Source organism: Streptomyces sp. NPDC086554, from assembly GCF_040686095.1.
GTDB lineage: Bacteria > Actinomycetota > Actinomycetes > Streptomycetales > Streptomycetaceae > Streptomyces.
In genome coordinates this window covers 1-104950 of record NZ_JBFBJK010000032.1, presented here as the reverse complement: position 1 = coordinate 104950, position 104950 = coordinate 1, and the positions used below count along the sequence as shown (strand labels likewise).

The 104950-nt window shown below is 70.5% G+C and carries 90 protein-coding genes and 8 pseudogenes; 49 read left to right on the top strand and 49 right to left on the bottom strand.

What is annotated here, in order from left to right:
• Nucleotides 1-183: 183 nt before the first annotated feature.
• Nucleotides 184-1101, top strand: a complete 918-nt coding sequence (locus tag AB0O76_RS37715) for an SDR family oxidoreductase (RefSeq protein WP_365501145.1) — start codon at nucleotides 184-186, stop codon at nucleotides 1099-1101.
• 19 nt (nucleotides 1102-1120) lie between these two features.
• On the opposite strand, the pseudogene AB0O76_RS37710 reads toward AB0O76_RS37715, so the two are convergent.
• The 9 genes and pseudogenes from AB0O76_RS37710 to AB0O76_RS37670 all read right to left on the bottom strand — a co-directional run bounded on the left by AB0O76_RS37710 (nucleotide 1121) and on the right by AB0O76_RS37670 (nucleotide 11787).
• Nucleotides 1121-2581: pseudogene (locus tag AB0O76_RS37710) on the bottom strand (protein kinase).
• A 20-nt stretch (nucleotides 2582-2601) separates the two neighbouring features.
• Nucleotides 2602-3474, bottom strand: coding sequence for an enoyl-CoA hydratase/isomerase family protein (locus tag AB0O76_RS37705; RefSeq protein WP_365501143.1), 873 nt, complete (start codon nucleotides 3472-3474; stop codon nucleotides 2602-2604).
• Nucleotides 3475-3505: 31 nt separating this feature from the next.
• Nucleotides 3506-4252 (bottom strand): PIG-L family deacetylase, encoded by a 747-nt coding sequence (locus AB0O76_RS37700; protein WP_365501141.1) that lies wholly within the window; start codon nucleotides 4250-4252, stop codon nucleotides 3506-3508.
• A 41-nt stretch (nucleotides 4253-4293) separates the two neighbouring features.
• Nucleotides 4294-5601, bottom strand: a complete 1308-nt coding sequence (locus AB0O76_RS37695; protein ID WP_365501139.1) for an alpha/beta fold hydrolase — start codon at nucleotides 5599-5601, stop codon at nucleotides 4294-4296.
• 395 nt (nucleotides 5602-5996) lie between these two features.
• Nucleotides 5997-7010 (bottom strand): LacI family DNA-binding transcriptional regulator, encoded by a 1014-nt coding sequence (locus AB0O76_RS37690; RefSeq protein ID WP_365501137.1) that lies wholly within the window; start codon nucleotides 7008-7010, stop codon nucleotides 5997-5999.
• Nucleotides 7011-7067: 57 nt separating this feature from the next.
• On the bottom strand, nucleotides 7068-8207 hold the full coding sequence (gene rhaS / locus AB0O76_RS37685) for a rhamnose ABC transporter substrate-binding protein (protein ID WP_365501135.1): 1140 nt from the start codon (nucleotides 8205-8207) through the stop codon (nucleotides 7068-7070).
• A 37-nt stretch (nucleotides 8208-8244) separates the two neighbouring features.
• On the bottom strand, nucleotides 8245-9243 hold the full coding sequence (locus tag AB0O76_RS37680; RefSeq protein WP_365501133.1) for an ABC transporter permease: 999 nt from the start codon (nucleotides 9241-9243) through the stop codon (nucleotides 8245-8247).
• On the bottom strand, nucleotides 9236-10294 hold the full coding sequence (locus AB0O76_RS37675; protein WP_365501131.1) for an ABC transporter permease: 1059 nt from the start codon (nucleotides 10292-10294) through the stop codon (nucleotides 9236-9238). The genes AB0O76_RS37680 and AB0O76_RS37675 overlap by 8 nt, the downstream gene beginning before the upstream one ends.
• On the bottom strand, nucleotides 10291-11787 hold the full coding sequence (locus AB0O76_RS37670; protein WP_365501129.1) for a sugar ABC transporter ATP-binding protein: 1497 nt from the start codon (nucleotides 11785-11787) through the stop codon (nucleotides 10291-10293). The genes AB0O76_RS37675 and AB0O76_RS37670 overlap by 4 nt, the downstream gene beginning before the upstream one ends.
• A gap of 292 nt (nucleotides 11788-12079) precedes the next feature.
• Here AB0O76_RS37670 and AB0O76_RS37665 point away from each other — a divergent pair, with 292 nt between their 5' ends.
• The 8 genes from AB0O76_RS37665 to AB0O76_RS37630 all read left to right on the top strand — a co-directional run bounded on the left by AB0O76_RS37665 (nucleotide 12080) and on the right by AB0O76_RS37630 (nucleotide 24444).
• Nucleotides 12080-15277 carry an alpha-L-rhamnosidase gene (locus tag AB0O76_RS37665; protein WP_365501127.1) on the top strand — a complete coding sequence of 1066 codons (3198 nt, stop codon included), beginning with the start codon at nucleotides 12080-12082 and terminating at the stop codon, nucleotides 15275-15277.
• 31 nt (nucleotides 15278-15308) lie between these two features.
• Complete coding sequence (gene rhaI / locus AB0O76_RS37660; protein ID WP_365501125.1) at nucleotides 15309-16478, top strand: L-rhamnose isomerase; 1170 nt, start codon at nucleotides 15309-15311, stop codon at nucleotides 16476-16478.
• A gap of 5 nt (nucleotides 16479-16483) precedes the next feature.
• A complete protein-coding gene (locus AB0O76_RS37655) occupies nucleotides 16484-18523 on the top strand; it encodes a bifunctional aldolase/short-chain dehydrogenase (RefSeq protein ID WP_365501159.1) in 2040 nt (679 codons plus the stop codon).
• Between the two features lie 277 nt (nucleotides 18524-18800).
• On the top strand, nucleotides 18801-20243 hold the full coding sequence (locus AB0O76_RS37650) for a rhamnulokinase family protein (protein WP_365501123.1): 1443 nt from the start codon (nucleotides 18801-18803) through the stop codon (nucleotides 20241-20243).
• A gap of 56 nt (nucleotides 20244-20299) precedes the next feature.
• Nucleotides 20300-21070, top strand: a complete 771-nt coding sequence (locus AB0O76_RS37645) for a (Fe-S)-binding protein (RefSeq protein ID WP_365501121.1) — start codon at nucleotides 20300-20302, stop codon at nucleotides 21068-21070.
• Complete coding sequence (locus AB0O76_RS37640) at nucleotides 21067-22560, top strand: LutB/LldF family L-lactate oxidation iron-sulfur protein (RefSeq protein ID WP_365501119.1); 1494 nt, start codon at nucleotides 21067-21069, stop codon at nucleotides 22558-22560. The genes AB0O76_RS37645 and AB0O76_RS37640 overlap by 4 nt, the downstream gene beginning before the upstream one ends.
• Nucleotides 22557-23258, top strand: coding sequence for an LUD domain-containing protein (locus AB0O76_RS37635; RefSeq protein ID WP_365501117.1), 702 nt, complete (start codon nucleotides 22557-22559; stop codon nucleotides 23256-23258). Before AB0O76_RS37640 ends, AB0O76_RS37635 begins: the two co-directional genes overlap by 4 nt.
• Nucleotides 23259-23280: 22 nt before the next feature.
• Nucleotides 23281-24444, top strand: a complete 1164-nt coding sequence (locus AB0O76_RS37630; protein ID WP_365501115.1) for a betaine/proline/choline family ABC transporter ATP-binding protein — start codon at nucleotides 23281-23283, stop codon at nucleotides 24442-24444.
• Between the two features lie 173 nt (nucleotides 24445-24617).
• Here AB0O76_RS37630 and AB0O76_RS37625 read toward each other — a convergent pair whose 3' ends face one another.
• From AB0O76_RS37625 to AB0O76_RS37610, 4 genes are all read right to left on the bottom strand, one after another.
• Nucleotides 24618-25565 (bottom strand): ABC transporter substrate-binding protein, encoded by a 948-nt coding sequence (locus AB0O76_RS37625; RefSeq protein WP_365501113.1) that lies wholly within the window; start codon nucleotides 25563-25565, stop codon nucleotides 24618-24620.
• The gene (locus AB0O76_RS37620) at nucleotides 25562-26248 is read right to left on the bottom strand and encodes an ABC transporter permease (RefSeq protein ID WP_365501111.1); all 687 of its coding nucleotides are present in this window, start codon (nucleotides 26246-26248) and stop codon (nucleotides 25562-25564) included. The genes AB0O76_RS37625 and AB0O76_RS37620 overlap by 4 nt, the downstream gene beginning before the upstream one ends.
• Entirely contained in the window at nucleotides 26245-26934 is a 690-nt protein-coding gene (locus AB0O76_RS37615; protein WP_365501109.1) for an ABC transporter permease, read from the bottom strand. Before AB0O76_RS37615 ends, AB0O76_RS37620 begins: the two co-directional genes overlap by 4 nt.
• A gap of 134 nt (nucleotides 26935-27068) precedes the next feature.
• Entirely contained in the window at nucleotides 27069-27971 is a 903-nt protein-coding gene (locus AB0O76_RS37610) for a lytic polysaccharide monooxygenase (RefSeq protein WP_365501107.1), read from the bottom strand.
• 343 nt (nucleotides 27972-28314) lie between these two features.
• Between AB0O76_RS37610 and AB0O76_RS37605 the strand changes: the two genes are divergently transcribed.
• The 3 genes from AB0O76_RS37605 to AB0O76_RS37595 all read left to right on the top strand — a co-directional run bounded on the left by AB0O76_RS37605 (nucleotide 28315) and on the right by AB0O76_RS37595 (nucleotide 31205).
• Nucleotides 28315-28761, top strand: a complete 447-nt coding sequence (locus AB0O76_RS37605) for an NUDIX domain-containing protein (protein ID WP_365501105.1) — start codon at nucleotides 28315-28317, stop codon at nucleotides 28759-28761.
• Nucleotides 28758-30650, top strand: a complete 1893-nt coding sequence (locus tag AB0O76_RS37600; RefSeq protein ID WP_365501103.1) for an ABC transporter ATP-binding protein — start codon at nucleotides 28758-28760, stop codon at nucleotides 30648-30650. Before AB0O76_RS37605 ends, AB0O76_RS37600 begins: the two co-directional genes overlap by 4 nt.
• A gap of 108 nt (nucleotides 30651-30758) precedes the next feature.
• Nucleotides 30759-31205: an SPW repeat protein gene (locus AB0O76_RS37595; RefSeq protein ID WP_266872860.1), complete on the top strand. Its 447-nt coding sequence runs from the start codon at nucleotides 30759-30761 to the stop codon at nucleotides 31203-31205.
• Nucleotides 31206-31274: 69 nt separating this feature from the next.
• Here the strand turns inward: AB0O76_RS37595 and AB0O76_RS37590 are convergent.
• Nucleotides 31275-31646 (bottom strand): annotated as a pseudogene (locus AB0O76_RS37590) (family 1 glycosylhydrolase); the annotation flags it as partial.
• Nucleotides 31647-31760: 114 nt separating this feature from the next.
• Between AB0O76_RS37590 and AB0O76_RS37585 the strand changes: the two are divergent.
• The 3 genes from AB0O76_RS37585 (at nucleotide 31761) to AB0O76_RS37575 (ending at nucleotide 33994) form a co-directional block, all read left to right on the top strand.
• A complete protein-coding gene (locus tag AB0O76_RS37585) occupies nucleotides 31761-33053 on the top strand; it encodes an ROK family transcriptional regulator (RefSeq protein ID WP_365501100.1) in 1293 nt (430 codons plus the stop codon).
• Between the two features lie 132 nt (nucleotides 33054-33185).
• Complete coding sequence (locus tag AB0O76_RS37580) at nucleotides 33186-33308, top strand: hypothetical protein (protein ID WP_365501098.1); 123 nt, start codon at nucleotides 33186-33188, stop codon at nucleotides 33306-33308.
• Nucleotides 33305-33994 (top strand): YoaK family protein, encoded by a 690-nt coding sequence (locus tag AB0O76_RS37575; RefSeq protein ID WP_365501096.1) that lies wholly within the window; start codon nucleotides 33305-33307, stop codon nucleotides 33992-33994. Before AB0O76_RS37580 ends, AB0O76_RS37575 begins: the two co-directional genes overlap by 4 nt.
• 10 nt (nucleotides 33995-34004) lie before the next feature.
• Here AB0O76_RS37575 and AB0O76_RS37570 read toward each other — a convergent pair whose 3' ends face one another.
• Nucleotides 34005-34478, bottom strand: a complete 474-nt coding sequence (locus AB0O76_RS37570) for an SRPBCC domain-containing protein (RefSeq protein WP_365501094.1) — start codon at nucleotides 34476-34478, stop codon at nucleotides 34005-34007.
• Between the two features lie 453 nt (nucleotides 34479-34931).
• On the opposite strand from AB0O76_RS37570, the gene AB0O76_RS37565 reads away from it, so the two are divergent.
• Together AB0O76_RS37565 and AB0O76_RS37560 are read left to right on the top strand one after the other, a co-directional pair.
• A complete protein-coding gene (locus AB0O76_RS37565; RefSeq protein WP_365501092.1) occupies nucleotides 34932-35864 on the top strand; it encodes an endopeptidase in 933 nt (310 codons plus the stop codon).
• 10 nt (nucleotides 35865-35874) lie between these two features.
• The gene (locus tag AB0O76_RS37560) at nucleotides 35875-36177 is read left to right on the top strand and encodes a carboxypeptidase-like regulatory domain-containing protein (protein WP_365501090.1); all 303 of its coding nucleotides are present in this window, start codon (nucleotides 35875-35877) and stop codon (nucleotides 36175-36177) included.
• A 30-nt stretch (nucleotides 36178-36207) separates the two neighbouring features.
• On the opposite strand, the gene pulA is transcribed toward AB0O76_RS37560, so the two are convergent.
• The 7 genes and pseudogenes from pulA to AB0O76_RS37525 form a co-directional block, all read right to left on the bottom strand.
• On the bottom strand, nucleotides 36208-38916 hold the full coding sequence (pulA, locus tag AB0O76_RS37555) for a pullulanase-type alpha-1,6-glucosidase (protein WP_365501088.1): 2709 nt from the start codon (nucleotides 38914-38916) through the stop codon (nucleotides 36208-36210).
• A gap of 98 nt (nucleotides 38917-39014) precedes the next feature.
• Nucleotides 39015-40412 (bottom strand): annotated as a pseudogene (locus AB0O76_RS37550) (alpha-amylase family protein); the annotation flags it as partial.
• A 330-nt stretch (nucleotides 40413-40742) separates the two neighbouring features.
• Nucleotides 40743-41804: a LacI family DNA-binding transcriptional regulator gene (locus AB0O76_RS37545; RefSeq protein ID WP_365501157.1), complete on the bottom strand. Its 1062-nt coding sequence runs from the start codon at nucleotides 41802-41804 to the stop codon at nucleotides 40743-40745.
• Nucleotides 41789-43447 carry a glycoside hydrolase family 13 protein gene (locus tag AB0O76_RS37540; RefSeq protein WP_365501085.1) on the bottom strand — a complete coding sequence of 553 codons (1659 nt, stop codon included), beginning with the start codon at nucleotides 43445-43447 and terminating at the stop codon, nucleotides 41789-41791. Before AB0O76_RS37540 ends, AB0O76_RS37545 begins: the two co-directional genes overlap by 16 nt.
• Before the next feature lie 76 nt (nucleotides 43448-43523).
• Nucleotides 43524-44420 (bottom strand): carbohydrate ABC transporter permease, encoded by an 897-nt coding sequence (locus AB0O76_RS37535; RefSeq protein WP_365501083.1) that lies wholly within the window; start codon nucleotides 44418-44420, stop codon nucleotides 43524-43526.
• A 5-nt stretch (nucleotides 44421-44425) separates the two neighbouring features.
• A complete protein-coding gene (locus AB0O76_RS37530; RefSeq protein WP_365501081.1) occupies nucleotides 44426-45436 on the bottom strand; it encodes a sugar ABC transporter permease in 1011 nt (336 codons plus the stop codon).
• Nucleotides 45437-46708 carry an extracellular solute-binding protein gene (locus tag AB0O76_RS37525; RefSeq protein WP_365501079.1) on the bottom strand — a complete coding sequence of 424 codons (1272 nt, stop codon included), beginning with the start codon at nucleotides 46706-46708 and terminating at the stop codon, nucleotides 45437-45439. It lies immediately after the preceding gene.
• A gap of 336 nt (nucleotides 46709-47044) precedes the next feature.
• Here AB0O76_RS37525 and AB0O76_RS37520 point away from each other — a divergent pair, with 336 nt between their 5' ends.
• From AB0O76_RS37520 to AB0O76_RS37505, 4 genes are all read left to right on the top strand, one after another.
• Nucleotides 47045-48079: a LacI family DNA-binding transcriptional regulator gene (locus tag AB0O76_RS37520; RefSeq protein WP_365501077.1), complete on the top strand. Its 1035-nt coding sequence runs from the start codon at nucleotides 47045-47047 to the stop codon at nucleotides 48077-48079.
• A gap of 190 nt (nucleotides 48080-48269) precedes the next feature.
• Nucleotides 48270-49649, top strand: a complete 1380-nt coding sequence (locus tag AB0O76_RS37515) for an alpha-amylase family protein (protein ID WP_365501075.1) — start codon at nucleotides 48270-48272, stop codon at nucleotides 49647-49649.
• A gap of 83 nt (nucleotides 49650-49732) precedes the next feature.
• Nucleotides 49733-50677, top strand: coding sequence for an aldo/keto reductase (locus AB0O76_RS37510; RefSeq protein WP_365501073.1), 945 nt, complete (start codon nucleotides 49733-49735; stop codon nucleotides 50675-50677).
• A gap of 124 nt (nucleotides 50678-50801) precedes the next feature.
• Nucleotides 50802-52193, top strand: a complete 1392-nt coding sequence (locus AB0O76_RS37505) for an NADP-dependent succinic semialdehyde dehydrogenase (protein WP_365501071.1) — start codon at nucleotides 50802-50804, stop codon at nucleotides 52191-52193.
• A 190-nt stretch (nucleotides 52194-52383) separates the two neighbouring features.
• Here AB0O76_RS37505 and AB0O76_RS37500 read toward each other — a convergent pair.
• The 7 genes and pseudogenes from AB0O76_RS37500 to AB0O76_RS37470 form a co-directional block, all read right to left on the bottom strand.
• A pseudogene (locus AB0O76_RS37500) lies at nucleotides 52384-52542 on the bottom strand (FAD-dependent monooxygenase); the annotation flags it as partial.
• Between the two features lie 130 nt (nucleotides 52543-52672).
• A complete protein-coding gene (locus AB0O76_RS37495) occupies nucleotides 52673-54211 on the bottom strand; it encodes an alpha/beta fold hydrolase (RefSeq protein ID WP_365501069.1) in 1539 nt (512 codons plus the stop codon).
• Between the two features lie 121 nt (nucleotides 54212-54332).
• A complete protein-coding gene (locus AB0O76_RS37490) occupies nucleotides 54333-56057 on the bottom strand; it encodes an acyl-CoA dehydrogenase family protein (RefSeq protein ID WP_365501067.1) in 1725 nt (574 codons plus the stop codon).
• Nucleotides 56054-56671 (bottom strand): PadR family transcriptional regulator, encoded by a 618-nt coding sequence (locus AB0O76_RS37485; protein ID WP_365501065.1) that lies wholly within the window; start codon nucleotides 56669-56671, stop codon nucleotides 56054-56056. The genes AB0O76_RS37490 and AB0O76_RS37485 overlap by 4 nt, the downstream gene beginning before the upstream one ends.
• Nucleotides 56672-56808: 137 nt before the next feature.
• A complete protein-coding gene (locus AB0O76_RS37480) occupies nucleotides 56809-58101 on the bottom strand; it encodes an MFS transporter (protein ID WP_365501063.1) in 1293 nt (430 codons plus the stop codon).
• On the bottom strand, nucleotides 58098-59231 hold the full coding sequence (locus AB0O76_RS37475) for a PLP-dependent cysteine synthase family protein (protein WP_365501061.1): 1134 nt from the start codon (nucleotides 59229-59231) through the stop codon (nucleotides 58098-58100). The genes AB0O76_RS37480 and AB0O76_RS37475 overlap by 4 nt, the downstream gene beginning before the upstream one ends.
• Before the next feature lie 111 nt (nucleotides 59232-59342).
• Complete coding sequence (locus AB0O76_RS37470; protein ID WP_365501059.1) at nucleotides 59343-59717, bottom strand: hypothetical protein; 375 nt, start codon at nucleotides 59715-59717, stop codon at nucleotides 59343-59345.
• Between the two features lie 142 nt (nucleotides 59718-59859).
• On the opposite strand from AB0O76_RS37470, the gene AB0O76_RS37465 reads away from it, so the two are divergent.
• Complete coding sequence (locus AB0O76_RS37465; RefSeq protein ID WP_365501057.1) at nucleotides 59860-60249, top strand: hypothetical protein; 390 nt, start codon at nucleotides 59860-59862, stop codon at nucleotides 60247-60249.
• Nucleotides 60250-60488: 239 nt separating this feature from the next.
• Nucleotides 60489-61739 carry a cytochrome P450 gene (locus AB0O76_RS37460; RefSeq protein ID WP_365501055.1) on the top strand — a complete coding sequence of 417 codons (1251 nt, stop codon included), beginning with the start codon at nucleotides 60489-60491 and terminating at the stop codon, nucleotides 61737-61739.
• A gap of 25 nt (nucleotides 61740-61764) precedes the next feature.
• Here AB0O76_RS37460 and AB0O76_RS37455 read toward each other — a convergent pair whose 3' ends face one another.
• Both AB0O76_RS37455 and AB0O76_RS37450 read right to left on the bottom strand, forming a co-directional pair.
• Nucleotides 61765-63081, bottom strand: coding sequence for a lipase family protein (locus AB0O76_RS37455; RefSeq protein ID WP_365501053.1), 1317 nt, complete (start codon nucleotides 63079-63081; stop codon nucleotides 61765-61767).
• Between the two features lie 118 nt (nucleotides 63082-63199).
• Nucleotides 63200-64189, bottom strand: a complete 990-nt coding sequence (locus tag AB0O76_RS37450; protein WP_365501155.1) for a LacI family DNA-binding transcriptional regulator — start codon at nucleotides 64187-64189, stop codon at nucleotides 63200-63202.
• A 238-nt stretch (nucleotides 64190-64427) separates the two neighbouring features.
• Between AB0O76_RS37450 and AB0O76_RS37445 the strand changes: the two genes are divergently transcribed.
• The 7 genes and pseudogenes from AB0O76_RS37445 (at nucleotide 64428) to AB0O76_RS37415 (ending at nucleotide 72545) form a co-directional block, all read left to right on the top strand.
• The gene (locus AB0O76_RS37445; RefSeq protein ID WP_365501052.1) at nucleotides 64428-65369 is read left to right on the top strand and encodes a sugar ABC transporter permease; all 942 of its coding nucleotides are present in this window, start codon (nucleotides 64428-64430) and stop codon (nucleotides 65367-65369) included.
• Nucleotides 65370-65374: 5 nt separating this feature from the next.
• On the top strand, nucleotides 65375-66313 hold the full coding sequence (locus AB0O76_RS37440) for a carbohydrate ABC transporter permease (RefSeq protein WP_365501050.1): 939 nt from the start codon (nucleotides 65375-65377) through the stop codon (nucleotides 66311-66313).
• A 90-nt stretch (nucleotides 66314-66403) separates the two neighbouring features.
• A complete protein-coding gene (locus tag AB0O76_RS37435) occupies nucleotides 66404-67741 on the top strand; it encodes an extracellular solute-binding protein (RefSeq protein ID WP_365501048.1) in 1338 nt (445 codons plus the stop codon).
• Between the two features lie 61 nt (nucleotides 67742-67802).
• Nucleotides 67803-69857, top strand: coding sequence for a beta-galactosidase (locus AB0O76_RS37430; RefSeq protein WP_365501046.1), 2055 nt, complete (start codon nucleotides 67803-67805; stop codon nucleotides 69855-69857).
• A 42-nt stretch (nucleotides 69858-69899) separates the two neighbouring features.
• Nucleotides 69900-71486 (top strand): annotated as a pseudogene (locus AB0O76_RS37425) (glycoside hydrolase); the annotation flags it as partial.
• Nucleotides 71487-71590: 104 nt separating this feature from the next.
• Nucleotides 71591-71752: pseudogene (locus AB0O76_RS37420) on the top strand (aldo/keto reductase); the annotation flags it as partial.
• Between the two features lie 52 nt (nucleotides 71753-71804).
• Nucleotides 71805-72545, top strand: coding sequence for a VOC family protein (locus AB0O76_RS37415; RefSeq protein WP_365501044.1), 741 nt, complete (start codon nucleotides 71805-71807; stop codon nucleotides 72543-72545).
• Nucleotides 72546-72614: 69 nt separating this feature from the next.
• Here AB0O76_RS37415 and AB0O76_RS37410 read toward each other — a convergent pair whose 3' ends face one another.
• The gene (locus tag AB0O76_RS37410; RefSeq protein ID WP_365501042.1) at nucleotides 72615-73772 is read right to left on the bottom strand and encodes a nuclear transport factor 2 family protein; all 1158 of its coding nucleotides are present in this window, start codon (nucleotides 73770-73772) and stop codon (nucleotides 72615-72617) included.
• 112 nt (nucleotides 73773-73884) lie between these two features.
• On the opposite strand from AB0O76_RS37410, the gene AB0O76_RS37405 reads away from it, so the two are divergent.
• From AB0O76_RS37405 to AB0O76_RS37395, 3 genes are all read left to right on the top strand, one after another.
• Nucleotides 73885-74766 carry a LysR family transcriptional regulator gene (locus AB0O76_RS37405; RefSeq protein WP_365501040.1) on the top strand — a complete coding sequence of 294 codons (882 nt, stop codon included), beginning with the start codon at nucleotides 73885-73887 and terminating at the stop codon, nucleotides 74764-74766.
• A 140-nt stretch (nucleotides 74767-74906) separates the two neighbouring features.
• Entirely contained in the window at nucleotides 74907-75089 is a 183-nt protein-coding gene (locus tag AB0O76_RS37400; protein WP_365501038.1) for a hypothetical protein, read from the top strand.
• Nucleotides 75090-75437: 348 nt separating this feature from the next.
• The gene (locus AB0O76_RS37395; RefSeq protein WP_365501036.1) at nucleotides 75438-75674 is read left to right on the top strand and encodes a hypothetical protein; all 237 of its coding nucleotides are present in this window, start codon (nucleotides 75438-75440) and stop codon (nucleotides 75672-75674) included.
• A gap of 242 nt (nucleotides 75675-75916) precedes the next feature.
• On the opposite strand, the gene AB0O76_RS37390 is transcribed toward AB0O76_RS37395, so the two are convergent.
• Nucleotides 75917-76087, bottom strand: a complete 171-nt coding sequence (locus tag AB0O76_RS37390; RefSeq protein ID WP_365501034.1) for a hypothetical protein — start codon at nucleotides 76085-76087, stop codon at nucleotides 75917-75919.
• 52 nt (nucleotides 76088-76139) lie between these two features.
• Here AB0O76_RS37390 and AB0O76_RS37385 point away from each other — a divergent pair, with 52 nt between their 5' ends.
• On the top strand, nucleotides 76140-76601 hold the full coding sequence (locus tag AB0O76_RS37385) for an Rrf2 family transcriptional regulator (protein WP_365501032.1): 462 nt from the start codon (nucleotides 76140-76142) through the stop codon (nucleotides 76599-76601).
• A gap of 227 nt (nucleotides 76602-76828) precedes the next feature.
• On the opposite strand, the gene AB0O76_RS37380 is transcribed toward AB0O76_RS37385, so the two are convergent.
• Together AB0O76_RS37380 and AB0O76_RS37375 are read right to left on the bottom strand one after the other, a co-directional pair.
• On the bottom strand, nucleotides 76829-78001 hold the full coding sequence (locus AB0O76_RS37380; protein WP_365501030.1) for a hypothetical protein: 1173 nt from the start codon (nucleotides 77999-78001) through the stop codon (nucleotides 76829-76831).
• Nucleotides 78002-78109: 108 nt separating this feature from the next.
• On the bottom strand, nucleotides 78110-79075 hold the full coding sequence (locus AB0O76_RS37375; protein ID WP_365501028.1) for a pirin family protein: 966 nt from the start codon (nucleotides 79073-79075) through the stop codon (nucleotides 78110-78112).
• Nucleotides 79076-79187: 112 nt separating this feature from the next.
• Between AB0O76_RS37375 and AB0O76_RS37370 the strand changes: the two genes are divergently transcribed.
• Both AB0O76_RS37370 and AB0O76_RS37365 read left to right on the top strand, forming a co-directional pair.
• Nucleotides 79188-79535, top strand: coding sequence for a tetratricopeptide repeat protein (locus AB0O76_RS37370; RefSeq protein WP_365501026.1), 348 nt, complete (start codon nucleotides 79188-79190; stop codon nucleotides 79533-79535).
• Nucleotides 79536-79553: 18 nt separating this feature from the next.
• Nucleotides 79554-79997 (top strand): hypothetical protein, encoded by a 444-nt coding sequence (locus tag AB0O76_RS37365; RefSeq protein ID WP_365501024.1) that lies wholly within the window; start codon nucleotides 79554-79556, stop codon nucleotides 79995-79997.
• Nucleotides 79998-80030: 33 nt separating this feature from the next.
• Here AB0O76_RS37365 and crcB (AB0O76_RS37360) read toward each other — a convergent pair whose 3' ends face one another.
• Genes crcB (AB0O76_RS37360) through AB0O76_RS37345 form a run of 4 tightly spaced genes read right to left on the bottom strand, consistent with a single transcriptional unit; the run spans nucleotide 80031 to nucleotide 81563 of the window.
• On the bottom strand, nucleotides 80031-80405 hold the full coding sequence (gene crcB, locus AB0O76_RS37360; protein ID WP_365501022.1) for a fluoride efflux transporter CrcB: 375 nt from the start codon (nucleotides 80403-80405) through the stop codon (nucleotides 80031-80033).
• A complete protein-coding gene (locus tag AB0O76_RS37355; RefSeq protein ID WP_365501020.1) occupies nucleotides 80402-80752 on the bottom strand; it encodes a DUF190 domain-containing protein in 351 nt (116 codons plus the stop codon). The genes crcB (AB0O76_RS37360) and AB0O76_RS37355 overlap by 4 nt, the downstream gene beginning before the upstream one ends.
• Nucleotides 80749-81171, bottom strand: a complete 423-nt coding sequence (crcB, locus tag AB0O76_RS37350; protein WP_365501153.1) for a fluoride efflux transporter CrcB — start codon at nucleotides 81169-81171, stop codon at nucleotides 80749-80751. The genes AB0O76_RS37355 and crcB (AB0O76_RS37350) overlap by 4 nt, the downstream gene beginning before the upstream one ends.
• 26 nt (nucleotides 81172-81197) lie before the next feature.
• Nucleotides 81198-81563, bottom strand: a complete 366-nt coding sequence (locus AB0O76_RS37345; RefSeq protein ID WP_365501018.1) for a metalloregulator ArsR/SmtB family transcription factor — start codon at nucleotides 81561-81563, stop codon at nucleotides 81198-81200.
• Between the two features lie 95 nt (nucleotides 81564-81658).
• Here AB0O76_RS37345 and AB0O76_RS37340 point away from each other — a divergent pair, with 95 nt between their 5' ends.
• Nucleotides 81659-83638, top strand: a complete 1980-nt coding sequence (locus AB0O76_RS37340) for a heavy metal translocating P-type ATPase (protein WP_365501016.1) — start codon at nucleotides 81659-81661, stop codon at nucleotides 83636-83638.
• A gap of 228 nt (nucleotides 83639-83866) precedes the next feature.
• Here the strand turns inward: AB0O76_RS37340 and AB0O76_RS37335 are convergent, their stop codons facing one another.
• The 3 genes from AB0O76_RS37335 to AB0O76_RS37325 all read right to left on the bottom strand — a co-directional run bounded on the left by AB0O76_RS37335 (nucleotide 83867) and on the right by AB0O76_RS37325 (nucleotide 85724).
• A complete protein-coding gene (locus AB0O76_RS37335) occupies nucleotides 83867-84352 on the bottom strand; it encodes a hypothetical protein (RefSeq protein ID WP_365501014.1) in 486 nt (161 codons plus the stop codon).
• 124 nt (nucleotides 84353-84476) lie between these two features.
• Nucleotides 84477-84860 (bottom strand): zinc ribbon domain-containing protein, encoded by a 384-nt coding sequence (locus tag AB0O76_RS37330; RefSeq protein ID WP_365501151.1) that lies wholly within the window; start codon nucleotides 84858-84860, stop codon nucleotides 84477-84479.
• A 132-nt stretch (nucleotides 84861-84992) separates the two neighbouring features.
• The gene (locus AB0O76_RS37325; protein WP_365501012.1) at nucleotides 84993-85724 is read right to left on the bottom strand and encodes a TetR family transcriptional regulator; all 732 of its coding nucleotides are present in this window, start codon (nucleotides 85722-85724) and stop codon (nucleotides 84993-84995) included.
• Between the two features lie 109 nt (nucleotides 85725-85833).
• Between AB0O76_RS37325 and AB0O76_RS37320 the strand changes: the two genes are divergently transcribed.
• Together AB0O76_RS37320 and AB0O76_RS37315 are read left to right on the top strand one after the other, a co-directional pair.
• The gene (locus AB0O76_RS37320; protein ID WP_365501010.1) at nucleotides 85834-86619 is read left to right on the top strand and encodes an electron transfer flavoprotein subunit beta/FixA family protein; all 786 of its coding nucleotides are present in this window, start codon (nucleotides 85834-85836) and stop codon (nucleotides 86617-86619) included.
• A 62-nt stretch (nucleotides 86620-86681) separates the two neighbouring features.
• Complete coding sequence (locus tag AB0O76_RS37315; RefSeq protein WP_365501008.1) at nucleotides 86682-87644, top strand: electron transfer flavoprotein subunit alpha/FixB family protein; 963 nt, start codon at nucleotides 86682-86684, stop codon at nucleotides 87642-87644.
• 117 nt (nucleotides 87645-87761) lie between these two features.
• On the opposite strand, the gene AB0O76_RS37310 is transcribed toward AB0O76_RS37315, so the two are convergent.
• Complete coding sequence (locus AB0O76_RS37310) at nucleotides 87762-89186, bottom strand: NAD(P)/FAD-dependent oxidoreductase (RefSeq protein WP_365501006.1); 1425 nt, start codon at nucleotides 89184-89186, stop codon at nucleotides 87762-87764.
• Nucleotides 89187-89328: 142 nt separating this feature from the next.
• Between AB0O76_RS37310 and trxA the strand changes: the two genes are divergently transcribed.
• Nucleotides 89329-89718, top strand: a complete 390-nt coding sequence (gene trxA, locus AB0O76_RS37305; RefSeq protein WP_135336227.1) for a thioredoxin — start codon at nucleotides 89329-89331, stop codon at nucleotides 89716-89718.
• Nucleotides 89719-89766: 48 nt separating this feature from the next.
• Here trxA and AB0O76_RS37300 read toward each other — a convergent pair whose 3' ends face one another.
• Complete coding sequence (locus AB0O76_RS37300; protein WP_365501004.1) at nucleotides 89767-90804, bottom strand: LacI family DNA-binding transcriptional regulator; 1038 nt, start codon at nucleotides 90802-90804, stop codon at nucleotides 89767-89769.
• 180 nt (nucleotides 90805-90984) lie between these two features.
• Here AB0O76_RS37300 and AB0O76_RS37295 point away from each other — a divergent pair, with 180 nt between their 5' ends.
• Complete coding sequence (locus tag AB0O76_RS37295; RefSeq protein ID WP_365501002.1) at nucleotides 90985-92391, top strand: amidase; 1407 nt, start codon at nucleotides 90985-90987, stop codon at nucleotides 92389-92391.
• Nucleotides 92392-92441: 50 nt separating this feature from the next.
• On the opposite strand, the pseudogene AB0O76_RS37290 reads toward AB0O76_RS37295, so the two are convergent.
• A pseudogene (locus AB0O76_RS37290) lies at nucleotides 92442-93455 on the bottom strand (glycosyl hydrolase family 18 protein); the annotation flags it as partial.
• 98 nt (nucleotides 93456-93553) lie between these two features.
• Between AB0O76_RS37290 and AB0O76_RS37285 the strand changes: the two are divergent.
• Nucleotides 93554-93985 (top strand): type II toxin-antitoxin system PemK/MazF family toxin, encoded by a 432-nt coding sequence (locus AB0O76_RS37285; RefSeq protein WP_365501149.1) that lies wholly within the window; start codon nucleotides 93554-93556, stop codon nucleotides 93983-93985.
• A gap of 25 nt (nucleotides 93986-94010) precedes the next feature.
• Here AB0O76_RS37285 and AB0O76_RS37280 read toward each other — a convergent pair whose 3' ends face one another.
• Nucleotides 94011-94901, bottom strand: a complete 891-nt coding sequence (locus AB0O76_RS37280; RefSeq protein ID WP_365501000.1) for a TIGR02452 family protein — start codon at nucleotides 94899-94901, stop codon at nucleotides 94011-94013.
• A 247-nt stretch (nucleotides 94902-95148) separates the two neighbouring features.
• On the opposite strand from AB0O76_RS37280, the gene egtA reads away from it, so the two are divergent.
• The 4 genes from egtA to egtD are packed head-to-tail and all read left to right on the top strand — an operon-like array spanning nucleotide 95149 to nucleotide 99561.
• Nucleotides 95149-96507 (top strand): ergothioneine biosynthesis glutamate--cysteine ligase EgtA, encoded by a 1359-nt coding sequence (gene egtA, locus AB0O76_RS37275; RefSeq protein WP_365500998.1) that lies wholly within the window; start codon nucleotides 95149-95151, stop codon nucleotides 96505-96507.
• Nucleotides 96504-97847: an ergothioneine biosynthesis protein EgtB gene (egtB, locus tag AB0O76_RS37270; RefSeq protein ID WP_365500996.1), complete on the top strand. Its 1344-nt coding sequence runs from the start codon at nucleotides 96504-96506 to the stop codon at nucleotides 97845-97847. Before egtA ends, egtB begins: the two co-directional genes overlap by 4 nt.
• Nucleotides 97847-98602 carry an ergothioneine biosynthesis protein EgtC gene (gene egtC / locus AB0O76_RS37265; protein WP_365500994.1) on the top strand — a complete coding sequence of 252 codons (756 nt, stop codon included), beginning with the start codon at nucleotides 97847-97849 and terminating at the stop codon, nucleotides 98600-98602. The genes egtB and egtC overlap by 1 nt, the downstream gene beginning before the upstream one ends.
• Nucleotides 98599-99561 (top strand): L-histidine N(alpha)-methyltransferase, encoded by a 963-nt coding sequence (gene egtD / locus AB0O76_RS37260; RefSeq protein WP_365500992.1) that lies wholly within the window; start codon nucleotides 98599-98601, stop codon nucleotides 99559-99561. Before egtC ends, egtD begins: the two co-directional genes overlap by 4 nt.
• Before the next feature lie 20 nt (nucleotides 99562-99581).
• Here the strand turns inward: egtD and AB0O76_RS37255 are convergent, their stop codons facing one another.
• Nucleotides 99582-100826: an extracellular solute-binding protein gene (locus AB0O76_RS37255; protein WP_365501147.1), complete on the bottom strand. Its 1245-nt coding sequence runs from the start codon at nucleotides 100824-100826 to the stop codon at nucleotides 99582-99584.
• Between the two features lie 146 nt (nucleotides 100827-100972).
• Nucleotides 100973-101776: pseudogene (locus AB0O76_RS37250) on the bottom strand (glycoside hydrolase family 16 protein); the annotation flags it as partial.
• 347 nt (nucleotides 101777-102123) lie between these two features.
• Here AB0O76_RS37250 and AB0O76_RS37245 point away from each other — a divergent pair.
• Nucleotides 102124-102909, top strand: a complete 786-nt coding sequence (locus tag AB0O76_RS37245; RefSeq protein WP_365500990.1) for a GntR family transcriptional regulator — start codon at nucleotides 102124-102126, stop codon at nucleotides 102907-102909.
• A 48-nt stretch (nucleotides 102910-102957) separates the two neighbouring features.
• The gene (locus AB0O76_RS37240) at nucleotides 102958-103179 is read left to right on the top strand and encodes a dodecin (RefSeq protein WP_360772966.1); all 222 of its coding nucleotides are present in this window, start codon (nucleotides 102958-102960) and stop codon (nucleotides 103177-103179) included.
• Nucleotides 103180-103278: 99 nt separating this feature from the next.
• Here the strand turns inward: AB0O76_RS37240 and AB0O76_RS37235 are convergent, their stop codons facing one another.
• A complete protein-coding gene (locus AB0O76_RS37235; RefSeq protein ID WP_365500988.1) occupies nucleotides 103279-103767 on the bottom strand; it encodes a hypothetical protein in 489 nt (162 codons plus the stop codon).
• Between the two features lie 78 nt (nucleotides 103768-103845).
• On the opposite strand from AB0O76_RS37235, the gene AB0O76_RS37230 reads away from it, so the two are divergent.
• Nucleotides 103846-104859, top strand: a complete 1014-nt coding sequence (locus tag AB0O76_RS37230; RefSeq protein WP_365500986.1) for an LLM class flavin-dependent oxidoreductase — start codon at nucleotides 103846-103848, stop codon at nucleotides 104857-104859.
• Nucleotides 104860-104950: the final 91 nt, after the last annotated feature.

Here is a 104950-nt window from a genome sequence, read left to right as displayed (position 1 = left end):
AGGGCGACAACGCGGAGCGTTGGCAACCGACGACAACGCCGCAGATGTGCGTGCCAGGGCCCGCGACCCCGGCAGGACCCATCGGACAGGCCCTAAGCACCGCCCCGATTCCCCTACGGGCATGGAGCTTTCACCCCGTACGCGGTATCGATGCGCGCACGACGGAACGGAAGGGACGCGCGCATGAACGACGACGAGGCCGTGGCACCCGACGGGCCGGGCAGGGCACTGCCCGGCCTGCCCCCACCTCCCCCGCCGGGCGCGAGCGCGCTGCCGCCCGGCACGTACGACGGAACGGTCGTCCTGGTCACCGGTGGCGGGACCGGGCTCGGCAAGGCGATCGCTGCGGAATTCGCGCGGCTGGGGGCGGATCTGGTCATCGCGAGCCGCAGGGAGGAACGGCTGAAGGCGGCACGGGACGAGCTCGCCGAGCTGGGCGGGCGGGTGACGGCCGTGCCGTGCGACATCCGCGATCCGGATCGCGTCGCCGAAGTCTTCGACGCGGCGCACGAGGCGTACGGACTGCCGGACGTCCTGGTCAACAACGCGGCCGCGAACTTCCCCGTGCCCGCCGAGGACATGTCCCCGAACGCGTGGCGATCGGTCGTGGACATCACGCTGACCGGGACGTTCTTGATGACGCGCGAGTTCGGCCGCCGCCATCTCGCGGCGGGCACCGCCGGCTCGGTCATCAGCATCGGGGCGTCGTACGCCTGGACGGGCGGCCCCGGTTTCGCGCACAGCGCGGCGGCGAAAGCGGGCGTGAAGAGCCTCGTCGAGACCCTGGCGGTGGAGTGGGGGCCGTACGGGATCCAGGTCAATGGCCTGGTGCCGGGCCTGATGCCGCACGACGACATGACCGCGGACATCCGCGGCAGCCTCGACCGGGCCCGGGACAAGGCCGCCCGGCAGCCCGCGCTCCGCGTGGGCGCGCCACGCGAACTGGGCTGGGCCGCGACCTTCCTCGCCTCGCCCTACGCCCGCTTCATCACCGGGCACACGCTGGTGGTCGACGGGGCGAACTGGCAGCGACGGGGCCTGGTGAGCCCGGAGGTGGCGACGGTGCGCGAGCAGCTGGGGCGGGGACCTTTCGAGGGGTGAGTCCGGCCGTCCAGGGGTATCAGGAGCCGACCGTGCTGAACCCGTCCCTGACCTTGTTGAAGACAGGGCGGTAGGCGTCCCACTTCGCCTCCGGTGCCGAGAGGTAGAGGTCGTACTCGCGGCCGCCTTCCTTGCCGAAGCCGAAATCAATGGCGCGCAGCCTGCGGTACGGGGAGTAGTTCTCCTTCGTGTTCGCCTCGATGTCCTTGAAGTGCGGCATGGGGTTCGGGCCCGCCGGGTCCACGATGCCGATGGTGATTTCGGCCAGCTGCGACGGGTCGGTGTAGGTGACCGTTTCAGCCGTCCGCTTGGCGGCCTTCCAGCCGTCCGGAACGGGGAAGGAGATGCCGAGCTTCTTCTCCCTGACCAGGTGAAAGCCCTGGGGCACGGGTGAGGGCGTGTAGGACGGCTCGGCAGAGCGGTGGCTCTTCTGGGCCTCGGGTGCGTCCGTGCCGCGGTGCGACGTCGCATAGAGCACGCCCGCGACGACGATGGCTGCCGCGGCCACGGCGACGGCCACCTATGCGAGGCCCAGGCGCTTGCGAGGCCGCCCCTGCCCTCGGCCGCCGGTGGCCCGGGAGGGCGCCTGCGGTGCCGGGCCCGCGCCATCCTGGCCGGCGGTTTCTTGGCCGCCGAGAGTCTGGCCGGCGGACGAGCCGACCGCCGGCGCCGTTGACAGCGCCACCGTCGGTCTCCCGGCCCGCGCCTCCCGCAGGGCCTGTTCCGTCCGCTCCGCCGACGGCCGCGCGTCGGGCTCCTTGGACAGGAGGGCCTCGATGAGCGGTTCCAGCGGCCCCGCCTGCTTCATGGGCGCCGGCGGGTCGGTGGCGATGGCGTACGCGGTCTCCATCGGGGTGTGACAGCGGAACGGCAGCCGCCCCTCCACCGCCTGGTACAGGGTCGCACCCAGGGCCCACAGGTCCGAAGCCGTCCCGGGCTTCAGCCCGCGTATCCGTTCCGGCGCCATGTAGTCGATGGAGCCGACCATCTCGCCGGTCTTGGTCCGCGTCGACGTCCCGGCCGTCATCGCGATGCCGAAGTCCGTGAGCACCACCCGGTCCCCCGGACCGAGCAGGACGTTGCCGGGCTTGACGTCGCGGTGCTGCACCTCGGCGGCGTGCGCGGCCCGCAGGGCGGCGACCACCCCCAGGCCGACGCGGGCCGCCTCTTCGGGCGGGACGGTACGACCGCCTTTGAGGAGCTCACCGAGCGCCGGCGCCGGGACGTACTCCATGACGATGCAGGGCCGCCCGTCGTCGTCCACGACGTCGTGGACGACGATCACGTTGGGATGCGTGATGCGGGCGGCGCTGCGCGCCTCACGGCGCGTGCGCTCGTAGAGCGTGGCGAGCCCGTCACCGAACAGGTGCGGCTGCGTGTGCAGTCGCTTCAGGGCGACCTGGCGGCCGAGCACCTCGTCCTCGGCACGCCAGACCGTGCCCATACCGCCACGGCCGATGTTCGATTCCCCCGCCACCATAGCCGCCGCCGGTTATGGTGCTACTTCCCATCGAACACCGCCGCCCGCCGCTCCCCCTTCGCCGCGTACCCCGCACGCGAGTCCTCCGACGTGAGGGTGATCGCCGCGTTCATCGCCACGCGGTCGAGCGCGGCCTCCATCCCCGCGTCGGCGTACGCGTCGATCCCCCGCTTGATGCCCTGCACAGCCAGCGGGGCGTTCGCCGCGATCTCCGCCGCCACCTCACGAGCTGCCTTGGTCAACTCATCGCCCGGCACGACGAGTTGGACGAGCCGGAGCCGCTCGGCCGTGGCCGCGTCGATACGGCGCCCGGTGAGCGAGAGCAGCTTGGCCCAGCCGGCGCCCGCGTCCCGGGCGATCCGCAGATCGCCGCCCGCGTCGACCGCGACACCGATCTGCGCCTCCGGCAGCGCGAACACCGCGTCGTCGGCGGCGACCCGGACGTCCGCCATCAGCGCGAGCTCGAAGCCGAAGCCCAGGCAGTAGCCCTGCACGGCGGCGACCACGGGCTGCGGCAGCCGGGCGAACGTACGGAAGCGCTCGTGGACCCAGCGCAGCCCCTCGTAGTAGTTGCGGGTGCGCTCGGACCCCGAGCGGCCGTCGATCGCACCGAACCCGTTGAGCGAGGTGACATCGATCCCCGCGCAGAACGCCCGCCCCTCCGCGCGCAGCAGCACCACCCTGATCGAGTCGTCGAAGCGGATCCGGTCGGCGAAGATGCCGAGCTGGCGGGTGGACTCCCAGCTCCACGCGTTCAGCTTGGCCGGATGGCAGAGGGTGAGGATGCCGAGCCCGTCCTCGACTTCCAGGCGCAGGCGTTCCTCGCCCTCCGGAATGTCCGTGCCGATGGTGTCGATCATCAGGATCAGCCTCCGCACCCACATTTCTGACATGCCGTCAGGAACGCAGCGTACCTGCGGGTGCTCAGCGGCTGAAGACCTCGAAGGGCACCGCGGGCTTCCCGCCGAAGCGCGCGGCCGTCCGCTCTGCGTTGCCGGTGAGGAATTCGCGGCAGTACTTCTCCGGGTCCTCCTGCGTCAACACCTCGATGTAGGTGCGGTGTTCGAGGAGAGACAGCACTGAGCGCTCGAGTCCCGCTGTCACGTCGGCCGCGTGCGTGGGTGACGAGGAACCGGCGACGGCGACCCAGCGCACGCCGTTCCAGGGTTCGAGGCCGTCCTCCTCTATCAGCTCGGGAAAGATCCAGCGGTTGCCGGCGTCCGACGCGGCGTCCAGGGTGGCGCGGCCGACGGCGACGTGGTCGGGGGTGTTCCAGGCGACGCCGCCCCAGGTGTCGCGGTGGTTGAGCGTGATGACCAGCTCGGGCCGGTGCCTGCGGATCGCGGCGGCGATGTCGCGGCGCAGCGCGGTCCCGTACTCGATCACTCCGTCCTTGTGGTCGAGGAACTCCACGGTCGACACGCCGACCACGGCGGCGCTGGCCCGCTGCTCCCGCTCCCGCAGCGGCCCACAGGTGGCGGGCTCGAGCGTGTCGATGCCGGCCTCTCCGCGGCTGGCGAGGAGGTAGGCGACCTCGCGCCCGCCGTCGGTCCATCCGGCGATCGCCGCCGAGCAGCCGTACTCCAGGTCGTCGGGGTGGGCGACGACGGCGAGTGCGCGCTGCCAGTCTTCGGGCATGGGGGTGAGCTGGTCGTTCAACGGCTCTGTCATGGCCGCAGCCTAGCTCTGCGTGGCGGCCTCGCAGGAGGGGCTCAGACCTCGCCGCGGGCCAGCGCGAGCAGCCGGTCGAGTACGCGCGGTGAGCCCACCCGCAGCCCGTCGTGCTCGTACTCGTCGGTGACCCAGGTGCGCAGGCCGCGGATGGCGCGGGCGGTGCGCAGGGAGTGCTCGGTGTCGACGTACATGTCGTCGTGGTAGATCGCGGCGGCCGCCGGAACCTCGTTGGCGGCGAGGCGTGAAGCGTCGTACAGAGGCGCCCAGTCGGTACGTGCGGCAAGGAGCTCCGCGGTTTCGCGCAGCGGCTTCAGGGCCGGGTCGCAGTCGAACTGCCAGCGCTGGATGGCCTCCCCGGTGAAGAGCAGCGGAGCGTCCCCGTTGACCGCCTTGGCCGGGTCGAACTGCGGGAACTCGCCGCGCACCCGCTGCGCGGACCAGTCGGTGGGCCGACCGCCCTGCCCGTAGATCGTCTCGTGCATGAGCGCGAAGAGCGGGTTGCTCCGGAGCGAGAGGGCGGCCTGCACGGATTCCTGGAACGCGTCGGAGAGCGCGAGCCCGGACGGCGTCCGTACGAAGGCGTCTTCCACCAGGTGGTGCAGACGGTGGCTGCCGTCGCCCGTGCCGAGCAGCATGCCGAGGGACTGGAATGCCTCGACGGTGAGGCGGTAGCCGCCGGGCAGCACCGGCTCGTGCTCCGCGACGTGGGCCGCGATGCGGCGGACGCGTTCGATGTCCTGGGGGTAGCGGGCGTAGTGGGCCGCGGTCTTGCGCTCCATGCGCGGATAGGCCGCGCGGTAGACGTCGTCGGCGTGCCCGTCGAGCGTCGGCAGGCCACCGGTGATGATCGCGGTGTCCAGGCCATCGGGGGCGGCCGAGAGGTAGTGGGTGGTGCAGAAGCCGCCGAAGCTCTGGCCTAGGACGGTCCAGGGGGCACCGCCGGTGAGCTCGCGCCGGATCAGTTCGCAGTCCCGGACGATGGAGTCGGCGCGGAAGTGGGCGAGGTAGTCCGCCTGCTCGCGGGGGCCGCCGCGCAGCGGGAGCGTCTGGCGGTTGGCCGGCGTGGAGCTACCCGTGCCGCGCTGGTCGAGGAGCAGCACCCGGTAGTCCCGCAGGGCCCGGCCGAGCCAGGCCTCCTTGCCCACGAAGCGGTTGGCGCCGCATCCGGGACCGCCCTGCAGATACACCAGCCACGGCAGTTTCCCGCCCGCGTGGGCGCTCGCCACAGCCTCCCGAGCGTAGACCTCGATGTGCTCGCCCGCCGGGTCGTCGTGGTCGAGCGGCAGGGAGAAGCGGTGGTCGGTGAGGACGACGCCGGGCTGACGGTAGGGGGCGCTGGCGGTCAAGAGGGGCTCCTGGGCGACGCGTGGAACGGGGTGCTTCGTGACACGGGGTGCTTCGTAACAGTTGAGCACACCCGCGTCGGGAGCGATCAGCGGGGCAACGGGCTGGCGCGATCACGCGATCAGCGGGGTGCCAGGCCGGATCGGTCAGCGGGGGCACCAGGTCAGAGCGGTCAGCAGGGCACCAGGCCGGAGCGGTGAGCGCGGCGCCAGGCCGAAGCGGCCAGCGCGGCGCCAGGCCTGAGCGGTGAGCGCGGCGCCAAGCCTGAGCGGTGAGCGCGGCGCCAAGCCACAGCAGTCAGCGCGGCGCCAAGCCTGAGCGGTGAGCGCGGCGCCAAGCCACAGCAGTCAGCGCGGCGCCAAGCCGAAGCAGTCAGCGCGGCGCCAAGCCAGAGCAGTCAGCGCGGCGCCAAGCTGGAGCGCCGCACCACGAGTTCGGGCTGGAGCACCACGCGCCGGTGCTCATGCCGCTGAGGGGCATCCGACTCGGTCTCCTCCAGGAGGAGTTCCGCGGCCATGGTGCCCATCGTGACGGCGGGCTGGCGCACCGAAGTGAGCGGGACGACCGCCGCGGCCGCGAACTCGATGTCGTCGTAGCCGACGATGGCGATGTCCTCGGGGACGCGCACCCCGGCGGCGTACATCGCCTGGAGCACTCCGAGGGCCAGCAGGTCGTTGGCGCAGAAGACGGCGGTCGGCCGCTCAGCGAGCCCGAGGAGCCGGGCGCCCGCGTCGCGTCCCGCCGCCACGTCGAGGCGCTCGGTGGGCAGTTCCCGCAGCGCCGACGCCGGCAGGCCCGCCTCGGCGAGCGCCTGCAGCGCCCCCTCCCGGCGGTCCTTGACCTGGTTGAGCCCCGCGGGACCGCTCACGTACGCGACGCTGCGGTGCCCGGTGTCGAGGAGATGGCGCACCGCTAGCGCCCCGCCCTGTACGTCGTCCACCGAGACGGAACACTCGGTGGCGCCATCGGCGACCCGGTCGACGAGGACGAAGGGGATGGCGTGCCGCCGAAACGCTTCGATGTTCCGTCCCGTGGCATCCGCCGGGGTCAGCAGGACGCCGCGCACCCGCTGCTCGGCGAAGAGCGCCAGATACTCGGCCTCTTCGGAGGGGCTCTGTCCGCTGTTGCACATCATCACGCGGAGCCCTGCGTCGCGCGCGGCCCGCTCGGCACCGCGCGCGACGTCCACGAAGAAGGGGTTTCCCATGTCGAGCACGAGCAGCGCCATGATGCGGCTCCGGCCCGCGCGCAGCTGCCGCGCGGACTCGCTGCGGACGTAGCCGAGCCGGTCGATGACGGACTGCACCCGGTGACGGGTCTCTTCGGAGACCATGTCCGGGCGGTTGATCACGTTCGACACGGTGCCCACCGACACCCCGGCATGCTTCGCCACGTCTTTGATGCCGACCATGCGTCCCCTTGTTCCCTTGCTCGTGCGGTGCCTTGTGCACCGCCTCGTGCGATCCCCTCAGAATTTGTACTGGTCGATGTTCTTCTTGTCGAAGACGGTCGGTTCGCCGAGATCGACCACTCCCTTGTCACCGATGGTGAAGCTGCCGAGGTCGCCCGCCTTGAACGACTCGCCCTGCTTGCCGGTGATCTGGCCGGACTTCAGGGCCACGGCGGTGTGCGCGGCGAGCGCGCCCAGTTTGGCGGGGTCCCACAGTTCGAAGCCTTCTACGGTGCCGTTCTTCACGTACTTGCGCATGTCATTGGGGGTGCCGAGGCCGGTGAGGAGCACCTTGCCCTTGTACTTCGACCCCGAGAGGTACTGGGCGGCGGCCTTGATGCCGACCGTCGTCGGGGAGATGATCCCCGCCAGCTTCGGGTGCTCCTGGAGCAGGCCCTGGGTCTGCTGGAAGGACTGCTGGGCGTCGTCGTTGCCGTAGGCCGTCTTGACCAGCTTCATGTTCTTGTACTTGGGCTTCTTCAGCTCGTCCTTCATGAAGCCGATCCAGGTGTTCTGGTTCGTCGCGGTCTGGGCGGCGGAGAGGATCGCGATGTCGCCCTTGTAGCCGAGCTGCTTGCCGAGCAGCTGCACCTGGCTGCGGCCGAGCGCCTCGGCACTGGCCTGCGAGACGAACACGTCACGGCAGCCGGCGTTGGTGTCCGAGTCGTAGGTCACAACCTTGATGCCGTTCTTCATGGCCTGCTTGAGGGCGGTGCACAGGGCGCCGGGGTCCTGCGCGGAGACGGCCATGGCGTCGACCTGCTGCTGGGTGAGCGTGTTGACGTAACTGACCTGCCCGCTCGTGTCGGTCGCGCTGTTGGGCCCCGTCTCCTTGTACGTCGATCCCAGTTCCTCGAGCGCCTTCTCGCCGCCCTTGTCGGCGACCGTGAAGTACGGGTTGTTGACCTGCTTGGGCAGGAACGCGACGGTGAGGCCCTTCTTGGTGGCCGCGTTCGGATCGGCTTTCGCGTCCGAGGCCTTGGCCGCGTCGTCGTTCTTCGACGACTCCTTGGTGGTGCCCCCGCAGGCGGTGGCGGTGAGGGCGAGCGAGGTGACCGCGGCGAGGGTCACGCACGCGCGGGTGAGGGCGGATCGGCGGGGAGAGCGGAGGGGAGTTGGGCGGGGATTTCGGCGGTGATTTCGGCGGGGAGAGAGCATCGTTGGTCCCTTTCGGACTGATCGACGGTACGAGGGGTCAGCGGGCGGGGGCGGTGGCGCGGCGGCCGGCCCTGGCGACGGCGATCTGCCGGGCCACGCGGGGCCCGAGCACCGAGACGACGAGCAGGACGCCGGTGACGACGATCTGCGACTGTGCGGAGACGTTGAGCAGGCTCATCGCGTTCTGCAGCGCGCCGAGCAGGAAGACTCCGGCGATCGCGCCGCCGAGGGTTCCCTTGCCGCCGTCGAAGTCGATGCCGCCGAGCAGCACGGCGGCGACGACGGACAGTTCGAGCCCGGTGGCGTTGTCGTAGCGGGCGCTCGCGTAGTGCAGCGCCCAGAAGACGCCGGTGAGGGCGGCCATGAAACCCGTGGCGACGAACAGCCACAGCTTGTGCCGTTTGACGCGCACCCCGGCGAAGCGCGCCGCCTCCTCATTGGCGCCGATCGCGAACAGGGAGCGTCCGAAGGGGGTGGCGTGCAGGACGACCACGGCGATCGCGAGGAGCGCGACGAAGGGCAGGAAGGCGTACGGCAGGAACGTCTCGCCGACGCGTCCGGCCGCGAAGTCCAGGTACTGCGCGGGGAAGTCGGTGACGGCGTCCGAGCCGAGCACGATCTGTGCGATGCCCCGGTAGGCGGCCATCGTGCCGATGGTGACGGCGAGCGAGGGCAGGCCGAGCCGGGTCACCAGGAGACCGTTGATCAGTCCGCAGACGACTCCGATGACGAGGACCAGCGGAATGATCGTCTCGATGGCCATGCCCGCGTTCCACAGGGCGCCCATCACCGCTCCGGAGAGCCCTGCCGTTGAGGCCACCGAAAGATCGATCTCTCCGGAGACCACGAGGAGCGTCATCGGGAGCGCTATCAGCGCGATGGGCAGCGTATTGCCGATGAGGAACGACAGGTTGAGGGCGTTGCCGAAACCGTCGACAAAGGAGAACGACATCAGGAGGAGTACGACAAGGAGAGCGCCGACCACGGTGTCCCAGCGGACGGCGCGCGTGAGCGTGAGCCGGTTGGAGTCAGCCATGGCGGCCCATCCTTCTGTTCGATGCAGCCCTCTTCTTCAGGGCCTTGTTGACACGCAGGGCGACGACCCGGTCGACGGCGATGGCGAGGACGAGCAGCACGCCGTTGATGGCGAGCACCCACACGGAGCTGACGCCGAGCGCCGGAAGCACGCTGTTGATGGAGGTCAGCAGCAGGGCGCCGAGCGCCGCGCCGTAGACACTCCCGGAGCCGCCGGTGAAGACGACACCGCCGACCACGACGGCGCTGACAACCGTGAGTTCATAGCCGTTGCCGGTGGCGGAGTCGACGTTGCCGAAGCGGGCCAGGTAGAGCGCGCCCGCGAGTCCGGCCAGCGCCCCGCAGGCCGTGTAGGCGGCGAGGATCCGCTTGCGCACCGGGATGCCGGCGAGGCGCGCGGCCTCGGGGTTGGAGCCCAGGGCGTACAGCTCGCGCCCGCCGCCGAAGTGCCGCAGGTAGTAGGCGACGCCGACCAGGACGACGAGCGCGATGAGCGCCAGGTACGGCACCGCCGAGATCCCGCCGGAGCCGAAGTCGATGTATCCGCCGGGCAGATCGGCGGCGGTGATCTGCCGGGAGCCGACCCAGATCGAGTCGATGCCCCGGATGACGTAGAGCGTGCCGAGGGTCACGACGAGCGCGGGCAGCTGGCCGAGGCTGACGAGCGCCCCGTTGAGCAGGCCGCAGCCGACACCGAGCGCGACGGCAACGAGGATCGCGACGGTCGGGTTGCCGCCGCCCTGGAGGTGGTTGCCGGCGGCGAAGGCGCTGATCCCGAGCGTCGAGCCGACCGACAGGTCGACGTTGCGGGTGATGACGACCAACGCCTGTCCCGTCGCGACGAGGACGAGGATGGTCGCGTTCAGGAGCAGGTCCTTGATGCCCTGTTCGGACAGGAACTCGCTGTTGCCCGCCTGGGTGATGCCGATCATCACCAGGAAGACGAGGAGGATGGCGAGTTCGCGCATCTTGAAGACGCGGTCCACGAGGCGGGTCCCGGCGGCGTTCTCCGGGTCAACCGCGGGTGCGGGGCTCTGTGTGGTCGCGCTCATGCCGCCCTCCCGGTGGCCGCAGCCATCACGGACTCCTCGGTCGCCTGCGCGCGCGGGATCTCCGCGGTGAGCCGCCCTTCGTGCATGACGAGGACCCGGTCGGCCATGCCGAGGATCTCCGGCAGGTCGGAGGAGATCATCAGGACCGCGACGCCGTCGGCAGCGAGTTCGGAAAGCAGACGGTGCACTTCGGCCTTGGTGCCGACGTCGATGCCGCGGGTCGGTTCGTCCACGATGAGCACCTGGGGCCGGGTGGCGAGCCACTTGGCGAGGACGACCTTCTGCTGGTTTCCGCCGGAGAGGGTGCCCACCGCGTCGGCGATCCGCGCGTACTTCACTTGAAGACGCACCGCCCAGTCCAGCGAACGGCTGCGCTCGGCACCGCGGTCCATGAGGCCCGCGCGCACCGTCGTACGCAGTCCGGTGAGCCCGATGTTGCGCTCGATCGACATGTCCATCACCAGGCCCTGGGCGCGCCGGTCCTCGGGGACGAGCGCGATCCCGGCCGCCATGGCGGTGCTGGGAGCGCCGTTCACCAGCGCCCGCCCCTGCACCTCGACGGTCCCTGCGTCCCACCGGTCGACGCCGAACACGGCCCGCGCGACCTCGCTGCGCCCGGCGCCGACGAGCCCGGCGAGGCCGACGATCTCGCCGCGCCGCACATCGAACGACACATCGGTGAAGACGCCCTCCCGGGTCAGCCGGCGGACGCTGAGGGCGACTTCACCCACCGCCGTGTCCTGCTTCGGGTAGAGCTCGTCGAGGTCGCGGCCCACCATGCGGCGTACGAGATCGTCCTCGGTCAGTCCGTCGAGCGGCTCACTGGCGATCAGGGCGCCGTCCCGCAACGTGGTGACGCGCCGGCACAGATCGAAGATCTCCTCGATGCGGTGCGAGATGAACAGGACCGCCGCGCCCTGTTCGCGCAGGGCGCGGACGACCCCGAAGAGACGGGCCACCTCGCTGCCGGTGAGCGCCGCGGTCGGCTCGTCCATGATCAGGACCCGGGCGTCGAAGGAGAGCGCCTTGGCGATCTCGACGATCTGCTGGTCGGCGATGGACAGGCCGCGCGCGGGCTGTTCGGGGTCGAGGTCCACGGCCAGGCGCTTGAAGAGCGCTTCGGCCGCGGCGTGCACGGCCTTGTGGTCCACGCGGCCGAGCGAACGGCGGGGCTGGCGCCCCATGAAGATGTTCTCCGCGACCGACAGGTCGGGGAAGAGCGTCGGCTCCTGGTAGATGACGGCGACGCCCGCGTCCCGGGCGTCGCCCGGACCGTGGAAGACGACCGGGGAGCCGTCGAGCGAAAGCCCTCCCGCGTCCGGCCGGTGGACCCCGGCGAGGGTCTTGATGAGGGTGGATTTCCCGGCGCCGTTCTCGCCCGCGAGGGCGTGCGCCTCTCCGGCGTGCAGCTCAAGGGAGACGTCGTGCAGGGCGCGCACGGCCCCGAAGGACTTGCTCAGGCCCTGCACGGCCAGGACGGGGGGCTCTCTCATAGGTAGCACCGATCGGTCACGAAGGGCATGTGGCTTCGGGAGGGGCGCCGGGCACGTCAAGCAGTCGACGCCGGGAGTCACACGCCGGACACCCGGCGTGAAAGGTTTCAATCAATTTCCAGGGAAGCTAAACCCGCACCAACTACGGCGTCAATGGGCGCGACTTGAAATTCCTTATGCCGCTCGACCTGGCGCGGGCAAACCCCTCAAGACCCCTTGACAGGGAACATCGCCCTCCCTAACTTCACCTTCCGTGAAACGATTCATCATCGAGTCGTTACGGAGTCGAGTTGTGATCAGCAGAAGACGACTGCTCAGCACCACCGCCACGGCCGCCCTGGGAACGGCGGTGACCGCCGGAGCCGTTCCGACGGCCCACGCCGCCCCCACCGCAGGGGGCCGGTCCCTACGCGTGACCCGACCGACCGTCGAGTACGTGAGACACCCGCTCGGCCTCGATGTGCCGCGCCCCAGGCTGAGTTGGCCGCTGGCGTCCGAGGAGGAGGGCCAGGCACAGAGCGCCTACCAGGTGCGGGTGGCCACCTCCCCCGGCCGCCTCGCCGACCCCGACGTCTGGGACAGCGGCAAGGTGGCATCGGGCGATTCGGTCCTGGTCCCCTACGCGGGCCCCGAGCTCAAGGCCCGTACGCGCTACCACTGGTCGGTGCGGGTCTGGGACACCGCGGGCAAGGCCTCCGACTGGAGCGAGCCCTCCTGGTGGGAGACCGGGCTCTCCGCGGCGTCGGACTGGTCGGCCCGGTGGATCGGGGCGCCCGCCTCGCTCATCGGGGCGCCCGCCCTGGACGGAGCGTCGTGGATCTGGTTCCCCGAGGGTGATCCCGCGAGCAGCGCGCCGGCGGCCACCCGTTGGTTCCGCGGCAAGGCCGACGTCCCCGAAGGGGTCACCCGCGCGCGGCTGGTCATGACTGCCGACGACGGCTGCACGGCGTACATCAACGGCACGCGCGTGGCGCACGCCGAGGCGGACAGTGCCGCCGACAACTGGCGCCGCCCCGCACTCGTCGACGTGACCGCCCACCTGAAGACCGGCGCCACGGCCATCGCCGTCTCCGCCACCAATGCCACGACCGGGCCCGCCGGTCTGCTCGGCGCGCTCGAGCTGACGGCCGCCGACGGCGTGCGCGTCCTGGCCACCGACGGCACCTGGAAGACCACCGACAAGGAGCCCGCTGGGGACTGGCAGTCCGCCGGATACGACGACGCCTCCTGGCCTGCGGCGAAGGTCCTCGCCGCGTGGGGCTCGGGCCCTTGGGGGAAGGTCGCCCCCAGCCACTCCCCCGCCGCCCAGCTGCGCCACGAGTTCCGTCTCCGCTCGGGCAGGACCGTCGCGCGGGCCCGGCTCTACTCCACGGCCCTCGGCCTCTACGACGCCTGGCTGAACGGCGAGCGCGTCGGCGACGACCGCCTGGCGCCCGGATGGACCGACTACAACACGCGGGTCCAGTACCAGACGCACGACGTGACCCAGCAGCTCAAGTCCGGTGCCAACGCGCTCGGCGTGGCGGTCGCCGCGGGCTGGTACGCGGGGAATGTCGGCATGTTCGGTCCGCATCAGTACGGCGAACGACCGGCATTTCTGGCCCAGTTGGAGGTCACGTACACCGACGGATCGACCGAACGCGTCGTGTCGGGGACCGACTGGCGCGCCGCGACGGGCCCGGTGACCGCCGCCGACCTTCTGTCGGGCGAGGACTACGACGCCCGCCTGGAGACAGCGGGCTGGACGCGTGCGGGCTTCGACGACTCGGACTGGGTCGCGACCGACGCCGTCGAGAAGGTCGACGCCGCTGTCGTGGCCCAGATCGACGGGCACACGCGCGTGGAGAGCGAAATCTCCGTACGGAAGGTGACCGAACCGAAGCCCGGTGTCTTCGTCTTCGACCTCGGCCAGAACATGGTCGGCGCGGTCCGCCTCAGCGTCTCCGGGAAAGCAGGTACGAAGGTCCAGCTGCGTCACGCGGAGGTCCTCAACCCCGACGGCACGATCTACACCACCAATCTGCGGAGCGCTCGCGCCACGGACACCTACACGCTCAAGGGCGGCGGCAAGGAGACCTACGAGCCGCGCTTCACCTTCCATGGCTTCCGCTACGTAGAAGTGACCGGCTTCCCGGGGACACCGCCGCGCGACGCGATCGTGGGCCGCGTGATCCACACGTCGGCGCCCTTCACGATGGACTTCAAGACGAACGTCCCCATGCTCAACCAGCTGCACAGCAACATCACATGGGGCCAGCGGGGCAACTTCCTCTCCATCCCCACCGACACGCCCGCGCGCGACGAGCGGCTCGGCTGGACCGGCGACATCAACGTCTTCGCGCCGACCGCCGCCTACACGATGGAGTCGGCGCGTTTCCTCACCAAGTGGCTCGACGACCTGCGCGACGGGCAGGCCGACGACGGAGCGTTCACCGACGTGGCGCCGAACATCGGCTCGCTCGGCAAGGGCGTGGCCGGCTGGGGCGACGCCGGAGTGACCGTCCCGTGGGCGCTGTACCAGGCCTACGGCGACAAGCGCGTCCTGGAGCAGTCCTGGTCCTCAATGCTGAAGTGGCTCGACTACCTGGAGAAGCACAGCACCGGCTGTCTGCGCCCCGCCGAGGGCTACGGCGACTGGCTCAACATCCAGGACGAGACTCCCAAGGACGTCATCGGCACGGCCTACTTCGCGCACAGCGCCGACCTGGTCGCGCGGGTGGCCGGGACCCTGGGCAAGGATCCCGCGCCGTACAAGAAGCTGTTCCGCAGCGTCCGGGACGCCTTCCGCGCGGCCTATGTGTCCGCAGGCGGCCGGGTGAAGGGCGACATGCAGACGGCGTACGTCCTGGCTCTCTCCATGGATCTGCTGCCCGAAGCCGACCGCGCACCGGCGGCCGCCCGCCTGGTGGAACTCATCAAGTCCAAGGAGTGGCACCTGTCGACGGGCTTCCTCGGCACTCCGCGCCTGCTGCCCGTGCTCACCGCGACGGGCCACACGGACGTCGCCTACCGGCTGCTTGTCCAGCGCTCCTTCCCGAGCTGGGGCTACCAGATCGACAAGGGCGCCACCACGATGTGGGAGCGCTGGGACTCCATCAAGCCGGACGACAGCTTCCAGGACGCGGGCATGAACTCCTTCAACCACTATGCCTACGGCTCGGTGGGCGAGTGGATGTACGCGAACATCGCGGGCATCGCACCGGCCGATCCGGGATTCCGCAAGGTCCTCGTCCGTCCGCGTCCGGGCGGCGGCGTGACCGAGGCCGAGGGCCGCTTCGACGCGCTCCACGGCCCGGTGACCACCCGCTGGAAGACGGACTCCGAGGGATTCCGGCTCACTCTCACCCTCCCCGCGAACACCACGGCGGAGGTGTGGGTGCCCGCCGACAAGGCGGCCCAAGTGACCCACGGCTCGGCGGAGTTCCTGCGGATGGAGGACGGCTGCGCCGTCTTCACCGTGGCCTCCGGCACACACCGATTCTCCAACTGACCCACCTCGACCGATTTCGGAAGGCTGCGCGATGACCGCCGGAACCAGCAAGGACGCCGTGAAAGCGGCACTCACCACCCAGTCCCTGGAGACCCCGTCCTGGGCGTACGGCAACTCCGGCACGCGCTTCAAGGTCTTCGCGCAGCCAGGGGTCCCCCGCACGACCCGGGAGAAGATCGACGACGCCGCCCGGGTTCACGCCCACACGGGCGTGGCCCCCAGGGTGGCCCTGCACATTCCCTGGGACCGGGTGGACGACTACACCGCCCTCGCGGCATACGCGGCCGAGCGGGGCCTGACCCTCGGCGCGATCAACTCCAACGTCTTCCAGGACGACGACTACCGCCTTGGTTCGGTCACCAATCCGGACCCGACGGTGCGTCGCAAGGCCGTCGGCCACCTCCTCGAGTGCGTGGACATCATGGACGCGACGGGTTCACGCGACCTGAAGCTGTGGTTCTCCGACGGCACCAACTACCCGGGCCAGGACGACATCCGCACCCGCCAGGACCGCCTGTCCGAGGCTCTGCACACCGTGTACGAAAGACTCGGCGACGACCAGCGCATGCTCGTCGAGTACAAGTTCTTCGAGCCGGCCTTCTACGCGACGGACATCCCCGACTGGGGCACGGCGTACGCCCACTGCCTCAAGCTCGGCCCGAAGGCTCAGGTCGTCGTCGACACCGGCCACCACGCCCCGGGCACCAACATCGAGTTCATCGTCGCGACGCTGCTGCGCGAGGGCCGCCTCGGCGGCTTCGACTTCAACTCGCGCTTCTACGCGGACGACGACCTGATGGCGGGCGCCGCGGACCCCTTCCAGCTCTTCCGGATCATGTACGAGGTGGCCCGCGGCGGAGGTCTCGCCGGGGACATCGCGTTCATGCTCGACCAGTGCCACAACATCGAGGCCAAGATCCCGGCGATCATCCGCTCCGTGATGAATGTGCAGGAGGCCACGGCCAAGGCCCTGCTCGTGGACGCCGACGCGCTGGCCGAGGCCCAGCTGACCGGCGACGTGCTCGCGGCCAACGCGGCGCTGATGGACGCGTACAACACCGACGTCCGACCCCTACTGGCAGAAGTCAGGGAGGACTCGGGGCTCGACCCGGATCCCATCGAGGCATATCACCGGTCAGGCTGGCAGGAGCAGATCGTCAAGGACCGGGTCGGCGGCGAGCAGGCCGGATGGGGGGCATGAGCGACATGACACAGCACGCACAGATCAAGGAACTCCTGGACCGCGCGCACCGCTTGGGCGCCGACCCGCGCAACACGAATTACGCGGGCGGCAACGCGTCGGCGAAGGGCACGGCCCTCGACCCGGTTTCGGGCTCGGAGACCGAACTGATGTGGGTCAAGGGCTCGGGCGGCGACCTCGGCACCCTCACCGAGGAGGGCCTCGCGGTCCTGCGCCTTGACCGGCTGCACGCGCTCAAGGATGGGTACGAGGGGGTGGACCGCGAGGACGAGATGGTCACGGCCTTCGACTACTGCCTGCACGGCAAGGGCGGCGCGGCACCGTCCATCGACACGGCGATGCACGCTCTGGTGGACGCGGCGCACGTGGACCACCTGCACCCCGATTCGGGCATCGCCCTGGCCTGCTCGGCGGACGGCGAGAAGCTGACCGCCGAATGCTTCGGCGACACGGTGGCCTGGGTCCCCTGGCGCCGCCCCGGCTTCCAACTGGGCTTGGACATCGCCAAGGTAAAGACCGCGAACCCCCATTCGATCGGCTGCATCCTGGGCGGCCACGGCATCACGGCCTGGGGCGACACGGCCGAGGAGTGCGAGCGCAATTCGCTGCGCATCATCCGCAGCGCCGAGGAGTTCCTCACCGAGCGCGGCAAGACCGACCCGTTCGGCCCCGCACGCGCCGAGTTCGCTCCGCTGCCCACCCCCGAGCGCCACCGCCGCGCGGCCGAACTGGCCCCGTACATCCGCGCACTGGCCTCCCGGGATCAGCCGCAGGTCGGCCACTTCACGGATGCGGACGTGGTCCTCGACTTCCTGTCGAGCGCCGAACACCCCCGCCTCGCGGCCCTCGGCACCTCCTGCCCCGACCACTTCCTGCGCACGAAGATCAGGCCCCTGCTGCTCGACGTCCCGCCGGCCACCCCACTGGACGAGACGATCACCCGTCTACAGGAGCTGCACGCCACCTACCGCGAGGAGTACGCGACCTATTACGCACAGCACGCCGCCCCGGACTCCCCCGCCATGCGCGGGGCGGACCCGGCGATCGTCCTCGTCCCCGGTGTCGGCATGTTCAGCTTCGGCAAGGACAGGCAGACGGCCCGCGTGGCGTCCGAGTTCTACATCAACGCGATCAACGTGATGCGGGGCGCCGAGGCGGTGTCGACGTACGCCCCCATCCCCGAGTCGGAGAAGTTCCGCATCGAGTACTGGCCCTTGGAGGAGGCCAAGCTCCAACGACTGCCGAAGCCCAAGCCGCTGGCCACCCGTGTGGCCCTGGTGACCGGCGCGGGCAGCGGCATCGGCAAGGCGATCGCGAACCGCCTCGTGGCGGAGGGTGCCTGCGTCGTGGTGGCCGACCTGGACGCGGCCAACGCGACGCGGGTGGCGGCCGAGTTGGGCGGCCCCGACAAGGCGGTCGCCGTCACGGCCGACGTGACATCCGAAGCGCAGATCGCGGCAGCGTTCCAGGCCGCTGTGCTCGCGTTCGGCGGCGTCGACCTGGTGGTCAACAACGCGGGCATCTCCATCTCCAAGCCACTCCTGGAGACCACCACCCACGACTGGGACCTGCAGCACGACATCATGGCCCGTGGTTCGTTCCTGGTCTCCCGCGAGGCGGCCCGCATCATGAGAAACCAGCAGTTGGGCGGCGACATCATCTACATCGCCTCCAAGAACGCGGTGTTCGCGGGCCCCAACAACATCGCGTACTCCGCGACAAAGGCGGACCAGGCCCACCAAGTACGCCTGCTGGCAGCCGAGTTGGGCCCCGACGGTATCCGGGTGAACGGCATCAACCCGGACGGTGTGGTCCGCGGCTCAGGAATCTTCGCGGGCGGCTGGGGCGCGAAGCGCGCAGCGGTCTACGGGGTGCCGGAGGAAAACCTGGGTGAGTTCTACGCCCAACGCACCCTCCTCAAGCGGGAGGTGCTCCCGGAGCACGTGGCCAACGCGGTCTACGCCCTCACGGCGGGCGATCTCTCCCACACAACGGGCCTCCACATACCCGTGGACGCGGGGATCCCGGCAGCGTTCCTCCGCTAACCCCGCAGCCCGGCCGCACCGAACAGACCTTTCCCACCCACCCGCCCGATTGCCCCGCAGCCCCACCTCCACGAGCAAGCCTCTCCCACCCGATTGCCCGGCAGCGGGGTGGGTGGAGGCGGGGTGGCCGCCGGCGTCGAGGCGGGAGGCACCCGAACTACAGCCCCTGCGAGCCCTCATGCCCAGCCTCAGCCTCAACCCCAGCTCCGGCCAGCGCCCACGCCCCCGCCCTCACCACTTCGCCGCTGTAGACCTCGGCGCCTCCACCGGCCGCGTCATGACAGCCCGGGTGACCCCGAACGAACTCACCCTCAAAGAAGCCCACCGCTTCCCCAACCGCCCCGTCCGCACAGCCGACACCCTCCACTGGGACATCCTCGCCCTCTACGCCGGCATCATCGACGGCCTCCGCACGGCAGGCCCCGTCACCTCCATCGGCATAGACGGCTGGGCGGTCGACTACGGACTTCTGGACGCGGACGGCGCGCTCCTGGGCAACCCGGTGCACTACCGGGACACCCGCACCGAGTCCGCCCCGGAAACGGTGTGGGCGACCGTGCCCGCCCCCGAGCTCTACGCGGCGACCGGCATCCAGCACGCCCCCTTCAACACCCTCTACCAACTGACCGCCGCCCGAGGCACCGCCCAACTCGCCGCCGCCGAACGCCTCCTCCTCATCCCGGACCTCCTCACGTACTGGCTGACCGGCGAACAAGGCACGGAGCTGACCAACGCGTCCACCACCCAACTCCTGGACCCGCACACCAAGACCTGGTCGTACGACGTCGCAACACGCCTCGACATCAACCTCGACCTGTTCGCGCCCCTGCGGCACCCCGGCCACCCGGCAGGCCACCTGCTGCCGCACGTTCTCGAAGAGACCGGCCTCCCCACCACCACGCCCACCCCGGTCACGACGGTCGCCTCGCACGACACCGCGTCGGCGGTGGCCGCGGTCCCCGCCACCACCACCGACAACTTCGCCTACATCTGCACGGGCACGTGGTCCCTGGCCGGCCTGGAACTGGACGCCCCCGTCCGGACGGAAGCCGGCCGCGCGGCCAACTTCACCAACGAGCTGGGCATAGACGGCACGGTCCGCTACCTCCGCAACATCATGGGCCTGTGGCTGCTCCAGGAGTGCCGGCGCGCCTGGAAGAGCGACCTCGAACCGCTGCTGCGCCAAGCCGCCGAAATCCCCGCCCTCCAGTACCTGGTGGACGCCTCCGACCCAGCTTTCCTGCCGCCGGGCAACATGCCGCACCGCATCGCACAGGCCTGCGCCGCCGCAGGCAGGCCCGCGCCCACCACACCCGCCGAGACAACCCGCTGCATACTCGACTCCCTGGCGCTGGCCCACCGCCAGGCCATCGACGACGCCCAGCGCCTCACGGGCAGATCCGTGGACGTCGTACACATAGTCGGCGGCGGCGCCCGCAACGCGCTGCTCTGCCAACTGACGGCGGACGCCTGCGGGCTGCCGGTGGTGGCGGGACCGGCGGAGGCCGCCGCGTTCGGCAACGTACTCGTGCAGGCGAGGGCGCACGGTCTGACGGCGGACCGGCACGAGATGCGGGCCCTGCTTGCCCGCACCCAGCCGCTGGCCCGCTATGAGCCGACGAGCGACCGCCGGACCCGGTCGGCCTGGGCCGAAGCATCTCGACGCATCACGTCTCAACGCATCACGTCTCAACGCATCGCCGCACACCGACTCCCGTAACGCCGACTCAGCGCATACCCTGCATCCATCCGATGATCGACGAGGAGGAACCCGCGATGCGTGTCGCTCTGTTCCTGACGTGTGTCAACGACACGCTGTATCCGGACACGGGCCGCGCGGTGGTGAAACTGCTGACCAGGCTCGGCGTCGAGGTCGATTTCCCGATGGCGCAGACCTGCTGCGGACAGGCGCACTACAACACCGGCTATCGGCACCAGGCGGAGCCACTCGCCCGTCATTTCTCCGATGTTTTCGGGGAGGGCGGGGAGGGCGGGTACGACGCGATCGTGACGCCGTCCGGTTCGTGCGGGGCGATGGTCCGCGAGTTGTACCCGCGTATGGGAGAGCGGGCCCGGGCCGAGGGCCGTGGGGAGAGCCTGGCGACGGCACTGGCGCCCGTGGTCCCCAAGACGTACGAGCTGACCGAGTTCCTGGTGGACGTGCTCGGCGTGACGGACGTCGGGGCGTACTACCCGCACACGGTGACGTACCACCCGACCTGTCACGGGCTGCGCTCCCTCGGCCTCGGGGAGCGGCCCGCCCGACTGCTCAGGTCGGTCAAGGGACTTGAGCTGCGCGAGCTGCCGGGCGCCGAGGAATGCTGTGGGTTCGGCGGCACGTTCGCGATGAAGAACTCCGATGTCTCGGCGGCCATGGGCACGGACAAGGTCCGCAACGCCGAGTCGACGGGTGCCGATGTGCTGTGCGCGGCCGACAACTCCTGTCTGATGCACATCGGCGGGACGATGACCCGCCTCAGGAGCGGCGTACGTCCGGTCCACATCGCGGAGATCCTGGCGAGCACGGAAGAGGAGCCTCTGGCATGAGCGGCACATTCGTAGGCATGCCCGCCTTCCCCGAGGCCGCCCGCGAGGCCGTCGGGAACAAAACCCTGCGCGCCAATCTGCGGCACGCCACGCACACCATCCGCGACAAGCGCGCCAAGGCCGTCGCGGAGCTCGACGACTGGGCACAGCTGCGCGAGGCCGGCAAGCGCATCAAGGACGAGACGCTCCGCCATCTCGACCGGTATCTCGTCCAGTTGGAGGAGTCGGTCACGGCCGCGGGCGGCACCGTGCACTGGGCGGCGGACGCGGACGAGGCCAACCGGATCGTCGCGGACCTCGTCAAGGCAACCGGTGAGACCGAGGTCGTGAAGGTCAAGTCGATGGCCACGCAGGAGATCGGCCTCAACGAAGCCCTGGAGGCCGAGGGGATCAGCGCCTACGAGACCGATCTCGCCGAGCTCATCGTGCAGCTCGGCAAGGACCGCCCCTCGCACATCCTCGTACCCGCCATCCATCGCAATCGCGGCGAGATCCGCGACATCTTCGTCCGCGAGATGAGCGAGTGGGGCCGCCCCGCGCCGGACGGTCTGACCGATACGCCCGCCGAGCTCGCCGAGGCGGCGCGGCTCCATCTGCGCGAGAAGTTCCTGCGGGCCAAGGTCGGCATCTCCGGGGCGAACTTCATGGTGGCCGAGACGGGCACGCTGGTCGTCGTCGAGTCGGAGGGCAACGGCCGGATGTGTCTCACCCTCCCCGAGACGCTGATCTCGGTCGTCGGCATCGAGAAGGTCGTGCCGACGTGGCGGGACCTGGAGGTCTTCCTCCAGACGCTGCCGCGCTCCTCCACGGCCGAGCGCATGAACCCGTACACCTCGATGTGGACCGGGCCGACGGATGCGGAGGCGGCCGACGGGCCGCGCGACTTCCATCTCGTGCTGCTCGACAACGGCCGCACCGACACCCTTGCCGACGAGGTGGGGCGGCAGGCGCTGCGCTGCATCCGCTGTTCGGCCTGCCTCAATGTCTGCCCCGTCTACGAACGGGCCGGTGGCCATGCGTACGGCTCGGTCTACCCGGGCCCCATCGGTGCGATCCTCAGCCCTCAACTCCGCGGCACCCAGAGCGAGATCGACGCCTCGCTCCCCTACGCGTCGTCGCTCTGCGGCGCCTGCTACGAGGTGTGTCCGGTCGCCATCGACATCCCCGAGGTCCTGGTCCATCTGCGGGAGCGGGTGGTCCAGGGCGGCGAAGTGACCAGGAACGGCACGAAGGTGACGCTGCGGCCGGCGCGGGGACATGCTGCGGAGCGGGCGGCGATGCGCGCGGCGGGTTGGGCGTTCGGCCGCCCGGGGGTGCTGCGCGCAGGCCAGCGGCTCGCCTCGCGCACCCGGCGTCTCCATCCGCGCACGCTCCCGGGCCCCGGCCGGGCGTGGAGTGCGACGCGGGACATGCCGAAGGTACCGGCGGAGCCGTTCCGCGACTGGTGGCAGCGGACGGACGGCGGCCGGTCGAAGAGGAGCGGCAAGTGAGCAGCAGGGACCTGATCCTGGGCCGGGTGCGACGAGCCCTGACCGACGTACGGGACGACGCACGGGGCGGCGTACGGGACGACGCACGGGGCGATGCGCTGGCCGACGGCGTGACGTACTCCCACGACAGTGCCATCGAGCGCGGCTATCTGCGGGAGCACGGTGATCGGACGACGGATCAGACCGTCGAGCTGCTCGCCGAGAACCTCGCGGACTACCGGGCGATCGTGCACCGCGCAGAGGCCGGGCGGCTGCCGGAACTGTTGAGGCGGCTGCTCGCCGAGCGGGGCTCGCGCAGCGTGCTCGTGCCGCCCGCGCTGCCGCCCGGCTGGCTGCCCGCGGAAGGACCGGACCGCGTCGAGGACCTGGCCACGCACACCGCCAGGGAGCTGGACGAGGTCGACAGTGTCGTCACCGGCTGCGCGGTCGCCGTGGCCGAGACCGGCACGATCGTCCTGGACGGCGGCCCGGACCAGGGCCGCCGTCGCATCACGCTCGTCCCCGATCACCACATCTGTGTCGTACGGGTCCCGGATCAGGTCGTCGCCTCCGTCCCCCTGGCACTCGAACGGCTCGACCCGGCCCGGCCGCTGACGTGGATCTCGGGACCGTCCGCGACCAGCGACATCGAACTGGACCGGGTGGAGGGCGTGCACGGCCCGCGCAGGCTTGAGGTGGTGCTGGTGAGCGGAGTGTGAGGGCCGCGGTTAGCGTGAGTGCATGATCCGGTTCGAGCAGGTGACCAAGCGCTACCCGGACGGCACGACGGCCGTGGACGACCTCTCCTTCGAGGTCGCCCAGGGTGAACTGGTCACGCTCGTCGGCCCGTCCGGGTGCGGCAAGACGACCACGATGATGATGGTGAACCGGCTCATCGAGCCGACAGCGGGCCGCATCTTCGTCAACGACGAGAACATCGCCGATGTCGACCCGGTCCGGCTTCGCCGCCGCATCGGATATGTCATCCAGCAGGTGGGGCTCTTCCCGCACCGGACCGTCCTCGACAACACGGCGACCGTGCCCGCGCTGGTCGGCTGGAAGAAGGGGAAGGCCCGGGCGCGTGCGGCGGAGCTGCTCGACCTGGTGGGGCTCGACCCGAAGACGTACGGCTCCCGCTATCCCGAGCAGTTGTCGGGCGGTCAGCGTCAGCGGGTGGGGGTGGCACGGGCGCTGGCGGCCGATCCGCCGGTCCTCCTGATGGACGAGCCGTTCGGGGCGGTCGACCCGGTGGTGCGGGAGCAGCTGCAGGACGAGTTCCTGCGGATGCAGGAGGCCGTCCGCAAGACGGTTCTGCTGGTCACGCACGACATCGAGGAAGCGGTCAGGCTCGGGGACCGGATCGCCGTCTACGGCCAGGGACGCATCGAGCAGTTCGATACGCCGGGAGCGGTGCTCGGCACTCCCGCCACGCCGTACGTCGCCGAGTTCGTGGGCGCCGACCGGGGCCTGAAGCGGCTGTCGGTCACCGAGATCCAGGCCGACGACCTGGAGCAACCGTCGGTGACCCGCCTCGACGAGCCCGCCGAGCAGGCCGCGGCCCGGCTCCGCGAGCAGGACGAGCGCTGGGCCGTCGTCCTCGACGCGGACGGCGATCTGCACGGCTGGGTCGGCGTCGACGAGGTGGCCCTGGCCGGGGAGGGCGGCAAGGTCGGCGATCTGGCCCACCGGATGAAGGCGTGGGTCCCCGTCGGCGCGCCGCTGAAGCAGGCCTTCGGCGTGATGCTGCAGCACGACGCGGGCTGGGTGGCGGTCCTCGACGGGGCCCGTTTCCTCGGCGTACTGACCCCGGCAAAGCTGCACGAGGCGCTGCGCCGCTCGGTGGACGCGGATGCGCAGGGCGTGCCGCGGGATCAGGTGGACTTCGACTCCGTAGCCGACGCGTAGGCCTCCCGGCCAGGGTAGCGGTGTCGTGGCGGGCCCGAGGCCTACGCGCCTGCGGCGAGCCGGGGCCTGTCAGCGCACAACCCCGCTCGGGCAAAGGCAGTTCGGCACCGCCGAATTCCGCCGTCCGGCTTGATCGCCGTTGCGACGGAGAGGGGGTGCCCGCCCCGGCGGCGTCACAGCAAGCCCTTCCCCTCCAAATAGGCCCGTGCCACGTCCTGCGGCAGTCTGCGCCAGCTGTCGACCTGTTCGTTCAGGGATGCCAGGTCCGCCGTCGTCAGGGCGGCGTTCAGGTGGCCGAGTGCGTTGGCGACGCCCTCGCTGCCCGCGCGGGAGCGGTTGACGACCGGGACGATGTAGTCGGCGTTCTGGAGTTTCTTGTCGTCCTTCAGCAGGACCAGGCCGAAGTCGTCGAGGGTGGCGTCCGTCGATGTCGTCAGGACCATCTGGTCCTGGCCGCTCTGCACGGCCTTCTTGGCCTGCGTCGTGCCCACTCCTTTGGGGTCGACGGCGGTGATGTCGATGCCGTAGACCTTCTTCAATCCCGGTTCGCAGTACGGGCGTTGCACGCATTCGTCGCCCGCGGCGAGGCGTACCGGCAGGCCGGAGCCGCCGAGGTCGCTGAGTGTCTTGAGCCGGTGCTGCCGGGCGTAGGACGCGGTGACCGCGAAGGCGTTCTGGTCGACCGCCTTGCCCGGGGCGAGAACGGTGAGGCCGCGCGGTGTGGCGAGGTCGCGCAGGGCCCGCATGGTGGTGTCGAGGTCGGGCGAGCCGACGGGCTTCGCGTCGGCGCCGTTCTTCTTGGCGTTCAGCCAGTCCGCGAACGTCGCCGCGTACTCGGGGACGACATCGATCTGCCCCGATTCCAGGGCCGGTTCATAGAGTTCGCGGTTGGCCACGGAGAGGATCTCCGCACCGTATCCGGCCTTGTTCAGGAGCAGCGAGTACATCTGGGCCAGCAGATCGCTCTCCGTGAATCCCGCGGAGCCGACGACCAGGTGGCGGCTGTCGCCGGGCGGCGCGGTGACCTCGCCCTGGGTCTCCAGGGACGGCCCGGACGCGCAGCCGGTCAGGATAACGAGCGCGACGGCGGCCGGCAAGGTCGGTCCGGTGCGCCGCCTCATCCGGCGCGCCCCTTCCCCCGCGCCCGCGCCCGCGCCGGTGCAAGACGCTCACCGGCCTCGAAGAGTGCCTCGACGAGCAGAGCGAACGCGGCGACCAGGACGGCACCCGCGACGACCTGGGGAGTGCTCGCGAGGTTGAAGCCCGCCGTGATGATGCGGCCGAGTCCCCCGCCGCCGGCGAGCGCCGCGATGGTCGCGGTGGCGACGAGCTGTACGGCGGCGATCCGCACCCCGCTGAGCACCAGCGGCATCGCGAGCGGCAGTTCGACGCGCCACAGCATCTGCCGCCCCGTCATCCCCATGCCGCGCGCGGCCTGCACGATGCTGCGGTCGACACCGCGCATGCCCACGTACGCGTTGGTGAGCAGCGGCGGCACGGCGAACAGTACGAGTGCGACGACGGTGGGGCCTTCGCCCCAGCGTCCGATGGGAGTCAGGAGCAGGAGGACGAGGACCGCGAAGGTAGGCACCGCTCGGCCTACGTTGGAGATGTTCACGGCGAGCGCCCCGCCCTTGCCGAGGTGGCCGAGGACGAGCGCGACGGGCAGCGCGATCAGACAGCTGATCAGCAGGCACACCACGGTGAGGACGAGGTGCTGGGTGAGGCGGTGCCAGATGCCGTCGTCGCCCGACCAGTGCGCCGCGTCGGTGAGCCACTGCCAGGCCTCGCCGATGGTGTTCATGAGCGGGCCGCCCTCGACGCCCTCGTCCAGGGGGTGAGGATCCGTTGCACGCCGAGCAGCAGCAGATCGGCGGCGACGGCGATGACGACGCACAGCACGGATGCGGTGAGCACCTGCGCCTTGAAGTACGTGTTCATGCCGGCGTAGATGAGGTTGCCGAGCCCCCCGAAGCCGACGATCGCGCCGACCGTGACGAGGGAGACGGCGGAGACGGTGGCGATCCGCAGGCCCGCCATCGCGGCGGGCAGCGCGAGCGGCAGTTCGACGGTGAGCAGCAGCCGGATCGGCCCGTAGCCCATGCCGCGGGCGGCCTGGCGGGTGTCCTCGGGGACGCCGCGAAGACCGGCGAGGATGTTGCGGACGAGCAGCGTCAGTGAGTACAGGACGAGCCCGGCGACGACCAGGGAAGCGGACAGGCCGTACATGGGGAGCAGCAGCGAGAACATCGCGAGCGAGGGGATCGTGTAGAGGATCGTGGTGAGCGCGAGCACCGGGCCCGCCACGAGCGCCCAGCGGCGGGCGATGACGGCGAGCGGCACGGCCACGACGAGCGCGATGAGGACGGAGAGTGCCGTCAGCTCCAGATGCTGGACGACCGCGTCGAGGATGATCTGGCGGCGGGTGCTCAGATACTCACCGCAGATCCACTCGTTGCGCGCGAGGCAGTCGTCCGGGGGCGCGGTCACCTGTCCATTTCAGCGGGCGGCGACGGGGGACGGCGCGTTCTGGTCACCCGTACGGGCGGCGGGGCGGTTCCCGCACGAGGGAAATCCTGGGGTCCGGTGCGATCGGGAGGCGGCGCCCCGGACCCCAGTGGCCGTCAGATCCTGCGGCGACGGAAGAAGACGAAGCAGGCGGCGGTGATGCCCACCGCGGTCAGGCCCGCGAGGGTCGGCGCGATGCCGCTGTCGCCGTCCGTTGCGGCGGCGGTGTTCTCGGCGTTCAGCGCGACGGCGTCGTCCTTGGCGGGGTTCTGCTCGCCCGGGGTGTCGCCGCCGTGGCCGTGGTGGCTCACCGTGGACTGGGACGCCCCCGCGTCGAGCTGCTTCTCGGTGGGCGACTTCGGGGTCCCCGCGGTCTGCGCGCCCTGGCCGAAGACCACGTCGGAGCAGCTGTAGAACGCCTCGGGGCTGTCGTTGCGCTGCCAGACCTTGTAGAGCAGGTGACGGCCCGACTTGTTCGGCAGGGTGCCGGAGAACTCGTAGTAGCCGGTCGTCGACGTCCTGGCCGTGGCGGTCGTCGCCACCGGGGCGGCTTCCAGGTCGGACCACTTCAGCGGTTTCGTCGGGTCATAGCTGTCTTTGGTGATGTACACGGTCATGGTGCCGGGATGGGCGGCGGTGACACGGAACTTGAAGTCGAAGGCGCCTGCGGACACCTGCGTGGCGGGCCAGTCGGTGCGGGGCCAGTCGAGCGCCTTGTACTTCTCGCGGTTCGCCGAGCACAGCTTGCCGTCCGGGATGAGCTGCTGGTGCTGGCCGTTGGCGTTGGCGATGTTCACCTCGTTCCAGTCGTAGAGCGGCTGGGTGCCGCTCGCCGCGATGAGGTCCTTGCACACCTGGGACTTGGGGGTCTCGGGGCCTTCGGCGTAGCAGGCCGCGACACGGCTGACCGGGTTGAACACCGCGCCGTGCGCACTGGCCTGGCCCGGCGTGACCGAGACGAGCAGCGCGGACGCCGCGCCGAGCGCGCCCAAGGAGGCGGCCTTGCGTCGAGCGGACATGGTGGGACTCCATTCTGCTGCGGGGTGCGCCGGGGGCCGAGGGGCGTGTGAGAGGAGGGTGGCATTGGCCTAGACCAAGCGGCAAGAGGTCTGCACCAATAATCTGCGCACCCCCCTGGCGACACCTCTACCGGCACCCGGCATCGGCAATCCCCGGATCGAGTGGTTCGATCCGCCAGAGTGAATCGAACGCAAGATCACGGCCCGATGGCCCGGCATCCCGGCCCTCTGCGCCCGGCTTCGAACTTCAGCCCGAGACATCGCTCCCACGTCACCGTTACGCACCACCGCTCGACCCCGTTTCCCGAGCGTCTGTCCGTACCGATGCCGCCAGGGAGCCCCATTGGAACTGCATGCCAACATCGTCGGTGTTCACCTTGTGTTCGAGCGGGCGGGCAGGGTCTTGCTCGGGCTGCGCTCCCCCGAATCCGCCTACGCCCCCGCCACCTGGCACCTTCCGGCCGGTCATCTCGAACGGGAATCGGCCACGGCGTGTGCCGTGCGTGAGGCGGGCGAGGAGCTCGGCGTCGCCATCCACGAGCAGGACCTCCGGCTCGTCCACATCGTCCACCACCGGGACGGCGGCGACGGCAGGGCCCGGATGCAGCTCCTCTTCCACGTCCTCGACTACTCCGGCACCCCGGCCATCCGCGAACCCGATCGCTGCACCGCCCTGGAGTGGTGGCCCTACGCGGCCCTCCCCTCCCCGCTCGTCGACTACACCGCCGTCGCGCTGACGGGCATCGCCGCGGGCCGTACGTACACGGAGATGGGGTGGGCGGCCGCATGACAAGCCAGAACACCGGCCCCGCTGCCACCACGTCCCCGCTGCCCCCTCCCCCACCCGCGGAGATCAGGTTCGAGGGAAACCCCGGCAAGAACCCCCTCGGCGAGGCCTCCTTCCGGGACATGTGCTCGCGCCTGCCATCCGTCCTCGCGCACACGACCCGCATGGCGTGGGATGCCGACCGCCGTGCCGTGCTGCTGCTCCTCGTCTGCCAGCTGCTCATCGGCGCCGGCGCGGCCGTGCAACTGGCCTTCACCGCCACGGCCATGCAGCCCCTCCTGGGCGGTGGCCCCGCCGCCGACCGGCTGCGCTCGGCGCTGCCCGCCCTGCTCGTCATCGCCCTCGCGGCCGCCGTCACGCGCGTCGCCACCGCGCTCTCCTCGTACGCGGACGGCCGGATCACCCCGCGGCTTACCACCGGCGCCGACAGCGCCCTCGTCGAGGCGGTGTGCCGCGCCGAGGCCGCCGCGTACGCGGAACCGGGGTTCGCCGACCGGCAGGAGGCTGCCGAGATGGGCGTGACCCGCAGCCAGATGATGGTGCGGGACGCGACGCGCTTCACGGCCGCCCTGGTCCGCATGGTCACCGCGAGCGGCGTGCTCTCCGTGCTGCATCCGCTGATGTTCCCGCTGCTCGTCCTCGCCGTCGTGCCCGCCGGGGCCGGGGCCGTCCTCTCGGCGCGCGTCACCTACGAGACGCACTACGCCAACGTCGGCGACCGCAACGTACGCCAGATGATGCGGTGGTGGTCGACCACCCCGAAGTTCAGCGACGAGGTGCGCGCCAACGGCATGACCGGGTTCCTGATCCACTGGTACCGCGCCCTGTCCGCCCGGATCGACCGGCGCACCCTGGCGGCCGCGCCCCGGATGCTGCGCATCGTGCTCGCCAGTTCCGCCCTGGGCGGGATCTTCCTCGTCGGCACCTGGGCGACGCTGGCCTGGCTCACCGTCACGGGACGTGTGGACCTCGCCGTCGCGGCGACGGCGGTCGTCGCCGTCCAGACGTCCCTCTCCGCGCTCTCCGAGCTGGTGATCCACGGCGCGGCGATGTTCCACACCGGTCTGTACCTCGCCGACATGCGCTCGTTCCTCGGCTTCGCCCATCAACTCGCCCCCGAGCGCGGCCGGTCGACGGCTCCGGAGCAGGTGGTGGAGATCCGTGTCGACGAGGCGGTCTACCACTACCCCGGCAAGGAGAACCCGGCCGTCGACCATGTCTCGCTCACCCTGCGCCGTGGCGAGATCGTGGCCGTCGTCGGGGAGAACGGCTCGGGCAAATCCACCCTCACGCGCCTGATCACCGGCATCTTCCTCGCCGACAAGGGCCGGGTGACCTGGGACGGAGTCGATCTCGCGACGGCGGACCCGGACACCGTGTGGTCCCGCACCGGTCTGGTCGCGCAGAACTTTGCCCAATGGCCGCTGCGCGCCCGGGAGAACGTGACGCTCGGCCAGCCCCGCACCCTCGACGACGGTCCTGTCTGGGACGCCGTCGACACCGTCGGCATGCGCGCCGCGATCGAGCAACTGCCGCACGGCCTCGACACCCTGCTGGCCCGTGAGCTCTGGGGCGGCTGCGAGCTCTCCGGGGGACAGTGGCAGCGGCTTGCCTGCTCACGCGCCCTCTACCGGCGGCCGCCCGTGCTGATCCTGGACGAGCCGACGTCCCAGATGGACGTCCGCGGCGAGCGGGCCGTGCTCGACGCGCTCAGGGCGACCGCCCCGGACCAGATCACCATCGTCGTCACCCACCAGCTGGAGAACACCAGGGTGGCGGACCGGATCGTGGTGATGCGGCACGGCCGGATCACGGAGCAGGGCCACTACGACGACCTGGCCCACGGAGGGGGCCTCTTCGCGGAGCTGCTCGCCCTTTCGAAGGACCGCTGAGGGCCAGCACTACACATAAAGAAAAAATAAGCGCAGAATGGATATGCGCGACGACTATGCCGCGATAGCTGTTCAGGCCTGCTCGAATCATCAGAGGAGACGAGTCTCATGGCCGACGTCTCACACAGGGGCGACATCACCCATCACCCCGATGTATCCGAGATGCGGGATCGGTACGCCCGCGTGCTCGGCGGTCACGATGTGGCACTCGTGGACGGGCCTGTGTTCCTCACGGGCCTCTTCTGTGCCATATCCCCGTGGACGATCCACTTCGCCGCCAACCAGCCCACACTCGCGACGCACAACCTGATCATGGGCATCGCGATAGCCGTGCTGGCGGTCGGGTTCACCGTCACCCCGGCCAGGATGTACAGCCTGAGCTGGGCCATGTGCGCCATGGGCGTATGGATGATCGTCTCTCCGTGGGTGGTGGGCGACAGCCCTGACACGGGCGTCATCCTCACCAACGTCATCATCGGCGGTCTCACCTTCGTCCTTGGCCTCGCCTGCACCGGCGCGGCGGCGAAGGAGGGCCGGCAGCCAAGCACACCTTGACGGAGGTCGAGGACTGAACGAAGGCGGTGGCTCCCGGTCGATCACGGCCGGGAGCCGCCGCTCGCCGTCTCAGGCCGCGCGGTGCGCGCGCCCCTGATGGTCGCGGACGATGGCCGCGTAGCGGTGGCCGCCGCCCTTGCGGGCAGCACTCGCGCACGCGGCGAGGTGCCGGACCGGATAGTCGGCGCGCTCCGGGTCGTCGACCGTGCCGTCGGGCCGTACGACGTCGGGGTACGCCGAGCCGTTCTCGGTGACGTACAGCTTGCGCGCCCCGTACGCGTGGGGCGCGGGTCCGGTGGGATCGTCGACCACGGCGGCCGGGAAGTAGTAGTTCAGGCCCAGCCAGTCGAGCGGCCCCGCCATGGTCGCCAAGTCCCCTGCCTTCTCCGGGAGTTCGACCCCGTACACCTCGCGCATGTCGGCGGGAAAGCCGAGGCCGTGCCGACGGCGGTCTCGAACTGTGACTCGTCGGCCACCTGGGGCAGCGGCGCGGTGCTCTTGGCCAAGGTGTCGCGCAGGACCAAGTGCGAGGCGGAGCAGGCCGGAAGGAACCACATGGCAGGGCAGCACAACGGGCGTACCGTGCACGACCTGCGGCGGGAGAACCGCGCCGCCGTGCTGCGGCGGCTGTACTTCGACGGGCCGATGAGCCGCTTCACGCTCGGGCCCGCCACCGGGCTAAGTTCAGGTTCCATCAGCAATGTGGTGGCCGAGCTGGTGGCGGAGGGCCTCGTGGAGGGGGCGGGCAGCGTGGAGTCCGACGGCGGCCGGCCCCGCACCCTGCTGCGCGTGGCACCGGACCGCGGCCGACTGATCGGCGTGGACGTCGGCGAGACCCGGGTCCGCGTCGAGCTCTTCGACCTGTCACTGTCCGAACTCGCCTGCGCCGAGCGCCCGTTGACCCTCAAGGGCCACGACGTGGAAGGCATCGCGGGACACATCAGGGACGGGATCACCGAGGTCCTCGGCGCGGCGGGCGGCGCGCACGACGCCCTCATCGGCGTCGGGATCGGCGTACCGGGAATCGTCGCCCGCGACCCCGAACTCGGCGCGGTGGTGCACGGCCAGACCATCGGCTGGGACGCGGTGCCGCTGGAGTCGCTGCTCCGCGAGACGGGCCAACTCCCCGACTCCGTCCCGTATTTCATCGACAAAGGCGCCAAGACGCTCGGCCAGGCGGAGATGTGGTTCGGCGCCGGGCGCGGCACCCGCAACGCGGTGGTGGTCCTCTTCGGCTCCGGTGTGGGCGCATGCGTGGTGACCGAGGACGCGAAGCAGGGCCGCGCCGTCGAGTGGGGACACCTCACGGTGCGCGTCCGCGGCAGACGGTGCCGGTGCGGGGCGCTGGGCTGCCTCGAGGCGTACGCGGGGGCGGAGGCGCTGCTCGAACGGTGGCAGGAGGCGGGCGGACGGCTGCCCCGGGGCTCCGACGAGGAGGGCGCGCTCACCGCCATGCTCGGCGCCGCCTACCCGGACGGCGACCGCGCGGCCGACCCGACGGCCCTGGCGGTCCTGGAGGAAACCGCCGAGTACTTGGGAGCGGGTCTCTCCGACCTCATCAACCTCTTCCAGCCCGAGCGCATCCTGGTCGGCGGCTGGGCCGGACTCCAGCTCGGCCAGCGCTTCCTCACGGCGGTCGAGCGCCACATCCCCACCTACGCCCTCGCCTACCCCGCGGACCGGGTCACCATCGGCCTCGGCCGCCTCGGCCCCGACGCGGTGACCATCGGGGCGGCGACGCTCCCGCTCGCCGATTTCTTCGCCCGGGGCGGCCGCCGCGCGGCGTCGGCGCCCGAGTCCGCGGCACCGGCATGGCAGACGGCGCTGGAGGGGCGAACGCCCAAGTGACAGGTCTTGCACCGCCCTTGGGACCGGCCCATTCGGGTCGTTCTCGGCGTGACCAGGCGCGCGGACGCCACCGCCGTCCGGCGTTTCGGGTAACGGTGGCCTGGCCCCGATCACTTCGACAGGAGAACCGCAGTGCGACCTCACGGTGCCCCGGACGACACGAGCTACACCGCCGAGTCGAGCGGCTGCCTCGTCAAGGGAACAGCCGACAGCGACACCCTGAACGCGACGTACACCGTGTCCGTCGACGCATGACCTCGTTGCTCGATCGCGCCGCCGCCCGGCTCTTCCCCGAGGACAGCGAGCATCACGGGGTGCTGCCCCCGCTGCTCGTCGTGCTGACCTTCGTCACCGGTCTGGTGGACGCCGTCAGTTATCTGGGTCTCGACCATGTCTTCGTCGCCAACATGACGGGGAACGTGGTCTTCCTGGGGTTCGCGCTGGCGGGCTACGCCCAGTTGTCCGCCGGCGCGTCGCTCCTCGCTGGTGGCGCGTTCATGGCGGGCGCGTGGGCGGGAGGACGGCTCGCGCCGCGAGTCGCGGACCGGGGGCGGTTGTTCGCGGTGCTCGTCGCGGCGCACGCCGTGCTGGTGGCCGCGGCCCTCGTGGTCGGCCTCGCCGTCGATGTCGATCACGTACTGATCGCGCTCCTGGCCCTCGGGATGGGGCTGCAGAACGCGGTCGTCCACCGCATCGCCGTGCCCGACCTGACCACCACGGTCCTCACCCGCACCCTGACCGGCCTCGCCTCCGACCGGCCCGGCCCGGCGACCCTGCGCAGATCCCTCTCCGTCGCCGCGATGTTCACCGGCGCCCTGACAGGCGGTCTGCTGCAACTCGACCACGGCACACCGGCGGCGCTCGCGCCCGCCCTCGCCCTGCTCGCCGTCGTCGCACTGGCGGCGGCGCTCTCCCGGCGTACCAGGAAGGTGCCGTCGTGAGCGGTGCGGGCTAGGAATTCTCCTCGACGAGCCGGGCGAGGTTGGCGAGGGCCATGCGGGTGCCCGTCTCGTTGTCGGCCGCCGGGATCACGTCGGGGATCCCCTCGTGCTCGATCAGCACATCGGTGCCGCCGTCCGCGCCGTCGGTGAGTGTCGTCGTCATCGTCATGGTGCCGCGCAGCGCGGGATCCTCGGCCTCGAACGCGAGGACCTCGACCACCCGCTCGTCCGGGACGAGTTCGGCGAAGTGGCCGTGGTACGTGTCGGTGTGCTCGGTCTGCGGGGCCGACTTCCCGGCGCCGTCCGGCGCGTCGTAGGTCAGCGACACGCGGAACTCGCCTCCTTCGCGGGCGTCGAACGCGTGCACGTGGCCGGTCATGCCGGTCGGCACCCGCCATCGGGCGATGGCGTCCGCGTCGACGAGCGCCCGGTAGACGGCCGGGCGGGATGCGTTCACATGCCGGGAGATCCGCGTCGCGTACATGCGCGTCAACGTAGCAAGGTCGGCGTGATTCGGGCATCGCGCCCGATTCTGTCCCGCAGCGCGCGGGGCGTGAGTGCCGGGGTGAGGGGCGAGGGGGCGGCGGAGGCCGGGCAGGCGCCAGTTGTTCTCAGGACCCGGCCGGGCTGCTGTGGGTGCGGTGGCCCCGGGGGCGCGGCCCCGCCCGCTCGCGGTGGGGTGCGGGAGCGAGCCGATGTCCTGTGTGCCGTACGAGATGTGAGAGGCCGTCAGACGGCGGTCTCGGCCCGCCGTTCACCGGTCCGGCGGCCTCAACGCCCGGTCGGCGCAAAAGGCTCATTGCGGCACTTGTCAGGCAGCAGTAGAAGGGGCATTGACCCAAAACGTTGCGGCCGCGGCGTCCTGAAAGGCATCACAGCGCAGCTCGAACAGCGCAGCCCGAACATCGCAGCTCTGAGAGAAGCCGGGTGATCCAGAATGGCGCAAGATCCACACACCGCAGTGACGAACGAGCCGGAAGACAGTGCGGTAACGCTGGCCGCTGAGCAGGAAGCGGTCCTGCAGCCGCCGTCCGAGGGGACGCAGGGCGAGACGCAACACCCGACGGGTGAGGGGCTCGAGCACATCGAGGGCTACCGCAGGCCGGAACACTTCGCGCCGGAGGCCTGGACGGCCCCGACCGCCACGCTGCCCGACATTGGGGAGGCGTCGTTCGGCCCACCGCCGCTGGCCCCGGAGACGGTGCACGGCCCCGATGACCGCGTACAGATCAACAACACCAGCGTCTACCCGTGGCGCGTCCACTGCTACCTGCTGATCACCGCCCGTGACAACGCGCTCTACCAGGGCACCGGCTGGCTGCTCGGACCGCACACCCTGGCCACGGCCGGGCACGTGGTCTACATCAAGGGCAGCGGCGTGGCGGGCCGCGACGGCTGGGTGAAGAGCATCCAGGTCATGCCGGGCCGCAACGGCGCCTCACTGCCGTACGGCAGCATCACCTGCACGAGCTTCCGGTCGGTGCTTGGCTGGACGCAGAACGGCGACGAGAACTTCGACTACGGCGCCATCATCACGCCCTCCAACATCGGCTCCACCACCGGCTGGTTCGGCTTCGGCGTATGGTCGGACTCGGATCTGCTCAAGACCACCGGCAACATCGCAGGCTATCCGGGCGACAAGCCGTCCGGGACCATGTGGTACGCGGCACGCGGGATCGACTCGGTCGCACCGCGCAAGGTGTACTACGACATCGACACCGCGGGCGGCCAGAGCGGCAGCTCCGTCTACCGCATCGACAGCAACGGCCGCTACGGCTTCGCGATACACGCCTACGGCGGCTCCCGCGTGAACTCGGGCACCCGGTTCACCACCCCCGTCTTCAACAACTACGTGGCATGGAAGGCATGAGCGAAGGCCTATGAACGGCAGCGGTTCGGCAGTACAGATCACCGGCGTCGTCCGCGACGCTTCGGGCGCGCCGGTGGCGGGTGCTCACGTCCTGTTCACGGACGGGCCCCGGCCGCTGCCGGACATCGCCGCCGTGTCGGACACCGAGGGACGCTTCTTCCTCACCGCGCCCACCGCGGGCGCGTACACGCTCACCTGCCGGGCGGACCCTCTCATGGGCCCGTCCGGCACCGCCGATGCCACCGTCCGGGTCGGCGCGACCACCGGGGGCGCCGTCACCGAGCCGGTACGGGTCGATCTGACGATCGGCTAGAGGCCTCGGCCAGAGACTGTGGCCCTTCGTTCAGCCCCGCTCGAAGACGGCGACCGTCCGTGCGGGGACGTTGAAGGTTCCTGAACTCCGCTCGTACGACGATGACTTGACCACCGGGTCGGCGCCCTTCGCCTGGACCGGGTGCAGGGCGTAGGCGGTGTCCGCGTGCGCCGCGACGCGCTGGGTCTGCGCATCCGGCGTGGCGTTGAAGACGATCACCAGGTCGCCGAGCTCCATGGTGATGACGCCGGGTGTCTCGGCGGAGGTCCCGGAGAGCGGGAAGGAGAGCCGGGACTGAACCTGGTCGGCGGTCGCCAGGGAGAACGCGGGCTCGGTCGCGCGCAGCTTCACCAGGTCCTGGTACGCGGCCGACGCTCCGTCGATCTCCGCGCATCCCGGGGTCAGGGCGCTGGACGTCAACAGAGGCTTTCCGTAAGGCCACTTGTCCTTGTTGTCGGCGGCCGGGGGAAGGCCGCGCCCGAAGCCGTTGCCGTCCTGGCAGTTCCAGTGGATGGCGTTGAACCAGTCCCCGCTGTCGTAGGAGTTCCGGTCGAGGGACTTGGAGCGCAGCAGGTCGCTTCCGGCCTGGGAGAGGGAAGGGCCTTGGGCGAGGGTCGCGGTGGCCATCGCGAGCACCTGCATACGGGAGCGCTCGGCCGGAGTCGTGTCCGCCGGGAGCTTGAAGGCGAGCGCGTCGTACAGCGATTCGTTGTCGTGGGCGTCGGCGTAGGAGAGGGCGTCGCCGGGGGCGGCAGCGTATCCGGCCGGGGCGCCGTTGTAGTCGACCTCCGAGCCCTTCACGCGGCGGCCGGTGGAGTCCGTGAAGGTGTACCCGGCGAGGTTGCCGGTGAGGGCCACCTTGAGGAGGTCCTGGTAGTGCAGGAGTCGGGCCTTCTGTTCGGCCGGAGTTCCGTTGGCCTTCGAGGAGTTGGGGTCGGTGTACAGGCCGCTGGCGAAGCCCTGGACGCCCGGGTCCTCGTCGAAGGGTCCGCCGCCGCGCACCGCGTCGCGGCCACGGTCGGAGAAGGTGGCGATGCCGGTGCCCGCCATGTTCTTCTGGGTGGCCTGCACGAAGCGGGCGTCGTCGGCGATCTCGCCGAAGTTCCAGCCCTCCCCGTAGAGGACGATCTTCTTGCCGTCGACGCCGTCCTTCTCCGAGGTCAGCGCGTCGAGGGCCTTGCGGACGGCGAGGATGTTGGCCTTGGGGTGGTGCCCCATCAGGTCGAAGCGGAAGCCGTCGACCTTGTACTCCTTGGCCCAGGTGACCATCGAGTCGACGACGAGCTTGCCCATCATGGCGTTCTCGGGCGCGGTGTTGGCGCAGCAGGTGGAGGTCGCGACGGTCCCGTCGGCGAGCAACCGCTGGTAGTAGCCGGGCACGATCTTGTCGAGTACGGACTTGTCGGCCTGGCCGCTCGCGACGGTGTGGTTGTAGACGACGTCCATCACGGTGCGCAGGCCGGAGCCGTTCAGGCCCTGGACCATCCGCCGGAACTCGACCGTGCGCCGGGTGCCTTCCGGGTCGCTGGCGTAACTGCCCTCCGGCACGGTGTAGTGCAGCGGGTCGTAGCCCCAGTTGTAGGCGTCCTTGGCCGCGGTCTCGGTGACGCAGGCCTGCTGCTCGTCGGAGTACGGGGCCGGTGCCGTCAAGTCACAGTCGGGGGTGGCTTGTTCGGAGGCGCGCTCCGGGATGGTACCGATGTCGAACGCGGGCAGGAGGTGCACGTACGACGTGCCCGCGCCCGCCAGCTTCCGCAGGTGCTTCATGCCGTCGGACGCGGTGTCCGTGAACGCCAGGTACTTGCCCGGGTGCTTGGCCGTGCGGTCCTCCACGGAGAAGTCGCGGATGTGCAACTCCTGGATCTGCGCGTCCCGCAGCGGCGTCGTCTTCGGCTTCTTCAGCCGGTCCCACCCGGCGGGGGCGAGCTTCGGGTCGTCGAGGTCGACGGCGATGCTGCGCTCCGAGTCGGCGGTGAGCGCGGTGGAGTAGGGATCGGTCACCTTGTTCGTGACGACCTTCTGAACGCTGGGCGCCCACACCTTCACCACGTACCGGTACGACTTGCCCGACCAGCTCTCGGCGCCGGTGGCGGTCCACACCCCGCTCGCGTCGTCGCGCCGCATCGGCACGCTCTTGCCGTCGAGTTCGAGGACCACGGACTGGGCGGTGGGCGCCCACACGGCGAGCGTCGTGCGGCCGTGGCGGAACTGCGGGCCCAGGGTCGCCTTGGTCGCGGCCGCGCTGTAGAGGTCGTCGAGGACGCCCTGCGTCTGTACGCCGGTGGCAGCAACGAGCTTGCCGTCGGCGGCGCTGCGGGTGGCGACGAGCTGGCCGGTGAGCGCGCGGCGTACACGGTCGCGGTCGCGCGGGTCGACGGCGAACGCCGCGTAGCTCTTCAGGTGCGGGTACTTCTTCTTCTGGGCGTCGGTGAGGCCGCCTTCGGCCGGGGTCAGGCGTATGCGCTGCCCCCCGCCGGAAAGCTTGCCGTCCCGCACGGTGAGCCGTCCGTCGCGCGAGTACACCAACTCCTGTGTGGCGGCGTCGCCTTGGACGTCCCAGGCGAGGGTGTTCCGGTCGATCCACTGGGCCTTGGACTTGGCCGGGTCGAGCTCGGCGGCCGCGTCGGCGGCGGCGACCGACGCCGTGGGAACTGCGGCCACCGAGGATGTGAGGGGCGCGACCACGGCGAGCAGGGCGAGAGCCGTGGTGACGACGGTGCGGCGCGGGGAGCCGGTCAAGGGTGCTTCTCCTTAGTGCGGAAGGTGCGGCCGCCCGGCGGCGGGGAGGAGCCGGGCGGCCCGATTCGGGGAGCGCGAGTGCCGTGGGACGGCACTCAGCAGCTCTTGGCCCCGGCGTGCAGGGCGAGGGCGGTGTTCGCCGGCACGGTTGCCGTGAACCGGCCGGAGGCATTCACGGTGACGCTCTTGCCGCTCTGGACGTCGCAGTAGCTGCCCGCGGCGAGGGACGTCTGGAAGGTCTGGCTGACCGATGAACCCTCGTGGTTGATGACCACGTACGCCTTGTCACCGCGGCCGAACGCGATGGCGTTGTTGCCGTTGTCCCACCAGTTCGTCACGCCCGTGCCGCTCGCGGTGTTGCGGAACCCGACCATGCTTCTGATCTCGGGCCAGGCGTGCTGGCACTTCCAGCCGTCGCTGTAACAGGCGTTGACCTGACCGCCGTTGGGTGATCCCGCGTCGTTGCTGGTGAACTCGTAGCCGGAGTGCACGTCCGGGCTGCCGTAGGGCAGAGCCAGCATGAAGACATGGGCGAGGGTGTAGTTCGCGCCGTCCTTGTAGCTGAGGGTCTGGCCGTGGCGCTCGGTGTCGTGGTTGGCGACGAAGACCGCGGAGGAGCCGCTGGGCATATAGCCCCAGCCCTCGCCGAAGTTCTTCAGGTAGGCGAGCTTCTCGTTGTTGAAGACGCGCTTGAGGTCCCAGCCGTAGCGGAACTCCTGGGCGTCGCCGGTGGCGGTGTACTCGCTCGGGGAGACCGCCTCGCCCGCACCGTGGATCGTCTCCTGCTTCCAGTAGACGCCGGGGTTGCTCAGCCGGGACTTGATGTTCTTCAGGTCGTCTACGGGGATGTGCTTGGCCGCGTCGATCCGGAAGCCGTCGACACCCAGGGACAGCAGGTCGTTGAGGTAGGCCGCGATCCTTCCCCGGACGTACTCCTCGCCGGTGTCGAGGTCGGCGAGCCCGCCCAGTTCGCAGTTCTGGACGTTCCAGCGGTCCTGGTAATTGCTGATGTCCGCCTGGCAGTTGTCCATGTCGAAGACCGAGTACGTGCCCGGGTAGTCGTACTTGGTGAAGGCGGAACCCGCCGAGCCGGTGCCGGAGGCGTTCGTCATGTGGTTGATCACCGCGTCTGCGACGACCTTGACCCCGGCGGAGTGGCAGGTGTCGACCATGTTCTTGAACGCGGCCCGGTCGCCGAGCCGGGTACCGATCCGGTAGCTGACGGGCTGGTACGCGGCCCACCAGGCGTCGCCCTGGATGCGCTCCTGGGGCGGCGAGACCTGCACATAGCCGTAGCCGTCGGGGCCCAGGCGATCCGTGCACTCCTTGGCCACCGAGGCGAACTTCCACTCGAAGAGGACCGCGGTGACGTCCTTGCCGCCGGGCGGGGCGGCCTGTGCCGACGATGCCCCGCAGACGATACCGAAGGCGGCCCCCGCCATCAGGGCGAGCACGCCTGCCATCGGTCTGCGGGATCTGGTCTTCCGGACAGCCATGAAGGGCCTCCTGCAGCAGTGAGGGATGACCTTGTCCGGCAACGCGCCGTGCCCGTAAGGCCGTTGAAGGATGTTGCAGAAATATTTCAACGCCGTTTTCGGTCGAGACCGTACGACTCCCATGGACCCCGGTCAACCCTCTGGACACACTCTGGCCTCAGGGCCCGGCGTCTCTGGGGTTCCATGGGTTTTCATGCGCCGCAAAACCTTACGCAAGTGATTGCGACGGTGTTACGTTCAACCACATCCCGGTCCGAGCAGTCGGGGGACCCGGACAACGGGCCCCACGCGCCCGGCTGTTCGGACCGGGGCTCTGTTTCGCCGTTCCGCTCAGCGGCGTGGCTGCGCCGTGGAGCCGCGCACCACAAGCTCGGGCTGGAAGACGAACTCCGTGTGCTGCACCGGGTTTCCCTGGATCTCCTCGAGCAGCGCGCCCACCGCGGCGGTCGCCATCGCCTGCACGGGCTGGCGCACCGTGGTGAGCGGCGGGTCGGTGAACGCGATCAGCGGCGAGTCGTCGAAGCCGACCACGGAGATGTCACCGGGCACCGAGAGGCCCCGCTGGCGCGCCGCGCGGACGGCGCCGAGCGCCATCATGTCGCTGCCGCAGACCATCGCCGTACAGCCCTGGTCGAGCAGTGCGCTGGCCGCGGCGTGCCCGCCCTCGACCGTGAACAGCGTGCGCTGCACGAGCTGCTCGGCCTCCCCCTCTGCCAGGCCGAGAAGGTCGTGCAGCGCCGCAGTGAACCCCTCGGTCTTCCGCAGCGAGGGGACGTACCGGGTCGGGCCGATCGCCAGGCCGATCCTCTCGTGCCCCAGATCGACGAGGTGGCGCACGGCCATCCGCGCGGCCGCCCGGTCGTCCGGCGAGACGAAGGACACCGGGATGTGTTCGTTGAAGCCGTTGATGAGGACGAACGGCACGCCACGGCCTGCCAGTTCGAGGTACCTGGCGGGGTCGGCCGTGGTGTCCGCGTGCAGTCCGGAGAGGAAGACGATGCCACTGACCCGGCGCTCCTCCAACTGCTCGACCAGTTCGTCCTCGGTTGCGCCGTCCGGCATCTGGGTGCACAGCATCGGGGTGTAGCCGTGCCCGGACAGAACCTGCTCGATGACCTGGGCGAAGGCGGGGAAGATCGGGTTGCTCAGCTCGGGCACGACAAGCCCGACCAGGCCCGCGCTGTGCCGCTTCAGCCGCACCGGACGCTCGTAGCCCAAAACGTCGAGGGCCGCGAGGACCCGGCGCCGGGTGCCGGTCGCCACGCCCGGCTTGCCGTTGAGCACCCGGCTCGCGGTGGCCTCGCTGACCCCGGCCTGGGCCGCGATGTCCGCGAGCCGTGGGGCGGCGCGCACGGCGCCCCACGGCGGGGAGAACGTCACACCGCCCACCAGACGGTGGTGTCGGCGGGCAGCTGCACCTTGCCGGCTGCGGTCTCTGCGGGCTCCACCTCGGCGTTCGCGAGCAGGATCCGGCCGGGAGCCGGGATCCGCACCGCCGCGCCGGTGGTGTTCGCGGTGCACACGAAGCCCTCGCGGCGGAAGGCGAGCACGCCGTCGGGCGCGTCGAGCCACTCCAGCGAGTCGCCCGCGCCGAGCCCCGGCTCCGTACGACGCACGGCGAGCGCGCGGCGGTACAGCTCAAGCGTCGATGCCGGGTCACCGGTCTGCGCCTCGACGCTCAGCTCGCCCCACCCCTCGGGCTGCGGCAGCCAACTGCCGCCCGCGCCGAAGCCGTAACTGGAGCCGTCGACGGTCCACGGGATGGGCACCCGGCACCCGTCACGGAACCCGTCCTGGCCGCTCGCCCGCACGAACGACGGGTCCTGGCGCACCTCGTCCGGCAGGTCGGTGACGTCCGGAAGACCCAGCTCCTCGCCCTGATAGACGTACGCCGAACCTGGCAGCGCGAGCATCAGGAGCGTCGCCGCGCGGGCCCGCCGCAGGCCGCGCTCGCGGTCGCCGGGCTCGCGCAACTGGGTGCCGAGCCCCGGCGGGTTGGCGAACCGTGTGGCGTGGCGTGTGACGTCGTGGTTGGAGAGCACCCAGGTGGCCGGGGCGCCGACGGGCCGCATGGCGGCCAGCGAGACGTCGATGACCTCGCGCAGCTCCGCGGCGTCCCAATGGGTGCCCAGGTACTGGAAGTTGAAGGCCTGGTGCATCTCGTCCGGGCGCACGTACGCCGCGGCGCGCTCGACTGTCGGGGTCCACGCCTCGGCGACGAGGATGCGTTCGCCCGCGTACTCGGACAGGACCTTGCGCCAGCTGCGGTAGATCGCGTGGACGCCGTCCTGGTCGAAGAACGGCATGGCGTCGTTGCCGAGCAGCTTCAGCTGGTCGCGCGTGCCGATGTCGGGCAGGCCATCGGCCTTGACCAGGCCGTGGGCGACGTCCACGCGGAAGCCGTCGACGCCCATGTCGAGCCAGAAGCGCAGGATCGAGCGGAACTCGTCGTGGACCGCCGGGTGTTCCCAGTTGAAGTCGGGCTGCTCGGGGGCGAAGAGGTGGAGGTACCACTCCCCGTCCGGGGTGCGGGTCCAGGCGGGGCCGCCGAAGATGGACTCCCAGTCGTTGGGCGGGAGTTCACCGTCCGCGCCCTTGCCCGGACGGAAGTGGTAGCGCTCGCGCAGGGGCGATCCGGGGCCCTCGCGCAGTGCGCGCTGGAACCAGTCGTGCTGGTCGGACGAGTGGTTGGGCACCAGGTCGACGATGATGCGCAGACCCAGGTCGTGGGCGTCGCGCACCAGGGCGTCCGCGTCGAGGAGACTGCCGAACATCGGGTCGATCGCACGGTAGTCGGCGACGTCGTAACCGGCGTCGGCCTGCGGCGAGGAGTAGAAGGGGCTGAGCCAGACGGCGTCGACGCCGAGGTCCCTGAGGTGCGGAAGGCGGGTGCGGATGCCTTCCAGGTCACCCATTCCGTCACCGTTGCCGTCGGCGAAGCTGCGCGGATAGACCTGGTAGATCACCGCGCCGCGCCACCAGTCCGTGTGCGTGCCGGAGGCGGGGGCTGCAGGGGCAGCGAGATGCTGGGTCATGTCTTCCCTGAGATCGAGAGTTCGAGAGACCGAGGGGGTGCGAGGGCGTGCGTGCGCGGGCTGTGCGGCGCCGGGGTCAGGACTTCGTCGCGCCGGCCGTGAGGCCGGAGACCAGGTGGCGCTGGACGAAGCCGAAGATCACCGCGGCGGGCAGCGCGACGATGACGGCCGATGCCGTCAACGAGCCCCAGTCGCTGGTGTATTGGTTCACGAAGGTCTGCAGGCCGCCCGCGAGCGTGAGGTTCTCCTCGCCGGTCATGAAGGCGGAGGCATACGCGACCTCGGCCCAGCCGGTGATGAAGCTGTAGAAGCCGGTGACGGCCAGACCGGGCTTGGCCAGCGGGACGATGAGCCGCCAGAAGGTGCCGAACGGGTTGAGCCCGTCCACCCGCCCCGCCTCGTCGATCTCCACCGGGATGGTGTCGAAGTACCCCTTCATCATCCAGGCGCAGAACGGCACGGCGATCGTCAGATACGTGACGACCAGGCCGATGGGCTGGTTGAGCAGGCCGAGGTTGGCCAGGAGGTTGTAGAGCGGCACGATGAGCACCGCGACGGGGAACATCTGGGTGATCAGGAGCATCCACATCAGCGGGCGCATGCCGGGGAACTTGAAGCGGCTGACCGCGTATCCGGTGGTCGCGGAGATGAAGACGCCGATCACCGTGGTCAGTCCGACGACGAGCAGCGAGTTGGCCACCCAGCTCAGGAACTCGGTGTCGTTGATGACGTGGCTGTAGTTGCCGAGCGTGAAGTCCTTCACGACGTCGGTGGAGAAGGCCTCGCTCTTCGGCTTGAACGAGGTGATCAGCAGCCACAGCGGCGGCAGGATCGCGACGGCGGAGGCGATCAGCAGGGTCAGGTGCAGGCCGACGGAGGCCAGCGGCCCGCGCTCGCCGCGCGGCCTGACCTTCTTTTTCGTAGGCGTGGTCGCACTCGTAGTCGTGGTCGAAGTCGTGCTCTTGGTGGTCATGGAGGTCACCACACCTCTCCCTGCTTGCGGAGCGCACGGCGGTAGACCACCGCGAAGAGTGAAAGGAGCAGCAGGATGATCACGCCCCAGGCGGCGGATCCGGCGAAGTCGCGCGGGCTCACGACGAACGAGAGCCGATAGGCGTACGTCACCAGGATCTCCGTGGCGTCTCCCGGACCGCCCCGGGTGAGCAGGAAGATCACCGGGAACATGTTGAAGGTCCAGATGCCGCTGATCAGGATGACCGTGCTGCTCACGGACCGCAGGCCCGGCAGGGTGATGTTGCGGAAACGCTGCCAGGCGTTCGCGCCGTCCATCTCCGCGGCCTCGTACAGCTCGCCGGGTATGGACTGCAGCCCGCCGAGCATGGCGACCAGCATGAACGGGACGCCGAGCCAGACGTTGACGGTGATCACCGAGAGCTTGGCCCAGGTGGGGTCGTTGAGCCACGGGATCGCGTCGATGCCGCCGCCGGCGAGGATCTTGTTGAGGATGCCGTTCTTCTCATTGAAGATCAGTCGCCAGGTGAAGACGGAGACGAAGGCGGGCACGGCCCACGGCAGGATCAGCGCCATCCGGTAGAAGGAGCGCCCCGCGAGCTTGCGGTTGAGCATGTTCGCCAGGATGAGGCCGATCCCGAAGGACAGCGCGACACAGGAGACCGTCCAGATGACGGTCCAGGTCAGGCGGTCCCAGAAGACGCCGTCCTGGAGGACCGCGGTGTAGTTGTCCAGGCTGACCGACTTGTACGTCGCCGGGATGTGGTTGACACCGATGGTGCGCTCGACGTTCGCCTCGTTGGCGTCGGTCGTCGACAGATAGAGGCCGCGCACCAGCGGATAGCCGACGATCACGCCGATCACGGCCACCACGGGGGCGACCATGGCCCACGCGTACCAGTGGGTGGACAGCGCCCTGCGCAGAGGTCCGGGGGTCTTGCCGGTCCGCGGGCCGCGGCCGCGGACGCCCTGGGCGTCCGCGGCCTTGGCCAGTGACTGGCTGCTGTCAACAGCCATTTACTTGTAGTCCTTCAGAAGCTTGCGGTAGGCGTCGCCGACACCCTTCGCCCCGCCCTCGGGCGAGGTCTTGCCGCTGAGCACCTTCTCCATCTGGAGCCGGATCGGCTCGAAGAGGGCGTTCGCCTCGGGGATCCACGGCCGCTCCACGGACTTGTCCACGGCCGGCTTGAAGAACTGCACCATCTGGTTGTCCTTGACGGACTTCACGTCGTAGACGGAGGTGCGGGTCGGCAGCAGGCTCAGCTTCTCGGTGGTCTGCTGCTGCACCTTGGCGGAGCTCATGTACTTGATGAACTCGTAGCTCGCGTCGAGGTTCTTGGAGCCCGCGTAGGCCGCGAGGTTCCAGCCGCCCTGCGGGGCCGCCTGCCGGTCGCTGCCGCCGGGGACCGGGGCGACACCGAGGTTGTCCTTGTCGCCCTTGAACTCCTTGCCCTGCAGGGCGCCCTCGATGGACCAGGGGCCGTCGAGCGCCATCGCGACGTCGCCGTCCTTGAAGGCGTTCAGCTGGTTGTTGTAGCCGTCGCTGGCGTCGGTGGTCGCCGCCTTGGAGTCGACCAGGTCCTTCATGACCTTGAACGCGGCCGCGCCCTGGGGGTCGTCGACGGTGATCTTCTTGTTCTTGGTGTCGAGGAGATCGCCGCCCTCTCCGTAGAGGTACGGGAGGTAGTAGTACGGGTCGTCGCCGCGCAGGTAGAGGCCGGTCTTGCCGGACTTCGACTTGATCTTCTTCGCGGCGCTCTTCACCTCGTCGAAGGTCTTGGGCGCCTCGACACCGGCGTCCTTGAGCATCTTCTTGTTGTAGAAGAGCGCCAGGGTGTCGATGGTCTGCGGGGCCGCGTACGTCTTGCCCTTGAACTTGGTGCTCGCCGCGGCCTGCGGGAGGTAGTCGCCCGCGTCGTCGAGCGCGGGGGTGCCCTCCAGCGGGGCGAGGTAGCCGAGGTTGGCGAAGTCCGCGACCCAGGCGACCTCGGTGCGCATCACGTCCGGGGCTCCGGAGTTGCCGCCCGCGGCGTTCTTGAACTTGGCGTTGGCCTCGCCGAACGCGACGCTCACATAGTTGACCTTGACGTCGGGGTGGAGCTTCTCGAAGCCCTTGGCGAGCTTCTCGTAGGTCCCCTTCTCCGCGTCGTTCGAGGTGTCCCAGAAAGTGACGGTGCCGGACAGCTTGCCCGAACCCTTCTTGCCACTGTCACCGTCGTCGCCACCGCACGCTGCCGCTGTCAAGGTCAGGGCCGCGACCAGCGCGGTGGCTCCTATGCCACGCCGCATGTGAACTCCTTCAACTGAACCCGAAGACAAGGGGAGACGGGACCCCGACGAGAGGTGTCTCCTACGAGCCGCACTGGACGCGGCGCCGGGTTGCCACGGAACGTAACAGGATTGAAAACCCGCCGAAAGACCTTGCGGGAAATTTCTGCAAGAGCTGTTGATCGTTACCGCCGCGTGTCCTGAAGGTTGCCGTCACGCCGCTTGACAGGCCACTTCTGGCGCCCCCGACTCGACCGTTCCGCCGCCGCAACCCTGCAAGTACCTTGCAGAGACGGACTTTCTGCAAGATTCGGCAGCCTGTGGGCAATCCGGCAGCCGCCCGGTACAGTCCCGTCCATGACCGCACGGCTCGTCGACATCGCAGCGCAGGCGGGGGTCAGCGAAGCCACGGTGAGCCGGGTACTCAACGGCAAGCCCGGAGTCGCGGCTGCCACCCGTGAATCCGTCCTGGCCGCGCTCGACATGCTCGGCTTCGAGCGCCCCTCGCGGCTGCGCCACCGCAGCAGCGCAGGACTGATCGGTCTGATCACGCCCGAGCTCGACAACCCCATCTTCCCCGCGCTCGCCCAGGTCATCGCCCAGGCCCTGACCCGCCAGGGCTACACGCCCGTGCTCGCCACCCAGACCCCGGGCGGCTCCACCGAGGACGAGCTCACCGACATGCTGGTGGACCGCGGCGTCTCCGGGATCATCTTCGTCTCCGGGCTGCACGCCGACACCACGGCCGACATGGAGCGTTACGAAGTCCTGCGCGGCAAGGGCGTCCCGTACGTCCTGGTCAACGGCTTCTCGCCGAAGGTGCAGGCCCCCTTCATCTCCACGGACGACCGGGCCGCGGCGCGCCTTGCCGTCACCCACCTCGCTTCCCTCGGCCACACCCGCATCGGGCTCGCCGTCGGGCCCAAGCGCTTCGTGCCCGTACTGCGCAAGATCGAGGGCTTCCAGATCGGCATGCGCGAGCGCCTCGGGATGTCGCCCGCGGAGTCGGAGGAGCTGATCGAGCACTCCCTCTACACGCTGGAGGGCGGCCAGGCCGCGGCGGGCACCTTGATCGGCCGCGGCTGTACGGCGATCGTGTGCGCCAGCGACATGATGGCGCTCGGCGCCGTCCGGGCCGCCAGGGAACGGGACTTGGCGGTGCCGCGCGACATCTCCGTGGTCGGCTACGACGACTCACCGCTCATAGCGTTCACCGATCCCCCGCTGACCACCATCCGCCAGCCCGTCCAGGCAATGGGCCAGGCGTCGGTCCGCACGCTCCTGGAGGAGATCGGCGGAACGCCCGCCCCGCACAGCGAGTTCGTCTTCATGCCGGAGCTGGTGGTGCGCGACTCGACGGCCTCGGGACGCCAGGACCAGCGGCCCGCCTGAGGTGTTGAGGTTTCAGGCCGGTGCACGCCGCCCTGTGCAAGCTGTGCAAGCTCATGACGGTTCTTGCAGAAAATCTTGACGAGTTCCTGCGCAAAAGGCAGGCTCGGCCGCGGAAATCCCCCCACGACAGCCTGGCGCGTGGCTGTCTTCGTGGGCACACCCGTGCCCGATCCTCGAAGGAGCCGCATCCATGCACCACCGATTCCGCCTGCTGGGCGGGGTGTCGGCCGGAATACTCGCCGCGGCCGGCCTCGCCACGTTCGCGCCCTGGCAGTCACAGGCGACACCCCCCGGCAAGAAGACCGTCACGGCCACGATGTTCGAGCGCCCGTTCAAGGACGTGGGCACGGCCTGCACCGATCAGCTCGGCCCTGCCGGTTACGGCTATGTCGAGGTGTCACCCGCCACCGAGCACATCCAGGGCGGCCAGTGGTGGACCTCGTACCAGCCCGTCAGCTACAAGATCGCGGGTCGGCTCGGTGACCGCGACGCGTTCGCCGGCATGGTCGAGGCCTGCCACAAGGCGGGTGTGAAGGTCATCGCGGACGCCGTCATCAACCACATGGCGGCCGGCTCCGGGACGGGCACCGGCGGCACCGCGTACACGAAGTACGGCTACCCCGGATACTTCCAGGACGCGGACTTCCACACCTGCCGCTCGAACATCAACGACTACACCAACCGCGACAACGTCCAGAACTGCGAACTGGTGGGCCTCGCCGACCTCGACACCGGCAGCGACGCGGTCCGCACCACGATCGCCGACTACCTCGGCGATCTGCGGTCGTTGGGCGTGGACGGCTTCCGCATCGACGCCGCCAAGCACATGGCGGCCGACGACATCGCCGCCATCAAGGGCAAGATGAGCGACCCCGGTTACTGGGTGTCGGAGGTCATCCATGGCGGGGGCGAGGCGGTCCAGCCCGACGAGTACACAGGCATCGGTGACGTCGACGAGTTCCGCTACGGCGGGCATCTCAAGAGCGCCTTCCAGGGCGGCTCCATCGCGCAGCTGAAGTCCGTCGCGGACGGCAAGCTGGGCAGCGGCTCTGCCCGTACGTTCGTCGACAACTGGGACACCGAACGCAACGGCTCGACGCTCACCTACAAGGACGGCGCGAGCTACACGCTGGCCAACGTGTTCATGCTCGCCTCCCCCTACGGCTCGCCCAACGTGTACTCCGGCTACGAGTGGTCCGACAAGGACGCGGGCCCGCCGAGCGGCGCCGACGGCTGGACGAACAAGCACGCCGACAAGGCGATCACCGGCCTCGTCGGGTTCCGCAACGAGGTGGGCTCGGCCGAGCTGACCGACTGGTGGGACAACGGCGGCAGCGCGCTGGCCTTCGGCCGCGGCGCCAAGGGATTCGTCGCCATCAACAACGGCGACGGCGAGCTCGCCCAGACCTTCGCGACGTCCCTGCCCGGCGGCACGTACTGCAATGTCGCCAAGGCCTCGCCGGACAGCTGCGACGGCCACACGGTCACCGTCGGCGACGACGGCAAGATCGAGACGAAGCTGCCCGCGCGCAGCGCCCTGGCCCTGCACACCGGGGCCAAGTCCGGCTGACGCCGTGCGTCGCGCGGGTGCCGCGGTTCCCAGGACGGCGGCACCCGCGCGACGATGACCGGATTCACCATCTAGGGAGTGGCATGACAGCGCAGTCCGACGTACGCACCAACCGTCTGCTGTACGGATGCATGGGACTCGGCGGCACCTGGGACACCACGCCGTACACCGCCGCCGACATCGCGCACGCCGAGGCATCGGTGGAGGCCGCGCTCGCCGTCGGCATCACGGCGTTCGACCACGCCGACATCTACCGGCACGGCAAGTCCGAAGCGGTCTTCGGCGAGGTCCTCGCCAGGGCGCCCGAGCTGCGCGGGCGCATCCTGCTGCAGACCAAGTGCGGCATCCGGCTCTCCGACGGCGACCGCCCCGGCCTGTACGACCTGCGGGAAGCGAGCATCGTCCGGCGCGTCGAGGAGAGCCTCACCCGGCTGCGCACCGATGTCATCGACGTACTCCTTCTGCACCGGCCCGACCCGCTGACGGGACCGGAAGAGATCGCGAAGGCGCTCGCCTCGCTGCACGGGCAGGGCCTGGTGCGCCACTTCGGCGTGTCCAACATGAGCGCGGCGCAGATCGCCCATCTGCAGGCGCATCTCGACGTTCCGCTGGTCGCCAATCAGCTGGAGATGAGCCTGGGCAGCCGCGACTGGGTCGAGTCGGGCGTCCTCCTCAATACGCCGGCCGCGACCGGCAACGGCTTCCCGCACGGGACGATCGAGTACTGCACCGCCAACGATCTCCAGCTGCAGGCCTGGGGATCCCTCGCCCAGGGCCGCTACAGCGGAGGCCAGGACTCACCGGCCGGGCGGCTCGTCACCGGCTTGGCCGAGCGCAAGCAGACGACGCCGGAGACGATCCTCCTGTGGTGGCTCCAGCGTCATCCGGCCCGTATCGCGCCCGTCATCGGCACCAGCAGGCCCGAGCGCATCCTCGCCTGCCGGGATGCAGCACACCGCGAGCCCGACCTCACCCACGAGGAGTGGTACGACCTGTGGGTCGCCGCCCGCGGTGAACCGTTGCCCTAGGTGACCCCTTGCCCTAAACGACCACGGCTCGTGCACGTGCCCCCTCGGCTCCGTCCCCCTACGCTGGAAATCCCGGGGGACGCATCGTCCGGACGCCGCATCAGGCGCCCCGAGGAGGAACGGCATGCCCATCGCCACGGTCAATCCCGCCACCGGCGAGACGCTCGAGACCTTCCAGCCGCTCGCGCCCGCGGAGATCGAGCGCCGCCTGGCGGCGGCCGCCGCCGCGTACGCCCACCATCGCCTCACCGACTTCGCCGAGCGCGCCCGGCTCCTGAACCGGGCCGCGGACCTCCTTGAGGAGGACGTCCCCTTCGTCGCCCGCACGATGACGACGGAGATGGGCAAGCCCGTCAAGGCCGCGAGGGCCGAGGCCGCCAAGTGCGTCAAGGCCATGCGCTGGTACGCCCAGCACGCCGAGGAGCTGCTCGCCGACGAGCACCCCGCGCCGGCCGACGTGGAGGATTCCGGCGCGGCCCGGGCGGTCGTCCGCTACCGGCCGATCGGCCCCGTGCTCGCCGTGATGCCGTGGAACTTCCCGCTCTGGCAGGTCGTCCGCTTCGCCGCCCCCGCCCTGATGGCCGGCAACGTCGGCCTGCTCAAGCACGCGTCGAACGTGCCCCAGACGGCCCTGTACCTGGAGGATCTCTTCCTGCGTGCCGGATTCCCCCACGGCTGTTTCCAGACGCTGCTCGTCGGCTCGGGTGCCGTGGAGGGCATCCTGCGTGACAAGCGGGTGGCCGCGGCGACCCTGACCGGCAGCGAACCTGCGGGCCAGTCGGTGGCGTCCGTCTCGGGCGACGAGATCAAGAAGACCGTCCTGGAGCTGGGCGGCAGCGATCCCTACCTCGTGCTGCCGAGCGCCGACATCGACCGCGCCGCCAACGTCGCGGTGACGGCCCGCGTGCAGAACAACGGCCAGTCCTGCATCGCCGCGAAGCGCTTCATCGTGCACGCCGACGTCTATGACGCGTTCCGCGACCGATTCGTCGCCGGGATGCGGGAGTTGACGGTCGGCGACCCGATGAGCGAGGACACCGACGTCGGCCCGCTCTCCTCCGAGCAGGGCCGTGCCGATCTGGAGGAGCTCGTCGACGACGCGCTGAGCCACGGCGCCACCGCACTGTGCGGCGGGCAGCGCCCCAAGGAACAGGAGCGGGGCTGGTACTACTCCCCCACCGTCCTCGCCGATGTCACCCCGCAGATGCGCATCCACCTCGAGGAGGCGTTCGGCCCGGTGGCCACGCTCTACCGCGTGGCGAACCTGGACGAGGCCGTGACGCTCGCCAACGCGACGCCGTTCGGGCTCAGTTCCAACGTGTGGACCCGTGACGACGACGAGATGGCGCGCTGCGCACGGGACATCCAGGCGGGCGGCGTCTTCTTCAACGGCATGACCGCATCCCACCCCGGCCTGCCCTTCGGCGGCGTGAAGCGCTCGGGCTACGGGCGTGAGCTGTCGGGGCACGGCATCCGCGAGTTCTGCAACATGACGACGGTCTGGTACGGGCCGTAGGCGACCCCAAGGCTCAACTCCCGCCTTCACCGGCTCAGTTGCCGGCTTCCCTGCCGATGTAGAGCTCGGCGAGCCGCGAACCACTGCGAGAACTCCTGGTACTGCCACACCCGCGGCAGGCAGCCGGGCGGACAGCTCCGCCTGTCCCGCCAGTTCACCGGCTCGTCGCCGGGCGGGCACTCCAGGTATGCCGCTGTTCGATGAATTCCCTGCTCTCCGTCTCCAGGACCACGCAGTCCACGGAGGCGGCACGCAGGATGTTGGCAACGGTGAGGCCCGCGGGTCCGGCACCCACGACGACGACTGTCATCCGCACATTATGGCGTGACTCCGGAAGAGGGAGAGGCATGGCCCGCCCGTGACGGGGAACCCGAACAGCACCCCGGGGACGGGACCTTGGACCGCACCCTTCCCGAAGGGCCACCGCCTGCCGGTCCCAGCAGGCGGGCTCGGGTGCGGTCCAACTCCGGGCACACCCCCTAGGCGCGGCAGGTCACGTCGCGTGCGGGCAGCCTCCCGGTGGCCAGGTAGGCGTTGACCCGCCGGTCCGTGCAGGCGTTGCCGTAGTCGCCGTAGACGCCGTGCTGGTTCGCCCCGGGGAGAGTGATGAGGCGGGACTTCGACCACTGGTCGCGCATGCTCCGGGCCCCGGAGTAGGTGGTCCGTGTGTCGCCGGTGGCGTTGACAAGGAGCGCCGGTACGTCGTTGTCGACGACGGTCGGCTTCTCGGCCGGAGCGTCCCAGAATTCGCAGGCGGAGATGTTGTACGTCAGTGGGGCGGCGAAGGGAGCCTTGGCGCGGGCGGCCTGGATGTCGCGCCAGTAGCTGTCGGTCCCGCGGCGGGTCGCGACGTCCCCGCACAGGATGGCGGCCTGCACACTGCCCTGGTGCGAGCCTGCCCGGGTCGTCAGGTAGGTCAGTACTTCGCTCAACTCCGGCCCCGGCTCGACGTGTTCACGGTCGGCGGCCCGCTCCAGCGTCCTGGTCATGGCGGCCAGAACGCCGCGGTTCTCGTCGCGGTCGCCGCCGAGGCCGCCGAAGTAGACGACGGGCAGGGAGTGCTCGTCCACCCGGAACTCCCCGACCTGCAAGGGCTTGTCGGCCGCAGCCTCGTGGATGTGGCGCACTGTGGCAAGGACGGCGCCGGTCGTGGCGCCGAGCCCGTAGGTGTCGTCGCGGGCCGCGGTCCAGGCCGCCCAGGCGCGCAGGGCCCGCTCGTTGGCTCCGGTGGCGTCCGCGAGCAGCGTCTGGCTGTAGCGGGCGGGGTCGATGACACCGTCGAGGACCATACGGTCGGTGCGGCCGGGGAACAGTTCGGTGTAGACCTCGCCGAGGTAACTGCCGTACGAGTAGCCGAGGTAGGAGATCCGCTTCGCGCCGAGCGCGGCCCTGACGACGTCCATGTCGCGGGCGGTGTTGCGGGTGCTGACATGCGGCAGCACGTCGCCGTTCGTCCGCCGGCACCGCTCGGCCAGGTCACGCTGGCGTGCGACGGAGCGCTGGTATCCGGCCCGGTCGGCGCCGGCCGAGAAGACCATCGAGCCGATGGCCAAGGCGCAGTCCAGCGGCGTGGAACGGCCGACGAACCGCGGGTCCATGCCGATGAGGTCGTACTTCCCGGCCACCTTCCCCATGGTTGCGCCGACAGTGACCGGCATGTCGAGGCTCGGGCCGCCGGGGCCGCCGTTGTTGAGCAGCAGCGGGCCGACGCGGTGGGCGCGGTCGGTGGCGCGGAGACGGGAGACGGCGACGGTGACGGTCCGGCCGCCGGGGTCGCCGTAGTCGAGTGGCACGGTCAGGTCGGCGCACTGGGCGCCCGCGGCGTCGAGCTTCTTTCCGGTGGTGTCGTCGGGGCCGAGCGTGCAGTCGTGCCAGTCGACGCTCTGACGGTGGTAGCGCCCGAGGCCCGGTGGCCCCGCCGCCTTGTCGGCGGCCACGGCGGGTATCGCCCCCGCCCCGACGGTCAGCAGCATCGCCGCACCGGAAACAGCCGCCCGCATACAGGTGTTCATCCGCATGCACCGCACGCTAGGCCGCGCGGCTGCTCCGTCTCGCTCCGACCAGCCCCCGAGTCCGTCCTGTGGCCAGCCCTACCCTCAGCCATGCAGAGGCTGAGGGCAGGGAGCGGAGCGGGTGCGGTTACTCCGCCATCTCGTACGCTCCCGACAGCGCCTCGACGCGCTGCCAGACCCGGCCCGCACGCGCCTGGTCGACGACCGGGCGCCGGACGGCGTCAAGGGCCCAGCGCTGCTGCCGCTCGGTGGCGGAGTCCTTGCCGTGCAGCTCGACGGCGTGCGCGGAGAAGTCCCGTACGAGAACGGCGAACAGCTCGTCGAGGACGTCCTCGTCGAGCTCCGTCAGACGCGCCTGCTCCAGGACCAGCTGGCCGTGCACGACGAGCGCGAAGAGCTGGCCGACGGCGAGCAGCAGGTCGAGGTCGCGGCTCTGCTCCTCGTCGGGGGCCGCGGTGGTGACGAACTCGCACAGGGCGTCGGCCTGTTCGCGCAGGCGGCCGACGTTGGGCAGGTGGGCGTACGCGTCGTAGGCCGTGCGCCAGTCGTGGAAGCGGATGGAGCCCAGGCCGCGGGCCGGTCCCTGCCGGAAGAGGAAGTCGTCGTCGGCCGCGTCCAGGCGGGTGGGCACCGGAGCGTACTCGGCCGGGTTCAGCAGGTGGTTGCCCATGAACTTGAGGATCAGGGCGAGGTTGACGTGGACCGTGCCCTCCAGCTTGGGCAGGCCGCGGATCTCGACGGCCGCCTGGGCGAAGTAGTTGTCCTTCTCGAAGCCCTTGGCTGCGATGACGTCCCACATCAGGTCGATGACCTTCTCGCCCTCCGTGGTCACCTTCATCTTCGTCATCGGGTTGAAGAGGAGGTAGCGGCGGTCGTCGGGTCCTGCCGAGCGGAAGTAGTCGACGGCCCGGTCGCTGAACAGCTTCATGCCGACGAGCCGGACGTACGCGTCGGTCAACTCGCGCCGCACGTGCGGGAAGGCGGTGACGGGGCGGCCGTAGAGGATGCGGTTCTGCGCGTGGGTGACGGCCTCGTACATCGCGTGCTCGCAGATGCCGATGGAGGCGGTGCAGAGGTTGAACTTGCCGACGTTGACGGTGTTGAGGGCGGCGTCGAAGGCGGCGCGGCCGGTGTGCAGGACGTCCCGCTCGGCGACCGGGTAGTCCTCCAGGCGGAACTCGCTGACGTACTTCGACGAGTCGACGACGTTCTTGACGAGGTGGTACGCCTCGTGGCGGCTGTCGGCGGCGAAGAAGACGTAGCCGTCCGGGCCCTCGACGTCGGTGCGGCGGCCGAAGACGGAGACGAGCCCGGCGGCGTTGCCGTTGCCGATGTAGTACTTGGAACCGGTGGCCCGGAAGCCGCCCTGGCCGTCGGGCTCCAGGAGCATGTCGGTGGAGTAGATGTCGGCGCCGTGGGACTTCTCGGACAGGCCGAAGGCGAACACCTCGCCCTGTGCGAGGAGTTCAGCGGCGCGGGCGCGCGCGGCGGCGTTGTCGCTCTGCCAGACCGGACCGAGGCCGAGGATGGTGACCTGCCAGGCGTACCAGTAGTCGAGGCCGTAGAAGCCGAGGATCTCGTTGAGGGCGGCGATGCGGGCGGTGTCCCAGCGCTTGTCGCGCTCGTCGTCCCCGGCGGCCGACGACGGCGTCAGGAAGGTCTCGAACAGCCCTTCCTTGGCGGAGAAGGCGAGGAAGTCGCCGAGCCAGGCCCGGGTCCGGTAGTCCTCGATCAGCTGCCGCTTGCCGCGCTCCTCGAACCAGTCGACGGTGGCGCGCAGGAGCCGGCGGGTCTCGGGGTCGAAGTGCGCCGGGTCGTAGGTGCGCGGGTTGAACAGGAGCGCGTCGGTCATGCGTCACGCCTTTCGGCTCGGGGGGTGGGAGGGGTGGTGGCGAGTCGGCGGAGGGTGGCGAGCACGTCGTCGAGCCAGGCGAGCGTCATCCGCTCGTACGCGATGCCGCCGCGCAGCACGACGTGCTGGAGCTCACGGCCGGCGTCGGGCCGACCGGCGGCGGGCGCCCCCGGACCCGTGAGGGCAGGCGCACCCGGACCCGTGAAGTCACGCTCCTCGCCCGCCAGATAGTGGGCGAGGCGCTCGGCGTGCACCTGCTGGTACCGCTCCACCTCGCGGATCAGCGCGGCCGGGTCGTCGAAGGCCGCGCCCCGGATCTTCACGGCGAGATCGTGCCGGACGCTCTCGGGTTCGATCGGCTCGTGCAGCCACGCGGAGAGTGCGGCACGGCCTTCGGCGGCGACGGCGTACTCCTTCTTGTCCGGACGGCCGTGCTGCGGCACATCCCGGACATCGACCCAACCGTCGCTCTCCATGCGCTTGAGCACGCGGTAGATCTGCTGGTGGGTGGCGGTCCAGAAGTATCCGATGGACCGCTCGAACCTGCGGGCCAGTTCATAACCCGAGCCCGGCTGCTCAAGGAGGGACACGAGGATCGCGTGCTCGATCGCCATACCTGGATCTTGCTGTGCAACTAGTTGCATAGGCAAGGGCGACCGCGCCGGTGAGACACGGCTCACCCCCGCGGCTCACCCCCTGGGACCGGGGGCGGGCGGGATCGCCGCCCGCCCCCGGTCAGGTGCGACCGCGGTCAGACCGTCGTCGGCTGTGCCGATGGCGCGGAGGGTTCCAGGCGGCCCGCCCGGTGCAGGCCGTAGAGCGCGGCCGAGCAGCCGAGGCCCACCATGAGCAGCGCCAGCCAGGGCAGCGCGGACATGCCCGCGTCCCGGGCCGCGTCCAGGGCCGCTCCGGTCAGCAGGTTGCCCGCGGTGATCCCGATGCCGCAGATGGTGTTGTACAGGCCGTAGTGCGTGGCGACGAGACGGTCACCCGAGAGCCGGACGATGGTGTCCATCTCGAAGGGGTACGCGACCATCGTGCCCAGGGCCAGCATCAGTGCCGCGAGCGTCGGCGGAACGGCAGCAAGGAGCCAGCGGCCGGTCCCGCCGTCCGGAACGGGCAGCGCCGTGGCCGCGAGCAGCGGCAGGAACGCCGCCCCCATCATCAGAAGACCCCAGGCAAGCGCACGTCCCGGATCCAGGTGCTCCTTGCACCAGGCGGTCACTCGGGTCTGACCGAGGATGGTCGCCAACCCGGAGGCGGCGAAGAGCAGAGCCACGGCGACGGTGCCGAACGCGCCGTCCCCGCCGATGCGTCGTACCTCCAACGGCAAGGCCAGATAGACCTGGAACGACAGAACGTACGAGCCGATCATGGCGAGGGAGAAGAGCAGGAACGCCCGGTTGGCCAGCACACCGCGCCACTGCGACAGCACACCTTCCCGGACGCCGCCTTCGCCTCCTCGGGTACCCCTGCGAGCCGGCAGCGCACGGATCTGTACGACGCTGAGCAGGGCGAAGATCGCCGCCGATACGAGGCAGGTGATCCGGAAGTCGACTCCGGTCAGCACCATGCCCACCAGCGGGCCGAGCAGGATGCCCGCCTGGTAGAAGACGTTGAACAGCGCGAAGGCGTCCACGCGGCGCTCCCCCGCGTCGGCCGCCAGATACGCGCGCACCGCGGGGTTGAAGAGCGCCCCCGCGAAGCCGGTGGCCGCCGATGCCGCGATCAGCGCCGGCACGGAGTCCACCAGGCCGAGCGTCGCGAAGCCGACGGTGCGCAGGACGCATCCGGCGACGATCAACGGCTTGTAGCCGAACCGGTCGGCGAGCGTTCCGCCGATGAGGAACATGCCCTGCTGACTGAAGTTGCGTACGCCCATGACGAGTCCGACCAGCCAGCCGGCCAGGCCGAGGGACCCGGACAGGTGCTGCGCCAGGTACGGCATCAGCATGTAGAAGCCGAGGTTGATGGTGAACTGGTTGGCCAGGAGCAGCTGGACGCTCCGGTCGTAGGAACGGACCTGCGCGATGGTGCCCTTCATCGGTCCCCGCCTTCCACTCCTGCCACGCCTTCCGCGCCTTCGCCCCGGTCCTTGACCAGGAGCGAGAGGGGATCGACCACGTCGGTGCAGCGGGTCCAGCGGTTCACTTCCTTTTCGTCGGGCCGCCCCACCACCTCCGGTTCCGGCGCGGGAACCACCCCCGACAGGCCCTTGTCGGCGCAGAACTGGTCGTCATAGACGGTCTCCAGGTAGCGCTGGGGTCCGTCCGGGAAGATCGCGACGATCCGTGTGTCCCTGGGGAGCGTGCGGGCCAGCCAGCCGGCCACGAGCGCGACGGCTCCGACGCTCCAGCCGCCCGTCGCATAGTGCGAGGCCGCCAACTGCCTGCAGGCCCAGACGGATTCGGCGGGCGCCACCCAGTGGACCTCGCTGAAATTCTCGTACGCGACGTTGCGCGGGTAGATGCTCGACCCGAGCCCCCGCATGAGCCGGGGCCTCGCGGGCTGTCCGAAGATGGTCGAGCCGACGGTGTCCACACCCACGAGTCGCAGCTCGGGGTAGAGCTGCCGCAGGACCCGCGAGATGCCCGCCGAGTGGCCGCCGGTGCCGACACTGCAGACGAGTACGTCGATATGGCCCATCTGGGAGGCGAGTTCGAGGCCCAGAGGTGTGTACGCGGTGACGTTGTCGGGGTTGTTGTATTGATCGGGGCACCAGGCTCCGGGCCGCTCGGCGAGGAGTTCGCCCACCCGGTCCCTGCGTGCCTGCTGCCAGCCGCCGGTGGGGTGGGGTTCGGAGACCATGTCGACGGTGCCGCCGTAGGCGGCGAGCAGCCGGGTCATGGAGGGTTCGAGGCCCGGGTCGGTGACGAGGGTGACGGGGTGGCCGTAGGCCATTCCGGCCAGGGCGAGGCCCAGACCGAGGGTGCCGCTCGTCGACTCGACGACGGGGCTCCCCGGCTGCAAGTCACCGCGGGCCCGGGCGCGTTCCACCATGTGGAGCCCGGGTCGGTCCTTGATGCCGCCGGGGTTGAAGCCTTCCAGCTTGGCCCAGAACCCCCGGTCGGCCGGGGTGAACGGCTCGGACACCCGCAGCACGGGGGTGTTGCCGACGAGCCCTTGGAGGCCGGCGCCTGCGGGATGGAAGTCACTCGTGGTCAGAGAGTGCATCTGGTTCGCTCTCATTTCGCTGTAGAAGCTGTGCGGGCGCTCGTCTCGCACGGCGCGCTTGTCGGGCGCGCCGTGCGGCGGATCGACCGGGGCCGACCGCAAGGGCCGCTTCTAGATCAGCCACCTGCACAGGGCGGCGAGAGTGGTCCGACCGCTGCTCGGCGTCCGGCTGCGCTCAGCGCCGAAGAGCCCGTCGGCGGGTGGCCGGACGGTGGTCTGGGGAGTTGAGACGGCGGGCGCGTACGGCAGGGCGCGGACGGGTGCGGGAGCGGGCCTGCTGGGGCCCGGGGCGGTGACGGAACAGTCCTCGCGCGCCTCCGGCGCCAGGGGCGAGCTCGACACCTGGCCGGAGCGGCTCAGCGCGTGGGCTGCCTCATGTGACGGCTCGGCGGCGCACGGCACCAACGTAAGGAGCAGAACGCTCAGAGCGGTCCAGAAGAGGACGATCCGGTGTCTGAGGCGCGGATCGACGGAGCAGGGGTGCACAGATCCTCCGTGCGGCGGAAATGGGTGGTGGGGGCGGCTGTGAACCGTCGACCATCCCCACGCCGCACACAGAAAGGCACAGGAGGGAGGTCAGACGCCGAGAGGCGCTGACCTAGATACGCAGAACCGGGGATTCCGCCGCATGCGGTATCGGAACGACGAAGCCCCGTACGGCAGATGGATGGACGTGCGCGATGTGCGGCGCCTCGTCCTCGACCGCCAAGCCCAGTGGAGACAGAGCGGGGACATCCACTTCGGGCCCCTGGGGCGGCTGCCCGATGCCGCACTCCTCGAAGGCGTGCTGCCCGCCGTGGTCCCCGTGACCGCCGCTCGGCCGGTCGGTGGCGTCGTGCCCTTGGCTCGCGCCCGCAGCATGTCGCACCAGGACGGAGTGCGGGGCGTCGACGGCCTGCGCCGAGACGCCGTCCGCCGACGCGAGGTGGCCCACCGTCGCATCGGGGCTCGCCGCGTGTGTGTACAGCAGACCGAAGAGGATCAGGCCAAGGCCAAGGAGACGCAGCGGAGCCGCTGATGAGCGACTCCGCAACACACCGGAAAGTGACCTGGCTGTCATCACGCCGTGATCCTAACCGCTGCCCGCGCTCGCGGCTTCAAGATCTCCACGAACATCGCGTGAACAAGCCATTCCTGTCAGGACGGCGCCAGGGGTCCCTGGATGGCATCACAGGGGTGTCATTTCTCGGGGGCAGCCGCGAGCATGTCGATCGCCACACGTCCCGGCCCGTCCCCCTTCGCCGAGGAGACTTCCTGTTGAACACGTCACCGGTGAACGCCGCGGCAGGCCGCACGCACCGCCTCGACCCGGCCGGCGGATGCCCGCACGCGGACAACGCCCAGCTGCTCGCACAGGGCGCCGTGACGCCGGTGGTCCTTCCCGGCGAGGTGGCGGGCATGGCGGTGCTGGGGCATGACGCGCTCAAGGAGTTCCTCGCGCACCCCGATGTCGCCAAGGACGCCCGGCACTTCGCCGCGTTGCAGGCCGGGGAGATAGCCGACGGCTGGCCGCTGCGGACGTTCGCGACGATCCAGGGCATGACCACGGCCGACGGCGCCGACCACCGACGCCTTCGCTCCCTGATGAGCAAGGCGTTCACCGCCCGTCGGGTGGAGGAACTGCGGCCGCGGGTCGAGGAGTTGACCGCCGCGCTGCTCGACCGTCTCGACCGTGCCGCCGCCGCGGGCGACGGAATCGCGGACCTGCGTACGCACTTCGCCCTGCCGTTGCCGATGGGCGTCATCTGTGAACTCCTCGGTGTGGAGGCCGAGCACCAGGACCGGCTGCATCACTTGTCGAGCCGGGTCGTCGCCACCGACATCGGTCCCGAGGAGGCCATGGCGGCCAACCGGGAGATGGTGGAAGTCCTCGGCGCTGTCGCCGCCGCCCGCGCCGCCGACCCCGGCGACGACCTCACCAGCGCGCTGATCGCGGCCCGTGCGGAGAACGGCGACCGGCTCGGCCCGCACGAGCTGCTCGGCACCCTGATGCTCACGATCATCGCGGGGCACGAGACCACCCTCAACCTGATCACCAACGCCGTACGGGCCCTGTGCGCACACCGCGATCAGCTCGCCCTGCTCCGGTCCGGCGAGGTGCCCTGGTCGGCAGCGGTGGAAGAGACCCTGCGCTGGGACAGCCCCGTCAGCTACTTCCCCTTCCGTTATCCGACCCGCGACCTCACGCTCGACGGCACCGTCATCCCCAAGGGCACACCCGTGCTTGCCGGTTACTCCGCCGCGGGCCGCGACAAGCGGGCCCACGGCCACGACGCCGACCGCTTCGACGTCACCCGCGACTCCGCGACCCGGCATCTCTCCCTGGGCCACGGCCCGCACTTCTGCGTCGGCGCGCCGCTGGCCCGCATGGAGGCCACCATCGCCCTGGAGCGGTTGTTCACCCGCTTCCCGGACCTGGACCTCGCCGCACCAGAAGCCCAACTGCCGCGCCACGCCTCCTTCGTGGGCAACAGCGTGCGCAAGTTGCCGGTGCGGCCGGTCCCGTAACCGGTCGTCAGATCACTGCGGGCACCTATGTGCCGCAGTTGCCGGTGGTGGGCTGGTCGGCGAACCGTTGGCCGAGCCACTCGAGCGCCGGGCCGTTGCCCTGGATCGCCGTCCCCACATGGGACTGCCCGGCGAAGGACGTCCACTGCACGGCGTGCCCCTTCGCGCACCAGTCGGCCCGCAGCTTCTGCCCGACCGCGTAGGGGATCGTCTCGTCCGCGTCCCCGTGGTAGAGGAACGTCGGCGCCGACGGCCGCTCGGCCCCGATGAACTGATCGGCGATGGCCTGCTGCCAGTCCGGCTGGTCCAGTGGGTTGGACGTCGTCACGTCCTCGATCGTCTTGCCACGCCCGGCCTCAAGGACCGTACCGACACACTCGTTCCGGACCACGTCGACGAGCTTGCGGCCCTCGTCGTTGAGGTACTTGTCGAGCTTCAGGGCGGGGTTGGCCGCGTCCTGCCCGACGGCGGACATCAGCAGATAACCGGCGCTGTCCCCGCCCTCGAGCGAGTCGGCGACCTTGGCGAGATCGGCGGGCACACCGCCGCTCGCCGTGCCCTTGACCTTCAGTTCGGGAGCGTACGTCGCGGCCATCTCGGCGGCCTTCGCGCTGGCGCCGCCGCCCTGCGAGTAGCCCATGATCCCGACGGGCGCCTCCTTGGCGACCCCGTACTTCGCGGCCTCCGGGTGCCGCTGGGCCGCGCGCGCCGCGTCGAGCACCGCGGTGGCCTGCGCCTTGGCGACCATGTAGGTGTGGTCGCCGGGCGTGCCGAGGCCCTCGTAGTCCGTGACGACGACCGCGTAGCCGCGGACAAGGGCGGCGTTGACGAGCGGCGCCTCGGCCGTCGTGCCGCCCGGGAATCCGGCGGACGGCGCGCACTTGTCCCCGAGGCCGACCGTGCCGACGGCGTACGTGATCAGCGGGCGCGGTGTGGTCCTGCCGTCGTCGGGAACGATCACCGTTCCGGAGACCGCGTTGGGCTTCCCGTCGGCCGATGTCGACCGGTAGGTGATCTTCCAGGCCTTGGTGGGGGTGGGGACGCCCGGTGTGTACTGGAACGAGGACGGCTCAGAGCCGAGGATCTCGCCGGGGTCGGTCTTCTTTCCCGGCTTCTTCTTGCCTGGCTTCTTCTTGCCTGGCCCGTGCTGTTTGTCGTTCTGCTGCTCGTCGTTCCGCTGCTCGTCGTTCTGCTGCTTCCCGGCGCCGGGGGACTGCCCGGCGGCCTGCGCCGAGGGGGTCGCGTCCGTGCTCTGCGCGGCGGCGGACCCGGGCAGCCCGAGCACCGCCACCGCGAGGACGGCACCGGCGGCCACCGGTCGTCTGCGTAACGCTGAGATCATGCGGCTCTCCCAACTCTCCTGTGGGCAAGGGGGGTTGGCAGCACCGTACTGACCCGTCAGTAAGACAGCCATAGGCGTGCAGAGGTCCGTGGTGCGTGCCGCGGACCATGGCGCGTGGCTACCGGGCCCGCGGCGACGCCGTGCTCTCCCGCACGACGAGCCGCGTGGGCACGAGGGTGGTTCCGCGTTCCGACTCGCCCCGGCGCACCTGCTGCAGGACTCCCGCCACGCAGCGGCGGCCCACTTCGGCGAAGTCCTGGTGGACGGTGGTCAGGGGCGGCAGGAAGGAGCCGGACTCCGGGATGTCGTCGAAGCCGATGACGGAGACGTCGTCGGGAACCTTGCGGCCACGCTCGTGCAGGGCGCGCAGCAGACCGAGCGCCATCTGGTCGTTGGCCGCGAACACCGCGGTGCAGTCGGGCCGTTCGGCGAGTTCGAGGCCCGCGCGGTAGCCGGAGTCCGCCGTCCAGTCGCCCCGCACCATCGGCGGCGCCGCGCGGCCGGCCTCGGTGAGGGCCGCCCGCCAGGCGTCCGCCCTGCGCTGCGCGGCGTACGAATCGACGGGGCCCGCGAGGTGCCACACGGTGTCATGACCCAGGTCGAGCAGGTGCTGAACCGCGTCGCGGGTCCCGCCCGCCTGGTCGGTGTCGACCACGCTGTAGCGGTCCCCCGCATCCGAGTCCGCAACGACGACCTGGACGTGCGGGGGCAGCGAGAGGCGGGCGGCATCGAGCAGATGCACTTCCATGATGACGATCACGGCGTCGACGGCCAGCTCGCCGAGGCGGGAGAAGGCGCCGCGCACCTCGTCCTGCGTGGGCGCGGACACCGGCAGCAGGGTGACCGCGTAGCCCTCGTTCGCGGCCGAGACCGCGATCGCCTCCAGCGTGCGTACGTTGCCCGTGGTGGAGAGCGTGAAGGTGATGACGCCGATGGTGCGGAACTCGCCGCGCTTGAGCGCCCGCGCGGCGCTGTTGGGCCGGTAGCCGAGCTCCTTCATGGCGGCGAGTACCTGCTTGCGGGTCTCCTCGTTCACGCCGGGAAAGCCGTTCGAGACACGGGAGACGGTCTGCGAGGAGACGCCCGCGACGCGGGCGACGTCCGCCATGGACGCGTTGCGCTTACGGCGGCCGCCGCTCAGGGTTCTGTCCACTGCTTCCACCGTCTCCTTCACCGGGCGGCAGCCTGCGAGACAACTCTTGACCGCCGTCTCGTAGGCGGTGTAGTAATTCCGGCACCGCTTGTTTACGCAAACATAACACCAGTGGATCCCTGCAGGCATTGATGTTTACGCAAACACAGCAGCACGCACGCCGGTTCCGCACTGTACGAGCGAGGGACGCGAGATGACGACGCTTCAACCGCCGGTCGCCGCACGGCGAAGGACGGGCGGGCCACCCGCGCGCAGGAAGCGCCGTTCAAGCACGCACCGTTCCTGGACCGGCTGGGGTTTCATCGGCCCCTTCGTGCTCGTCTTCGCCCTGGTCTTCCTGGCGCCGCTCGCGTACTCGGTCTACCTCAGCCTCTTCAGGACCCAACTCATCGGCGGCACCACCTTCGTGGGCCTCGACAACTACCAACAGGCACTGCAGGACAGCCAGTTCTGGGACGGCGTCGCCCGTGTGGGCCTCTTCCTCGCCGTCCAGGTCCCGATCATGCTGGGCATCGCGCTCCTCGTGGCTCTCGCCCTCGACAGCGGCCGCCTGTACGGCAAGGACTTCTTCCGGATATCGGTCTTCCTGCCGTACGCCGTACCGGCCGTCGTCGCATCGCTCATGTGGGGCTTCATGTACGGCACCCGCTTCGGCCTGGTCGGCGACTTCAACGACGCGTTCGGCGTGACGCTGCCCGACCCGCTCTCCACCGACCTGGTCCTCGCGTCCATCGGCAACATCGTCACCTGGGAGTTCGTCGGCTACAACATGCTGATCTTCTACTCGGCGCTGCGCGTCGTCCCGAACTCGCTCTACGAGGCCGCCCAGATCGACGGCGCGGGACAGTGGCGCGTCATCACGGCGATCAAGCTCCCGGCGATCCGCGGCGCCCTCGTGATCGCCACCATCTTCTCGATCATCGGCAGCTTCCAGCTCTTCAACGAGCCCGCCATCCTGCAGAAGTTGGCGCCGAACGCGATCACCACCGACTACACCCCGAACTACTACACGTACTCGCTGTCCTTCTCCGGACAGCAGCACAACTACTCCGCGACGGTCGCCATCGTCATGGGCGTGCTCACCATGGTCGTCGCCTACGCCGTCCAGCTGCGCGGCATGCGCAAGGGAGCGTGATCCCCATGACGGGACCGAGCACCACCACCGCTCCCCGGCCCACGGCGCGGCCGCGCACCGCCGCACCGCGCCTGCGCACCCCGCGCCGCCACACACCCGGGCGCCCCAAGCGCAGCGTCCTGCTCACCGTGCTCACCGCCGTCGTCCTGCTCTACAGCCTCCTGCCGCTGGTGTGGCTGCTGATCAGCGCGACCAAGACGCAGGCGGGCCTTGCCGGTTCGTTCGGGCTGTGGTTCGACGGGGACTTCGCCCTGTGGGACAACATCACCGAGACGCTCACCTACCAGGACGGCGTCTTCGTCCGCTGGCTCCTCAACACCTTGCTGTACGTGGTGGTGGGCGCGGGCGGCGCCACCTTCCTCGCCGTCCTCGGCGGATACGCGCTCGCCAAGTTCGACTTCCCCGGCAAGCGGGGCGTGTTCGCGGTCGTCATCGGCGCGGTCGCGGTGCCCACCACGGCCCTCGCCGTCCCGACGTTCCTGATGTTCAGCGAGATGGGCCTGACCGACACCCCGTGGGCCGTCATCGTGCCGTCGCTGATCTCGCCCTTCGGGCTCTACTTGATGTGGGTGTTCGCGACCGAGGCGATCCCCACCGAACTGATGGAGGCCGCCCGGATCGACGGCGCGAGCGAGCTGCGCACCTTCTTCAAGGTCGCCCTGCCGCTGCTCGCGCCCGGCACCGTCACCGTGCTCCTGTTCACCACGGTCGCCACCTGGAACAACTACTTCCTGCCGCTGATCATGCTGAAGGACCCCGACTGGTATCCGCTGACCCTCGGTCTCGACGCGTGGAACAAGCAGGCGTCCACGGCCGGCGGTGAGGCCGTCTTCAACCTCGTCATCACCGGCTCGATGCTCACGATCGTGCCGCTGATCGCCGCCTTCCTGCTGCTGCAGAAGCACTGGCAGTCCGGACTCGCCGCCGGAAGCGTCAAGGAGTAGCCACCGCACGGCAGTTCACGCCCGTACCCGAGCAACCCGAGCACCACCCCGCACAGTCCGAGCACCCCACGAGGAAGTGGAAGCATCGCCATGCCCAAGCACACCCGCCGCCTGCTGCGCGGCACCGGTCTCGTCTGCGCCCTCGTCCTCGGGGCGAGCGCCTGCGGCGGCTCCGACGACGACTCCGGTCAGAAGAAGATCGGTTCCGGCGACATCCAGGCCGCCCTGAAGAAGGGCGGCACCGTCACGGTGTGGGCGTGGGAGCCCACGCTGAAGCAGGTCGAGGCCGACTTCGAGAAGAAGTACCCGAAGGTCGACGTCAAGCTCGTCAACGCGGGCACCAACAACGACCAGTACAAGGCCCTGCAGAACGCGATATCCGCGAAGAAGGGCGTCCCGGACGTCGCGCAGATCGAGTACTACGCGCTCAGCCAGTACGCCCTGACGAAGTCCGTCACCGACCTGTCCGCCTTCGGCGCGGACAAGCTCGCGGACTCCTACTCGCCGGGCCCGTGGAACGCCGTGAAGAACGGCGACGGCATCTACGGCCTGCCCATGGACTCCGGCCCGATGGCGCTCTTCTACAACAAGAAGGTCTTCGACAAGCACAAGATCGCCGTGCCGACGACCTGGGACGAGTACGTCGAGGCCGGCCGCAAGCTGCACAAGGCCGACCCGAAGGCGTACATCACCAGCGACGTCGGTGACGCGGGCCTGACCACAAGCCTGCTGTGGCAGGCCGGTTCGCACCCGTACAAGGTCGACGGCACCAAGGTCGGCATCGACTTCACCGACGCGGGCGCCAAGAAGTACACCGACACCTGGCAGCAGCTCATCGACGAGAAGCTCGTCGCGCCCGTCATGGGCTGGAGCGACGACTGGTACAAGGGCCTGGGCGACGGCACCATCGCCACGCTGCCCATCGGCGCCTGGATGCCCGCCAACTTCGCCTCCGGCGTGAAGGGCGCCGAAGGTGACTGGCGTGCCGCACCGCTGCCGCAGTGGACCAAGGGCGCCGACGTGAGCGCCGAGAACGGCGGCAGCTCGCTGGCGCTGCCCGAGCTCGGCGAGAACAAGGAACTCGCGTACGCCTTCGTCGAGTACGCCAACTCCGGTGCCGGAGTGGGGACCCGCATCAAGAACGGCGCCTTCCCGGCCACCACCAAGGACCTCAAGTCCCAGGCGTTCCAGGACACCGCGTTCCCCTACTTCGGCGGCCAGAAGGCCAACAAGATCTTCGCCGAGTCCGCCGCGAAGGTCCCCGCCGACTGGAAGTACCTGCCCTACCAGGTGTACGCCAACTCGGTCTTCAACGACACCGTCGGCAAGTCCTATGTCTCCGGCACGAAGCTGACGCAGGGCCTGAAGTCGTGGCAGGACGCCTCCGTCAAGTACGGCAGCGAGCAGGGCTTCACCGTCGAGAAGTAGCCCACGGAGCTCCCGCCCGAACCACCGGACCCTGGAAGACCGTTCCTTTGAAAGGACGTGCATGACCGCCCCTCTCACCTCCCGTTTTCCGTACGCGAAGGGCCCCGACGGCAGCCGACGCCTCGGTTACGGCGCCGACTACAACCCCGAGCAGTGGACGCGGGAGGTGTGGGAGGAGGACGTCCGGCTGATGCGCGAGGCCGGTGTCACCATCGTCTCCGTGGGGATCTTCTCCTGGGCCCGGCTCCAACCCACCTCCGACACCTGGGACTTCGGCTGGCTCGACGAGGTCATGGACCTGCTGCACGCGGGCGGCATCGGCGTCGACCTGGCCACCGCGACCGCGTCCCCGCCACCGTGGCTGACCACCGCGCACCCGGAGATCCTCCCCGTGACCGCGTCCGGCGAGACGGTGTGGCCGGGAGCGCGGCAGCACTGGCGGCCCACCTCGCCGGTCTTCCGCACCCATGCGCTGCGCCTGGTACGGGAGTTGGCGACCCGGTTCGGCGACCACCCCGCCCTGGTGGCCTGGCACGTCAACAACGAGCTGGGCTGCCACAACATCCACGACTACTCCGACGACGCCGCCCGCGCCTTCCGTGCCTGGCTGCGCCGCCGCTACGCAAGCCTCGACGGGCTCAACCACGCCTGGGGCACGGCCTTCTGGTCCCAGCGCTACAGCGACTGGGAGCAGATCCTGCCGCCGCGGCTCGCGGCCTCCCACCCCAATCCGACGCAGCAGCTGGACTTCAAGCGGTTCTCCTCCCACGCGCTCAAGGAGTATCTGTGCGCCGAGCGTGAGGTGCTGCGCGAGATCACCCCGGACGTGCCCGTCACCACCAACTTCATGGTCATGGGCGGCACGAAGGGCATGGACTACGCCGACTGGGCGGGCTCGGGCGCCGTCGACTTCGTCTCCAACGACCACTACGTCGTGCCGGGACCGCAGGACCGCGACGAGCTGTCCTTCTCCGCCGGCCTCACCAGCGCCCTCGCCGACCACCGCCCGTGGTTCCTCATGGAGCACTCCACCAGCGCCGTCAACTGGCAGCCCGTCAACCTCGCCAAGCGCCCTGGCGACCTGGCCCGCGACTCACTCCTGCACGTCGCGCACGGCGCCGACGCCGTGTGCTTCTTCCAGTGGCGCCAGTCGGCGGCCGGTGCGGAGAAGTACCACTCGGCGATGGTGCCGCACGCCGGTCCCGACAGCGAGGTGTTCCGCGCGGCCGCCGAGCTCGGACGGACCCTTTCCGCGCTCGCCCCGGTCGCGGGGAGCGTACGGGAGCCTGCCCGCGTCGCCGTCCTCTTCGACTGGGAGTCGTGGTGGGCGAGCGAGCAGGACTCCCACCCCACCTCCCTGCTCGACTACCGGCAGGAGGCGCTCGACTGGTACTCCGCGCTCCTCGCCGTCGGCGTCCGTGCCGACGTCATCACCACCCGCACCGGCCTCGACTCGTACGACGTGCTGATCGCCCCCGTCCTTCACATGGTCCCCGCGACGCTCGCCAAGGACCTCACCCGGTACGCCGAGGGCGGCGGTCACCTGGTCACCACCTACTTCTCCGGAGTCGTCGACGAGAACGACCACATCTGGCTCGGCGGCTACCCGGGAGCCCTGCGTGAGCTGCTCGGCATCCGCGTCGAGGAGTTCGGCCCGCTGCTCGGCGACGACAGCGCCGACCTTGACAACTCCACCACAGGCACGGTGTGGACCGACCGGGTCACCGTGACGGAGCCGGACGTACACGTACTGGCACGCTACCGCACCGGTGCGTACGCGGGGCGCCCCGCCGTCACCCACCGTACGACGGGGAGCGGTTCGGCTACGTACGTATCAACTCGCCTCGGTCGGGAGGGACTTGCCTCGCTGCTGCCCGAGCTGCTCACCGCGGCCGGCGTCGAGAGCGAACTGCCCGAGCCCGCACGAGGCCGCGTCGAACTCGCCGTACGCCGAAGCGCCGAGGCCCGCTTCCTCTTCCTGGTCAATCGCACCGACGCCCCGGTGCCGCTGCCCGGCCTGCGCGGCGAGGTCCTCACCGGCGACGCAGGCACCGAGGGCGAACTCGTGCTGCCGCCAAGGGAGATCGCCGTACTGCGCCGCCCCTTCACCACCTGACCCGCGCCACCTCTCTGACCGCACACGAGTTGGGAGCACACGATGGCACCACGGAAGACCCGCACATCACGTCATCTCCTCGGAGTCGCAGGGATCACCGCCCTGGCCACGACCGCCACACTCCTGGCCGCCCCGTCGTCGACGGCCACCTCGGCGGACTCGGCCGTCACCGTCCGGCCCGATCCCTCGTACCAGCAGGAGAAGTTCGAGGGCTGGGGGACCAGCCTCGTCTGGTTCGCCAACGTCACCGGCGGCTACCCGGAAGAGATCCGCCAGAAGCTGGCGAGCCTCCTCTTCGGCGACGAAGGCCTGGCCCTGAACATCGCCCGCTACAACATCGGCGGCGGCAACGCCCCCGACGTCAAGGACTATCTCCGCGCCGGAGGAGCCGTCGAGGGCTGGTGGAAGGCCCCTGAGGGCACCACGCGCGACGACGTCGACTGGTGGGACGCCGAGGACCCCGCGGACTGGAACCCGAAGGCCGACGCCACCCAGCGCTGGTGGGTCGACCGCATCAAGAACGACATCGACCACTGGGAGACCTTCAGCAACTCACCGCCCTGGTTCATGACGAAGAGCGGCTATGTCTCCGGCGGCTTCGACGCCACCACCGATCAGCTCAAGCCGGAGTCGGTCGACGGCTTCTCCGCCTACCTCGCGGGCGCCACCCGGCGCCTGGAGCAGGCGCACGGCATCAAGGTCGACACGATCGACCCGTTCAACGAGCCCAACACCGACTACTGGAGCACCGACCTTGGCCCGGACGGCGAGCCGGTCGGCGGCCGTCAGGAGGGCGCCCACATGGGACCGGACCTCCAGCAGAAGGTCATACGCTCCCTCGCCCCCGCCCTGAAGGAGGCGGAGACCGGCGCGCGGATCTCGGCCATGGACGAGACCAACCCGGACCTCTTCGCGCGGAACTGGAACGCGTACCCGGATGACGTACGCGATCTCGTCGCGCAGATGAACGTCCACACCTACGGCACGGGCGGCCGCACCAAGGTCCGTGACCTCGCCAAGGCGGCCGACAAGCCGCTGTGGATGAGCGAGGTCGAGGGCGACTGGGGCGACGGCCAGTCCTTCACCGACATGCGCCCCGGCCTCGGCCTGGCCCAGCACATGGTCGACGACCTGCGTGAACTCGAGCCCCGTGCCTGGGTGTTCTGGCAGCCGGTCGAGGACTACGACAACATGAAGCCCGGCGGGGAATCCGCCAAGGGCGGCAACTGGGGCAGCATCCAGCTCCCGTTCAGCTGCACCTCCGAGGACACCCTGGAGACCTGCCCCGTCCGGACGAACACCAAGTTCGACACGGCCCGCAACTTCACCCACTTCATCAAGCCCGGCGACCGGCTGATCAAGGTCGACGACACCTCGAGCGCCGCGGCCGTCTCCCAGAAGGGCGCCGGTGCCACGGTGGTCCACGTCAACAGCACCACGGACAGCCGGACGGTCACGGTCGACCTGTCCAAGTTCCGCCGGGTCGGCGCGGATGCGACGATCACCCCGGTCGTGACCAGCGCCGACGGCAAGCTGGAACGGCACGACCCCGTCGCGGTCACCGACAAGAAGGCCGTCATCAAGGTGCCCGCACAGTCGGTGACGTCGTTCGTCATCGACGGCGCGACAGCGAGGCGCTGAACACCCGCCGGGCGTGCGCGTGTCCGTGGCGTGCGCGCGCCCGGTCGGTGAGGGTGGTGGAAGGCCAGGTTCCGCTGCTTCACCGGCCAGACGGAGTGCAGACGCAGTCGTGGGGCGGCTTCGCCGAGGGCAAGAACAACCTGCTCACGCAGCCGCTGCTGAGTGAGATCGGCGAGAAGCACGGCAAGTCCGTCGCTCAGGTCGTCCTGCGCCGGCTGATCCGGCGCGGCGTCGTCACGATCCCCAAGTCGGTCTAGGCGCTGCTACCTGGACGTCGTTGCGGAGCGGGTGCATAGGATCGCCGCCATGGCACTGCGACCTGTTCAGGTGAACATAAAGGCTCTTGACTGCTCGGCGCTCGGCCGGTTCTGGGCGGAGGCGCTCGGCTGGACCGCGTACAGCCCCGGAGTGACCACCTACGTCGGACCCGCCGGCGGCCCCGTCTGGCCGGACCCGGTCGCCGTCTGCGTCGACATCGTTCCCGTCCCGGAACCCAAGACCACGACAAAGAACCGTGTGCATCTCGATCTCGCCACCACCTCCGCGGCCCATCAGGCGGAGTTGGTCGCGCGCCTCCAGGCGCACGGTGCGACGCCCGCCGACGTGGGCCAGGGCGACGTGCCGTGGACGGTCCTCGCCGACCCGGAAGGCAACGAGTTCTGCGTCCTGGAGCCTCGGGAGATCTACCGGGACACCGGGCCGATCGCCGCCGTGGTGGTCGACTGCGCGGATCCGCGGGCCATGGCCGGGTTCTGGGGTGAGGCGATGGACTGGACCCTGCACGAGGTGACCGACACTCAGGCGGTGTTTCGCTCCGCCAAGGGTGGCGGCCCGTATCTCGAGTTCATCCGCACGCCCGACGTGAAGACCGTGCCGGACCGCGTCCACCTTGACCTGCTGCCGTACCCCGGTGACGACAAGACGGCGGAGGCGGCCCGGCTGCGGGCGCTCGGCGCGACCGACATCGACGTCGGCCAGGGCGACGTCCCGTGGACGTGCCTGGCCGACCCGGAGGGCCACGAGTTCTGCGTCTGCGCCCTGTCCTGACGCGGAGGAGCGGAAGCTGTCGTTCCCAAGATCCCCGCGCACGAGTTCCGCGGTCGCTTTCCCGCCCTCTCAGGAGTGCCGATGGTAAGCCTTGTTGGCGATGCGCCAGCTGTCGTCGACACGGACCAGTAGGAAGATGTCGGTGAAGGCGTCCGCGCCGTGCGAGAGCGTCATGGTTGCGGTCGCGACGGTGCCGTGGACGTCGACGGCGTCGATGCGGCGGGAGCGGGTCGGCTCGTCCGGGGCCGACCGGCCGTGGAAGAGAGCGCAGTACTCCTCCAGGCGCCACGAGACGAATGCGCCGTCCCGGATTCCCTCGATGTGGGCGGTGGGCAGGAACGCGTCGTGGAAGTGGGTGGGGTCGCCGGTGGCGTGTCCGCGGATGTAGGCACGGAGCGGTTCGAGCACGGCGTCCTCCACGGCGGGGACCGTGGCGGCAACGGCGAAGTCGGCCTCAGGATCGGCAGCGGGGTCGGCCAAGTCGGCTGCGCTGCGCAGGGGAGTGTTCGATGCGGCGGCCAGCAGAGCCATGTCCTTGGCCAACGCGCCCATCGTGAATTCGGCCGTGACAGCGGCCGACTTGCCCGCGAGGAAGGGGCGTTTGCGGGCCACGAGCCCGCCGAGCTGGCCTAGTTCGAGAACGTCAAGGACCTTGGTACGGGGCAGGCCGAGGGCGTCGGCTTGGCGCAGTGCATCACGCAGCGCGAGGACGGCGCCGGCGAGGCTGCTGTTGACGATGAGCTTGAGCGCAGCGGCGGTGGCGGCATCGTCAACACGCCGCACGGTGCCAAGCGTCTCCAGAACCGGTCGGACTCGATCGAGGGCGTCGTGCTCGGCGGCGGCAAGAATCTGCAGGGCGCCGGCCGCGGCGGCGGGCACAGAGCCGAGCAGGGGCGCGTGAACGTAGGACGGGCCCAGGTGCCGGGCCAGCTGCGACGCTTCGGCGGGGGCGATGGTGCTGGTGTTCAGCACGATCGTGTCCGGGCGCAGCGAGTCACGGACGTCGTCGAGGACCTGCCGGCAGGCCGGGCCGTCGAACAGTGCCAGGAGTACGAGATCGGCCTTCGCCACCGCCTCGTGCGCATCGCCGGTCGTCCTGACGGCGTCCGATGTGCGCCCGGAGCGTGTCCAGCCGACGACGTCCCGGCCCTGGGCAGCGAGGCGTGTCGCGATCGCGTCGCCCATGCGTCCCAGGCCGAGGATGGTGATCATGTGCGGTGTGGTCATACGGGCCAGAGTGGTGCGCCCCGACGGCTGCGACAAGCGCAGATTTCGCAGGCCGGATCTGCGGTGCTCGCATACCGGCCGGACATACTGGTGTCATGGAATTGCTGGTGTCATGGAATTGACCGTGTGGCGCACCTTCGTGACCGTGTGCCGACTCGGGTCGCTGTCGGCGGCGGCCGCCGAGCTCCATCACACGCAGTCGGCCGTCTCCCGACAGATCGCCGGTCTTGAGCGGCAGCTCGGCGTGCCTCTGATGGAGCGTCATGCGCGCGGTGTGCGTCCGACGCCTGCCGGCGAGGTCTTCCGGAGCCACGCCCTGGCCACGCTCAACGAAGCCGACCGCGCCGTACGCGCCGTACGAGAGGCTGGTGACGGGGCGTCCCATCGGCCGCTGGCCGTCGGTGCCACTCCCTCTCTTGCCGCAGGGATCGTCCCCGAGGCCATCCGGAGGCTGCTGGAGCGAAGCGGATCCATGCGGTGGAGCCTGCTCCCCGGTCTGAGCGCACAGCTGCACAACCGTGTGATCGCCGGCGATCTCGACCTCGCTGTCGTCACCGATGCGCCACCGGGGCTCCCCCATGACCCGCGGGTCGAACGACGGTTCCTCGGTCTTGACGACATGGTCGTCGTCCTGCCCGTCGGTCATCCGCAGGCCGGGCGGGGCCCGGTGGACATTCAGACGCTGGCCGACCAGATCTGGGTCGAGGACAACGACGGCTCGGCTGCGCTCCTGCGCCGGCACGCCGCCCGCGCCGGGGTCGGCGCCCGCATCGATCTCAGCGCGGCCGATCTGCTCGGCAAGCTGGCCCTGGTGGCAACCGGCCACGCCATCGCGCTGATACCCGGGGTACTGACACGCGCGCTGCGGACCGACGTCACCGCGGTGGCCCTCGCCGATCCCCCGACCCGCGGGATCTACGCGATCACACCACGTCGCGACCCCCACCCCTCCGCGACGCCCCTCCTCGAGCAACTCGCCACAGCCTTCACCTAGCGGAGACCACCGTCGTCAGCGCACCCGTCCCCGCGGCCTCTCGCGTCGCTGAGGTTCCCGTCGGCGTTACGGACCCTCTGGGCTCGGTACTGAGTCACGTTCGGCACCCTGGATCGACACTGCAGACAACGTCTGTCAGGGTGCTGCATCCTCGTGTGGGCCGGTGCTGTTCATACAGCGCGGAGCCTGAAGGCAGGGGTACTCAGGGGGTCGCGATCAAGACCCGCTGGAAGCTCGCGATCGACCCCAGCGAGGAAGCCGCCCTCGCCGAGAACGCCACCCGCTGCCCGAACGTGCCGATCAAGGTGCAGCTCGCGCGATAGCTGACGTCTGCCCGACCGCCTCCCCCGTCGCACAGCCGGACCGCAGCTCGCTGAGGCTGCACCGCCCCACCACAAGACGCTGTCACCAGGCCGGTGCACCACGAGCAGCCGTGAGACCACACTGGGCCCGCGGTCCCCGTTCACCGGGGCGACGGAGGACGCCACAGCGCCAGCACATGCGACCGGATAGCCCACTGTCCGCGATACCGCGGAAACTGCCACATCACGCTCCAGGCGGGGCGCGTACAGCCGGATCGGCGGCAGCCCCGAGAGCTCTACGAGGGGGTGGCTCACCCGCTCGGATGCGCTCGGCGAGCAACTGGTCGCGAGGGGGGGCATGGTGAATGCATGAACACCACACCTCACTCCAGGAAGTCCCTGTCCCTCATATCCCGGGCATTCGCGGTGAGTGCCGTCGTGGGCATCGCTTGTGCGGCGGGGGTGGCAACTGCCACATCCGCCGTGGCCGCGACGCCCGCCACGTCCGTCGCCGCAAAGGCCGCACCTGCCCAGGGCGGCCACGGCGGCGGGGACGAGCAGAAGTGCGCCGTCGGCATCCTCCCCATCCTCAACTTCTGTAACTGACGGACAACTGCGGGCAATTCCTGCCCGCACACCGCACAACCGCAACACGGAAAAGTCCACCCACCCACCCCAGGGCGGTCAGGGACAGGGGCAAGTTCCCTCTCCCTGATCGCCCTGCCGACCACAACCGAAGGCCTGATCAGAAACGCAAGGAACGCTCCTGACCACCCGGCGCCCACCCAAGGCGAGGGCGGACAGGGGCTGTTGCCCGTGTCCGCCCTCGGTACGCGAGTCGGCGTCGCTCACGCCGCCTTGAAGCGGCGCAGCCGGAGGCTGTTGCCGACGACGAAGACCGCTTCGCCGCCCTCAACCACCGCTACGGCCCCTGGGGCCTGGCCCTGCTCGAAGCCGTCGTACGCCTCGCCGACATGGCCTGCTCCGAGGAAGGCGGCTAACCTCGCCTCCCTGGGCATTCTCCCCCTCAACGCCCCCCGTCCTCGACCTGCACACCCACCAGCCACTCGCATGAAACTGTCCGGCGGCGTGGAATGGGCGCTGCACTGCTGTGTGGTGCTGACCGCCACGACCGAGCCGGTCCCGGCAGCCCGGCTTGCGCAGCTGCACGACGTCTCGCCCAGCTATCTGGCCAAGCAGATGCCGGTCCTGTCCCGCGCGGGTCTCGTGAAGTCCGTCCAGGGCAAGACGGGCGGATACGTGCTGACGCGGGCCGCCGCCGAGATCACCGTCCTGGACGTGGTGCAGGCCATCGACGGGGCGAGCCCGGCGTTCACGTGCGCCGAGATCCGCCAGCGAGGCCGCTTCGGAACTCGGCCCGAGGACTGCACCGAGCCGTGCCCCATCGGCCGCGCGATGTCGGCGGCCGATGCCGCCTGGCGAGCGTCGCTGCAGGCGGTCTCCATCGCCGATCTGGTCGGCTCGGTGGAGCAGAACAGCGGACCCGAGGCGCTGCCGGCCATCGGCACGTGACTCAACGCGGCGCTCGGCTCCGACGGTTGAGGGGCGCGTAGTCCACGCCCGGTGCAGGCGGTTCGCTCCCGGGCTCCGGCTGGACAAGCTGCAGCTCCTGCCGGATCGGCGCGGGATCCATCTGCGGGGATCGCCGAACTCCCGTCGAACGCCCCGCACTTCCGCAGCTTCCGGCTCGCGCTCATCGGCGATGTCGTCGATCAGCGCGAGCATCTCCTCATGTACGCCTAGCCAGGCGGGGCGGGTTCCCGGTTCGCCGGGGCCCGGAGGCCGGCGACCGTGAACGCCACGACCAGAAGGGAGGCCAGCGTCGCGACCACCGCCGACAGGGCGGGAAGCGGTGCTGTCACCCCGTCAGGCCGCAACACGTAGGCGAGCGTTGTGGAGCCGACCTGATCATCCACGAGGTGGCTGACGACCAGCGCACCTGCCACCAGGGTGCTCACCACGGCCACGACCGGTGACCCGCTCAGGCACAGTGCCGCACCCGCCAGAGCGCAGATGATGGAGACGCCGAGCGCGGCGGAGAGAGCGACGGTGGACGCGTCCGACCAGTTCAGCGGGAAATGGGCCGCCGCACAGAGCAGAAGAAGTACACCTGCCGTACGACGCAGCCACACCAGGGGTGTTGTGCCTCGTGTGTGCATGGCCGCGGCAGCCGGGACAGGTGCGGGGCTGACGGCCTCGGCCGGCGGCGCGACCGGCACGGCCGGGGGGTCGGCCTCGATGTTGTCGGTGCCCTTGCGATCTCCCAGGCTGCCTATCAGCTTCATCAGATCCTCGACAGATCTGGTCGTACCGGCGGCATGCACCGCCTCGGCGCCGCTGTGCGGATCGTGCGGGGGCCGGGAGAGCAGGTGAACGAGACGGCTCACCTCTGGTATGGGCCGTTCCTCGATGGCGTGCCGAATTGCCTCGTCCATGTGATCGGCGGCGTGTTCCGGCGGGCCCATCAGTTCCACCAGCCGGGTGACGTCGTCGACGGAGCGGGCCACGGCGGCCAGGCGGAGCACCGAGGCGGCGGTCGACTCGCCGTCAGGTGACTGCTCCAAGAGAGTGACGAGGTCGACGACATCGTCCAGGGGCCTGGACACCACGGCGACGCGTATGAGCTCTTCCACCGCATCGTCGTCCAGTTCGGACGCCGTCTGTTCCGGGGACCCGTCGTCGGCGTCGTGCGCCGTCTGTTCCGAGGGTCCGGCGACGGCGTTGCGCACGGTCCGCTCCCAAGGGAAGTCTTCCACGTCGTCGTCGACTGCCTGCGGTGGCGGGGCGTGCGGGTCGTGGGGCAGGGCGTGGGGCAGGGCGTGGAGCTGCGCGGTGCCCCAGTGAACCGACGTAACCAGAGGTTCGCCGGTCCCAGAAGTATCCCCCGCGGCAGAGAATGACTCAGCGGCCATTGTCTTCTCCATTTCAGCGGTACGTACTTGTCCCGCGTGTGTGCGTGTCTCCCGTTCTATCCACGCTTCTTTCGCCCCGCCACTGGAGGAGGTTGCCGACCCTGATGGTCAGCGCACCCGCCCCCGCGCCTTCAACGGCACAGGCGGCAAGTCCGGCGCTGGGATCCGGTCACCGTCATAGCCCTTCACCTCACCGAAGCGCGAGCTCTCCATCCAGTCCGAACGCGCTTGAGCGATATCCTCGTTCGACCGCCCGACGAAGTTCCACCACATGATGAGCTCCTCCTCGAACGGCTCACCCCCGAGCAGCATCAGGCCCGCGTCCGACCCGGCGTACAGCGGCAGTTCGGTGCGGCCGCAGCCGAGGTAGAGCATCGATCCCGGGAGCACGGGGACGCCGTCCACGCGGGCCTCGCCCGACATGGCGAGGACGGCGTACTCGAAGTCGGGGTTCAGGGGCAGGCGTACGTCGGCACCGCCGGTCAGGGCGAGGTCTGCGCCGACGATCGGGGTGTACGTCGTGCCCGGCGATGCCGCGCCGTCGAGCGCGCCGAGGATGAGGGTCGCGGAGATGCCGGGAGCCGTGACGACCGGCAGCTCTGCGTGGTGCTCGAAGCTCGGGTCGGTGTGGCGGTGGGCGTCCGGCAGCGCCACCCACAGCTGGGCGCCATGCAGGAAGCGGGCGTGCGACCGGGGGCTCTCCTCGGAGTGCGAGATGGCCCGGCCCGAGGTCATCAGGCCGAGCTCGCGCGGGCGGATCGTCTGGAGGCCGCCGGTGGAGTCACGGTGCAGGACCTCGCCGTCGTGCAGCCAGCTGACCGTTTGCAGGCCCATGTGCGGGTGGGGGCCCACCTGCATGCCGGGCTCGTCGGCGATGTCGTCCGGGCCGTAGTGGTCGACGAAGCACCAGGCGCCGACCATGCGGCGGCCCAGGTTGGGCAGCAGGCGGCGGACCTCGGTGGACTCGCCGAGCTTGACCTTCTTGGGGCTGAGGAGTTCCCGCACCGGTTCGGCGACGACGAACCCGCGCCCGCCGCACAGGGCCGGAACCGCCTCGCGATCAAGATTGCTCATGTCGCACAACCTAGACCCGCGGGGCACCGGACGTCAGGCACGCGACGCTGCCGTTCACCCGGTGGAATTTTTGGCCACGCGGATGAGTTGTGCGCCCCAGAAGGAGGCAACAGTGGAGATGACCTATTACGGCCACGGAACCGCGGCCGAGCGCTGGGAGCGCGCGGGGCAGTTCTTCGACGCCAAGGAGTACGCCACGGCGGCACGCATCCTGGCCGACCTGGCCGACGAGGTGCCCGAGCAGGTCGCCCCGCGGCTGCTGCTCGCCCGTGCCTACTACCACTCGGCGCAGCTGCTGCGCGCGGAGGCCGAGCTGCGTACGGTCATCGACCTCGACCCGGTCGAGCAGTACGCCCGGCTGCTCCTCGGCCGCACCCTCGAGCGACAGGGCAGGGACGCGGACGCCGCCCCGCACCTGCGGATGGCGGCTGCGCTCTCGGGGGACTTCGCGGAAGTCTGACGCGGCTCCGGGGCACCGTTGGCTTTGGCCAACGGCGCCCCGGCCGTGTGCCCCGGCCCTCGCCAGAGGCGCAGCGTCCTGTTCGCCGCCCTGGCGGCGACCGTCGCATCGGGTGGTTCGGCGATGGCCGCGGGCGAGAAGAAGGCGGGCAGGAAGAAGGCGGCTGCCGGACGCATGGTCGTCTATTACCAGACGCAGTACGCCGGCGGCTCGTACCTCTCGCCACTCCCCCTCACCGAACACGGCACGGGCGTGACCGACGTCCTGGTCGCCGCCGTGCATCTGAACGACGTCAACGGCCCTTACGCGCCGGTGCACTTGAACGACGACACGCCCGGCGCGGCGCGCTGCGTTCGAAGCACGCGGGCTTCGGCGGCGTCGCCGGCTGGGAGTACTTCAACTCCCAGCCGGGCGGCGGCGCGGAGCCCTGGCGGTGGGCGGCGGAGGTGTCGTCCGCGCTGAAGGCGGCCGCCGCTTCGACGGGCTGAGCGGGCGTCACGCCCACACCGCCTCCGCGAACGCCACGCCCACGAAGACCGCGCCGAGCCCCGCGACCACACTCGCCACCACGTTGGCCGCGGCGTAGAAGCGCGCGCCGTCCCCGGCGAGGCGCAGCGTCTCGTACGAGAAGGTCGAGTACGTCGTCAGGGCGCCGCACAGGCCGGTGCCGAGGAACAGCTGGAGCTGCGAGGAGGCGGCGCCCGCGACGACGGCTCCGGTGAGCACGCCGAGGACCAGGCTGCCCAGGACGTTCACCGCGAACGTCCCCCACGGGAAGACCGTGTCGTGTCTGGCCTGCACGGCACGGTCGGTGAGGAACCGCAGCGGGGCGCCGATCATCGCCCCTGCCACCACGCAGAGCCAGTTCACCGGTCGGCCCCGCCCCGGCCGACGTACCGTATGACCTCGCAGTCGTCGAGGATCACAAGCCCTTCGGTGACCAGTTCGTCGAGCTGGGGGAGGAAGGCGCGGAGCTTGTCCTCGTCGTCGACGATCACCACCGCGACCGGCAGGTCCTCGCTCAGCGAGAGGAGGCGCTGTGTGTGGATGAGCGAGGAGGCGCCGAATCCCTCGATCCCGCGGAAGACGCTGGCTCCCGCGAGGCCCGCCTTGCGGGCGCGGTGGACGATCTCCGAGTAGACCGGTTTGTGGTGCCAGAGGTCGGTCTCGCCGATGAAGACCGTCACCCGCAGTGCCCGGCCCGTCAGTCTGGTCATGGTCGCCTCCACGCAACCAGGCGGCGTGTCGCCGACGCCGCGCTCCACACCGCTCCGAGGGCCGCGAGCAGTGTCAGTCCGAGATAGGCCAGGCCCGTGCGGGCGTGGCCGTCGTTCACCAGACGCTCGATGTCCACAGCGTAGGTGGAAAAGGTGGTGAAGCCGCCGAGGACGCCGGTGCCGAAGAAGGGCCTCAGCAGGCGGTGGGTGGTTCGCATCTCGGTGAGTATCACCATGAAGACGCCCATGACGGCGCATCCGACGACGTTCACGAGGAGTGTGGTCCAGGGGAACGCGTCAGGGGCGGCCGGCCAGATCAGGGACGCGCCATAGCGGGCCGACGCGCCGATCGCACCGCCGGCGGACACGACCGCCACCACGGGCCACACGCCGTACTTCCTCACTTGCGCCGGTCCCAGTAGTCACCAGTAAAGATCACCTCAGGCTAGCCGCCCGGCGGGGTGTCCCGCAGACCGAGGCGCAGGTGCTCGACGTGGAAGAGCGCCTGGTCGAGGAGTTCGGCGACGTGGTGGTCGTAGAGGGCGTAGATGACCGAGCGGCCCTGCCGTTCCCCGGTGATCAGGCCGAGGTTGCGGAGCAGGCGCAACTGGTGCGAGCAGGCGGACTGTTCCATGCCGACGGCATCGGCCAGGTCGCCGGCCGCGCAGGGGCCTTCCTGCAGTCGGGCGAGGATCCGAAGGCGGGAGGGCGTCGCCAGGGCCTGGAGGGTGGCGGCGACGTCGGCGGCCCCCACGGTGTCCAGGCGATCTCGTGTGGTGGCGGTGCTCTTGTCGTCGACTCCGTGGCCCATGACGTCATCCTATCGATGACACATGAAAAGCTGTTCATTCATTCCTGTACGGTGATGGGGTCGCCGTTCCCCAGCCCGCGAAGGGTCACTTCGTCATGCCCACCACCCTCATTCCACGCTCCGACCAGGCGCCTTCCGCCGGTGCGGCAGCGGCTCCGCGCCGGCGCACCCGGGTCCTCGCGCTCGCCGAGGCCCGCTGGGCCGCGGCGGCCACGGTCGCGTTCCTGATCGCGCTGCCGCTCCAGCTGACGGGGGCCGCCGCGTGGCTCTGGGGTGGGCTGTACGTGGTCGCGTACGTCACCGGGGGCTGGGAGCCCGCGCTCGAAGGGCTGCGGGCGCTGCGCGAGAAGACCCTGGACGTGGATCTGCTGATGATCGTCGCGGCGGTCGGCGCGGCCTCGATCGGGCAGGTGATGGACGGCGCGCTCCTGATCGTCATCTTCGCCACGTCGGGCGCGCTGGAGGCCCTGGCCACCGCCCGCACCGCCGACTCGGTCCGCAGCCTGCTCGACCTCGCGCCCGCCACTGCGACGCGGCTGACCGGCGGGGGCGGCGAAGAGACCGTCGGCAGCGCCGAGTTGAAGGTCGGCGACGTCATTCTCGTACGCCCCGGTGAGCGGGTCGGCGCGGACGGCGAGGTCCTCGAAGGCGTCAGCGACGTCGACCAGGCGACGATCACCGGGGAGCCGCTGCCGGTCACCAAGGAGGCCGGTGACGAGGTGTTCGCGGGCACGCTGAACGGGGCCGGTGCGCTGCGGGTCAGGGTGGGGCGCGACGCGTCGGACTCGGTGATCGCGCGGATCGTGGCGATGGTCGAGGAGGCATCGGAGACGAAGGCGCCGACGCAGCTGTTCATCGAGAAGGTCGAGCAGCGCTACTCCCTCGGCATGGTGCTCGCCACGCTCGCCGTGTTCGCGGTGCCGCTGGCATTCGGAGACGACCTGACAGGGGCGCTGCTGCGGGCCATGACGTTCATGATCGTGGCCTCGCCGTGCGCGGTGGTGCTCGCCACCATGCCGCCGCTGCTCTCGGCGATCGCCAACGCGGGGCGGCACGGCGTCCTGGTCAAGTCGGCCGTCGTGATGGAGCGCCTCGGTGAGGTCGACGTGGTCGCCATCGACAAGACGGGCACCCTGACGGAGGGCACTCCCCGGGTGACCGCCCTGTGCCCGCTGCCGGGCAGCGGCCTGACCGACGAGGCCCTGCTCTCGCTCGCGGCCGCCGCCGAGCACCGCAGCGAACATCCGCTGGCCCGCGCCGTCGTCGACGCCGCCCGCACGCGCGGCCTGGACATCCCTGCGGTGACGGGCTTCGCCTCGGTGCCCGGCATCGGCGTGAGCGCCACGGTCGAGGGCTCGGCCGTCGAGGTCGGCGCTCCGGCGCGGCTGCTCGGCGCCGCCCCCACGGACGGCGCGCACGACAAGGCGGGCGCATGGGCACGGCAGTTGGGCGACGAGGGCCAGACCGCGGTCCTGGTGCTGCGCGACGGGACCCCCGCGGGCGTCCTCGGCATCGCCGACCGGCTCCGCCCGGACGCCGCCGCGACCGTCACCGCCCTGAAGACCCTGGCAGGTACGCCGCCGATGCTGCTCACCGGCGACAACTCCCAGGCCGCGGCCCGCCTCGCGACAGAGGTCGGCATCGGGGACGTACGCGCCGGGCTGCTCCCCCAGGACAAGGTCGCGGCGGTCCGTGCGGCGGAGGGCGCCGGACGCAAGGTCCTGGTCATCGGCGACGGCGTCAATGACGCACCCGCACTCGCCGCGGCCCACACGGGCATCGCCATGGGCCGGGCCGGATCCGACCTCGCCCTGGAGACCGCCGACGCCGTCATCGTGCGCGACGAACTCACCACCGTGCCCAAGGTGATCGCCCTGTCCCGCCGCGCCCGAGGCCTCGTCGTACAGAACCTGGTGATCGCCGGCGCGTTCATCACCGCCCTGGTCGCCTGGGACCTCATCGGCACCCTGCCGCTGCCGCTCGGCGTACTCGGCCACGAGGGCTCCACGGTGATCGTGGGCCTCAACGGGCTGCGCCTGCTGCGGGATTCGGCCTGGCGCGAGGCGGGAAGTTGAGCAGCTCGGTGACCGGCGTCGACGGGGGCTGCTGAGCCGCTAAGCGGCTTTGGCGAAGTCCGGTGCGGTTCGGGTGCGCCCCGAAGGGGCGCGGGGCTGTGACATGTGCGGCTCCGCCGCGAAGGGGGTCCCCCCTGTTCGAGCGAAGCCGAGAACTTGGGGGAGCGGCCGGCCACGACACAGCCGCAGACGAGCGACGGCATCCTCGCGGCACTTCCCGCGGAGCGCTTAGTCGCCCAGCGCCGTCCCGCAGCGTGCGCAGTAGCGGGCGTCGCGCTCCGCGGCGAGGCGGCCGCACGCGGGGCAGATGCGGTCGAGGAGGCAGGCCGGCTCTCCGGCGTCGGGGCCCGGGGCCGGGCTGATGCCGAGGGGCGGGCGCCGCCGGTGGGCGGTGGTGTAGACGAGGCCCGCGTCCGCCGCCTGCACGGAGCGGGTCGTGCCGGCCGGAAGCCACACCAGGGCACCGGGCGTGAGCGGCCACGACCCGTCCGGGGTACGGAGTTCACCGGCGCCGTGCAGCACGGTCACGAGGACGCCGAGCGTGGCCTCCGTGTGCTCGCCGATGCCCGCGCCGGGCGCGAGCCGGATGACATTGGCGTCCAGGTCCCGTGCGAGCCCGCCCAGCGACCACGCGACGGTGATCTGCCCCTGTCCGGCGGCGGCGGTCTGCTCCGGGCCGACGAACACCGGAGCGGTGGCGGCGGACGTACTCATGGGGACTCCAGTGGGCGGGTGGGGGCAGCCCGGAGAGGGTGCGGACATGCGCCAGAGGATCAGCGAAACCCTAACGGTGCGAGCCCCGCGGCCGTTGCCCCGGCGGAGTCAGAACTGGCCGGAGTCAGAACCAGTCCGCGCGCCCACTCGCGTCGCACAGTTCGAAGACGACTTCGCCCGCCTCGGGGTCCGTGCCCGTCACCGGGCGGACCCGGGCCCCGACCCACACCAGGTTCGGGGCGGCGCCCACGACGCGGCAGCGGAACACGAAGCCTTCGGGGAAGCGGACCAGGGACTCGTTGCGCGCCACGCCCGTATAGCGGTTCACGACGTTGGAGCGAACGACAACGCCGTAGCCCTCGCTGCGTTCCGGCTCCAGGTCGCTCGACGCGCACACCGGGCACAGCAGCTTCCGGAAGGAGGCGGTCTGGCACCAGCGGCAGCGCTGATAGATCAGGCCGGTTGACTCGCGCTGATCGGGACTCTCGTCAAGTCCCGTCTGGTGCAACTCGGTTCCTGCTATGGACACGTTTCGACCCCCTGCGGTCGGCCCGGATGCGCCGCATCGTCACGGCGACACGCGCACCATATGGCACTGAGTGCCGCACCGTAAAGGTACTGAGTGTCGAAGAGAGCGCGCTCACGCCTCTTCGGCGCCCGCTCGGCCCTCCCCGAAAGCGGACTCGATGCGCTGCACGACCCGCCACATCGGGGCGCCCTTCGGAGCCACCATCACGATCACCTCGTCCTCGGAGGCGGCACCGGCGGACCGCCCTGCCTGCACGTTCCCCCACATCTCCCGTACGAGTCCGAGCGCGTGGTCCACCGAGGCCTCGGCGTCGCCGTCGCCCCCCGAACGCAGCCAGGAGCGCAGACCGTTGTTGTGCGCGGCGACCACGGAGGCCGCGATCACCTCGGCGCGCAACGCGCCGTCGGGGGTCTCGGCGCAGCGCCGTTCCAGATATCCGGCGAGCTTGCGCTCGTAGCGGCGCACCACGGAGAGTTCGTACGTACGCAGGCCGGGCACCTCCCGCGTGAGGCGGTAACGCTGCACGGAGAACTCGGGGTTCGCGGCGTACATGCGCAGCACGAGACGGGCCGCGTCGCACACCGCGCCCACGGGATCGTCGCCGTCGTCATGCTCTTCGAGGAACGCGCTCATGTCGGCCAGGCAGCGCTCGTGGTCGGGGAAGACCACGTCCTCCTTCGACGGGAAGTACCGGAAGAACGACCGGCGTCCGACACCGGCCCGGGCGACGATGTCGTCGACCGTGGTCCGCTCGAAGCCCCGCTCCAGAAAGAGCTCGAAGGCCGCCTCGGCGAGCACCTGTCGCATGGGGGCCTTCTTGGCTGGTCCGCGCACCTCAGTCATGCCGGGAAACCTAGCACCGGAGAGCACCTTTTGGCACTACGTACCTTTACAGAGGGTACTGAGTGCCATAGGCTCGCATCACGGACCGCACTGAGGTAGGAGAGCCGGCGTGAGCTTGAGGATCGTTGTCACCGTGAAGTACGTGCCCGACGCCACTGGCGACCGGCACTTCGCCGATGACTTGACCGTGGACCGGGACGATGTCGATGGTCTGCTGTCGGAGCTCGATGAGTACGCGGTGGAGCAGGCGCTGCAGATCGCGGACGAGGCGGACGACGCGGAGATCACCGTGCTGACGGTGGGTCCGGAGGATGCCAAGGACGCGCTGCGCAAGGCGTTGTCGATGGGTGCGGACAAGGCGATCCACGTGGAGGACGAGGACCTGCACGGCAGCGACATCATCGGTACGTCGCTGGTGTTGGCCAAGGCGATCGAGAAGGCGGGCTACGACCTGGTCGTCTCCGGGATGGCCTCCACGGACGGCACGGCGGGTGTGGTGCCGGCGCTGCTGGCCGAGCGTCTGGGTGTCCCGCAGGTCACCCTGCTGTCCGAGGTCTCCGTTCAGGACGGTGTGGTGACCGGCCGCCGGGACGGCGACAGTGCCTCGGAGCAGTTGGAGGCGGCGTTGCCGGCGGTGGTGTCGGTGACCGACCAGTCGGGCGAGGCGCGCTACCCCTCCTTCAAGGGCATCATGGCGGCCAAGAAGAAGCCGGTCGAGTCCTGGGATCTGTCGGACCTGGACCTGGAGGCCGGGCAGGTGGGTCTGGAGGGCGCGTTCACCACGGTCGATGCGGCGACCGAGCGTCCGGCGCGCACGGCGGGCACGATCGTCAAGGACGAGGGCGAGGGCGGCAAGCAGCTGGCCGAGTTCCTCGCGGGCCAGAAGTTCATCTAAAGGGCTCGTCGAATCCCTCCATCCGCCCTACTTCCCTTGTAATCGCAGGAGATTGAAGTCCCATGGCTGAAGTTCTCGTCTATGTCGACCACGTGGACGGTGCCGTCCGCAAGCCCACCCTGGAGCTTTTGACGCTGGCCCGCCGGATCGGCGAGCCGGTCGCCCTCGCGCTGGGCACCGGTGCCGCCGAGACCGCCGCGGTGCTTGCCGAGCACGGCGCCATCAGGGTGCTGACCGCCGACGCCCCGGAGTTCGCCGACTACCTGGTCGTGCCGAAGGTCGATGCGCTGCAGGCCGCCTACCAGGCGCTCTCCCCGGCCGCGGTGCTGGTGCCCTCCTCGGCGGAGGGCAAGGAGATCGCCGCGCGTCTTGCGGTGCGGATCAAGTCCGGCATCATCACCGACGCCGTGGACCTGGAGGCGGGCGATCAGGGGCCGGTGGCCACGCAGGCCGCGTTCGCCGCCTCCTACACCACCAAGTCCCGTGTCACCACCGGCACCCCGGTCATCACCGTCAAGCCCAACAGCGCCGCCGTCGAGCCCGCCCCGGCTGCGGGCGCCGTCGAGGCGCTCACCGTGTCCTTCTCCGCGCAGGCCACCGGCACCAAGGTCGTCGCGCGCACGCCGCGGGAGTCGACCGGGCGTCCGGAGCTGACCGAGGCCGCGATCGTGGTCTCCGGCGGCCGTGGCGTCAACGGCGCCGAGAACTTCGCGATCATCGAGGCGCTTGCGGACTCGCTGGGTGCGGCCGTGGGTGCCTCGCGGGCCGCGGTGGACGCGGGCTGGTACCCGCACTCCAACCAGGTCGGCCAGACCGGCAAGAGCGTCTCGCCGCAGCTGTACATCGCCTCCGGCATCTCCGGCGCGATCCAGCACCGCGCGGGCATGCAGACCTCGAAGACGATCGTGGCGATCAACAAGGACGCCGAGGCCCCGATCTTCGACCTCGTCGACTACGGCGTCGTCGGCGACCTCTTCGACGTCGTCCCCGCCCTCACCGAAGAGGTCAAGACCCGCAAGGGCTGAGCTAGTTGACCCAGCTGACCTAGCTGACCTAGCTGACCGTATCGAGGCCCTCGCCCCCGCAGCACGCGGGAGCGAGGGCCTCGGCGCGTCACACACACCGTGGCATCACGGCGCCCGTCACCCGCGATACGTCTCCAGCAGCCGCAGCCACACCTCGGACACCGTCGGATACGCCGGAACCGCATGCCACAGGCGGTCGATCGGGACCTCGCCCGCGATCGCGACCGTCGCCGAATGGATGAGCTCGCCGACGCCGGGGCCCACGAACGTGACGCCGAGCAGGATCTCGCGGTCCAGGTCGACGATCATGCGGGCGCGGCCCTCGTAGCCGTCCGCGTAGAGGCCCGCGCCCGCCACCCCCGCGATGTCGTAGTCGACGGCGCGCACGCGGTGGCCCGCGGACTCCGCCTCCGCGAGGGTGAGGCCCGCCGACGCCGCCTCGGGGTCGGTGAAGACCACCTGCGGGACGGCCGCGTGGTCGGCGGTCGCCGAGTGGGCGCCCCAGCGGTCGGTCTCCAGGAGGGGGACGCCCTGCGCGCGGGCGGTGATCGCGGCGCCCGCGATGCGGGCCTGGTACTTGCCCTGGTGGGTGAGGAGCGCACGGTGGTTGGCGTCGCCCACCGAGTAGAGCCAGTCGCTGCCCTGCACGCGCAGACTCTCGTCGACCGGCAGCCACGAGCCCGGTTCGAGGCCGATCGTCTCCAGGCCCAGGTCGTCGGTGCGCGGGGCGCGGCCCGTGGCGAAGAGGATCTCCTCGGCCTCGACGGTGTCCCCGTCGGAGAGGGTCGCCGCGACCGTGCCGTTCTCGCGCCGCACCGCCGTGACGGAGACGCCCGTGCGGATCTGCGCGCCCGCCTCCGTCAGCGCCTTGGTTACCAGTTCCCCGGCGAACGGCTCCATGCGCGGCAGCAGCCCTTCACCCCGTACGAGCATCGTGACCTGCGCGCCGAGCGCCTGCCAGGCCGTGGCCATCTCGACGGCGACGACGCCTCCGCCGACCACCGCGAGCCGGCCGGGCACATGGTCGGCGCTGGTGGCCTCGCGGCTCGTCCACGGCTTCACCTCGACCAGTCCCGGCAGGTCGGGCAGGGCGGCGCGGGTGCCGGCGCAGATCGCGACGGCGTGGCGCGCGGTGAGCGTCTCGTGGGGCCCGTCGGGGTCCGTGACGGTCACCTGGCGGGTGCCGGAGATGCGGCCGTGGCCGCGGTAGAGGTCCACTCCGATGCTGTCCAGCCAGCCGACCTGGCCGTCGTCCTTCCAGTGCGATGCGTAGTCGTCCCGGTGCGCGAGGACCGCCGCCGCGTCCAACGGGCCCTGCACCGATTGGCGCAGCCCCGGTACCTTGCGCGCGTCCGAGCGGGCGATCACGGGCCGCAGCAGCGCCTTGCTCGGCATGCAGGCCCAGTACGAGCATTCGCCCCCGACGAGTTCGCTCTCCACCAACGCCACGCTCAGACCCGCGGCACGGGCCCGGTCCGCGACGTTCTCCCCCACGGGACCAGCGCCCAGGACCACTACGTCGTACGCCTTCGATTCCGTCATGGAAGCCAGTGTGGTGCCAGGTGTGCGACGTGGCCACATGGGTACGCGCGCGGAACGGCACCGGTGCGCGGATGGAATACGTCTACAACCGGGGCCGTTGTGCAAGGCGGCTTCACCCGATACCAGGAAGAGGGAACTAACCATGAGCAGCACGACTGTGGAGCTCACCAAGGAAAACTTCGACCAGATGGTCACAGACAACGAGTTTGTCCTGATCGACTTCTGGGCGTCCTGGTGCGGTCCGTGCCGGTCGTTCGCGCCCGTCTACGAGAAGGCCGCCGAGGCCAACCCCGACCTGGTCTTCGGGAAGGTCGACACGGAGGCGCAGCCCGAGCTCGCGCAGGCCTTCGGCATCCAGTCGATTCCTACGCTGATGATCGTCCGTGACCAGGTGGCCGTGTTCGCGCAGCCCGGCGCGCTCCCCGAGGCGGCCCTCGAGGACGTCATCGGTCAGGCCAGGAAGCTGGACATGGACGAGGTCCGCAAGTCCGTCGCCGAGGAGCAGGCGAAGGCCGAGGCGCAGGACCAGTGAGGAACGACCCGCAAGCCGACCAGTAAGGAACGGCCGCAAGCGAAAGGGTCAGCTGGACTCGCGGTGCACAGCCGTCGCGCCGAGCACGTCGTGCACCTCGGGTTCCATGCCCGGGTCACGCACGACCCGGTCGACAAGCTCCGCGAGTTTCTGGCCTGACGGAAGCTCAATGCGGACCGTGCTGAGCCGGGGCCGCAGGAGCCTGCCGAGCATCAGGTCGTCGGAGCCGATGAGCGCCGTCTCGTCGGGCACGGCGACCCCCTCGTCCTGGAGCGCCCGCATCAGCAGCATCGCGTACTCGTCGTTGTACGTGAACACGCCGTCGATCCCCAGCTCGCGCCAGCCCGCCGCGAGCCGGGCCGCCGCCTCCTCCGTGTAGGCGAGGGGCAGCTCTGTGAGCGTGGCGTCCGTGCCGTGCAGCGCGCGGCGGATGCCTTCGACGCGCGGCCGTGCGAAGGGTTCGAGGCCCCGCTCCTCGGGGACCACGACGCCGATGTGCCGCCTTCCGCGCTCCAGGAGGTGCGTGGCGGCGCAGCGGCCCACCAGGCGCTGGTCCATGAGCAGGGCGTGCGCGCCCTCGGCACGCTGCGGGCCGAGGGTGAAGACGGCCTTGGCGCCCGACCGCTTCAGGACGCTCACGCCGCGCGCCCCGAGCGCCGACGCGTCGGGCGCGAGGACCGCGACGGGGCGCAGCTCCGCCCAGGCGCGGGCCGCGTCCTCGCCGGTCAGACCGAGGCTGCCGTACTGCACGACGGTGTAGTCGAATCGGCTGAGCGCCCACTGCAGTTCGTTGAAGAACTCGCTGAACAGCGGGCCCGCCGGGATCTGTGGCGTCGGCATCAGGACGACCCGGGTGTGCCCTGCGCGCAGGCTGCGGGCCGCGGCGTGCGGCACGTACCCCAGTTCCTTGGCGGCCGCGTGGACGCGGCGGCGGGTGGGTTCGCTGATGCGGACGGCGCTGGTGTTGTTGAGGACGTACGAGACGGTCGCGCGCGAGACTCCCGCCAGACGCGCGACGTCGGCACTTGTCGGCACGGAGTTCGGCACGGAGTGCTGCGTGGGCTGCTGATTAGGTATCTGCACCATGACGAGGCTCATCTTTCCAGACCGTGCCGGGGCGCCCCCAGGCGGGCGTCCGGGCGCTGTGTGCGGGCGTCGGGCGCTTGGCGGTGGCGTACGCGGCGTGAACTTCCCTGCTCTCGTTCCGCGTTGACCTACCGGCCGGTAGCGTGCGTTCACCTGCCCACCGATCAAAGGTGCCCCCACATGACTGCCGACCGTGCCGACGGCCTGGAGCGGACCGCCCGCGCGCTGGCCGCCGGAGAAGTGACCTCGCGTGCGCTGACCGAGCGGACGCTGGCCCGGATCGAGGCGTCCCAGCCGGTGCTCAACGCCTTCAAGCTGGTCCGCGCCGAGGCCGCGCTCGCCGAAGCGGACGCCGCCGACCGGGAGTTGGCGGCGGGCGGTCCCGGACTGCCGCCGCTCCTGGGCGTACCGCTCGCCGTGAAGGACGACACCGACATCGCGGGCGAGCCGACCGCGTTCGGCTGCCGGGGCGACTTCCCGCCGAAGAAGGAGGACGCCGAGTCGGTGCGCAGGCTGCGGGCGGCCGGTGCGGTGATCGTCGGCAAGACCAACACCTGCGAGCTGGGCCAGTGGCCGTTCACGGAAGGGCCCGGCTTCGGCGACACCCGCAATCCCTGGCACACGGGCCACACCCCCGGCGGGTCGTCGGGCGGTTCGGCGGCCGCGGTCGCAGCCGGGCTCGTCCCGGCCGCGCTCGGCTCGGACGGGGCGGGCTCGGTGCGCATCCCGGCCGCCTGGACCCATCTCGTGGGGATCAAACCGCAGCGCGGCCGGATCTCGACGTGGCCGTGGCCCGAGGCCTTCAACGGCATCACCGTCAACGGCCCGCTCGCCAGGACCGTCGCCGACGCGGCGCTGCTCCTGGACGCGGCGAGCGGCAACCACGAGGGCGACCTGCACAAGCCGCCGGCCATCAGTGCCGTCGACGCGGCGACGCGCGAGCCGGGGCGCCTGCGGATCGCGCTCTCGCTGCGCATGCCGTTCACCGCGACGCCCAAGCGCCTCGATCCGGTGGTGCGGCGCAAGGTCTTCGTCCTCGCTGACCGGCTCGCCGCGCTCGGGCACGACGTCGAGGAGGCCGACCCGCGCTACGGGCAGATCGGCCTCGACTTCGTGCCGCGCGCCACGGCGGGCATCACCGACTGGGTCCGCGAGGTCCCCGACCCCCGGCTGCTCGACCCGCGCACCAAGGAAGCCGCCCGCCTCGGCCGTCTGCTCGGCGGCGCCCCGCTGCGCCTGGCCCGGCGCGCCGAGGCCGCCCTGCACCGCCGCGTCGGCGCGGTCTTCTCGACGTACGACGTGGTCCTCACGCCCACCACAGCCACTCCCCCGCCCCGGATCGGCACCATGGCAAAGCTCAGCGGTTGGCGCACCGACCGGGCGATGATCGCCGCCTGCCCCTACGCCTGGACGTGGAACGTCCTGGGCTGGCCGGGCGTCAACGTGCCCGCCGGGCGGGTGGGCGACGGACTTCCGGTGGGCGCGCAGCTGCTCGGCCCTGCGGGCAGCGAGCCGCTCCTGGTGTCGCTGGCCGCGCAGTTGGAGGCGGACCAGCGCTGGTACGAGCAGTGGCCCGCCGCGGCCTGACCGGTCGCCAGCGTGCGCCACAGCGCCGGGTCCTCGAAGCCGAGGGCCCACAGGACGGTGTGGCGTACGCCGTACTTCCGCAGGACCGGCAGATGGGCGGCCGTTCCGCGCGCGTCCTGGTACCAGACGGTGCGGCGCCTGCCGCCCTCGTCGTACGTGAAGTGGGGCGTGCTCGACCCGGGATCGAGGCGGTAGGGCGCGCCGACCTTGCGGCGCAGGGCCTCCGCCTCCTTCCATGTGACGTGCCGGGCGCGGTCGCGGCTGCCCACACCCCAGTCCCAGCCGTAGCCGGGCAGACCCATCTCCAGCTTGCGGGCGGGGACTTCGGCGGTGGCGCGGCGCAGGATGTCCTCGTACCAGGCCGGCGAGGAGAGCGGTCCGGGCGATCCCTCCGCCCAGTGCTGGTCGTAGGCCATGATGCGCAACCGGTCGGCGGCGGCGCCGATTCGGCGGTAGTCCCAGACGCGGCCGCTGATCCGTGTCTTCGGCGAGACGGTGGTCACGCACTGCTTGCGCAGGGTGTGCAGCCGGGCGCACAGGTCGGTGACCAGCGTCGCGTACCCGGACCGCACCTTCTCGTAGTCGGCGTCGCCGGTGGCCGCGATGGTCTCGTAGTCCAGGTCGAGCCCGTCGTACGAGCGGCTGCGGACGACGCGGAGCAGCGCGTCGATGTGCCGCGCACGACGGTTCTCGTCGGTGACGAGGGACGCCAGCGCGCCGCGCTCCATCCTCTCCATGACGGTCGGCACGACCTTGATGCCCGCCTTGTGGAGTCCGTCGACGACGCGGCTGTCCCCCGATCCGGTGTGGCCCACCACGCTGTCGGCCGTCTCGGCGCGGAACCAGAAGGGGCTGACGGTGTGCAGTTGGGCGGCGTGGCGCAAGGCGTCCTGGTACGCGGCTTCCTGGTCCCAGTAGGGCAGCCACGCGGAGACGGTGCGCGGCGGGGGCGCGATGGGGGCGGCGGGGGCGGGCGGTGGCGGGACCGTCGCGGCAAGTGCCGTGCCGCACAGGGCGAGGACGGCGACGAGCCGCGCGCGGTGGAGGTGTCGAGGTGGCGCCATGGACCGAGCCTGCGGGTCATCGGGCGGACCCGCCCCACGGGTTGGGCCGGACAGGCTCTACGGTGGCCCGCGTGACTGCCGACACCGAAGAACCGCAGATGTCCGCGAACCCGGGCCGCACGGGCCGCACCGCGACCACCGAGGTCGAGCCTGCCGAGGTGGGGCGGGTACGGACGACATACGCGCCCGCCCATGACGGCGACCCCGACCCCGGCGAGATCGTCTGGACGTGGGTCCCCTACGAGGAGAACGACGGACGCGGCAAGGACCGTCCCGTACTCGTCGTCGCCCGCGAGGACCGGGGCACGCTGCTCGCCGTGCAGCTTTCCAGCAAGCGGCATGACGGCGATAGGGAGTGGGTGCCGATCGGCAGCGGGCCGTGGGACCGTACGGGCCGCGAATCCTGGGTCGACATCGACCGGGTGCTCCGGGTGCACGAGAAGGGCATGCGGCGCGAGGCGTGCGCCATCGACCGGATGCGGTTCAACCTGGTCGTGCGGCGGCTCCAGGAGCGCTACGGCTGGCGCTGAGGCGCTCCGCTGGAGGTGCGGTGTGTCAGCGCGGGTGCTTTGTGGCTGGTCGCGCAGTTCCCCGCGCCCCTTCGGGGCGCTGGCCCTGAGCCGTCATGTCGGCGAACGCCTCCTCGAAGGCAGTCCGCGTCACCGCGCCGCGCGTGCGGTCGAGCACCCCGAACACGATGTGCTCGAACGCTCCGTGGAACCGGCCGCCCTCCTCGAACTGGACGCGGAACGCGTCCGCCACTTCCTTCGGGTCGTTCTGGAAGACCCCGCAGCCCCACGCGCCGAGCACCAGCCTTCGGTAGCCGCAGGCCACGGCAGTCTCCAGGACGCGCTCCGCGCGGCAGGCCAGGGCGCCGGGCAGCCACTCGGCGCGCTGCGGCGTCTGCCGCCTGACCACTCCCGCGTTCGGCGCCGCCGAGGTCAGGAACCCGACGGTGTACGCCTCGTCGAGCAGCCGTCCTCGGTCGTCGCGGAAGACCGGGACGGCCGGGGAGTGGATGACGCGGTCGCTGTAGAACGGGTCGCGGTGGGCGCGGTGGTGGTCGTAGAACTCCCGGGCCGACCGCACGCACGTGTACAGCGCGGAGGCGCGGCACAGCGCCTCCTCCTGGGCCTGGGCCCCGTTGAGATAGCCGCCTCCGGGATTGCGCGCGGAGGAGAAGTTCAGGACGGCCACCGGGGTGTCTTCCCTGGTGGCGAGCCTGTTCGCCGCCTCCAAGCTGCTCTCCGCGGTGACCTCGACTACGGTGGAGGACGGCTCGGGCAGCGTCACGCGCACGGCGGCGGGTCCGAACATCCGCGTGCCGGAGCGCGCGGCGTCCACCCAGTGCGCGATCACCACGTCGCGGCCACCGGCAGAGACATACCGGCCCGCCGCGACGATCTCCTCGGTCTGCTGCGCGATCCCGCGCAGGCGGGCACTCATACCCGCTCCCCCGTCCTGTCCCCCGACTCGTACATGAACGCATGGTGAGCGGTTCGCATCGTCCGCCGCAACAGAATTCCCTGGCGCCGACTCGACCCCAGGGGCACTCTTGTGCGAACGGCCGACAAGGTCTTGGGTGGGACGGAGCATTCCGGCTCAAGACCAACTCGGTCCACCCCATATCGAGTTGACCGGGGTGGTCCGCAACCGCCGGACCAGGCGGAACTGTGAACAGGAGGACCCCTGCATGCCCGAGGGCGACTGTACGACCTACCGCGCGAAGTACGGCACCGCGGTATCCGAAGCCGAGGCGGAGGCGCTGGTCAGCGGCATCTGCTTCAAGACCGGACCACCGCGCGCCACCGGTGTCGAACTGGAATGGCTGATCCACGAGCCGCACCGGCTCCGAATGCCCGTGTCCACCGCCCGCCTCGAAGCGGCCTACGCCGCACTGCGGGCCCTGCCCCTGCACTCCCAGATCACCGTCGAACCAGGTGGCCAGCTAGAGCTCAGCTCGCTCCCCGCCACCTCGCTCATGGAGTGCGTGTCGGCCATGTCGGCCGATCTGTCCGTCGTACGCGACCGACTGGCATCCCTGAATCTGACCCTCACCGGCATCGGTGCCGATCCGTGGCGCCCGCCGAACCGCATCCTGCACCGTCCGCGCTACGACGCCATGGAGTCCTATCTCGACCGCGCGGGCCCCGCGGGGCGGCGCATGATGTGCTCCACCGCGTCCGTGCAGATCTGTCTGGACGCGGGGCACGAGGAGCCGGGACCGCTCGGCTACGGGCGGCGCTGGCGGCTCGCGCATCTCCTGGGCGCCGTTCTCGTCGCCGCGTTCGCCAACTCGCCGCTCCAGGACGGCCGTGCCACCGGCTGGCGCTCCACCCGGCAGGCGGTGTGGGCCGCCATCGACCCGGGGACGTCCGCCGCGCCGCCGCTGGACGCGGAGCCACGGGCGGCCTGGACGCGGCATGCCCTGGACGCGCCTGTGATGTTCCTCAGGGCGCAGGAGGGCGACGCCGACGGTTCGGACTGGGCCACTGCGGAAGGGCTGACCTTCCGCACCTGGGCGCGTTCGGGCGCACCGCGCCCGCCCACGCGCGAGGACCTCGACTACCACCTGACCACCCTCTTCCCGCCCGTACGCCCGCGCGGCCACCTGGAGCTGCGGATGGTCGACGCCCAGCCGGGCGATGACGGCTGGATCGTGCCGCTCGCCGTGACGAGCGCGCTGTTCGACGATCCGCAGGCCGCCGAGACCGCCTACCGCACGGTCAAGCCGCTGGCCGAGCGGGCCTGCCCGCCCGGCGCGCCCGCTGCGCCGCGCAGCCCGCTGTATCTGGACGCCGCCCGGCACGCGCTCGCCGATCCGGAGCTGCGCGAGGCCGCGGCGGCCTGTTTCGCGGCCGCCGTCGACGCGCTGCCCCGGATGGGCGCGAGCGCCGAAGTGCGGGACGCGGTGGCCGCGTACGCCGAGCGTTACGTCGCGCGGGGCCGCTGCCCGGCCGACGACGTGCTCGACCGGCACCGTGCGCAGGCGCACGACCGCGACCAGGAGCCCGTTACCGAGAACGAGCACGAGAAGGGCAGCCTCCGATGACCGGAACCGTCAGCGACCCCGATTCCCTTCGGGAGCGCGCCCTGGCGGCGCTTCTCGCCGCCCGGGACCGCACCTCGCTCCTGACCACGTGTGTCGAGGAGCCCGAACTGACCGCGCAGCACTCGCCGTTGATGTCGCCCCTCGTCTGGGACCTCGCGCACATCGGCAACCAGGAGGAGCTGTGGCTGCTGCGCGCGGTGGCCGGCCGTGACGCGATGCGGCCGGAGATCGACGGCCTGTACGACGCGTTCGAGCATCCCCGCGCCGAACGGCCGAGCCTGCCGCTGCTCGCCCCCGCCGAGGCCCGGCGTTACGCGGCCGAGGTGCGCGGGAGGGCACTGGACGTCCTGGAGAGCACGCCCTTTCGCGGCTCTCCGCTGACCGACGCGGGCTTCGCGTTCGGCATGATCGCGCAGCATGAACAGCAGCACGACGAGACGATGCTGATCACCCATCAGCTGCGCTCGGGCCCGACGGCGCTCACCGCTCCCGACCCCGCCCCCGCGCCGCCGTTCACCGGACCGTCCGAAGTCCTGGTACCCGGCGGCCCGTTCACGATGGGCACATCCACCGAGCCGTGGGCGCTGGACAACGAGCGTCCGGCGCACCACCGTCTGGTCCCGCCGTTCTTCATCGACACGACGCCGGTGACAAATGCGGAGTTCCAGCGCTTCATCGCCGCGGGCGGCTATGAGGAGGAGCGCTGGTGGGCCCCCGCGGGCTGGGGCATGGTCCGGGGCAACAAGCTCTCGGCGCCGCTGTTCTGGCGCCGCGACGCGGGGCAGTGGCTGCGCCGCCACTTCGGGACCGTGGAGGCGGTGCCGCCCGACGAGCCGGTCCTTCACGTCAGTTGGTACGAGGCGGACGCGTACGCCCGCTGGGCGGGCCGGCGGCTGCCCAGCGAAGTGGAATGGGAGAAGGCCGCCCGGCACGACCCGGCGTCAGGGCGTTCCATGCGCTACCCGTGGGGCGACGCGGACCCCACGCCCGAGCGCGCCAACCTGGGTCAGCGCCACCTTCGTCCGGCGACTGCGGGCAGCTATCCGGCCGGTGAATCTCCGTTGGGCGTACGCCAGTTGATCGGCGACGTGTGGGAGTGGACGTCGAGCGACTTCCTGCCCTATCCGGGTTTCGCCGCCTTCCCCTACCGCGAGTACTCGGACGTGTTCTTCGGCGGTGACTACAAGGTGCTGCGCGGCGGGGCGTTCTCCGTGGACGAGGTGGCCTGCCGGGGCACGTTCCGCAACTGGGACCATCCGGTGCGCCGGCAGATCTTCTCCGGGTTCCGCACGGCGCGCGACGCGGGTCCGGCGGGGGCCGGCCCGGCGGAGGCCGTCTGATGTGCCGTCACCTCGCCTACCTGGGCCCCCAGGAGCCGCTGGGAAGGCTCCTGGTGGAGCCCGCGCACAGCCTGTTCCGCCAGTCCTGGGCGCCCCGGCAGCAGCGCTACGGCACGGTCAACGCCGATGGATTCGGCGTTGGTTGGTACGCCGAAGGCGATCCCGAGCCCGCCCGCTACCGCCGTGCAGGACCGATCTGGGGCGATCAGTCCTTCGCGGACATCGCCCGGGTCGTGCGGTCCGGCGCCCTGCTCGCCGCGGTGCGGGACGCGACCGTGGCGGGCGCCGACGGGGAAGCGGCGGCGGCGCCGTTCGCGGCCGGGGCCTGGCTGTTCAGCCACAATGGCGCGGTGGCGGGCTGGCCCCGCTCTCTCGCCCCGCTCACCACGGGCCTGCCGCCCGCCGAGCTGCTCTCGATGGAGGCGCGCTGCGATTCCGCGCTGGTGTGGGCGCTCGTCCTGCACCGGCTGCGCGGCGGTGACGACGAGGGCCAGGCCCTCGCGGACACCGTGACCGAGGTCGCCGAGGCGGCACCGGGTTCGCGCCTCAACCTCCTGCTCACCAACGGCGAGACGATCACGGCGACCGCCTGGGGCGACACCCTCTGGTACCTCACCGAACCGGGCCGCCGCACCGTCGTGGCCTCCGAGCCCTACGACGACGATCCGCACTGGCGCCAGGTGCCCGACCGCACGCTGCTCGCCGCGAGCCGTACCGATGTCCTGCTGACCCCGCTCAAGGAGCCCACTGCGTGAGCCCGTTCCTGCTGACCCGCACCCTGCCCGAGGACGCCACCGACGCCGCCCTGCGCGCCGACGTCCTGCAAGGCCTCACCCGTACGCCCAAGACGCTGCCGCCCAAGTGGTTCTACGACGCACGCGGCAGCGCCCTGTTCGACGAGATCACCACACTCCCCGAGTACTACCCGACGCGTGCCGAGCGGGAGATCCTGCAGACGCGCGCCGCGGAGATCGCCGCCGTGACGGACGCGCGCACCCTCATCGAGCTGGGCTCGGGCTCCTCGGAGAAGACCCGCCACCTCATCGACGCGCTGCCCTCGCTGCACACGTATGTCCCCGTGGACGTCAGCGAGAGCGCGCTGACCGGCGCCGCGAACACGCTCCTCGCCTCGCGCCCCGCACTCGACGTACACGCCCTGATCGCCGACTTCACCCGCGGCCTCGCCCTGCCCGGCACTCCGGGCCCGCGGCTCGTGGCCTTCCTCGGCGGAACGATCGGCAATCTGCTTCCGGCCGAACGCGCCGTCTTCCTCACCTCGGTACGCGCGCTGCTCTCCCCCGGTGACGCGCTGCTGCTCGGCACGGACCTGGTGAAGGACGAGTCGGTGCTCGTCTCCGCGTACGACGACGGGGCGGGCGTCACGGCCGCCTTCAACAAGAACGTCCTGACCGTCATCAACCGCGAACTGGGCGCCGATTTCGACCCCGACGCGTTCTCGCACGTCGCCGTCTGGGACCGCGAGCACGAGTGGATCGAGATGCGGCTGCGGTCCAGGGCCGCGCAGACGGTGAAGATCCCGGCGCTGGACCTGGCGGTCGACTTCGAGCGGCACGAGGAGATGCGTACGGAGATCTCGGCGAAGTTCCGGGAGGAAGGGGTGCGGGCGGAACTGGCCTCTGCCGACCTGAAGCTGACGCATTGGTGGACGGATGAGAGGGGTCGTTTCGCGCTGTCGTTGAGTGTGGCGGGGTAGTTCCCTTCGGGGCGAACCCCTCACGGCCCGCTCACGTCCAGCTCGCGAGTGATCCGGCGGGAAGCCACCCGCGCCTCCCCCGCCGGGTCACCCCCACCCAGCACCTTCGACATGTACGCCTTGATGGGATTGTCCGCCTCCACCGCGGCCCACCTCGGCGAGGCCGGAGTCGCCCGCCCCCGTGCCGCCCCCGCGGCCATCGCCGCGACCCCCGGCTCCCCCGACACGGCAGAGGCCAGCGTCGTCTTGTTCGGCACGTAATTCATGGTCCTGGCAAGCTCCGTCTGCCACTTCTTCCCGGCGAGCGCCTCGATCACGGCGACCGCGCCCTTGCGGTCGCCGGTCTTGCCGCGCACCACCAGATCGGACCCGCCGGTGAAGACGGCCCCCGGCTTGCCCGCCGTCTTCCCGGGGATGGGGAAGTACCCGAGCTTCCCCTTCAGTTTCGGATTCTTCTCCTCGATCGCCCGCGCCGTCCCCGGCACGGCGACGATCTGCGCCACGTCACCCCGCGCGAACACCCCGGCCTGCGGCGGATGCTCCTCGTCCGCGTCGCGTGGGCCCGAACCCAGCGCCTGGAGCTGCCGGTAGAAGTCCATGCCCCGCAGCGCCGCGGGCGAGTGCAGGCTGCCCCGCCACACCCCGTTCGTCTCCTTGGCCAGGTCACCGCCCTCGTCCCAGATGAACCCCGACAGGGTGTACCAGTCCTGGCCCGCCAGGTAGATCCCCTGTTTTCCCCCGGAGTTGAGCCGTTGCGTATCGGCGAGCCACTGCGCCCGCGTCGTCGGCGGCTGTTCGATCCCGGCCTGTGCGAAGAGGTCCTTGTTGTAGATGACGACACGGTTGGCGGCGTACCAGGGCACGCCGTACTGGCTGCCGTTGTACCGCCCCGGCTCGGCGAGGCCCGGCAGCCAGTCCTTCATGCCGAGATCGCGCGCGGACTCCAGGGTGAGGTCATGGAGCCCGCCCTCGTCGACGTACTGAGCGACCTGCGTGTTGCCGACCTCGATCACGTCCGGGCCGTCCTCGGCCTTGAGCGCGGCCTTGACCTTGTCGCCGATGCCGGTCCATTCCTGGATGCGTATCTCCAGGTCGATGTCCGCGTGCTCCTTCTCGAAGTCGGCGGTGAACCGCTCGATGAACCGGGCCGACGCGCTGTCCTTCATGAGCCACACGGTGATGGTGCGCTGCTCCTCCTCCCCGCCGGGCAGGACGCCGCATCCGGGAAGCAGTGCGGTGGCGGCGAGGACGAGGGACAGGGCCATGACGGTGCGGCGGAGCGGTTTCACGTCGGTCACTTTCTTCCTGCGGACAGGGGAAGGTCGGCCCGACGTGGGGGTGAGCTCCAGGCTCGAACGGGTATGGCTGGAGTTTGGTCTGTACCAATGGGTCGGTCAAGGGGGTCGCCAGATCAACTGCCGGGCACGGTGTCCTCGAACGCCGTGCCCGCGCCGCGATAGGCGCCGACCTGCTCCTTCACCTGGTCCGGCGTCAGCACCCGGTCCTTGACGTGCAGGACGTAGTCGACCTGCTGGTCGTAGGCGCGGGGCGTGGTGCTCGACTGTCCCGCGAGGTCGATGAGCCACTGGTTGAAGTTGATGGACATGGGCCGTTCCGGCAGGTACTTGGCGTCGTGCGCACCGAACAGCTGCCCGTCGACGTAGTACTTGATGGCGCTGTCGTCGATGGTGAACACCACGTCGTGCCAGCCCTCAAAGCTCTGCCGCACCTCGGTGTGCTGGTTGACGGCTTCCCACGGCTCGGGATTGAAGGTCTCCCAGGAGGTGACGTAGAGGATGTCGGCGGGCTCACCCCAGCCTCCGTTGGGCAGATACTCGAAGTCGTACTCGGAGTAGTCGTCGGCCATCGGGGCCTTGAGGTCGTTGATGGAGAAGAACGCCTGGACGAGGTGGTCCCCGTCGGGGCCCGACTTCGGCGCGTCGGCGTATTTCACACGGGCCGCATAGGTGCCGTTCTTGAACTTGACCGCCTTGGTGAGGATCTCGGTCTGCTTCGTCGACTGCCCCGTTCCCGCGGTCGAAGTCTCCAGGTTCATCACGGAGTTGCCGTCCGCGGCGGGGAAGGTGATGTTCTCGGGCGCCCAGGTGGCGCCGGGCACGCCCGGGCCGCCCGCGTCGGAGCGGATACTCCAGCCGTGCTCGGAGATCTTCGGGTCGGTGTGGCCGGAGTAGTCGAAGTCGTCGAAGAGGGTGCCGGCGGCGGCCACATCGGCGTCGTCCGGCGTGGCGGCCGCGGGCAGCGCGGCGAGCCCGGCGAAGCCAAGGCCGGCGGCCGTCGCGATCGCGACGGCCGTACGCGGCCGGAAGGTCACTCTGGAGCAGTGTCGATTCATCGACCTGATTCCTTTCGGAATGCCGGGAGCGCTCACCGCTCCCGGCCGGGGGGAAGGTGCGGCACAACGACACGACGCGGGCTTGACCAATTGGTAAGGTGACCACTCGCGAGGATTGAAGGTGGCATAGACCAATGGGGGCGTCAAGTCCCCTTGCGTGGGCGGGAGTTGTGCGCCAACCGCCCCTCCGGCAGAACGGGACGGCATCGATGGACCACCGAAGACCCCCCGGCGGCATCCTCAAGCGCGAGCGCGTGCGCGAGGTCCTGCTCGACCTGATCGAGACCCGTCGGCCCGGCGACGCGATCCCCTCCGAGCGCACGCTCTGCGCCGACCTCGGTGTATCGCGGCCGACGCTGCGGGCTGCCGTCGACGACCTTGTGACCTCGGGACTTCTCGTACGCGAACACGGTCGCGGGATGTTCGTGGCGCCCGCCAAAGTCACCCAGGAGCTGATCTCGGCGAGCCGCCCGCTCACCGCACCGCAGGCCCCGGGCAGCTGGTCGAGCCGGGTGGTCGAGTTCAGCACGGTCCGGGCCGGGGCGCGGGCCGGCCGCAAGCTGCGCATCTCGCCCGCCGCCGACGTCGTGTACGTGGCGCGGCTGCGCCTCGTGGACGGCGAGCCCATCGCGCTCGAACAACTGCACATCCCGGCCGCCCTTGCTCCAGGGCTCACCCCCGAGCAGATGGAGTCCGGTTTCTACGCCCATCTCCGCGAGGCGCTGCGGATCCGCCCGGCCCACGCCGTGCAGTCCATCGAGCCGACGGTGGTGACGGAGGCCGAGGCGGAGCTGCTCGGCGTGCCCGAGCTCTCCCCCGCGCTGCTCTTCGACCGGATCACCACGGACACCGAGGGCCGCCCCGTCGAGTACGTGCGCTCCCTCTACCGCGGCGACCGCTACCGCGTCGTCTCCCGGCTCACCCTGGGCTCGGCCGCCGAACATCCCGCGCCCACCGCCTCGCGCACCGCCGCGTGGTGGGGCACGGTGGAGTGACGTCACCCACCGCTGTGACGCCACCGCACGGAGGAGAGGAACACCCTCATGTCCGACCACACCTACCGGGTCACCGAGATCGTCGGCAGCTCGCACGAGGGCGTCGACCAGGCGATCCGCAACGGCATCGCCCGCGCATCGCAGACCCTGCGCTCCCTGGACTGGTTCGAGGTCACCCAGGTGCGCGGCCATATCGAGAACGGGCAGATCGAGCACTACCAGGTGGGCCTGAAGGTCGGATTCCGCCTCGAGGACGGCGACAGCGCCTGAGGCTCGGGGACGCTGGCAGGGTCTGAGGCTCGGGGACGGCGACAGCGTCTGAGGCTTGAGGACGGCGGCAGCGCCGAGACCGCCCGTCGTCACGTCACATCACGTCCGCCCCTCCCGCTCCTGAGCGTCCTTGAGGGCGGCAGACGTGCTGGCCCAGCGTGCCCGTACGACCTTGAAGCCCGCCCGCTCGGCCTCGTCGCACACCAGCTCGTCGTCGTCCACGAGCACCTGCACCGCACGCTTCCCGGCGATCTTCTGGAGGATCTCCAGCTTGGTGTGGCGCGCGGGCCGCCGGTCGTCGTTGCGCCGCATCCAGATCCGCCCCTCGGGCAGCCCCTGCGCCGCGAGCCACGCCACGGTGTCCCTGCGGCACCGCTCCGGCCTGCCCGTCAGATAGACGACCTCGCACTCCTGAGCGCTCTCCAGGGCCAGCGCCACACCCTGCGCGAGCGGCGGATCTTCCGGGGCGGCGCCGAAGAAGGCGGCCCAGTCGCGCGGCTTGCGCTCCAGGAAGCGCTGCCGGTGCGCCGTGTCCGCGAGGGTGCCGTCCAGATCGAATACGGCCAGTGGCCTGCTGTCTTCCGTCACACGCCCAGCCTAGGCAATGCCACGGGGACCCACCGGGCCGGGCGGGAATCCTGGCGGCGCTCAGGCGTTGAACCTTCCGTGAGCTCAGTGATCGAAACAACCAGGTTCTCCGTCCTCGACCGATCCCGTACCCGCGAGGGGCACGACGGTCCCGAGGCCCTGCGCGACACCGTGCGTCTCGCCAAGGAGCTCGAAGGGCTTGGCTATCACCGCTTCTGGGTGTCCGAGCATCACGGCGTGCCGGGGGTGGCCGGTTCGGCGCCGACCGTGCTCGCGTCGGCCGTCGCGGCGGCGACGCGCACCATCCGGGTCGGCACCGGCGGCGTGATGCTGCCGAACCATCAACCTCTCATTGTCGCCGAGCAGTTCGGGGTGCTCGAAGCGCTCTTCCCCGGGCGCATCGACATGGGGCTCGGCCGCTCGGTCGGCTTCACCGACGGGGTGCGCAAGGCTCTGGGCCGGGACAAGCACAACGCCGAGGACTTCGCCGCGCAACTCACCGAGCTCCTCGGCTGGTTCCGCGGCACGTCGGACACCGGCGCGCATGCCCGCCCCGCCGAGGGCCTGACCGTACCGCCGTACGTCCTGGCCATCGGCGAGGGCGCCACCATCGCGGCGCAGGCCGGGCTTCCGATGGTCATCGGCGACATCCGGCGCCGCGACAAGATGCTCCGCGGCATCGAGCACTACCGCGCGTCGTTCCGGCCCTCGGTCTGGTCGAGCGAGCCGTACGTCGTCGTGTCGGGCACCATCGCCGTCGCCGAGACGCCCGAAGCGGCCCGCCGTCTGCTGATACCGGAAGCCTGGTCCATGGCGTACTCGCGCACGCACGGCACCTTCCCGCCGCTGCCCCCGGCCGAGCGCGTCGAGTCACCGGCGATGACGATGACGGAGAAGGAGCGCGGGTTCTACGAGTCCGGCCTCCAGGGCCACATCCATGGCACGGAGGAGCAGGTGGCCGACGAGCTCGAGACGCTGATCAAGGAGAGCGGCGCGCAGGAAGTGCTGGTCACGACCAGTACGTACGACCGCGATGGGCTCATCGACTCCTACCGGCGGCTCGCCCGGGTCGCGGGTCTGGCCGCGGCCTAGGGCCTGTCCGATGGGTCCTGCCGGGGTCGCGACCCCTGGCACGCACTCCCCCAAGCTCTCGGCTTCGCTCGAGCAGGGAGGTGCCCCCTCC

Coding starts and splice junctions, on each gene's coding strand:
- AB0O76_RS37640 (WP_365501119.1), top strand. CDS start 21,067: ATGAGCGGCACATTCGTAGGCATGCCCGCCTTCCCCGAGGCCGCCCGC.
- AB0O76_RS37430 (WP_365501046.1), top strand. CDS start 67,803: ATGACCGCCCCTCTCACCTCCCGTTTTCCGTACGCGAAGGGCCCCGAC.
- AB0O76_RS37680 (WP_365501133.1), bottom strand. CDS start 9,243: ATGGCTGACTCCAACCGGCTCACGCTCACGCGCGCCGTCCGCTGGGAC.
- AB0O76_RS37560 (WP_365501090.1), top strand. CDS start 35,875: ATGAACGGCAGCGGTTCGGCAGTACAGATCACCGGCGTCGTCCGCGAC.
- AB0O76_RS37455 (WP_365501053.1), bottom strand. CDS start 63,081: ATGATCTCAGCGTTACGCAGACGACCGGTGGCCGCCGGTGCCGTCCTC.
- AB0O76_RS37510 (WP_365501073.1), top strand. CDS start 49,733: ATGACAGCGCAGTCCGACGTACGCACCAACCGTCTGCTGTACGGATGC.
- AB0O76_RS37340 (WP_365501016.1), top strand. CDS start 81,659: ATGCCCACCACCCTCATTCCACGCTCCGACCAGGCGCCTTCCGCCGGT.
- AB0O76_RS37310 (WP_365501006.1), bottom strand. CDS start 89,186: ATGACGGAATCGAAGGCGTACGACGTAGTGGTCCTGGGCGCTGGTCCC.
- AB0O76_RS37625 (WP_365501113.1), bottom strand. CDS start 25,565: ATGAGGCGGCGCACCGGACCGACCTTGCCGGCCGCCGTCGCGCTCGTT.
- AB0O76_RS37380 (WP_365501030.1), bottom strand. CDS start 78,001: ATGGCCGCTGAGTCATTCTCTGCCGCGGGGGATACTTCTGGGACCGGC.
- AB0O76_RS37280 (WP_365501000.1), bottom strand. CDS start 94,901: ATGAGTGCCCGCCTGCGCGGGATCGCGCAGCAGACCGAGGAGATCGTC.
- rhaS (WP_365501135.1), bottom strand. CDS start 8,207: ATGCTCTCTCCCCGCCGAAATCACCGCCGAAATCCCCGCCCAACTCCC.
- AB0O76_RS37570 (WP_365501094.1), bottom strand. CDS start 34,478: ATGTACGCGACGCGGATCTCCCGGCATGTGAACGCATCCCGCCCGGCC.
- AB0O76_RS37645 (WP_365501121.1), top strand. CDS start 20,300: ATGCGTGTCGCTCTGTTCCTGACGTGTGTCAACGACACGCTGTATCCG.
- egtB (WP_365500996.1), top strand. CDS start 96,504: ATGACCGGAACCGTCAGCGACCCCGATTCCCTTCGGGAGCGCGCCCTG.
- AB0O76_RS37485 (WP_365501065.1), bottom strand. CDS start 56,671: ATGGCGATCGAGCACGCGATCCTCGTGTCCCTCCTTGAGCAGCCGGGC.
- AB0O76_RS37600 (WP_365501103.1), top strand. CDS start 28,758: ATGACAAGCCAGAACACCGGCCCCGCTGCCACCACGTCCCCGCTGCCC.
- AB0O76_RS37255 (WP_365501147.1), bottom strand. CDS start 100,826: ATGGCCCTGTCCCTCGTCCTCGCCGCCACCGCACTGCTTCCCGGATGC.
- AB0O76_RS37295 (WP_365501002.1), top strand. CDS start 90,985: ATGACTGCCGACCGTGCCGACGGCCTGGAGCGGACCGCCCGCGCGCTG.
- AB0O76_RS37335 (WP_365501014.1), bottom strand. CDS start 84,352: ATGAGTACGTCCGCCGCCACCGCTCCGGTGTTCGTCGGCCCGGAGCAG.
- AB0O76_RS37565 (WP_365501092.1), top strand. CDS start 34,932: ATGGCGCAAGATCCACACACCGCAGTGACGAACGAGCCGGAAGACAGT.
- AB0O76_RS37375 (WP_365501028.1), bottom strand. CDS start 79,075: ATGAGCAATCTTGATCGCGAGGCGGTTCCGGCCCTGTGCGGCGGGCGC.
- AB0O76_RS37610 (WP_365501107.1), bottom strand. CDS start 27,971: ATGTCCGCTCGACGCAAGGCCGCCTCCTTGGGCGCGCTCGGCGCGGCG.
- AB0O76_RS37415 (WP_365501044.1), top strand. CDS start 71,805: ATGGCACTGCGACCTGTTCAGGTGAACATAAAGGCTCTTGACTGCTCG.
- AB0O76_RS37300 (WP_365501004.1), bottom strand. CDS start 90,804: ATGGTGCAGATACCTAATCAGCAGCCCACGCAGCACTCCGTGCCGAAC.
- AB0O76_RS37650 (WP_365501123.1), top strand. CDS start 18,801: ATGACAGCCCGGGTGACCCCGAACGAACTCACCCTCAAAGAAGCCCAC.
- AB0O76_RS37405 (WP_365501040.1), top strand. CDS start 73,885: ATGGAATTGACCGTGTGGCGCACCTTCGTGACCGTGTGCCGACTCGGG.
- AB0O76_RS37595 (WP_266872860.1), top strand. CDS start 30,759: ATGGCCGACGTCTCACACAGGGGCGACATCACCCATCACCCCGATGTA.
- AB0O76_RS37445 (WP_365501052.1), top strand. CDS start 64,428: ATGACGACGCTTCAACCGCCGGTCGCCGCACGGCGAAGGACGGGCGGG.
- egtA (WP_365500998.1), top strand. CDS start 95,149: ATGCCCGAGGGCGACTGTACGACCTACCGCGCGAAGTACGGCACCGCG.
- AB0O76_RS37715 (WP_365501145.1), top strand. CDS start 184: ATGAACGACGACGAGGCCGTGGCACCCGACGGGCCGGGCAGGGCACTG.
- AB0O76_RS37530 (WP_365501081.1), bottom strand. CDS start 45,436: ATGGCTGTTGACAGCAGCCAGTCACTGGCCAAGGCCGCGGACGCCCAG.
- AB0O76_RS37390 (WP_365501034.1), bottom strand. CDS start 76,087: ATGCCCAGGGAGGCGAGGTTAGCCGCCTTCCTCGGAGCAGGCCATGTC.
- AB0O76_RS37515 (WP_365501075.1), top strand. CDS start 48,270: ATGCACCACCGATTCCGCCTGCTGGGCGGGGTGTCGGCCGGAATACTC.
- AB0O76_RS37675 (WP_365501131.1), bottom strand. CDS start 10,294: ATGAGCGCGACCACACAGAGCCCCGCACCCGCGGTTGACCCGGAGAAC.
- AB0O76_RS37670 (WP_365501129.1), bottom strand. CDS start 11,787: ATGAGAGAGCCCCCCGTCCTGGCCGTGCAGGGCCTGAGCAAGTCCTTC.
- AB0O76_RS37285 (WP_365501149.1), top strand. CDS start 93,554: ATGTCCGCGAACCCGGGCCGCACGGGCCGCACCGCGACCACCGAGGTC.
- AB0O76_RS37585 (WP_365501100.1), top strand. CDS start 31,761: ATGGCAGGGCAGCACAACGGGCGTACCGTGCACGACCTGCGGCGGGAG.
- AB0O76_RS37315 (WP_365501008.1), top strand. CDS start 86,682: ATGGCTGAAGTTCTCGTCTATGTCGACCACGTGGACGGTGCCGTCCGC.
- AB0O76_RS37620 (WP_365501111.1), bottom strand. CDS start 26,248: ATGAACACCATCGGCGAGGCCTGGCAGTGGCTCACCGACGCGGCGCAC.
- AB0O76_RS37465 (WP_365501057.1), top strand. CDS start 59,860: ATGCGGTATCGGAACGACGAAGCCCCGTACGGCAGATGGATGGACGTG.
- AB0O76_RS37480 (WP_365501063.1), bottom strand. CDS start 58,101: ATGAAGGGCACCATCGCGCAGGTCCGTTCCTACGACCGGAGCGTCCAG.
- AB0O76_RS37525 (WP_365501079.1), bottom strand. CDS start 46,708: ATGCGGCGTGGCATAGGAGCCACCGCGCTGGTCGCGGCCCTGACCTTG.
- AB0O76_RS37435 (WP_365501048.1), top strand. CDS start 66,404: ATGCCCAAGCACACCCGCCGCCTGCTGCGCGGCACCGGTCTCGTCTGC.
- AB0O76_RS37490 (WP_365501067.1), bottom strand. CDS start 56,057: ATGACCGACGCGCTCCTGTTCAACCCGCGCACCTACGACCCGGCGCAC.
- AB0O76_RS37535 (WP_365501083.1), bottom strand. CDS start 44,420: ATGACCACCAAGAGCACGACTTCGACCACGACTACGAGTGCGACCACG.
- AB0O76_RS37575 (WP_365501096.1), top strand. CDS start 33,305: ATGACCTCGTTGCTCGATCGCGCCGCCGCCCGGCTCTTCCCCGAGGAC.
- AB0O76_RS37630 (WP_365501115.1), top strand. CDS start 23,281: ATGATCCGGTTCGAGCAGGTGACCAAGCGCTACCCGGACGGCACGACG.
- AB0O76_RS37355 (WP_365501020.1), bottom strand. CDS start 80,752: ATGACCAGACTGACGGGCCGGGCACTGCGGGTGACGGTCTTCATCGGC.
- AB0O76_RS37240 (WP_360772966.1), top strand. CDS start 102,958: ATGTCCGACCACACCTACCGGGTCACCGAGATCGTCGGCAGCTCGCAC.
- AB0O76_RS37395 (WP_365501036.1), top strand. CDS start 75,438: ATGAACACCACACCTCACTCCAGGAAGTCCCTGTCCCTCATATCCCGG.
- AB0O76_RS37475 (WP_365501061.1), bottom strand. CDS start 59,231: ATGCACTCTCTGACCACGAGTGACTTCCATCCCGCAGGCGCCGGCCTC.
- AB0O76_RS37540 (WP_365501085.1), bottom strand. CDS start 43,447: ATGACCCAGCATCTCGCTGCCCCTGCAGCCCCCGCCTCCGGCACGCAC.
- AB0O76_RS37440 (WP_365501050.1), top strand. CDS start 65,375: ATGACGGGACCGAGCACCACCACCGCTCCCCGGCCCACGGCGCGGCCG.
- AB0O76_RS37505 (WP_365501071.1), top strand. CDS start 50,802: ATGCCCATCGCCACGGTCAATCCCGCCACCGGCGAGACGCTCGAGACC.
- AB0O76_RS37705 (WP_365501143.1), bottom strand. CDS start 3,474: ATGTCAGAAATGTGGGTGCGGAGGCTGATCCTGATGATCGACACCATC.
- AB0O76_RS37325 (WP_365501012.1), bottom strand. CDS start 85,724: ATGACTGAGGTGCGCGGACCAGCCAAGAAGGCCCCCATGCGACAGGTG.
- AB0O76_RS37495 (WP_365501069.1), bottom strand. CDS start 54,211: ATGCGGATGAACACCTGTATGCGGGCGGCTGTTTCCGGTGCGGCGATG.
- egtC (WP_365500994.1), top strand. CDS start 97,847: ATGTGCCGTCACCTCGCCTACCTGGGCCCCCAGGAGCCGCTGGGAAGG.
- AB0O76_RS37700 (WP_365501141.1), bottom strand. CDS start 4,252: ATGACAGAGCCGTTGAACGACCAGCTCACCCCCATGCCCGAAGACTGG.
- AB0O76_RS37450 (WP_365501155.1), bottom strand. CDS start 64,189: ATGGCGGACGTCGCCCGCGTCGCGGGCGTCTCCTCGCAGACCGTCTCC.
- AB0O76_RS37410 (WP_365501042.1), bottom strand. CDS start 73,772: ATGACCACACCGCACATGATCACCATCCTCGGCCTGGGACGCATGGGC.
- AB0O76_RS37345 (WP_365501018.1), bottom strand. CDS start 81,563: ATGGGCCACGGAGTCGACGACAAGAGCACCGCCACCACACGAGATCGC.
- AB0O76_RS37245 (WP_365500990.1), top strand. CDS start 102,124: ATGGACCACCGAAGACCCCCCGGCGGCATCCTCAAGCGCGAGCGCGTG.
- AB0O76_RS37655 (WP_365501159.1), top strand. CDS start 16,484: ATGACACAGCACGCACAGATCAAGGAACTCCTGGACCGCGCGCACCGC.
- AB0O76_RS37520 (WP_365501077.1), top strand. CDS start 47,045: ATGACCGCACGGCTCGTCGACATCGCAGCGCAGGCGGGGGTCAGCGAA.
- trxA (WP_135336227.1), top strand. CDS start 89,329: ATGAGCAGCACGACTGTGGAGCTCACCAAGGAAAACTTCGACCAGATG.
- rhaI (WP_365501125.1), top strand. CDS start 15,309: ATGACCGCCGGAACCAGCAAGGACGCCGTGAAAGCGGCACTCACCACC.
- AB0O76_RS37385 (WP_365501032.1), top strand. CDS start 76,140: ATGAAACTGTCCGGCGGCGTGGAATGGGCGCTGCACTGCTGTGTGGTG.
- AB0O76_RS37690 (WP_365501137.1), bottom strand. CDS start 7,010: ATGGTCGGCATCAAAGACGTGGCGAAGCATGCCGGGGTGTCGGTGGGC.